Source organism: Conexibacter sp. CPCC 205762, assembly GCF_030646155.1.
Lineage (GTDB): Bacteria > Actinomycetota > Thermoleophilia > Solirubrobacterales > Solirubrobacteraceae > Conexibacter.
Window position 1 is genome coordinate 114,095 of the sequence record NZ_JAUTDN010000001.1, and the last position, 113,079, is coordinate 227,173.

Sequence of the window (113,079 nt, forward strand, 5' to 3'; positions counted from 1 at the left end):
TTCTTCGGCTCTACTTCGTACTTTCTGTTCCCTACCAGGTCCCCTATGTCCACTACCGACCTTCAGCCCACCGCCACGATCGTGGAGGGCTCCGACGGTCTCCTGCTCGAGATCGACGGCAAGATCGTCCCGAACTACGACGCGACGCTCACTCCCTTCGAGGAGGGCGACGTCGTCACCGGCCACGTCGTCCGCATCGACAAGGACGAAGTCCTCGTCGACATCGGCTACAAGTCCGAGGGCGTCATCCCGTCCAACGAGTTGTCGATCCGCAAGTCGGTCGACCCCAAGGACGAGGTCGAGATGGGCGAGGAGGTCGACGCGCTCGTCCTCACCAAGGAGGATCAGGACGGACGTCTGATCCTCTCGAAGAAGCGCGCCCGCTTCGAGAAGGCCTGGCGCCGCATCGAGGCTGCCGCCGAGTCCGGCGAGCCGGTCGACGGCACGGTCATCGAGGTCGTCAAGGGCGGTCTCATCATCGACCTCGGCGTGCGCGGCTTCCTGCCCGCCTCGCTGGTCGACATCCGTCGCGTGCCGCACCTGGACGAGTACCTCGGCCAGACGATCGAGTGCAGAGTCATCGAGCTCAACCGCTCGCGCAACAACGTCGTGCTGTCGCGTCGCGCGGTCCTGGAGGAGCAGCGCAGAGAGGACCGCGAGCGGATCCTCGATCGCCTCCAGCCGGGCATGATCGTCGAGGGCACGATCTCGAACATCGTCGACTTCGGCGCGTTCGTCGACCTCGACGGGATCGACGGCCTGATCCACATCTCCGAGCTGTCGTGGTCGCACGTCAACCACCCCAGCGAGATCCTCTCGATCGGCGACACCGTCAGCGTCAAGGTGCTCGACATCGACCGCGACCGTCAGCGCATCTCCCTCGGTCTCAAGCAGACCCAGGAGGATCCGTGGCAGCGCGTCGTCGACACCTACAACGTCGGTGACGAGCTCGAAGGCAGAGTCACGAAGGTCGTCACGTTCGGCGCCTTCGTCGAGATCCTCGACGGCGTCGAGGGCCTCGTGCACATCTCGGAGCTGGCGCAGCACCACGTCGAGAACCCGCGCGAGATCATCCAGCCCAACGACGAGGTGAAGGTCAAGATCCTCGAGATCGACTCCGAGCGCCGCCGTCTGTCGCTGTCGATCAAGCGCGTCGAGGGCCAGATCCTGCCGCTGCGCCGTCCCGAGGGCGAGGAGGGCGTGCCGCTCGAGGGTGGCGAGGTCGAGGGCGAGAACTACGACAACGTGCCCGACCTGGGCCTGTCGGAGGACGTCTTCGCCGAGGCTGCGCCCGCCGAGGCCGCCCCGGCCCTCGACGAGCCGGCAACGGACGAGCCGGCCGCTGACGAGCCGGTCGCCGAGGCGCCGGCTGCCGAGGCCGATTCGGTCGAGGCCGTCGCCGAGGCTCCCGAGGTCGTCGCCGAGGTGCAGGCTGCCGAGGCTGCCGCCGAGGACGCCGCGGTCGCCGAGGAGGCCGCTGCCGAGGAGGCTCCCGCCGAGGAGCCCGCGACCGACGACGCCGAGCAGGCGTAACGGTCCCATCGCGGGCAACCGAGTCCCGTTCGTCGGACTGACCGGCGGCATCGCCGCCGGGAAGTCCACCGCACTCGAGGCGCTGCGGCGCCTCGGGGCGGCGACGATCTCCTCCGACGCCGTCGTGCACGAGCTGTACGAGACGGCCGAGGTGCGCGACCTGGTCGTCGCGCGCTGGGGGGAGGAGGTCGCGCCCGGCGGCGTCGTAGATCGCGCCGCCGTCGCAAGACACGCCTTCGCCGCGCCTGAGGAGCGCGCCTGGCTCGAGTCGATCCTGTGGCCGCGCGTCGGCGCACGGATCGGCGCCTGGCGTGAGCAGGTGCTGGCGCAGGATCCGCCACCGCCCGCCGCGGTCAACGAGGTCCCGCTGCTGTTCGAGGCGGGCATGGAGGCCGGCTTCGACGCGACGCTGGTGATCGTCGCGCCGGAGGGTCTGCGCGAGGAGCGCGCCGGCGCCCGCGGCCACGCAGCTGTCGCCGAGCGGACCAGACGCCAGCTGTCGCAGGAGGAGAAGGCGGCGCGGGCGACGTACGTGGTCGTCAACGACGGCTCTGTCGAGCAGCTCGAGCAAGAGCTGTCGGCGGTGCTTGCAAAGCTGAACGGATGAGTCCTGCCGCACAGGCCACGACGGTGCGCCGCCGCGCCGCCCAGCAGCGCGCCGCCGCCCGGCGCCGTCGCGCCTTCCTGGGCTTCGCGCTGCTCGGCCTCGTGATCGGCGGCATCGCGCTGCTGGCGCCGCTGTTCAGAACGGCGGTCAGAGACTTCTCGACGCTGCCGCTGGCGCACGCCGACGAGATCCGCCTGCAGGCGCGCGAGAAGAACCTCGATCCGGCGCTGATCGCCGGTGTCATCTACGCCGAGTCGAAGTTCGTCGACCAGACGTCGTCGGCCGGCGCGCTCGGGCTGATGCAGCTGATGCCGGAGACGGCGCAGTTCATCGCGCAGAGATCGGGCGGCACCGCGTTCACGATCGAGGACCTGTCGACGCCGAGAGTCAACATCGCCTACGGCAGCTGGTACCTGCGCTACCTGCTCGACCACTACGACGGCGACGAGGTGCGCGCGCTCGCCGCCTACAACGGCGGGATGGGCAACGTCAACGAGTGGATCGCGGCCGCCGACGCACGCGGCGAGCCGTTCAGCGAGGCCGACATCCCGTTCGGCGAGACGCGCGCGTACGTCGATCGCGTCCGCGACGCGAGACGCGACTACGCGCAGACCTATCCCACGGAGCTGGGCATCCGCTAGACGGGGCGTGCGCGCGCCGGCTTGGCCGCTCGCGCGAACATGTGTTCGTCCGGCGGGGTCGCTATCGTCGTCTGACGATGCCGCCCTTCCGCCTCGACTCCACCTACGCGCCCACGGCCGATCAGCCGAAGGCGATCACCTCGCTGGCCGAGGGGATCGAGGCCGGCGAGCGCGCGATGACGCTGCTCGGCGCCACCGGCACCGGCAAGACGATGACGATGGCCGCCACGATCGAGGCCGTCCAGCGGCCGGCGCTGATCATGGCGCACAACAAGACGCTCGCCGCGCAGCTCTGCAACGAGTTCCGCACCTACTTCCCGGACAACGCGGTCGAGTACTTCGTCTCGTACTACGACTACTACCAGCCAGAGGCGTACGTCCCCAGCCGGGACCTCTACATCGAGAAGGACTCGGCGATCAACGCCGAGATCGAGCGGCTGCGCCACTCGGCGACGGCCTCGCTGTTCGCGCGCAGAGACGTGATCGTCGTCGCCTCCGTCTCCAGCATCTACGGCCTCGGCTCGCCGGAGAAGTACGACCGCAACATGGTGATCCTCAGACGCGGCGGCGAGGTCGATCGCGACGAAGTCTTGCGCAAGCTCGTCTCGATCCAGTACCAGCGCAACGACCAGGTGCTCTCGCGCGGCACCTTCCGCGTGCGCGGGGAGACGCTGGAGGTCTTCCCGGCGTACGCCGAGACGGCCTACCGCGTGACGCTGTTCGGCGACGAGGTCGAGGAGGTCCAGCACTTCGACCCGCTGACCGGCGAGCTGATCGAGGAGGATCTCGAGTTCGTCGCGATCTGGCCGGCCTCGCACTACAACGTCGACCAGGACGAGATCGCCGACGCCGTCGCCGAGATCGGGCGCGAGCTGAACGACCGCTGCGCCGAGCTGGAGAGACAGGGCAAGCTGCTGGAGTCGCACCGCCTGCGCCAGCGCACGCAGTACGACATGGAGATGCTGCGCGAGATGGGCTTCTGCTCCGGCATCGAGAACTACTCGCAGATACTCGACGGCCGCAGACCGGGCGAGCGGCCGTACTGCCTGATCGACTTCTTCCCCGAGGACTTCGTCGTCTTCATCGACGAGTCGCACCAGACGGTGCCGCAGATCGGCGGCATGTACGAGGGCGACCGCTCGCGCAAGCAGACGCTGATCGACTACGGCTTCCGCCTGCCGAGCGCGCTCGGAAACCGCCCGCAGAGATTCGAGGAGTTCCTCTCGATCGCGCCGCAGCTGGTCTTCGTCTCGGCGACGCCGGGCGAGTACGAGCGGACGCACTCGCCGCGGATCGTCGAGCAGATCGTCCGCCCGACCGGGATCGTCGACCCGCAGATAGACGTGCGCGAGACGAGAAACCAGATCGACGACCTGATGAACGAGATCAAGCAGCGGGTCGAGCGGGACGAGCGCACGCTGGTGACGACGCTGACGAAGAGAATGTCGGAGGACCTCACCGGCTACCTGCTGGAGATGGGCTTCAAGGTCCGCTACCTGCACTCTGAGGTCGACACGATCGAGCGGATCCAGATCATCCGCGAGCTGCGGCTGGGGGAGTACGACGTGCTCGTCGGCGTCAACCTGCTGCGTGAGGGGCTCGACCTGCCGGAGGTCTCGCTGGTCGCGATCCTCGACGCCGACAAGGAAGGCTTCCTGCGCGGCGCCACGTCGCTGATCCAGACGATCGGCCGCGCCGCCCGCAACGTCGACGGCAAGGTCGTGATGTACGCCGACAAGGAGACGAGAGCGATGCAGATCGCGCTCGAGGAGACCGACCGGCGCCGCGCGATCCAGCTCAAGTACAACGAGGACAACGGCATCTCGCCGGAGTCGATCGTCAAGGGCATCTCCGACATCGCCGAGTTCCTGCAGGCCGAGTCGAAGGTGCCGAAGGGCCGCAGACGGCGCAGCAGAGTCAACGCCAGACAGCTGAGACCGGCCGAGCTGGAGAAGGCGATCATCGAGCTGGAGGAGGAGATGCTCGCCGCCGCCGAGGATCTCCGCTTCGAGTACGCCGCGACGCTGCGCGACGAGATCAAGTCGCTGCGCCGCGAGTTCGACATCGCGCTCGCCGAGCAGCGCGCCGCACCGAAGATCCCGTCGCGTTAGCGTCGTCGCCGGTCGCCGGTCGCCGGTCGCCGGTCGCCGGTCGCCGGTCGCCGGTCGCCGGTCGCCGCGGGCGCGGACGCGACGCCGGGCGGCGCGCTAGCGTCCTGCGGCGTGCCGGTCGACCATGACGCCGTCCTCTCCTGGTATGCGGCCGTGCGCCGCGACCTGCCGTGGCGGCGGACGCGTGACCCGTACCGGATCCTCGTCTCCGAGGTGATGCTCCAGCAGACGCAGGTCGCCCGCGTCGTGCCCTACTACGAGGCGTTCCTGGACCGCTTCCCCGACGAGCAGGCGCTCGGCTCCGCGCCGACGGCCGATGTGCTGCGGCTGTGGAGCGGGCTCGGCTACAACCGCCGCGCGCTCGCGCTGCAGGCCTGCGCCCGCGCCGTCGCGCAGGACGGCTGGCCGGCCGACGCCGAGGGGCTGCTGAGACTGCCGGGGATCGGGCCGTACACGGCCGCCGCCGTCGCCTCGTTCGCCTTCGGCGAGCAGGTCGCCGCCGTCGACACGAACGTCAGACGGGTGATCGAGCGCCACGATCGCGTCCACCGGCCCGCCAGAGCGCTCGCCGCGCGCGCCGCCGAGTGGCTCCCGCACGGCCGCGCTGCCGACTGGAACCAGGCGATGATGGAGCTCGGCGCAACCGTCTGCGGCGCCCGCGCCGTCGCCTGCGGCGACTGTCCGCTCGAACGCTGCGCCTCGCGCGGCCAGCCGCTGCCGCCACCGCCGAGACGGACCCGCGGCGCCGAGCGGTTCGAGCAGACCGACCGCTACGTGCGCGGCCGGATCGTCGCCGCGCTCGCCGCCGGCGAGCCGCTGCCGAGCGCGATCGCGCCCGAGCGGATGGCGCGCGCGCTCGACGGCCTCGCCCGCGACGGCCTCGTGGTGCGGGCCGCCGACGGCGGCGTGCGGCTGCCCTGACGGCCGCCCGCACGGGCCAGCGCGCGCGTCCGGCAAGGCGCGCGCCAGGCGGCGACGGCGTGCCAGCGGCTGGACGGACGGCGACGCGCCAGTCGGGCGTCCAGCGACATCGTCGGCCGGCTGGCCCGCTCGCTAGGCTTCGGGGCGAATCGCCATCCCCCGACGGAGGTATGCCCGCCGTGGCCCTCGACCGCCAGAGCATCGAGAAGAAGGACTTCCCCATCGGTCGTCGCGGCTACGACCCGGAGGCGGTCGACACGCACCTGCGCGACGTCGCCGACTCGGTCGACGGGCTCAAGCGCTCCGCCCGCCAGCGCACCGAGACGGTCGCCACGACCGCCAGCGAGCAGGTCCGCGCGGTCATCTCCGCCGCCGAGGCGAGCGCCGACGAGATCACGCGGCAAGCCGAGGAGGAGGCGCGCGAGATCCGTGACGACGCCTCCGCCGAGGCGAAGCGCACGCGCGACGACGCCAACCACTCCGCGCACGACTACGTCGGCAGAGTCGCCGAGGCGACCTCGGCGCTGCTGCAGCGGGTCGACGCGATGCAGGGCGAGCTGAACACGCTGCTCGACACGCTGCGGACCGGCGCCAACCGCGTCCACGCCGACCTCCAGCTGCTGGAGGGCAACCTCGGCGAGCTGGCCTCGGTCGCCGGCCGCCCACGCTTCGAGCCGGAGCCGCCGGACGCCGTCGAGCCGCCGTCCGCGCGCCCGCTGGCACCGGCGATCGGCCGCGAGCCGGTCGCGCAGGAGGATCCCGACGCGCCGCGCCGCAACGGCAGCGCGCCGCTGGACCGCGACGCGCTCGTCGCCGACCCCGATGCCCCGGTCGCCGCCACGCCCGCCTCCGCGAGCCCTGTGGCCGCCGCGCCGGCCGCGGCGCCCGCCGCTGCCTCCACCGGCGACGACAACGAGGAGAGCGCCCGGCTCGTCGCGCTCGACATGGCGCTCAGCGGCACGTCGCGCGAGGAGACCGACGTCTACCTCGCCGAGCACTTCAACCTCGCCGACCGCGCCGCGCTGCTCGACGAGGTCTACGCCAGCATCGGCGGCTGACGCCGCGCCGCGCCCGCGACCGTCGCGCGTCTGCCAGGTGCGGACGCGGCGGCGGCCGGCGCCGCCCGTGCCCTCAGGCGAAGCCGCCAGAGCGGGCAGTGGTGCCGCTACACCAGCGCCGGCTCGGGCAGCGGCGCGGGCGTCGTGCGCAGCTGCTCGGTGAAGAAGGCGATCTGGTCGGCGACGGCGCGCTCGAACGTCTCGCCGGCGTAGATGTCGAAGTGGCCGGCGCCGGCGTAGCGGACCAGCTCGCCGCGCGGCGCCCGCTCGGCCAGCGTCAGCGCCGGCTGCGGCGGCGTCACCTCGTCCTCGTCGCAGACGGCGACGAGCAGCGGGCACGCGATCTCCGCCGCGTGGCGCAGCGGGCGGTAGGCGGTCAGCCGCAGCAGCACCCGCGCCGCCACCGCGTTGGACCACGGCGCGCCCGCCGGCACGATCGCGTGGTAGCCGGCCTCGGAGCCGGGCTGCGTCATCGCCGCCAGCGAGCCGGGCGGGCCGACGGCCGGGATCAGCCGCGGAGGTGCGCCACGCACCGCGCCCAGCTCGTCGCGCAAAGCGGCGGCGGTCAGCCGCAGCGCCTGCGGGATCGGCTCCGACAGCGCCTGCCGCAGCCCATCGACGAACGGCGCCTGCGCGATCACCGCGGCGATGCGATGGTCGCGCGCGGCGGTCGTGACGACGTGGCCGCCGGAGAAGGATGTGCCCCACAGCGCGATCCGCTCCGGGTCGACGCCGTCGAGCGAGCGGGCGTAGGAGATCGCCGCCGCCCAGTCGGCCAGCTGGCCCGGGATCGACAGCAGCTGCCGCGGCTGGCCCTCGCTGGCGCCGAAGCCGCGGTAGTCGAAGACGAGCGCCGCGAAGCCGGCGGAGGCGAAGCGCGCGGCGAAGGCGTCGAGCCGCGCCTCGCGCACGCCCGCGAACCCGTGCGCGAGCACGACGCAGGGGAGACCGCGCGGATCGGCCACGGCAGCGGCCTGATCAGGCCGGTAGAGCCAGGCGGCGCAGCGAGAACCCCAGGCGTCGAAGGTCACGTCCTCACGCAACATGCGTCAACGTTACCCAGACCGACCGATCTCACTCCCGCTCGCGACCGCCTCTGGACGGATGTCGCCTGCAATCCGGTTGCAGCCGGATTGCAGCCGGCGCCGCCTCAGGGCAGCTTCGCGACCGCCGCCGCGAAGGCGTCGGGATCGCCCAGCGGCGGCCCGTGGCCGAAGGCGACCAGCTCCGGTCGCAGCGACGCCAGCCGCCGCGCCGAGATGCGGTTGCGCCCGGCGTCGGGGCTGAGCGCCGGGTAGGGCTCGCGGATCGCGCCGCGCAGCGTGAACGGGTTGAACCCCCACATCACGTCGCCGGCGATCAGCACGCGGTCGGACTCGCGCCAATAGGCGACGTGGCCGGGGGAGTGGCCGGGCACGTCGAGGACGGTGAAGCCGGCGACCTCGTCGCCCTCCCGCAGCGCTCTCGCGACCGGCACCGCTCTCGCGCCCATCCCGCTGACGGTCCGCCGTCCGAGCCCGATCTGCTTGCCGGCCTCGACCGCTCTGACGTCGTTGGCGCCGCACCACAGCGGCAGCTCCAGCTCGCGGCAGACCTTCGCGCTGGAGCCGTAGTGGTCGAAGTGGCCGTGGGTCAGCGCGTGCGCCGACAGCGCTCTGTCGCGCACCTGCTTCAGCACCCGCCCGCCGTCGATCGGCGAGCCGGAGTCGATCAGCACGTCGCCGATCACATAGACGTTGATGCTGTTCGCTGGGAACCCGTCCAGCTGCCAGACATCCGGAGCAAGCTCTCGCATGGCGGCGATGGTACTGGGTCGTACCGGGATGGTGCGGCGGTTGGTGTCTGCTGGGCGAGCGAACGTCCGTTCGCCCTTCTATAGTGGTTCCGCGATGCCGCCATCCGATCAGCTCGTCGTCTCCGGGGCTCGCGAGCACAACCTCAAGGACGTCACGGTCACGCTCCCCCGCAATGCGCTGACCGTCATCACAGGCCTGTCCGGGTCGGGCAAGTCGAGCCTCGCCTTCGACACGATCTACGCGGAGGGCCAGCGGCGCTACGTCGAGTCGCTGTCGGCCTACGCGCGGCAGTTCCTCGGGCAGATGGACAAGCCCGACGTCGACTCGATCGAGGGGCTCTCGCCGGCGATCTCGATCGACCAGAAGACGACCTCGCGCAACCCGCGCTCGACGGTCGGCACGGTCACCGAGATCTACGACTACCTGCGTCTGCTGTGGGCGCGCGTCGGCAAGCCGCACTGCCCCAGATGCGGCAGAGCGATCGCCGGCCAGTCGGCCGAGCAGATCATCGACCAGGTGATGGCGTTCGAGGAGCGCACCCGCTTCATGGTGATGGCGCCGATCGTGCGCGGCCGCAAGGGCGAGTACGGCAGACAGCTGGAGGAGCTGCGCGCCGAGGGCTTCACGCGCGTGAAGATCGACGGCGAGCTGCGCCGGCTGGACGAGGAGATCAGACTCGACAAGAAGTTCAGACACGACATCTCCGTCGTGGTCGACCGTCTGATCATGAAGTCCGATCTGCGCAAGCGGCTCGCCGACTCGGTCGAGACGGCGCTGCGGCTGGCTGACGGGATCGTGGAGCTGGAGCTGGTCGACGGCGGCGAGATCCGCACCTACTCGGAGAAGTTCGCCTGTCTGGAGTGCGGCATCTCCTTCCCCGAGCTGGAGCCGCGGCTGTTCTCCTTCAACGCCCCGCACGGCGCCTGCCCGCGCTGCACCGGGCTCGGCTCGCAGATGGAGATCGACCCGGAGCTGGTCGTGCCGGACCCGACGCTGTCGATCGGCGAGGGCGCGATCGCGCCCTGGTCGGCGAGCGCCTCCAACTACTACGAGCAGCTGACGCAGTCGATATCGGAGCGCTACGACGTCGATCTCGACACGCCGTGGGAGGCGCTGGGCCAGGAGGCGCAGGACTTCTTCCTCTACGGCACCAACGGCGAGCGCGTCCACATCCAGTACAAGAACCGCTTCGGCCGCAGGCGCTCGTACACGACCTCGTTCGAGGGGATCGTGCCGAACCTGGAGCGCCGCTACCGCGAGACCGACTCCGAGTGGGCGCGGGAGAGAATCGAGGAGTACATGTCGGTCGTGCCGTGCCCGGAGTGCAAGGGCGCGCGGCTGCGACCGGAGGCGAGAGCGGTGCTCGTCGGCGGCAGAGCGATCCACGAGTACACGCACATGCCGGCGCGCGGCGCGCTCGTCTGGATACGCGACCTGGAGCTGAGCACGCAGGAGCAGGCGATCGCGCGGCTGATCCTGCGCGAGATCGAGGAGCGGCTGGCGTTCCTGGAGAACGTCGGCGTCGGCTACCTGTCGATGGACCGCGCCGCGGCGACGCTGTCGGGCGGCGAGGCGCAGCGGATCCGGCTCGCGACGCAGATCGGCTCCTCGCTCGTCGGGGTCCTCTACATCCTCGACGAGCCGTCGATCGGGCTCCACCAGCGCGACAACGAGAAGCTGATCGGCACGCTGCAGCGGCTGCGGGACCTCGGCAACACCGTGCTCGTCGTCGAGCACGACGAGGGCACGATGCGCGCCGCCGACCACGTCGTCGACATGGGGCCCGGCGCGGGCGAGCACGGCGGCCACGTCGTCGCGCAGGGGACGGCGAAGCAGATCGAGGCCGTTCCGGAGTCGGCGACCGGCCAGTTCCTCTCCGGCACGCGGCGGATCGAGATCCCGTCGCAGCGGCGCGTCCCGAGCGGCTACGTGACGATCGAGGGCGCGACCCAGAACAACCTCAAGAACGTGACCGTGAGAGTGCCGCTCGGCACCTTCACGGCGGTCACGGGCGTCTCCGGCTCGGGCAAGTCGACCCTCGTCAACGAGATCCTCTACAAGTCGGTCGCGAACAGACTGCACCGGGCCAAGCAGCGGCCGGGCACGCACCGCCGCGTCACGGGGCTCGACCAGCTCGACAAGATCATCGCCGTCGACCAGTCGCCGATCGGGCGCACGCCGCGCTCCAACCCGGCGACGTACATCGGCCTCTTCGACATCGTGCGCGACCTCTTCTCGAGAACGCAGGAGGCGCGGGCGCGCGGCTACAGAGCCGGCCGCTTCTCGTTCAACGTCAAGGGCGGCCGCTGCGAGGTCTGCAGGGGCGACGGCCAGATCAAGATCGAGATGCACTTCCTGCCAGACGTCTACGTCCCCTGCGAGCAGTGCCACGGCAAGCGCTACAACCGCGAGACGCTCGAGATCAGATTCAAGGGCAAGTCGATCTCGGACGTGCTGGAGATGCCGATCGAGGAGGCGCTGGAGTTCTTCGAGCACATCCCGAAGATCCGCCGCCGGATCCAGACGCTGCACGACGTCGGGCTCGACTACATGCGGCTCGGGCAGCCGGCGACGACGCTCTCCGGCGGCGAGGCGCAGCGCGTCAAGCTCGCGGCCGAGCTGGCGAAGGTCGCGACCGGCAAGACGCTCTACATCCTCGACGAGCCGACGACCGGCCTCCACTTCGCCGACATCCAGCGGCTGCTGGAGGTGCTGCAGCGGCTCGTCGACCAGGGCAACTCGGTCGTCGTGATCGAGCACAACCTCGACGTCATCAAGACGGCCGACCAGTTGATCGACATGGGTCCCGAGGGCGGCGACGAGGGCGGCAGGCTGCTCGGCACCGGCACGCCGGAGGAGATCGTCGCGACGCCGGGCTCGGTGACGGGCGACTTCCTGCGCGACATCCTCGCCAGCGCCCCGCCGGTCGGGCTGGGCGGCAGAAGAGCGCCGAGAAGACGCCGCCCGCGCAAGGTCGCGGCGGCCGCGTAGAGGCGGGGCGGGCCACGTCGCGCGCCTGGGGCGCCGCGCCCCGCGCGGAAGCGAGCGGCCCGCGAGCGTGATGCGGCCGGCGCCTAGCGCGCCGGCTTCAGCGCGGTCGCGATCGCGGCGGAGATCTCGCGCAGGCGGGCGGGGTTGCCGTCGAACCGTCTCAGCGGGGTGCCGCGGCGGCCGATAGCGAGCGCCGGCGTGCCGCTGACGCCGAGCTGGCGGCTGCTGCGTCTCGCCAGCCGCAGCGGGTCGAGCGTCGCGTCGGCGCGGGCGCGGGCGAGCGCCGCGTCGGCGTCGAGGCCGGGGATCGCGGCGGCGATCGCGGCGAGGAAGTCGTCGGTCGCGTAGCCGCTCGCCTCCTCGCCCTGCGCGTCCAGCAGCCGCGCGGTCGTCGGCCACAGCAGGTTCTGCTCGCCGGCGGCGACCGCGAGCCGCGCGGTCCGCACCGAGTCGCGGCCGATGAACGTCAGGAAGCGCTGGCGGATCCGCAGCGTGCCGTCGGCGACCCAGCGTCTGACGACACGCGGCAGCGTCTCCGCCTCGAAATCGCGGCAGTACGGGCATTGCAGGTCGCTGTAGACCTCCATCACGACCGGCGCGTCCGGCTTGCCGAGCCACGGCCCGCGCTGCGGCAGCCCGGCGATCGCCTGCTCCAGCGGCGTCGTCGTGTCGAGCGGGGCGGCCGCTGCCACCCCCGAAGAGGCTCCGATCACGACACAGAGCAGGAGCGGAAGGAGGATGCGACGGCGACCGAACATGCGCCCATGATCGCCGATGCGCACGCGAATCGATAGCGTGCCCGGATGACCGAATCCTCGGAGCTGCGGCGGCAGGCGACCCTGTGGGCGCAGAAGTGGCGCTGGTATCAGCGCAACGAGCTGCCGTGGAACCGGGGCCGCATCCACTGGGAGCTGATGCGGCGGGAGGCGTTCGCGCGCTGGCCGCTGCACGGCAACGTGCTGGAGGCGCTGCAGCAGGGCCGGCTGGAGCTGGGCGCCGGCGTCCTGTTCGAGCCCGGCGTCTGGCTGACGGCGCCCGACCAGGCGCGCATCCGCATCGGCGCCGGCAGCTTCCTCAACATGGGCGTGATGGTCGCGGCGATGGAGCTGGTCGAGATCGGCGAGCACTGCATGTTCGCCAACGGCTGCCTGATCAGCGACGCCAACCACCGCTTCGACGACCCGCAGAAGCCGGTCCCGTGGCAGGGCTTCACGAGCAAGGGCCCGACGCGGATCGGCGACAACGTCTGGTGCGGCGCCAACGTCGTCGTCACCAGCGGTGTGACGATCGGCGAGCGCGCGGTGATCGGCGCCAACAGCGTCGTCACGAGCGACATCCCGCCGTTCACGATCGCCGCCGGCGCGCCCGCGAAGCCGCTGACGCAGATCGAGTACCCCGCCGGGTAGGCGCCCGCGCGGGGCGAAGGGCGGCGCGGACGCGCGTCAGGACGGCTCGTCGCAGGCGCGCGCCGGGTCGCCGAGGGCGGCGCCGACGCTCCAGTCCGCTCTCACCTCCCACGACCCCGGTCCGGGCACGCCCAGCAGCGTGAAGCCTCTCGCCGAGCGCTCGACGCAGGCGCCGGGCGGCGGGGTCCAGAAGGGCGTCCAGCGGATCCGCACCAGCACCCTGCCCGGATGGGTCGTCGCGACGGTGAAGCTGTCGCCGTCGAGCCGCGTCAGCCTGCCGCCGCTCGCCAGCGGCTGCGGATCGGTGAGCGCGAACAGGCGCCAGTGGTCGGAGCGCCAGACCTCGCGCAGGTACGGCGGCGGGTCGGCCAGCAGCCGCTCCTCGAGCTGGCCCCAGCGCTCCTTCGGCGCGTCGCTGACCGCCACGTGGGTGATCCCGAGTCTGCGCAGCCACGCCTCGTACTCGCCCGCGTCCAGCTCGTCTCTGTAGAAGAGCGCGTTGTAGCGCGCGTCGAGCTGCGTCTGCCAGCCGCGCGCGAGCGCGACGTGGGGCGCGACGTAGACCGACTCCCAGCGCGTCGAGGTCGGTACCACCTCGACGCGGCCGTGCGGCTCGGCCTTGAGGCGATCGAGCAGCGGCTGGAAGTAGGAGGCGGTCGTCGCCGGGCTCGTGTCGGCCTTGATCAGCTCGGTCACCGGCGCCCATAGCTGCCAGCCGACGATCAGCAGGCAGGTCGCCGCCGTCAGCAGCCGCGAGCGGCCGGAGCGGGCGCCCAGCAGCAGCACCGGCCCCGCGACCAGCACGCCCAGCCGCGCGACGTTGCTGCCCATCGGCGACGGCACGGCGAACGCTCCGGCGACCGCGACCGCGTACAGCAGCGCGCCGGTCCGCAGCTCCTTCTCGCGCGGGTCGAGCCCGGCCCAGACGCCCAGCGCGATGATGATCGCGAGCGCCGCGCCGCCGGCGCCGTACGGCTGCGCGCCGCCCTCCGGGAACAGCACCGCCGTCGCGACCGGCACGACCAGCGGCCCGCCCAGCACCAGCGGCCGCCAGCGCGGCGCGACCGCGCGGATCCCGGCCGGCAGCACGACCACCAGCAGCAGCGCCGTCACGGGGCTGGCGGCCGCCGTCGCGACGCCGAGCGCGACCGCCAGCGGCCAGCGGCGGTGCGACAGCGCGACGACGCAGCCGAGCGCGAAGGTGACGCCGAGCGCGAACGTCAGCCGCCCGATGAAGAGGTCGCCGACGGCGGCGAGCGCGAACCAGGCGACCGCGAGCCGCACCTCGCGCCCGGGCCAGTGCAGCCGCACGAGGTGGGCGAACAGCAGCGCCGAGACGAGCACGGAGCCGACGCCGACGGTGCGCGGCCCGAAGGCGGCCGCCAGCGGCGGGAACAGCAGGCTGTAGCCGGGCAGGTGGTGGCCGGCGAACCAGCCGTTGTCCCACAGCGCGAAGCCCTCGCGGCCGAACAGGTTCGCGCGGTAGACCTGCGCGGCGAGGTCGGCGGTGCGCGGGTCGAGCGCGACCCACAATGCGATCAGTGTGCCGGCGCAGAGCAGCGCCTGCAGCAACGTCCAGCCGCCCGCGCGGGAGACGGCGGCGGCGTGCGGGCGCGGCGGATCGACCATTCCGGCCGGGAGGATCGCCGCCGCGGCGCCTCCCAGTGGTGTCGAATCGGTGAAGGCGTCGTTACTTGCTCAGCATCGTGCTGATGCCAAAGACGATCGCGCCGATGCAGACGGCCAGCCCGATCAGCGCGACGGCGCCGTAGCCGGCCATCGCGGCCGGCCGCGACTGCTGCTGCGCCTCGCCGGCGCGCACCGCGCCGAGCAGCACGAGCGAGAAGGCGATGCTGATGCCGGTGCCGGCCAGCAGCCCGACCAGGACGACCTCCAGCAGCTGGCCCCAGTCGACGATCTCCGCGAACGGCAGCATCAGCTCGACTCGGTCGCGGTCGTCGTGATCGAGCCGCCCTGCTGCAGCCGCCGCGCGAATATGAAGACGACCAGCGCGACGCCCGCCAGGGCGACGATCACCGGGCCGGCCGCGCCGTCGCCGAACAGGTGCGTGATCGCGTAGACGAGGCCGCCGACGAACGCCGACGCCGGCAGCGTCAGCACCCAGGCGATCATGATGTTGTACGCGACGCCCCAGCGCACGGCCGAGAGCCGCTTGGCGGCGCCGGCGCCCATGATCGCGCCGGAGATCGTGTGCGTCGTCGAGAGCGGGTAGCCGAAGTGGGTCGCAGCGAGGATCGCGGCAGAGCCGGCGCCCTGCGCGGCGAAGCCCTGCGCCGGATCCATCTTGATGATCCGGCTGCCCATCGTCTTGATGATTCTCCAGCCGCCGAGGTAGGTGCCGAGCGCGATCGCGGTCGCGGCCGAGACGACGACCCAGGAGGGCACCGAGGCGTCCTGATGGAGGTGGCCGCTGGAGATCAGCGCGAGCGTGATGATGCCCATCGTCTTCTGCGCGTCGTTGGTGCCGTGCGCGAGCGCCAGCAGGCCGCCGGAGAAGATCTGGCCGACGCGGAAGCCGCGGCTGACCGGGCCTGGCGCCAGCCGCCCGACGATCCGGTAGCAGCAGAGGATCGCCAGCCCCGCGGCCGAGAACGCCAGCAGCGGCGCGATCAGCGCGGGCACGAGCACCTTCGCGATGATCCCGTCGCCGTTGATCGCGCTCGTGCCGACGGCGACGAACATCGCGCCGACGACGCCGCCGATCAGCGCATGCGAGCTGCTCGACGGCAGCCCGAAGTACCACGTCACGAGGTTCCAGACGATCGCCCCGACCAGGCCGGCGAAGACGATCGTCGTCGTCACCTGGCCCTGGTCGACGATGTTGTTGGCGATCGTCGAGGCGACCTCCAGCGACAGGAAGGCGCCGACGAAGTTCAGCACCGCCGCCAGCGCGACCGCGACGCGCGGGTTCAGCGCCCGCGTCGAGATCGAGGTGGCGACGACGTTGGCGGTGTCGTGGAAGCCGTTGGTGAAGTCGAACGCGAGCGCGGTCGCGACGACGATGAAGAGGATGATGTCCTGATCCATCGGAGCGGTCCGGGCGTCAGGAGTTCTTGATGACGATGCCCTCGAGCACGTTGGCGACGTGCTCGGTGGCGTCGATCGCGTCCTCCAGCCGCTCGAACAGGTCCTTCCAGCGGATCACGACCATCGGGTCGATGCCGGTGTCGAACAGCGAGGCGATCGCCTCGCGCACGACCCGGTCGCCCTCGTTCTCGAGCCGGTTGACCTCGACGGTGTAGTGCGAGATGTCCTTGAAGTCGCGCATCCGCGGGATCGCCTCGACGATCTGGCGCGTCGACTGGAAGAGGATGTGGGCCAGCCGCTGCGCCTGCTCCATCGGCGCCTCGATCTTGTAGAGCCCGAGGTAGTCGGCGACTTCTTCGGTGAAGTCGACGATGTCGTCGATTCTCGACGCCAGCTCGAGGATGTCCTCGCGGTCGATCGGCGTCACGAAGGTGTTGTTGAGCCGCTGGATCACGTCGTGCGTGATGCGGTCGCCCTCCTGCTCGCAGATCAGGATGTCGCGGGCGAGGTTCTTCGTGTCGGGGAAGCCCCGCAGCATCTGGTCGAGCAGGTCGGCCGCCTGGTGCGCATTGCGGCCCGCCTCCTCGAACAGGTCGAAGAACTCGCGATCACGGGGGGAGAAGATCTGGGAGAGGCGCGCCATGTCTTTGTGAACGATCCGTGTACGGAATGTGAACAACGAACGCGCGCCAGTGTAGAGACTGAGCCGGCAGGGCGCCCCTGGGCGCCCTGCCGGACCCTGCTCAGAGCTACCCGAGCTCGGCGCGGAAGCGCTCGAACTCGGCGGGATCGATCGAGTACGTGTGGTCTGCCTCGGGGTAGCGCTGCGTGCGCACGTCCTCGGTGTAGGCGCGCACGCCCGCGACCATCTCGTCGTGCAGCGAGGCGTAGCGCTTGACGAAGCGCGCGCCGACGCCCTCGCGGATCCCGAGCAGGTCGTGGAAGACCAGCACCTGGCCGTCGGTCGCGCCGCCGGCGCCGATCCCGATCACGGGGATCTCCATCCGCTCCATCAGCACGGCCGCGACCTGCGCCGGGATCGCCTCGAAGACGATCGAGAAGCAGCCGGCCTCCTGCAGCGCGAGCGCGTCGCGCGCGACGTCGAGCGCGCGCTCGGCCGTGCGGCCCTGGGCGCGGTAGCCGCCGAGCGCGGTCGCCGTCTGCGGCGTCAGGCCGACGTGGCCCATCACCGGGATGCCGGCGTTCACGAGCGCGCGGGCGCGCTCCGCAGCGACGCCGTTGGCCTCCAGCTTGACGGCGTCGGCGCCGGCCTCCTTGATGAAGCGGCGGGCGGTCTCGATCGCCTGCTGGTCGGAGGCCTCGAACGAGCCGAACGGCAGGTCGGCGACCAGCAGCGGCGTGCGCAGTCCGCGCCGCACGGCGCTGGCGAGCATCAGCATCTCCTCGACCGAGACGGGCACGGTCGAGGGGTAGCCGAGCACGGTCATCGCGCCCGAGTCGCCGACCAGCACGACGTCGACGCCGGCCTGCTCGGCGACGACGGCGGACGGGTAGTCGTAGGCGGTGACCATTGCGATCGGCTCGCCGAGGCGCTTCTTCTCCTGCAGCTGCGGGAGCGAGACCGGCAGCCGGTCGATCGCACCGGCATTGGTCGGAACGGGTGCAGCGGACATGGCGTAACTCCTTGTCAGGCGGGGTTGGCGCCCGTCAAGAGGGTCGCCACCTCGCTGTCGACGTGGATGATGCGGTTGTCGGAATCGACGTGCACGACAGTCGGGACGTAGTGCTCCATCTCCGTCTTGTCGTACTGGGCGTAAGAGATGACGATGACCGTGTCGCCGTGGTGGACGAGCCGGGCCGCCGCGCCGTTGACCTTGATCTCGCCCGAGCCGCGCTCGCCGGCGATCGTGTAGGTCTCGAAGCGGGCGCCGTTGTCGACGTCGACGACGGCGACCTGCTCGTGCTCGAGGATGTCGGAGGCCTCCAGCAGGTCCGGGTCGATCGTGATCGAGCCGACGTAGTGGAGGTCGGACGCGGTCACCGTCGCTCGGTGGATCTTCGACTTCAGCATCGTGCGGATCATGCGGCGGGCTCCGGGGTCGCGTCAGGGGCGGACAGGATCGTGTTGTCGATCAGACGGGCGGGGCCGACGCGCGCTGCCAGCGCCATCAGCACCTCGCCGTCGACGCGCTGGACCGGCGTCAGTGTCTCCGGGCCGACGAGCGCGACGTACTCGGGCTCGATCGCGTGCTCGGCGAGCACGGCGCGGGCGGCCGCCGAGACCTGCTCGGCGTCGCGCTCGCCCCGCTCGACCACCCGCTCGGCGGCGTCGAGCGCCCGCCGCAGCGCGACCGCCTGTATGCGGTCGTGGTCGTCGAGGTAGGCGTTGCGGCTCGACATCGCCAGCCCGTCGGCCTCGCGCACCGTCGGGCAGATCTCGACCCGCACCGGGATGTCGAGATCACGCACGAGCTTGCGGATCACGAGCGCCTGCTGGGCGTCCTTCTGGCCGAAGTAGGCGACGTCCGGCTGGACCATGTTGAACAGCTTCGCGACGACGGTCGCGACGCCGTCGAAGTGGCCGGGACGATGCGCGCCCTCCAGCGAATCGGTCACGCCGCCGACGCTGATCGAGGTCGCGTGGCCGTCCGGGTAGACCTCCTCGACCGGCGGCGCGAACAGCACGTCGACACCCGCCGCCTCGGCGATCGCGGCGTCGCGGGCCTCGTTGCGCGGGTACTTCGACAGGTCCTCGTCTCTGCCGAACTGCGTCGGGTTGACGAACAGCGAGACGACGACGAGGTCGTTGCACTCGGCCGCCCGCTGCATCAGCGAACGGTGGCCGTCGTGAAACGCCCCCATCGTCGGGACGAGGCCGATCGAGCGCTCGGAGAGGCGCACGGGACGCAACACGGCGCGCAGCTCGGCGACGCTGCGGACGATCTGCAGACTCATGGGGCTCCGCCTTGCGAGTTCCACTCCAGCGCGGGACCTGCGCTGCGCCCCGGGAACTCGCGGTCGAGGGTTGAAGTGCCCGCGAGCGCGCGGGTTGCATCGGCAAGCGTGTCGAACAGCTCCAGCAGCTCGGGCGTGCGCTCGGCGACCGCCTCGCGCTGCCGCGCGACGGTCGCCTCGTCGCCGCGCACGAGCGGCCCGGTCAGCGCGCGCTCGGCTCCGAGCGCGGCCCAGTTCTCCAGCGTCGCCCGCACGAGCGGGACGAGCGCGTCGCGGTCGAGGCCGGCGCTGGCGCCGATCCGCTCGGCGGCGGCCTCGAGCGTGACGAGGAAGTTGGAGGCGATCGAGGCGGCCGCGTGGTAGGCGGCGCGGTCCTCGTCGGCGACCGCGACCGGCGTCAGGCCCAGCCGGAAGGCGAGCGCGGTCGCGAGCGCGTGCGCGGCCGGCGTCTCGCCGGCGACGGCGGCGGCCGCGCCGGCCAGGCGCGAGGCGCCGTCGAGCGGGACGCTCATCAGCGGGTGCAGCGAGAAGCCCGTGTGCGGGGCGAGCGGCTCCAGCGTCGTCGCGCCCGAGCAGTGGCCGACGTAGCGGCCGGGGCGGGGCGCGATCGCGGCCGCGGCGCCGGCGATCTCGGCGTCGGGGACGCAGAGGATCACGACGTCGGCGTCGCCGCCGTCGGCTCCGCGTCCGAGCGGCCCGCTCGTCGCGATGCCGGCGTCGAGCAGCGCAGGCGCGAGCGCTCGGCCGAGACGGCCGGCTCCGACGATCGCGCAGCGAAGGCGCGTGAGATCAGGAAGATCCGATTCCCGTTCCAGTTCCCACATGGGAGATACCGGTCGAGTTGCAGGTTGGCGCTGCGGGTGCGACACGAACAGTCCGCCCCCTTCGGGTGACGGCTTGGCGCAATGGTAGTACAGCTGTCGGGCGACGTGAATACCATCGTGTCCGATGACGTCAGCAGTCGAGCGCCGCGAGCAGCTGAAGGAGGTCTGGCAGGAGGCCCGGACCTGCACCAAGTGCCCCCTGTCGGAGACCCGCCAGACGGTCGTCTTCGGGGCCGGCAACGCCGACGCCGACCTGATGTTCGTCGGCGAGGCGCCCGGCGCCAACGAGGATCGCGGCGGCCTGCCGTTCATCGGTCAGGCCGGCAGACTGCTCGACCGGCTGCTGGAGGAGGTCGGGCTGGAGCGCGGCGACGTCTTCATCGCCAACGTGCTCAAGTGCCGGCCGCCGAACAACCGCGACCCGCGCCCGACCGAGATCGAGACCTGCCGCGACTACCTCCACCGCCAGGTGGAGCTGATCGAGCCGAAGGTGATCTGCACGCTCGGCAACTTCTCGACCAAGCTGCTGCGCGACGACCCGACCGGGATCTCGAAGGTCCACGGCAACCCGGAGGTCGTCGTGCTCGGGCGCCGCGCCGTCACGATCCTGCCGATCTACCACCCGGCCGCCGCGCTCTACACGCCCAGCATGCTCGACACGCTGCGGGCCGACTTCGCCCAGCTGCCGGACCTGCTGGCGGCGCCGCTGCCGCCGCAGCCGGCGCCCGAGGTGTTCGAGCCAGTGCCGGAGGTCGAGCCGGAGCCCGAGCCGGAGGCGGAGGACTCGCCGGAAGTCGCGCACACGCCGGAGGAGCCGCCGGCCGCCGCGGCGGCCGAGGAGCCGGAGCCCGACGTCCACCAGGATCAGCTCGGCCTCTTCTGAGGCCCCGCCGCAGCCGCCCGTTCGTCCAGATCTTCGAAGCCTGGGGTGGAGGATGGCGCACGCGCGCCGTAATGTCCGGCCCATGGCGACGATCGGAGCCCGTCTCGCCGAGCGGGACCGGCGCAGATTCGTGGGACGCAGCAGCGAGCTGGCGTTCCTCGAGCGCTGTCTCGGCGGCGACGGCGACGCCAGCGTCGTCCTGATCCACGGCCCCGGCGGGATCGGCAAGTCGACGCTGCTGCGCGAGCTGGCGCGGCGCGCCGGCGCGGACGGGCGCCGCGCCCATTTCGTCGAGGGGCGCGAGCTGGCGCCGGCACCGCGGGCGCTCGACGCCGCCCTCGCCGCCGCGCGCGAGGAGACCGCGCCGCTCGTCCTGATCGACACCTACGAGCGGATGACCGCGCTCGACGGCTATCTGCGCGGGACGGTCGTGCCGAGCCTGCCGGAGCGGGCGCTGGTCGTCATCGCCGGCCGCGAGCGGCCCAGCCGCGGCTGGCTGGAGGGCGGCTGGGAGTCGCTCGCGGTGCAGCTGGAGCTGAGCGGGCTGTCGGCCGACGAGGCGCAGGAGCTGCTGGCGCTGCACGGGGTCGACGACGCCGGCCGGATCGACGAGCTGGTCGGCTGGGCGAAGGGATCGCCGCTGGCGCTCGCGCTCGCCGGCGACGACGCGCTCGGCGCGGTGCCGGGCGACGGCGACGCGGCCGGGCGCGCCGAGGAGATCGACCGCCCGGAGCTGATGCGGGCGCTGATCCGCCGGCTCGCCGAGGCCGAGATCGACGGGCCGCACCTGGGGCCGCTCGCGGTCGCCGCGATCGCGCGCGTGACGACGATCGACATGCTGCGCGAGGTGCTGCCCGACTCCGATGCTGTACAGGCGTACATGTGGCTGCGCGAGCGCACGTTCGCTGGTCCGTTGGGGGATGGGATCGCGCTCCACGAGCTGGTCCGCAAGGCGCTCCACGGCGACCTCCGCCACCGTGACCGCGAGCGCGAGCGGGACCTGCGCCGGCGGATCGCCGACCACCTCCACGCGAAGGCCGTCGCCGGCCATCAGCTGCTGTCGATCGACCTCTCGCACCTGGTCGAGAACGAGGCGATCCGCTGGGGCTTCTCATGGGACGCGGCCGGCGAGCACCGGCTCGACGAGGTCCGGCCGGGCGACGCCGAGGCGGTCCTACGGCTGCTGAGAGAGCGCCGCGCGCCGGAGCGCTGGAGCGTGCTGGAGCCGTACTTCGAGCGGGCGCCGGAGCGGATCGCGATCGTGCGCGACCTCGGCGACCGCATCCGCGGCTTCGAGCTGTCGGTCACGAGCGCGAACGCCCCGCCGATGGTCGCCGGCGATCCGCAGCTCGGCCCGTGGCTGGAGCACGCGCGCGCGACCGGGGGCGAGGGCCGCGCGGTGCTGTGGCAGTCGGCGGTCGACTTCACCGCCGACCCGCGCACGGGCGTGCAGGCGATGCTCGGGATGTCGGGGATCCTCCGCTCGGGGCTGGAGAACCCGCGCTACGCCTACCTGCCGATCGACCCGCGGCTCGACGGCGCGGTCCGCTTCGCACAGGCGGCCGGCGGTCGCCACGTGCCCGAGCTGGACGTGACGCTCGACGGCCGGCTGACGCAGTGCTACCTGCTCGACTACGGCCCCGGCGGCCTGCTGGGAGCGCAGCGGGCGCTGATCTACGCCGAGCTGGGCCTCGTCCCGCCGCAGGCGCCGGCCGAGGAGGAGGCGGTGCGGGCGGTCGCGGGCGACCGGGAGGGGGACCTCGACCTCGCCGAGGCGGTCCGCGACGCGCTGCGCAACCTCGGCGTGCCGCACAAGCTCGCCGACAGCCCGCTCGCCAGCGGCGCGACGCAGGAGCAGCGGGCGGCGTCGGTGCGGACGCTGCTGGAGCAGGCGGCCGCGCGCGCCTTCGGCGAGACCGCCAACGAGCAACTGCTGCGGCGCGTGCTCGAACGCGGCTACCTCGACCCGGCGCCGAGCCACGAGCAGGCGGCCGACGAGCTCGCGCTCAGCCGCGCGGCGTACTTCCGGCGGCTGCGCGCGGCGGCCGAGCGGGTCGCCGCGCTGCTGGCTGCTGACGAGCGCCTGCGCGCGGGCGGGTGAAGGCGAGCGCGAGCGCGACGGCGCAGGCGAGCGCCTGGATCGCCAGCACCAGCAGCGCGAAGTCGCGCGGGTCGGCGGGCGCCGCCGCGAGCAGCAGGATCGGCTCCAGCGCGGCGACCGCGCTGAGCGGCAGCAGGAACCAGACGGCGCGCAGCGCGAGCAGGTACTGGATCGCAAGATAGGTCAGCGCCAGCAGCGTGAAGGCGACCCCGAGCGGCAGCAGCGCGTCGACGGCGAGCAGGCGGTCGGCGCCGAAGGCCAGTCTCAGCAGCAGTCTCGGCACCAGCGCGAAGATCGCCAGCGCCGGAACCGCGCACAGCAGCAGGAGCGATAGGGAGCGCAGCAGCACCGGGCGCGTCGGCTCGCCTGCGGAGAAACGCCGTGAGGTCTCGGGCACGAGGTAGAAGCCGATCCCGATCGCGACCCAGATCAGCATCTTGGCGGCGACCGTCGTCGCGCCGTAGGAGCTGGCGAGATCCTGGTCGAGGCGGTGCTGGGCGGCGATCACATCGATGTTCTGCAGCACAGCGACGATCACGAGCCCGCCGATTGGCACCCACGCGCCCGCGATGTGGTCGCGCAGCCGCAGCGCCGGTGCGGGCGGCGGATGCTCGGCGCCGGGCGGGAGCAGGTGGTCGCGCAGCGCCGTCCCGCACCACAGCGCGATCACGCCCATCGCGACCGGCGTGCCGAGGAAGGCGCCGGTGACGTCGAGCCCGACGGCGGCCAGCAGGACCCCGAAGACGAGCCGGGCGCCCTGCTCGCCGACGAGGCTGACGCCGACCGCGCGGTAGTCGCCGATCCCCTGCAGCGCGCCGCGCAGGATCGCCAGCAGCAGCCACAGCACCCCGGCCGGCAGCCCGCAGGCGGCGGCCCATTGCTCGTCGACGCCGACGGCGGCTGCGATCGGCTCCCGCAGCAGCGCCGAGACGACGCCGAGCACGACCGTGACGACGAGCAGCGTGCGGGTCCACGAGCGCAGCGTCGCGGCGAGGTCGGGGCCGCGACCGAGCGTGCCGAGGACCGCCTCGCGCGCGGTCGCGACCTGCAGCGCCTGGCCGATCACCGACAGGATCAGCACGTACGCGAGCAGCGCGGCGAGCGCGCCGTAGTCGTCGAGCTGGCGTGCGAAGACGACGGTCGCGGCGAGCGCGACGACGTTGTTGGCGATCATCGCGATCGCCAGGCCGCCGGCCTTGGCGAAATCGGAGTGGCGCAGCGTGGCGAGGCGGGCCGACAGCCAGCCCGCGCCTCCCGCGGGTGGGGTCGGTCGCTCTGACACCGTCCATCTACCGTAACCCGGTCCGTCAAGGGTGGCGCGAAATCTCCGCACGTTGCAGGAATTCACAGCGCCGTCGCGACGCGTGCGCGGTTATGGTTCCCCGCCCGATGCGCCGAAGCTCCCAGATCGCAGTCCTCGCCGTTGCCACCGCCGCCGCGCTCCCCGCGGCCGCCGATGCGCGCCAGACCCCGGCGGAGCTGATCGCCCAGGCGGCGCCCGTGACGGACGCGCCGGTGCCGCGCGCGGACGGCGCGAGAGTGACGCAGACGCCGCTGGCCGCGCGCGACACGACGCTGATGGCCGACGCCGGAGACGCCGAGCAGCTGCTCGCGCAGGCGCCGTCCGCTACTGCCACGCCGCCGACGAGCACGCTGCCGCGCACCGGCCCCGAGCTGCTGCTGACGCTGCTGGCCGGCGGCGGGATGCTGCTGGCGGGCGTCGGGCTGCGGATGCACCTGCGCGACGGCGAGACGGTCGTCGTCGAGCCGGTCGCCGCGCGATGAGCGAGCGGCGCGAGCCGCTTCCCACGGGCGTCCACCGGACGTCGAGCGCCGCCGAGACGGAGGCGCTGGCGGCGCGGGTCGCCGCCGCGCTGGCGCCGGGCGACGTGGTGCTGCTGAGCGGCGACCTCGGCGCCGGCAAGACGACCTTCGTGCGCGGCGCCGCGCGGGCGCTCGGCGTGACCGGCAACGTCACCAGCCCGACCTTCACGATCGGCCGCCGCTACGAGGGGCGCGTCGGCGTCTCGCACCTCGACCTCTACCGCCTCGGCGGCCTCGACGACGAGGATCCCGCGCTGCTGGCCGACTATCTCGGGCCGGAGCGGGTCGCGTTCGTCGAATGGCCGGCGATCGCGGAGGAGGCGCTCGCCGACGCGGGCGTCGTCGTCGCCGCCCGCGTGGCGCTCGCGCACGCCGGCGCCGACGCGCGCGAGATCACCGTCACGCCGGGATAGGCGGGCGCGGCCGCGAGGCGTCGCGCGGGGACGGCGGCGTCGGGCGGGGCGGCGGCGCGGGCGGCGCAGCGCGGATGTGCCGTCAGCGCCGGCAGCGGCCGGGGGCGCGGGCGCCGAACTCGGCGACGACCGTCACGCGCGCGACGCGGGCGCGGGCGCCGCGCGGCAGCCGCACCGGGGCGCCGTGGACGACCGCGATGCCGACGTCGCGGAACCTGCTCGTGAAGACGTTGCGGCGGTGCGGCGGGCTGCGCAGCCAGCCGCGCACGGTCGCCGCGGCGGTCGCGCGTCTGCCGGCGCCCCAGGCGAGGTTCTCGCCCAGCGACCAGCGCCCGTTGCGCGGGACGTAGCCGGTGGCGCGCGCCCGCTGCACGAGCGTGCGCCCGCCGAGCGAGGCGTGGGCGAAGTAGCGGCGGCGGACCATGTCGCGCGCGTGACGCTCGGCGGCGCGGTCGAGGCAGCGGTCCCAGCGCAGCGGCCGCATCCCGGTCCGCGCCCGGCGCGCGTTCAGCAGGCAGCGGATCCGCCGCTCCGCCCGCGCGGTCCCGTGCGCGGCGCGGATGCCGGCCGGCGAGCAGCGCTTCTCGCTTCTGTGATGTGCGGGCGCGGCAACGGACGGTTGCGCCGCCAGAGCGAGCGCTGCGATCCCTGCGAGCGAGGCGGCGCGGATGTTCCACATCCCGCAGCGCACGGTACGCGCCAAGGCGGTCGGAACGCGCCGGCAGGCCCCGCGCGACGCCCCGCCGCCGCGTGCGCGACGATCCCGGGGTGAAGATCCTCGCGTTCGACACCGCGACGCCCGCCACCAGCGTCGCGCTCGCGCCGGGCGACGGGCGGATGCTGACGCGGCGCCACGATCCCGCGCAGGGCGAGCGGCCCGGCCACCAGGCGCTGCTGCTGACCTACGCGGTCGAGCTGCTGGACGAGGCGGGGCTTTCCTTCAAGGACCTCGACCGGCTCGCCGTCGGCGTCGGGCCGGGCACCTTCACCGGCCTGCGGATCGGTGTCGCGACCGCCCGCGCGCTCGCGCAGGCGCACGCGCTGGACCTCGTCGGCATCTCGACGCTGCACGCGCTCGCGGCCGCGCACGCGCTCACCGCAGCCACTCGCGACGCCGCCGACGCCCACGCCGCGCCTCGCGACGAGGCCGCCGCGCCCGCTGCCGCCACGATCCTGCCCGTGATCGACGCCCGCCGCGGCGAGGCGTTCGCCGCCGCCTGGGACGCCGCCGGCGTGACCGACCCGGCCGCGACCCCGCTGCTGGCGCCGGCCGCGCTGACGCCGGATGCGCTCGTCGCCGCCGTGCAGGAGCTGCCGTCGGCCCCCGTGGGAATCGGCGACGGGGCGCTACGCTTTCGGGAACAGCTGGAACTGGCCGGGGTCCTCGTCCCGGCGGGCGATTCGCCGTCACACCAGGTCGACGCGGCAGCGCACTGCCGGCTCGCCGGAGCGGCGCGGCCGCACGCGCGCGACGAGGTGCTGCCGGCCTATCTGCGACTGCCCGACGCCGAGCTGGCACTGCGCCGGCGGGCTGCTGGAATCCACAGATCGTGACCGCGACGTCGACGCCCCTGAAGATCCGCCGGCTCACCTACGCCGACCTCCCGCACGTGATCGCGCTCGAACGGCGCGCCTTCCCGACGCCGTGGTCGCTGGCGATGTTCGTGCTGGAGCTGTCGAAGGCGTCGGGGATCTGCCTCGCGGCGCTGCGCGACGGCGAGCTGGTCGGCCATCTGATCTGCTCCCGCTACGACACCGTCTGGCACATCATGAACGTCGCCGTCGACCCCTCCGCGCGCCGCCAGGGCGTCGCCAGCGCGCTGCTGAGAGAGCTGGTCGAGCGGGTCGGCGAGGGCGCCCAGATCACGCTCGAGGTGCGCCCCTCCAACGACGGCGCGATCGTCCTCTACGAGCGCTTCGGCTTCCTCTCCGCCGGTCGCCGGCGCCGCTACTACCAGGACAACGGCGAGGACGCGCTCGTGATGTGGCGCACGCCCGCGACGCTGGAGGGCCGCATGGACGACATCCCGAACGTGGCGCTGTGATCCTCGCGATCGAGACGAGCTGCGACGACACCTGCGCGGCGGTCGTCACGCGCGACGGCGAGATCCGCAGCAACGTGATCTCCTCGCAGGGCGTCCACGACCGCTACGGCGGCGTCGTCCCCGAGATCGCCTCGCGCCACCATCTGGAGCTGGTCGAGGCGGTCGTCGAGGATGCGCTGCAGCAGGCCGGCACGACGCTGCCGCAGGTCGACGCCGTCGCCGTCACGCAGGGGCCCGGCCTCGTCGGCGCGCTGCTCGTCGGGGTCGCGACCGGCAAGGCGCTGGCGGCCGCGCACGGCCTTCCGCTGATCCCCGTCGACCATCTCCACGGCCACGTCGCCGCCTCGTTCCTGAGACCGGACCCGATCGAGCCGCCGTTCCTGATCCTGATCGCCAGCGGCGGCCACACGCTGCTGGCGCACGTCAAGGACCACGGCGCGAGCTGGGGCAGCGAGGGCTCGATCGAGGTGCTCGGCTCCACGCGCGACGACGCCGCCGGCGAGGCGTTCGACAAGGGGGCCCGCCTGCTCGGCCTCGGCTACCCGGGCGGCCCGGCGCTGTCGAAGCTGGCCGAGGAGGGCGACGCGGAGGCGTTCGCCTTCCCGGTCGCGGCGCAGGTCCCCGGCCTCGACTTCTCCTTCTCCGGTCTCAAGACCGCGCTGCTCTACAAGACGCAGGAGCTGGGGGAGGAGGAGACGACGCGCCGCCGCGCCGACCTCGCCGCCTCCTACCAGCGCGCGATCGTCGAGACGCTCGCGCGCCGCGTCGAGCGGGCGCGCAGACAGACCGGGATCGAGCGGCTGGCGCTCGGCGGCGGCGTCGCCGCCAACGGCCCGCTGCGCGAGCGGATGCGCGCGCTCGCGCCCGACCTGCACGTGCCGCCGCGCGAGCTGTGCACCGACAACGCGGCGATGATCGCCTCCGCGGCGCGCTACCTCGAACCGCTGCCGTTCCCGCAGTACCTCGGCCTCGACGCCTTCGCGACGGGCGAGCGCGGGATCTAGACGACGATGCGCGAGGTCGTCCTCTACGGCCGGCCCGGCTGCCATCTCTGCGACGACGCGCGCGCGATCGTCGAGCGCGTGCGGGCGGAGCTGCCGTTCGCGCTGGTCGAGCTCGACATCGAGCAGGACGACGCGCTCCACACCGAATATCTGGAGCGCATTCCGGTCCTGGCGCTCGACGGCGAGGAGCTGTTCGAGTTCTTCGTCGACGAGGAGGAGCTGCGCCGCCGGCTGGCGGCGTGAGCGCCAGCCGGCGGGTCCGGGGGCCGCGCCGGTACAGTGGGGGTCGATGAGCCACTTGATCGAGAACGACGCCGAGACCCCGTTCGGGAAGGTCGGGGACAAGCTGACGCTCGGCGTCGCGGCTCGACTGTCGCGTTACCTGCAGGTGCTGACGCAGGCGAAGAAGATGGGCAAGGAGACGATCTCCTCCCAGGAGCTGTCGGACTACACGCACGTCAACTCGACGCAGATCCGCCGCGACCTGTCCGGCTTCGGCAAGTTCGGCAAGCGCGGCGTCGGCTACAACGTCGACTCGCTCGTCTCGCAGATCCGCAAGATCCTGCGCACCTCCGGCCAGCACAACATCGCGCTCTTCGGCGCCGGCCACCTCGGCCGCGCGATCGCCAGCTCGGACATCTTCGCCGACCACGGCTTCAAGGTCGTCGCGATCTTCGACAACGACCCGGCCAAGATCGGCGAGGCGGTCGGCAACCACCACGTCCGCTCGGCGATCGACCTGAAGGCGATAGTCGACGAGGAGGACATCGTCGTCGCCGTCCTCGCGGTCCCGACGAAGGCCGCCCAGCCGCTTGCCGACGAGCTCGTCACGGCCGGCGTGAAGATCATCTTCAACTACTCCGAGGCGCTGCTGCAGGTCCCGCCGGAGGTGACCGTGCACACTTCCAGTCCCGCGGTCGACCTGCTCTACGCGCTGTACTTCTATCTGACCTAGCCCGCGGTCAGCCGCTCTGATGACCATCGACTTCGACCACGCCCAGCGGGCCTTCGAGGACTCGACCGACTTCACCGTCGGGCTCGAGGAGGAGTTCGCCATCCTCGACCCAGGCACGCTCGCGCTGGCGCCGCGCTTCGAGGAGCTGCGCGACGGCGCCCAGGACGATCCCGTGCTGGCGACCTCGATAGCGGGCGAGCTGATCTCGTCCGAGATCGAGATCCGCTCCGGCCGCGGCGCCGACCTCGCCGACGCGCTCGTCAGACAGCGCGACCACCGCCGCCGCCTGTTCGCGCTCGCGCAGAAGCACGGGATCGCGCTCGGGTCGACCGGCACCCATCCCTTCTCCGACTACCGCGACCAGCACATCATCGACACCGAGCACTACCACCGGGTCGAGGACGGGCTGAAGTACGTCGCCTGGCGCAACAACACCTTCTCGCTGCACGTCCACGTCGGCGTCCAGGGCGCCGACCGCGCCGTCCAGGTCTGCGACCGGCTCCGCCCGGTGCTGCCGCTGCTGCTGGCGATCTCGGCCAACTCGCCGTACGTCGACGGGCGCGACTCCGGCCTCCACACGGCCCGCACACAGACGTTCACGAAGTCGTTCCCGCGCTGCGGCGTGCCGGACGCGTTCGGCTCCTGGAGCGGCTTCCGCGACTACCTCGACTTCCTCCTCCGCACGAACTCGATCGTCGAGTACACGCAGGTCTGGTGGTCGGTCCGGCCGCACCTCTCCTACGGCACCGTCGAGGTGCGCATCTGCGACGCGCAGTCGACCGCCGGCGAGTCGGAGGGACTGGCGGCGCTGATCGTCGCCTGCGTCGCCCAGGCCGCGCGCGACGTCGAGGAGGGCGTGCCGTTCACGGACCCGGCGCCGCGGCTGGTCGAGGAGAACATGTGGCGCGCGATCCGCCGCGGCCTCGACGGCCCGCTGATCGACCTCGAGCGCGCCGTCGAGTATCCCGCCCAGGCCGCGCTCGAGCGCCTGCTGACCTGGACCGCGCCGCTGCGCGCGGAGCTGGGGATCGAGGTCGCGCTGCCCGAGCTGAACGGTTCGCAGCGCCAACGGCGCATGATCGACGCCGGAGCGGGAATCGGAGAGGTCTACGCCGCCACCGTCCGCGAGACTCGCGAGACATACGCCCAGGAGGTCATCGCATGAGCAGCGACGAGCCGCAGCGCCAGCCGACAGAGGCCGAGATGCAGGCCGCGCTCCAGGAGGAGCTGCGCAGAGTCCGAATCGAGCAGATGGTCGTCGAGTCGGCCCTCTCGATCCTCAACATCGCGATCATGCGCGCCGGCCTGATGCCCGGCACCGAGGGCGACAAGGACCTGCAGCAGGTGCAGGTCGGGATCGAGGCCGTGCGCGCGCTGCTGCCGCAGGTCGAGGCGCTCGCCGGGCCGGAGCAGACGAGACCGATCCGCGACGCGCTGTCGCAGCTGCAGCTCGTCTACGCGCAGGGCGCGGGCGGCGGCGAGCCGGCCCCCGGCGGCGATCCCGAGGCGACGCCCGGCGCTGGCGCCGGTGCCGCGCCGCAGCCCCCGAGAGAGGGCCCCGGCCCCGCTCAGGGCAGCGGCCGCCTGTGGGTCCCCGGCCAGTAGACGGGCCAAACCGCAGCGCGTCCCGCGCTGACAAAACGCCAGAACCTTGACGGCGCGTCCCCGCGTTCGTATAGGCTCGCGTCGCTTCAATTGAGGACCGTGGAGAGCCTCATGCAGCCGCGGCCCCATCGCTGGTGCCGGCGCGCCCGAAGGCGCGCCGACGTCGTTCAACGGAATCTGGAGGATCGAAGTCTTGTCCAGCTTTCTGACCGACCACGGCGTCCTCGTCGCGCTCGTCTGCGCTGCCGCGGCGCTCGTCTACGGCGCCGTGACCGTGAGATCGCTGCTCGCGCTCTCGCCTGGCAACGAGCGAATGCAGTCGATCTCGGCCGCCGTGCAGGAGGGCGCTCGCGCGTACCTCAACCGCCAGTACTCGACGATCGCCGCCGTCGGCATCCTGCTGTTCGTCGCGCTGATCTTCATCCAGGACATCTGGGTCGCGATCGGCTTCGCGATCGGCGGCGCCTCCTCGGCGGCCGCCGGCTACATCGGCATGAACGTCTCGGTGCGCGCCAACGCGCGCGTCGCCGAGGCCGCCCGTGACGGCGTCCCGACCGCGCTGCGGGTCGCCTTCAGAGGCGGCGCCGTCACCGGCATGCTCGTCGTCGGGCTCGCGCTCGTCGGCGTCTCCGCGTACTACGGGATCCTCACCTCGTGGGTCGACAAGACGCCGAAGGAGGCGGTCGACGCGCTGATCGGCCTCGGCTTCGGCGGCTCGCTGATCTCCGTCTTCGCGCGCCTCGGCGGCGGCATCTTCACGAAGGGCGCCGACGTCGGCGCCGACCTCGTCGGCAAGATCGAGGCCGGCATCCCCGAGGACGATCCGCGCAACCCGGCCGTGATCGCCGACAACGTCGGTGACAACGTCGGCGACTGCGCCGGCATGGCGGCCGACCTGTTCGAGACGTACGCCGTCTCGGCCGTCGCAGTGATGCTGCTCGGGGTGCTGACGTTCCAGGAGTCGAGCGCGGTCGCGGTCTATCCGCTCGTGCTCGGCGGCGTCTCGATCATCGCCTCGATCATCGGCACGTACTTCGTCCGCTCGGCCAGCGGCAACGTCGAGAACGCGCTCTACAAGGGGCTGATCGTCTCGGCCGTGCTGGCGGCGATCGCCTTCTACCCGATCACCCACTGGCTGATGGACGACGTCACGCCGCGCGGCGCGATCGCGCCGGGCGCAGGCCCCAGCGTCGGCGACTTCTACATCTGCTCGCTGATCGGGCTGGCGATCACCGGCCTGCTGTTCGTCATCACCGACTACTACACGTCGACGCGCTTCGCACCGGTCAAGTCGACCGCGAAGGCGTCGGAGACCGGCCACGCGACGAACATCATCCAAGGGCTCGCGCAGGGCTTCCAGTCGACCGCGGCGCCGGCGCTCGTGATCGCGCTCGGGATCCTGTGGGCGAACGACCTCGCCGGCATCTACGGGATCGGCATCGCGGTGATGGCGATGCTGTCGCTGACCGGCCTGATCGTCGCGCTCGACGCCTTCGGGCCGATCACCGACAACGCCGGCGGCATCGCCGAGATGGCGGAGCTGCCGGAGGAGGTCCGCAACGTCACCGATCCGCTCGACGCGGTCGGCAACACGACGAAGGCGGTCACGAAGGGCTACGCGATCGGCTCGGCCGCGCTCGCGGCGCTCGTGCTGTTCCGCGCCTTCGAGTACGAGCTGAACATCGAGCTGTTGAAGGACCACAAGGATCCGGTCTCGTTCATCCTCGGCGACCCGGCCGTGCTGATCGGGCTGCTGATCGGCGGCATGATGGTCTACCTGTTCGTCGCGCTCTCGATGGAGGCGGTCGGCCGTGCCGGCGGCGCCGTCGTCGAGGAGGTGCGGCGCCAGTTCCGCGAGAAGCCGGGGATCATGGACGGCTCGCAGGAGCCCGAGTACGGCACCTGCGTCGACATCGTCACGAGATCGGCGCAGCGGGAGATGATCCTGCCGTCGCTGATCCCGATCGTCGTCACGACGATCGTCGGCGTGCTGTCGGTCGAGGCGCTCGGCGGGCTGCTGATCGGCGTGATCGTCGTCGGCCTCTTCATGGCGATCTCGATGACCTCGGGCGGCGGCGCGTGGGACAACGCGAAGAAGCTGATCGAGGACGGCGCCTTCGGCGGCAAGGGCTCGCAGGCGCACGAGGCGGCGATCACCGGCGACACGGTCGGCGATCCCTACAAGGACACCGCCGGCCCGGCGATCAACCCGATGATCAAGGTCGCCAACATCGTCGCGATCTTGATCATCCCGTTGATTGTGTAAGATCCATCACACAGACGTCGGAGGAGAGAACGACGCGTGGAGTACGGGCGGCCCTCGGCCGCCCGTTCTGCGTTCTGGGGCGGTTTTCGCGCGTGGTGGGGCTGGCCGCACCACGGCGCGGGGGCGGGCCGGGCTTGGCGCTCGAGCGCCGGTCGGATAGACATCAGGCCATGAAGCCCCGCCACTGGCTGGTGATCGCCGCAGCAGGTCTCGTGCTCGCCGACGCGTCGATCGTGACGCTCGCCCTGCCCGAGCTGCTGACCGCGCTCGACACGACCGTCGAGGGCGTCGCGGCGGTGATCGCTGTCTACACGCTCGTGCTGGCGTTCGCGCTGCTGCCGGCCGAGCGGCTGATGCGGCGGGTCGGTGCCTCGACGCTCGGCGCCGCCGGCTTCGTCCTCTTCGGCCTCGCCTCGGCCGTCTGCGCCGGCGCCGACTCGCTGACGCCGCTGCTCGTCGCCCGCGGCGTGCAGGCGCTCGGCGGCGCGGCCGGTCTCGTCGCCGCCTTCACGCTGATAGACGGCGGCGGCAGAGGCGGCCGGCGCCACTGGCTCGGCGCGGCGGTGCTGTCGAGCGCGATCGGGCCCGCCTTGGGCGGCGCGTTGACGGAGGCGTTCGACTGGCGCGCGATCTTCATCGTCCAGATCCCCGTCGCCGCAGTCGCTGCGCTGGCGGCGCTGCGGGATCCGGCCGACGCTGCCGCCGCTCGTGCCGCCGACGCCGCCGCGTCCGCCGAGCAGGCTCGCCGCGGCCTGCACGCGTCGCCATCTGGCGCCGACCCGGATCTGCTCGGCCCGCACGGGACGGCCGTCCATGGCGCGGTCGGCGACGTCCACGTCACGGCGCCGATCCGGCTGCTGCCGGCGATCGCGCTGGCGCTGCTGTCGGCCGCGCTGACGGCGGTGCTGTTCCTGCTCGTGCTGCTGCTCGTCGCCGGCTGGGCGATCTCGCCGCTGGCGGCCGCGGCGACGGTGACGGTGCTGCCGCTGGCGGCGGTCGCGGGCGATCGGCTCGGCGGGCCGCCGCGGCAGCGGGCCGCGGCCGGCTCGGTGCTCGTCGGCGGCGGCGTGCTCGCGCTCGCCTGGCTGCCGGACGCCAACGTCGCCTGGACCCTCCTGCCGCAGGCGCTCGCGGGGCTCGGGATGGGGATGGCGCTGCCGGCGTTCGCGGGCGAGCTGCTGCCCGAGCGCACGCCGCACGACGCCGCCTGGCTGCTGACGATCCGCCATGCCGGGATCGCGCTGGTGCTGATCGCCGTCGCACCGCTGATCGCCCACCAGCTCGACACGACGACCGAGCGCGCGAAGGAGCGCGGCGTCGCGCTCGTGCTCGACGCCAAGCTGCCGCCGCAGGACAAGATCGAGCTGGCGCCGAAGCTGCTCTCCGGCGTCGAGGCCGAGCAGCCCCGCGCCGGCCTGGAGAAGGCGCTCGCCGCCAACGCGGGCATGTTCGACGGCGAGGACCGTGTCGTCTACGACCAGCTCTCCGAGCGGGCCGACGAGACGATCGTGACCGCGGTGGGGGAGGCGTTCAAGTGGGCGTTCGTGATCGCCGGCGCCTGCGCCCTGCTGGCCGCGCTCGCGCTCGTCCTCGACAGAGGGAGATTGGGGCGCGGCGCCAGCCCCCTGCTCGCGCTGACACTGCTCGCGCTCGCCGCGCCGCCGGTCTACGCCGTCGCGCACGGCTCGATCGCGCCGGAGCCGGTCAAGATCCAGAATCCCTGCGACGACCGCGACCTGCCCGACTCCGGCGGCATCACCGGCTTCCTGCAGGATCGCGCGCTGGAGGTGATCGACGCCGGCGCCTGCCGTCTCAGAGTCAGCCGCGAGGAGCTGGTGATGGCGCTCGCCGACGAGGATGCGGCGAAGCAGTTCGAGCGCAAGCATGGCGTCGACCCGCGCTCGGTCACCAGCCTGCTCGGCGGCCTGCTGAACCCGTGAGCGGGCCGCCGCGCCGGGCGCGGCGCTACGCTGGCCAGCCGCTGTGAGCCTCTCCGTCCAACTCGGCCTGCTGCTCTCTCTCGCCACCGCCCTGGCGAGCGTCGTCGGCTTCCTCTACAAGCATCGCGGCGCGCAGCAGGCGCCCGAGGTCGACTGGAAGCGCCCGCTGCACAGCACGATCGTGCTGTTCAGATCGGGCTGGTACACGCTCGGGATCCTCGTCGCGCTCGGCGGCTGGTTCTTCCACGTCGGCGCGCTCGCGCTGGCGCCGATCACGCTCGTGCAGTCGGTGATCGCCGGCGGGCTCGTCTTCCTGACCGTCGTCGCCGACAAGCTGTTCGGCCACCGCGTCAGCCGCCGCGAGTGGATCGGCGTCGCGCTGATGGCCGCCGGCCTCGCCTTCCTCGCCGCGACGATGGAGGGCGCCGGCGACGACGCCCACTCCGACTACGCGACCGCGACGCTGCTGATCTACGTCGGCGGGCTGTCGCTCGCCGGCACGCTGGCGGCGGTCGTCGGCGGGCGGCTCGGCGGCGGCAGCCGCGGCGCGAGCGCCTACGCGCTCTCCGCCGGCCTGCTGTGGGCCGCGTCGGACACGTCGATCAAGGCCGTCTCCAACCACCTCGACGACGACGGCTTCCTGCTGACCGTCCTGCACCCGCTCAGCCTCGTGATCCTGGTCGCCTCGCTCGCCGGCCTGCTGGTGTCGGCGAAGTCGCTCCAGCTCGGCGACGCGGTGCCGGTGATCGCCGTCACCAGCGCGGCGGCCAACCTCACGACGATCGCCGCCGGGCCGATCGTCTTCGGCGAGCCGATGCCCGGCAGCCCGCTCGGGATCGCCGTCCGGCTGCTCGCCTTCGGCCTCGTCGTGGTCGCCGCCGCGCTCACGCCGCCGCCCGCCGCCGCACCCGCTCTGGAGCCCACTGTCACAGAGGCGTCCGCGCGGGTCTAACCTCCGTCCCGGCAGGGAACGCTCCGCCTCTCTCCAACCGACACCGATGGCCAAACGCCGCCTTCACGGTCTCGAGCGCGTGCTCGGGGTCAACGCACTCTTCTCGACCGCCTACGGCAACGTCGGCTCGTCGATCTATTACGCGCTCGGCCTCGTCGCCTCGTTCGCGCTCGGCCTCACGCCGGTCGTCTTCATCATCGCCGGGATCATCTTCTACCTGACCGCCTCGACCTACGCCGAGGCGACCGCGATGTACCCGGAGGCGGGCGGCTCGTCGAGCTTCGCGCGCCACGCCTTCAACGAGTTCTGGTCCTTCTTCGCCGCCTGGGGCCAGATGCTCAACTACACGATCACGATCTCGATCTCGGCCTTCTTCGTGCCGCACTACATCGGGTCGCTGTTCTGGCCGGCGCTGCAGCACGCGCCGGGCGACGTGATCGCCGGCTGCATCTGCGTCGCGGCGCTGGCTGCGCTGAACGTCTTCGGCGCGAAGGAGACCGCCGGGCTCAACATCACGCTCGCGGTCGCCGACTTCGCGACCCAGCTGCTGCTGGTCGCGCTCGGCCTCGTGCTCGTCTTCAGCCCCGACGTGCTGATCGACAACGTCAGATGGGGCATCGCGCCGAGCTGGGGCGACTTCATCGTCGCGATCCCGGTCGCGATGATCGCCTACACCGGCATCGAGACGATCTCGAACATGGCCGAGGAGGCGAAGGACGAGACGAGATCTATCCCGAAGGCGATCAACCGCGTCGTGATCGCCGTCTTCGCGATCTACGCGCTGCTGCCGGCGATCGCGCTCTCCGCGCTGCCGGTCAAGTGCGACGCCGGCGGCGAGTGCAAGACGCTGCTCGGCCTGCCGGAGGACAAGGGAGGCTTCGCGGGCGACCCGGTGCTCGGCATCGTCGAGCACCTCAACCTCGGCCCGCTCCAGCACGCCGGCGAGATCTACGTCGGCCTGCTGGCCGCGACGATCCTCTTCCTCGCGACCAACGCCGGCATCATCGGCGTCTCGCGGCTGACGTACTCGATGGGCGTCCATCGCCAGCTGCCCGACCAGCTGCGCCAGCTGCACCCGAAGTACCGCACGCCGTGGATCGGGATCATCTTGTTCTCCGCGATCGCCTGCGTCGCGATGATCCCCGGCAAGGCCGGCTTCCTCGGCAACCTCTACGCCTTCGGCGCGATGCTGTCGTTCACGATCGCGCATGCGGCGGTGGTGCGGCTGCGGCTGAAACAGCCGGACGCGAGACGACCGTACCGTGGCCCCTTCAACCTCAGCTGGAGAGGGCGCGACATCCCGCTGTTCGCCGTCTTCGGCGGGATCTTCACGGCGCTCGCGTGGGGCGTCGTGACCGCGCTCTACATCGACGTCGCGATCACCGGCCTGACGTGGCTGGTGCTCGGCATCGGCGTCTTCGTCGTCTACCGCAGGCGGCAGGGGCTCGACCTCGTCACGACGACGCGCGTCGCGGTGCCGAAGCCGGTGATCGACCACGAGGCCGAGTACGAGTCGGTGCTGGTCGCCTTCGACGAGCGCGAGTACGTCCCCGACGTGCTCGCGACCGCGATCAAGCTCGCCGCCCGCAAGCACCGCGGCATCCACGTCATCGTCACGATCACCGTCCCCGCCACCTCGCCGATCAACGCCGCGATGCCGGAGCAGGAGCTGGCGGCGCAGTCGCTGATCGAGCAGGCGAAGGTGCACGGCGGGCGGCGCGTCACCGGCCACTGGGAGAAGGTCCGCCCGGGCCAGGCCGGCCGCCGCATCGTCGACGAGGCGAAGGTGATCCAGGCGCGCGCGATCGTGATGCCGCTGCCGGTGCGGACCGGCGGCGGGTCGATCTTCGGCCGCACGCTGGAGACCGTGCTGGCCGAGCGGCCCTGCCGCGTGATCATCGAGTCCGGCCGCGGCAGACGCCGCGCCGCCGAGCGCGCCGCCGCGGCGGAGGTGGCCTGACCGATGCCCGCTCCGCGTGACGTCCACCGCTACACGACGATGACGATGTCGGCGCTGATGTTCGCGATCGGCGTCGTGCTGCTGGTGCTGACCTTCGCCAAGGGCGGCGGCGTCGCCTCGACCGGCACGATCGTCGGCGTGCTGTTCCTGCTCGCCGGCGGCGGCCGCTTCCTGCTCGCGCGGAGAGTGCGCTGATGGGCCAGCCCGGCCACGCCGGCGGCGCGCCGCAGCGCAGCCTCAGCGCTCGCGCGCTGTTCGCGCTCGTCTACACGACCTCGGTCAGCTCGGTCTACTTCGCGCTCGGCGTCGTCGCGCATCGGGCGCTCGGGCTGACGCCGCTCGTCTTCCTCGTCGCCGGCCTCTTCTTCGCGCTCAGCTCGATGACCTACGTCGAGGGCGCGGCGCTCCACCGCGAGCGCGGTGGCTCGTCGGTCTTCGCCCGCTACGCCTTCAACGAGCTGATCAGCTTCATAGCCGGCTGGTCGATCCTGCTCGACTACTCGATCCTGATCGCCGTCACGGCCTTCACGACGACCAACTACCTGGCCGAGTTCTGGGATCCGCTCGGCTCGGGCGTGCCGGAGGTCGTCGTCGCGATCGCGATCATCGCCGCGGTCGCGGTCTGGAACGTCAGCGGCGTCACCGTCCGCCAACTGCAGCGGCAGGTGCTGGTCGCGATCGTCGACCTCGGCGTGCAGCTGCTGGTGATCGTGCTCGGCCTGGTCCTGATCGTCCATCCGGGCGCGATCGTCGACACGATCGACCTCGGCGTGCAGCCGGCCTGGGACGACGTCGTCTTCGCGCTCACGATCGCGACGATCGCCTTCACCGGCCTGGAGGCGGCGGCGAGCCTCGCCGGCGAGTCCAGCGGCGTCACGCGCAAGGGGCTGAAGTCGCTCGTCGGGCCCGGCTCGGCGTCGATCGTGCTCGTCTACGTCGGGATCGCGGTCGTCGCCGTCAACGCGCTGCCGGTCGCCGACGGCGCGAGCGCCTTCACGACACGCGACATCGAGGCGCCGCTGCTCGGCGTCGCCGACGGCTTCACGCCGACGTGGCTGTCCGACGTGCTGCAGCCGCTCGTCGCGCTCGCCGCCGTGACCGCGCTGGTCGCGGCCTGCAACGGCGCGATGCTCGGCACCTCGCGGCTCTCCTACGCGCTCGCCACCAACCGCCAGATCCCCAGCGCGCTCGGCCGGCTGCATTCGAGGTTCGGCACGCCGTACGTGCTGATCGCGCTCGCCGCCTTGATCGCCTCGGCGCTCGTGATCCCGGCCGACCTCGACTTCCTCGTCGGCATCTACGCCGTCGGCGCGCTGATCGCCTTCACGATCGCCCACCTCGCGATCATCAAGCTGCGCTTCAAGGAGCCCGACCGGCCGCGGCCGTACAGCGTCCCGCTCAACATCCGCTGGCGCGGGCGGCCGGTGCCGCTGCCGGCGGTCCTCGGCGCGCTGCTGTCCGCCGCCGGCTGGCTCAGCGTGCTGGTGCTGCACACCGGCGCGCGCTGGGTCGGGCTCGCCTGGCTGGTCGGCGGCATCGCGCTGTACGTGATCTACCGCCGCATCGACGGCAACTCGCTGTTCACGCGCGTGACGGTGCCGGAGAAGGCGCTGATGCACGAGAAGCGCGACCCGGACGAGTTCGGCTCGATCCTCGTGCCGATCTTCGGCAAGCCGCTCGACGACGACATCGTCCAGACCGCCGGCCGCCTCGCCGGCACCGTCTCCGACGAGCTGGAGGAGGAGGGCGCGGTGATCGAGGCGATCTGGGTCTTCGAGATCCCGATGGCGCTGCCGATCGACGCGCGCCTGCCGGAGGCGCAGATCAGACGCGCGCAGGAGGCGCTGCGGCGCGCGAAGGCGGTCGGCGAGGAGTACGAGGGCGTGCACGTGCAGACGGCGATGGTGCGCGCCCGACGCGCCGGGCAGGGGATCGTCAACGAGGCGAAGCGGCGCGGGGTGGAGGCGATCGTGCTCGCCGCCGAGGAGCCCTCGCGTGTCCGCGGCGGCGCGCTGCTGGGCGGATCGGGCGGCCCGCTCGACAACTTCGTCGGCGAGGCGACCAAGTACGTGCTGCGCAAGGCCGAGTGCCGCGTGATCCTGACCGCCCCCGCGGCGGACGCCGTCGAGCCGCGAGCGAAGCTGCCGGAGGCGCCGGGGGCGGAGGAACCGGAGAGAGCGCAGCGCTAATCTTCCGCTCATGCTGATCCTGATCGTCGGTGCGGGGCGTGTCGGCTCCGCCGTCGCCAAACAAGCGCTCGAGGCCGGTCACGAGGTCTCGGTGCTCGACCAGGACCCGCTCTCGCACGAGCAGCTCGACAAGGACCTGGTCGACACGTGGGAGGACGCCGGCGGCCGCTTCACCGTCGGCACCGCGCTGGAGGTCGACGCGCTCGTCGAGGCCGGCATCGAGCAGGCCGACGTCTTCATCGCCGCCACCCGCGGTGACAACACCAATCTGGTGGTCGCGCAGATCGCGCAGAAGCGCTTCAACGTCCCGCGCGTGATCGTGCGCGTCGCCGACCCGGCCCGCGCGGCCTGGTACGCCGAGCAGGGGCTGCAGACGATCTGCCCGACCCAGCACGCCATCGACCTCGTGGCGAAGGCCGCGCTGACGCCGGCGTAAGGGGAAGCTGCCGTGTACGTGATCATCGCCGGAGCCGGCAAGGTCGGCTGGAACCTCGCCCGCGAGCTGCTCTCCAAGGACCACGAGGTGACGCTGATCGAGGACGATCGTCGTCGCTACCTCGTCGTCGAGCAGGAGCTGGAGCACGCCGTCCAGTACGGCGACGCGACCGAGCTGTGGGTGCTGGAGCGCGCCGGCATCCAGCGCGCCGACCTCGTCATCGCCGTCACCGGCGACGACGAGGACAACATGCTGATCTGCCAGATGGCGAAGGAGAAGTACCTGACGCAGCGGATCGTCGCGCGCGTCAACAACCCCCGCAACCTGCAGCACTTCAAGCTGCTGGGGATCCAGCCGGCCGTCTCCGCGACCGACCTGATCCTGCGCCTGATCGAGCACGAGGTGCCGCAGTACGGCCTCGTCCAGCTGCTGGCGCTGGAGGGCGAGCGGCTGGAGATCATCGAGCTGGAGGTCGTCCAGGGCGCGGCCGCCGCGGGCCTGCGCGTCGAGGAGGTCCCGCTGCCGGACGGCTGCCTGATCATCTCCGTGCTGCGCGACGGCGGCGGCTTCGTGCCGAAGTCCGACACCGTCATCGAGGCCGGCGACGAGGTCCTGCTGATCCTCGACCCGGGCCTCGAGTCGGCGATCACGCCGCAGTTCACGCAGAGCACGGCGGCGGCCTGATGGCCGATCGTCATGTCGCGCACCTGCTGATCGGCGGCGGGCTCGCCTCCGCCTCCTGCGCGCGCTGGCTGCGCGAGGGCGGGGCTTCCGGGGACATCCTGCTGGTCGGCCGCGAGCCCGACCTGCCGTACGAGCGGCCGCCGCTGTCGAAGGAGTACCTCAGCGGCGCCGGGTCGCGCGAGGACGCGCTCTGGAGACCGGCCTCGTGGTACGACGAGCAGCGGATCGAGGTGCTGCAGCGCACCTCGGTGATGAAGCTGAACACGGAGGAGCAGGTCGCGACGCTCTCCACGAAGGAGACCGTCTCCTTCGACACCGCGCTCGTCGCGACCGGCGCGAACGTGCGGCGGCTGCCGGTCGACGGCGCGCAGCTGGAGGGGATCTCCTACTTGCGCGCGTTCGGCAACGCCGAGCAGATCAGAGCCGAGGGCGCGGGCAAGCGCGTCGTGCTGATCGGCGGCTCCTACATCGGCTGCGAGGTCGCGGCGACGCTGACCGGGCTGGGCGCGCAGTGCACGATCGTGATGCAGGAGGACGTGGCGCTGTCGCGGACCTTCGGCGCGGAGGCCGGGCGCTTCTTCCAGTCGCAGCTGGAGCAGCACGGGATCGCGTTCGTCGCCGGCGACGCGCTGGAGCGGTTCGAGGGCTCCGGCGATGCGGTCGAGCGGGTCGTGACCGCGGCGGGCGTGACGCTGGACGCCGACGCGGTCGTGATCGGCGCGGGCGTCGCTCCTGATGTGATGCTGGCGCGCTCGGCAGGCTTGGAGCTGGACGCCGATCTCGGCGGGATCGCCTGCGACGCGCGCCTGCGCACGTCGGCGCGCGGGATCTGGGCGGCCGGCGACATCGCCGCCTACGACAGCGTCATCCACGGCCGGCGGATCCGCGTCGAGCACTGGGATGCGGCGCTGCAGCAGGGCAAGACGGCGGCGCGCTCGATGCTCGGCGAGGACGTCGTCCACGACGTCGTGCCGTACTTCTTCTCCGACCTCGCCGACTGGGCCTCGCTGGAGTACGTCGGGCCGGCGCGCGAGTGGGACAGAGAGGTCGTGCGCGGCTCGTACGAGAGCGGCGAGTTCAGCACCTGGTACGTGTCCGGCGGCCGGGTCGCCGGCTGTCTCTCCGTCGGCCGCTCCGACGACCTCGATCATGCCCGTCGTCTGATCACCGCCGGCGAGGCGCTCGAGCCGGCCGACGTGGTCCGCCTCGGCGACGCCTCCACCGACCTCGCCACGATCGGCCCGGCGGCGGCGTAGCGGCGCCGGCCGACGGCGCGCGGATGCAGCGGCGGGGGAGGATCGGATGACGCGGCGACGGCAGGAGCATCGGCCGGGCAGAGGCGACGCCGGCGGCGTCCGCGGCGAGCGGCGCGGCTGGAACGAGGCGACCCGCCGGCGGCTGGGCGGCGGCGCCGGGCAGGGGACGGCGCCGAGCGCCTTCCGCGTCGCGCTCGGCGACGACGAGCACCACGGCGGCGACGACGGCACTGGCGCCGGCGAGACGCGCGAGCGGATCGCGACGATCGCGGTGACGCTGCGCGCCTTCGCCCGCGCCAGCGGCGCCGATGCCGCGATGCTGCTGCTCGACCGCGGCGAGAACGGCCACCCGTTCGTCGTCGAGTGCCCCGCCGACGGACCGGTCGTGCTGGCCGAGGGCGAGCAGGCGGTCGAGCTCGACCCCGACCGCCTCGCCGCCGACCCGCTCCCGCTGCCCGCGATCCCCGCCCCGCCCGACGCCAGCTTCACCGCCGAGGCGCTGCGCCCGGCGCTCGCGGCATCGGCTGGCGCGCCTTCGCTGCGCGACCCGGTCGCGCCGCCGGCCGCCGATGCCGCTGCGCCCGCCGATGCCTCGGGTGACGCCGCCGCGCCGCTCGCCCCGCGCGACGTGGCCGGCCCCGCCGCGCTCGCGACGGCGGCTGCGCTGGCGAGCGCGATGCGGGCGCTGATCGCGCTCTTCCCCGGTCGCAGCGTCCTGACCGCGACCTTCCCGACGGCGGACGAGGCGACGCCGTTCCACCTCGCCGTCCGCACCGGCGACCCGATCGTCGCCGCGCTCGGCAAGCAGCAGTTCGAGATGCCGCCCGGCTGGCCGGCCTAGCCGCAGATACAAGACGACGGCCGTAGACGCGCCAACGCGCCGATGAGAGCCTGACTGAGTGGTCAGCGCCTGATTTCGGTGCGGCTCCTCCAGAACTGCTGGAGGCTCCAACCTCCAGCCGGGACTCCGGTCCTGAGAACGGAGGTGACGCGCATAGAGATCATCGCGCTGACGATGGCGTTGCTGTGGCTCATCGATCGGATGAACCGCAACTGATCGCCGGCCCGGCGTCGTCACGAGGCGCCGGGCCAAAAAGAAAGCCCGGGGTCACGACCCGGGCTTTCAAAAGGAGGCGGGATCGAGATCCTCGCTCTGACCGATAGACACGATAGGCGGCGGCGTCGCGGGGTTCAACAGCAGCTATGTTGGAGGGGCGACGGGGAGGAGACATCTCGTGAGCGAAATGTCTATTCTCTTTCGCCGCACCGCGTTGCGGGATCGTCTAATGGCAAGACACTCGGCTCTGGACCGAGTAATCGGGGTTCGAATCCCTGTCCCGCAGTAGTGAAAGCCCCGTGAATGCGGGGCTTTCGCCGTTTTGGAGCATCGTTGGCGCGGATACGTTTGCGGGCGTGACCGCACAGCTTTCCGACGCACTCCACGCACGCATCAGCGACCTGTCCGAGGCGGGCAACGAGCTCGCTGACGACGGCGATCTGGCCGGCGCCGAGCGGACCTGGCTGGGGGCCGTTCCGCTGCTGCCCGAGCCGGCCGTCCAGTGGGAGGCGTACACCTGGCTGTGGGCGTCGATCGGCGACGTCCGCTACGACCAGGACGACTTCGCCGGCGCCGCCGACGCCTTCTTCAACGCGCTCAACGGCGCCGGCGGGATCGAGAACCCGTTCGTGCACTTCATGCTCGGCAAGGCGCTCCTGCGCACCGATCGCCGGCCGCGCGCGATCGACGAGCTGCTGCGGGCGTACCTGCTCGACGACGAGCTGTTCGAGATCGACGACGAGGGCGAGGAGCTGCTGCAGGCGATGCGCGACTTCGGCGTGCGCGACATCTGAGGCGCCGCGACTGTCGCGCAGTTGACACTGCGCACGTCGCGGAATGAGCGGAAGGGGAGGGCGGCGGGGAGCAGTCTTGGGTCCATCGAAAGCGGCGGGCACCGGGCTCGCCGACAGGGACTCCAGGAGGATCACCATGCGCTCCATCGCCCTCACCCGCACCGCCGTCTCCGCCGCCATCGCCGCCGCTGCGCTCGCCGGCGCCGTGTCGGTCGCCGACGCCGCGCCGCGCGTCAGCGGCGCTTCGCTCAAGCAGGGCAGCCTGCCGGGCAACCGGCTCAAGGCGAACTCGCTGACCGGCGTGCAGATCAACGAGTCGAAGCTCGGGATCGTGCCGGTCGCGAGACTGACCAACTTCGCCGAGCTGGCGAGAGAGGCGCAGCATGCCAGGGAGGCCGACCACGCCGTCAACGCCGACCACGCGACCAGCGCCGACAGCGCCAGAACCGCTGACAGCGCCAGAACGGCCGAGACGGCGAGAAGCGCCGACGACGCGAAGAAGCTCGGCGGCCGCGAGCCGTCCGCGTACATGGGCAGCTCGGTCCGCACCGTCTTCGTCGCCAGCGGCACGATCTCCGGCGCCGACGGCTCGACCAGCGTCACCGCCTCCTGCAACCCCGACGAGATCGCGATCGGCGGCGGTGGCGGCTGGTTCCAGGTCGCCAGCGACACGCCGACGCAGCTCGACGCGAAGGTGACCGCCTCGGTGCCGTCGCCGACGACCGGCGGCGCGATGGACGGCTGGACCGTCGCCGGCCGCAACAGCAGCGGCACCAACCGCGTCCTGCGCGCCTACGCCGTCTGCACCCCGCGCTTCAGCTGACCCCGGTGCGGTGGGCTCGCCGCGGCTCCGCCGCCCGCCCCGCGCCCGCTCGCGGTCCGCGCCTAGCGGCCGACCCAGACCGCGACCGGCACGCGCCGGCCCTTCAGCCCGACCTCGCCGTGCCGTTCCAGGCGCTCGGCGGCCTCTGCGCCGCCGAGCGCCTTCACCGTCGCCTCGGCGGCGAACAGCCGCGCCGGCGGCTCCAGCGCCAGCTCGCGGCCGAGCGCCTGCAGCCGCGCCGCGACGTTCGTGACGTCGCCGATCGCGGCGTACTCGACCCGTCGCTCCGAGCCGATCACGCCGGCCATCAGCTCACCGCTGTTGAGCCCGACGCCGATCCCCAGGAGCGCGTCCTGCTCCAGCAGCCCGCGCTCGGAGGCCCAGCGGTTCAGCGCCGGCAGCACGTCGTCGACCAGCGCGAAGCCGGCGGCGACCGCCCGCGCGGCGTGGTCGGCGAGCGGCAGCGGCGCGCCGAAGACCGCCATCACGCCGTCACCCTGGTAGGAGACGACCGTCCCACCGCGGTCGAGCACCGCCGCCGTCACCAGCTCCAGGTAGCGGTTCAACAGCGCGATCGTGCGCTCGGCGCCGAGCCGCTCCGACAGCGTCGTGAAGCCGCGCAGGTCGCAGAAGAGGACCGTGCCGACGACTCTGCGGCTCTCCAGCGGCTCGTCGCGCGCGAGCAGCTCGGTCGCGACCGCCGGCGCGACGAACCGCTCCAGCTCCACGCGCAGCCGCCGCTGCGCCCGCAGCTCGACCGCATACGTCAGCGCGACGGCGCCCGCCGTCCCGAACAGCAGCGCCAGCAGCGGCGCGACGAGCGGCACGATCGCCCCGCCGTCGAACGCCAGCTGCGCGCCGCCGAGCAGCACGACGACGCCGCTCGCGCCGACCGCGAACGCCCGCACGAGCGCCCGCGACGGCGAGCCCGGCAGCGCGGTCGCCAGCGGCGCCAGCAGGCCGCAGGCGAGCACGAGCAGCACCGCGACGGCCGGCGGCGCGTCGCGCAGCGGGTAGCCGTCGAGGATCGTCTGGACCGCGTTGGCGTTGATCTCGACGCCGCTCATCTCGTGGCCGTACGGCGTCGGGTGGAAGTCCAGCAGCGACGGTGCCGTCGCGCCGACGAGCACGATCCGGCCGCGCACCAGGTCGCGGTCGAATCTGCCGTCGAGCAGATCGCTGAAGGAGAGGTGCGCGACCGTGTCCTGCGGGCCGGCGAAGTCGATCGGCCGCTCGGGCGCATCGGGCGAGCCGTCGGCGGCGAGCGCGCTGAGGTGTGGCACGCCGTGGTTGGAGCCGGCGAAGCGGCGCCAGGTGCCGTCGGTGTCGACCGGGAAGAACGCCACGCCGACGCGCGCGCCGGCCTGGCGCAGACGCGGGAGGATCCGCGCTCTGCCGTCGAGCCCGATCTCGGAGGTGCCGAGCACGACGCGCGGGTCGGCGGCGGCGCGGGCGAGCGCGGCGTCGTCGGCCGGGTCGCTCGCCTCGGTGAACTGGACGTCGTAGGCGACGGCGCGGGCGCCGGCCGCCAGCAGCGCGTCGATCGCCTGCGCGTGCAGCCGCCGGGGGAAGGGGAAGCGGATGCCGAGGTCTCTGATGGCGTCGTCGTCGATCTCCACGATCGACACGCCGGCGGGCGGGCCCTGCGATCCGCGCACGCGGAAGCGCTCGTCGACCGAGGCCGACTCGAGCTGCTGGAGCGCGCCGGTCCAGGCGATGCCGGCGGCAAGCGCGGCCGCCAGCAGGCCTGTGATCAGCGCACGCACCGGCCGGCTCAGCATCGGCGCAGTGTCGCGCATTCGACACGGACGGTGCGTGGTCTGCGACAGTTGCGGCGGGCGCCACGCGCCAGGATCTGGTCCATGAACCGCCGGAATCGCCTCCAACGCATCCTCTTCGCGCTCGTCGTCGTGCTCGCGGCGAGCGCCTCCGCCGCGGGCGCCGCCGACCGCATCGACACCGTCGCCGGCAGCGGCACCGGGGGCTTCGCGGGCGATGGCGGCTTCGCCGTCAGAGCGCTGCTGACCTCGCCGTCGGCGCTGGCGCCGTTCTCCGGCGGCGAGGGCTACCTGATCGCCGACACCTCCAACAACCGCATCCGCCGCGTCGATCCGGCCGGCGTGATCACGACCGTCGCCGGCGCCGGCCCCTGCTGCGGCACGAGCGACCCGTTCGCCGGCAACGGCGTCGCCGCGACCGACGCGAGCGTCCGCCTCAACCAGCCGCGCGGCGTCGCGATCGCCGCCGACGGCTCGGTCCTGATCGCCGACAGCGGCAACCATCGCATCCGCCGCGTCGGCGCGGTCGCCGGCGTGGGACCGAACGCGATCACGACCGTCGCCGGCAACGGGATCCAGGGCAACGGCAGCAACGACAACGCCACCACCGTCAGCCTCAACACGCCCGGCGACGTCGCGCCGCTGCCCGACGGCGGCTTCCTGATCGCCGACACCGGCAACAACCGCATCGCGCGCGTGCTGCCGGGCGGGATCAGACTGATCACCGTCGCCGGCGGGGGCGGCGAGGGGCTCGGCGACGGCGGTCCGGCGACCTCCGCCGAGCTGAACGCGCCCGCGCGCGTCGTGCCGCTGACCGGCGGCGGCTATCTGATCGCGGACACCGGCAACAACCGCATCCGCCGCGTCGGCGCCGACGGCACGATCACGACCGTCGCCGGCTCCGGCACGGTCGGCGGCTTCTCCGGCGACGGCGGCCCGGCGACGCAGGCGGTCCTGAACGGCCCCGAGGGCGTCGCCGTCCGCGACGACGGCTCGATCGTGATCGCCGACAGCACCAACGAGCGGATCCGGCTCGTCACCGCCGACGGCAGGATCTCGACGATCGCCGGCACCGCCACGCTCGGCTTCTCCGGCGACGGCGGCGATCCGCTCGCCGCGCGGCTGTCGCATCCGCGCGCGGTCGCCGCCTCCGGCACGACCCTGCGGATCGCCGACTCCTTCAACCACCGCGTGCGCGCGATCACGCCGGTGACGCCGAGAGCGAACCCGCCGGGCACGACGCAGACGCCGCCGAGAACGGTCCCGCCGGGCGTCGCCCCGCCCGTGCTCGCGACCTCGACCGTCGTCGCGCCCGTCAGCGGGACGGTGCTGATCAGGCTGAAGGGGAGACGCGGCTTCGTGCCGCTGTCGAGCGTCGCCAACATCCCGCTCGGCAGCGAGCTGGACGCCAACGGCGGCCGCGTCTCGCTCCAGTTCACGACGACGGCGGCCGGCCGCCGCGCCAGCGCGGTCGTCGGCGGCGGGCGGTTCGTCGTCAACCAGGACGCCGCCGTCGAGCGCGGTCAGCTGCCCGGCAACCTGCTGCTGTCCGGGCCGCTGGAGGGCTGCCAGGCCGTGCGGCGCGGCGCGACGGCGCGGCCGCGCGGCCACGGCGCCTCACCCGCGACGCCGCGCGCGCAGTCGTCGAAGAAGAAGAAGCGCGCGCGCAAGGGCCGCAAGGGCCGCCGCGTCGACGTCCACGCCGACGGCGTGATCCGCACGCAGGGCAGATACGGCGCCGCGATCGTGCGCGGCACGCGCTGGACGATCGTCGACCGCTGCCCGCGCGACCCGCACCCGGGCAGCTACGTGACCGTGCGCAAGGGCAAGGTCGCCGTGACCGCGTTCGCGCTGCGCAGAACGGTGCTGGTGCCGGCGGGGAGACACTTCCTCGCGCCGGTCAGAAGAACCCGCGCGCGCCGGCGCTAGGCGTCCTCGCGCGTGGGGCGGGGCGTCCGCGTGGGGCGGAGCGTCGGCCGCGCGCCTCAGCCGAACCCGCGTGCACGCCGTTCCAGCGCCGCCGCGTCCCGCACCGTCGTGCGGCCGCGGCCGAGCTCGATCGTGCCCTGCTCCTGCTCCTCGCGCAGCACCTTGTTGACGGTCGCGCGCGAGGTGCCGGCGAGCGACGCCAGCTCCTCCTGCGTCAGCGGCACCTGCGCGCCGTCGGCCAGACCGTCCGCGCCGTCCGCGCCCGCGTACGCCCGCGCGACGTCGAGCAGCCGCCGCCGCACGCGCGTCTCGGCCGGCAGGTAGAGCGCGTCGACGAGCTGCTCGGACAGCCTCCGCACGCGCGCCGCCAGCATCTGCGTCAGCAGCGCATCGGTCTGCGGGCGGCTCGCGCGCAGACGGCGGAAGTCGATCTCGTGGACCGACAGCGTCTCGCCTCGCTCCAGCGCGGCGACGGTCGCGCTGCGGGGCGCGTCGGGCGTCAGCAGGGCGAGCTCGCCGAAGGCGTCGCCGGGGCCGACGACGTTGAGCGTCGCGACGTCGCCGAACTCGGTCGTGATCCGCACCGCGAAGCGGCCGCCGCGGACGAAGTGGACGCAGTCGGCCGGGTCGCCCGCGTGGAAGACGACCTCGCCCGCGGAGAAGGTCCGCCGCCGCCCGTGCGACAGCAGCTCCTGCACCTCCTCGGGCGCGGCTCCTGCGAGCAGTGCGAAGTCGTCGCGCGGCACGGCCGCAACCGTACCGCGCGGCGAAGACGCGAGACGACGGTCAGGTCACGCGGCGATCAGCTCGTGCGGGTCGAGCACGTACTTTCTCGCGGCGCCCTTGTCGAAGTCTCTGTAGCCCTGCGGCGCGTCCTCCAGCGTGATCACGGTCGCGTTGACCGCTCTGGCGATCTGCGCGCGATCGTTGAGGATCGCCTCCATCAATTCACGGTGGTACATCATCACCGGGCACTGGCCGGTCGTGAACACGTGCGACTTGGCCCAGCCGAGGCCGATGCGGATCGACAGCGAGCCCTCCTGCGCGGCGGCGTCGGAGGCGCCCGGGTCGCCGGTCACGTAGAGGCCCGGGATGCCGAGCGCGCCGCCGGCGCGGGTCGTCGTCATCAGCGCGTTGAGCACGGTCGCGGGCGCCTCTCTGCCGGCGTCGGAGCCGTGGCCGTGGGCCTCGAAGCCGACCGCGTCGACGCCGCAGTCGACCTCCGGCGTGCCGAGGATCTCGGCGATCTGGTCGCCGAGGTCTCCTCTGGAGACGTCGATCGTCTCGCAGCCGAAGCTGCGCGCCTGCGCCAGCCGCTCCGGCTGCAGGTCGCCGACGATCACGACGCCGGCGCCGAGCACCTGCGCGGCGTGGGCGGCGGCGAGGCCGACCGGGCCGGCACCGGCGACGTAGACGCTGGAGCCGGTCGTGACGCCGGCGGTGACGGCGCCGTGGTAGCCGGTCGGGAAGATGTCCGACAGCATCGTCAGGTCGAGGATCTTCTCCATCGCCTGCTCCTTGTCGGGGAATCTGAGCAGGTTGAAGTCGGCGTAGGGGACCATCACGTAGCGCGCCTGCCCGCCCGGCCAGCCGCCCATGTCGACGTAGCCGTAGGCCGCGCCGGGACGCGCCGGGTTGGTGTTGAGGCAGATGCCGGTCTTGCGCTCCTTGCAGTTGCGACAGCGGCCGCAGGCGATGTTGAACGGCGTCGAGACGAGGTCGCCTCTTCTGATGAACTCGACATCGCGGCCGACCTCGATCACCTCGCCGGTGATCTCGTGGCCGAGGATCAGCCCTCTCGGCGCGGTCGTGCGGCCGCGGACCATGTGCTGGTCGGAGCCGCAGATGTTGGTCGAGACGACCTTCAGGATCACCCCGTGGTGGCACTCGCGCCCGACGCTGTCGGGGTGGACGCCGGGCCCGTCTCTCAGCTCGAACGTCGGATAGGGCGTCTCCTGGACCTCGACGGTGCCCGGCCCGAGATAGACGACGCCTTTGTTGCTGTCGGCCATGGCGATCTCTCCTCTGCTCGCTTGCAGAGTGGCTGCCCACTCGGGCCGCTTCTCACGCTGCTTGTGACGCCCAGTCGCGGTAGAGCGTCCAGTAGCGGCCCTCGGCCGCGAGCAGCTCGTCGTGCGTGCCGCGCTCGACGATCCTGCCGTGCTCCAGCACGACGATCAGGCCGGCGTGCTGGATCGTCGAGAGGCGGTGGGCGATCACGACCGCCGTGCGGCCCGCCAGCAGCCGCCGCATCCCCTGCTCGATCCGCGTCTCGGTGTGGATGTCGACGTTCGAGGTCGCCTCGTCGAGCACGAGGATCCGCGGGTCGGCGATCAGCGCGCGGGCGAACGCGATCAGCTGCCGCTGGCCGGCCGACAGCTGCGCGCCGCGCTCGCCGACCTCGGTGTCGTAGCCGTGCTCGAGCTGCTCGATGAAGACGTCGGCGCCGACCGCGCCGGCGGCCGCCTCGATCTCCTCGTCGCTGGCGCCGGGCCGGCCGAAGGCGATGTTGTCGGCGATCGTGCCGCTGAACAGGAAGCCCTCCTGCGGGACGATCCCGAGCTGCTCGCGCAGCGACTGGGCGGTCACGTCGCGGAGGTCGTGGCCGTCGATCCGGATCGCGCCGGCGGTCGGGTCGTAGAAGCGCGCGACGAGCTTCGCGAAGGTCGACTTGCCGGCGCCGGTCTCGCCGACGAGCGCGACCGTCTGACCCGGCGGCACGCGCAGGTCGATCCCCTCCAGCGCCCACGCGCCGTCGTCTTCTCTGCCGCCGTATCTGAAGGCGACGTCGTCGAACACCAGCTCGCCTCTGATCGGCGGCAGGTCGGGCGCGCCGGGCTTGTCGCGCAGCTCCGGCTCCTCGTCGAGCAGCTCGAAGATCTTGTCGAGCGCGGCCATGCCGGACTGGTAGGTGGTGTAGAGCTGCGACAGCTGCTGGATCGGGTCGAAGAAGTTGTTGAGCGCGGCGACGAAGCCGAAGACGACGCCGGTCGAGGTGTTGCCGTTGATCACCTCGATGCCGCCGATCACGAGGATCGTCGTCGTCACCAGCGCCGACAGCAGCTCGACCGCGGGGAAGTAGGCGGCGTTGAGGTAGACCGTCGTCATGTTCGCCTGGCGGTTGGCCTCGTTCAGCTCCGCGAAACGGTCGAGGTGGCGGCGCTCCTGCCCGAAGCTGCGCACGATCCGGATCCCCGACAGCGTCTCCTGCAGGTAGCCGGTGATCGCCGCGATCCGTTCGCGCGTGCGGCGGAAGGCGTCGGCGGAGGCGATCCGGAAGGCGAGCGCGGCGAGCGCCAGCAGGGGGATCGAGAGGAAGGTCCAGAGCGCCAGCTCGGCGTCGAAGATCAGCAGCGTGACGATCACGCCGAGCAGCATCAGCGTCGACTGGAAGAGCGTCGTGACGCCGTCGGTGACGAGCTGGTCGAGCGCCTGCACGTCGTTGGTCAGGCGCGAGATCACGACGCCGGCGCGGTTGCGCGAGTAGAAGCCGAGCGACAGCGACTGGAGGTGCTGGAACAGCTGGATCCGCAAGTCCTGCAGCGCGCGCTGGCCGACCCAGCCGGTCATGTACGTCTGCAGGTAGGTCGCGCCCCAGTAGACGAGCGCGGAGACGACGAAGGCGACGACGATCAGGTCGAGCTGGCCGACGTCTCTGTTCTTGATCCCGTCGTCGATCGCCAGCTTCGCCAGCGGGGCCGGCGCGAGTGCGGCCGCCGTCGCGGCGATCAGCGCCGCGAACATCAGGATCACGCGGCCGCGGTAGGGGCGCAGCAGCACCAGCAGGCCGCGCAGGCGTCTGCCGCGGCCCGAGGTCTGGCGCAGGCGGCGGCGCAGGTCGGCGAGGCGGGCGGCCTCGCTGCCGGCGGTCGTCTCGGCGCCGATCGCGCCGGTCGCCAGCGCGGAGGCGCCCTCGGCGTAGCGGCGCTCGTCGGTCGCTCTGGACGCGGCGCGGTCGCTGCCGTCGCGTGGCGGCGTCGCGCTCACAGGCCCGCCACCTCGCGCTGCTCGTCGTGGCGTATCCGGTTCGGCAGGCCCTTCGCCGCGACCTCGGCGTAGAAGTCGTCGCTGTCGAGCAGCTGCTCGTGCGTGCCGCGCGCGGCGATCCGGCCGTGGTCGAGCACGACGATCTCGTCGGCGAGCGCGATCGTCGAGAGGCGGTGGGCGATCACGAACGTCGTGCGGCCCTCCATCACCTCCGCCAGCGCCTGCTTGATCTCCTGCTCGGTCGAGGCGTCGACCGCCGAGGTCGCGTCGTCGAGCACGAGGATGCGCGGGTTGGCGAGCAGCGCGCGGGCGATCGCGATCCGCTGCCGCTGGCCGCCGGAGAGCGTCAGGCCGCGCTCGCCGATCATCGTGTCGTAGCTCTGCGGCAGCGCGCCGACGAACTCGGCCGCCTGCGCGCGCCGCGCCGCCGTCTCGACCTCCTCGCGGGTCGCGTCGGGGCGGGCGTAGGCGATGTTGTCGTGGACGGTCGCGGAGAACAGGAACGGGTCGTCGGTGACGACGGCGATCTCGCGCCGCAGCTTGCCCGGGTCGAGATCGCGCACGTCGGCGCCGTCGATCAGGACCGCGCCGGTCGTGACGTCGTAGAGGCGGGGCAGGAGCGAGACGAGCGCGGTCTTGCCGGAGCCGGTCGGGCCGACGAGCGCGATCGTCGAGCCGGCCTCGACGGTCAGGTCGATCTCGCTCAGCGCCGGCTGCGTGCTGCCCTCGAAGGTGAGCGACACGTCGCGCAGCTCGACGCGGCCGCTGCCCTGCGGCAGCGCCGGCACGTCGTTGCGGATCGCCATCGCCGGCGCGCGGTCCAGCAGCTGGAAGATGCGCGCACCGGAGGCGGTCGCGCGCTGGGCGCTGCCGAGCATGTAGCCGAGCATCCGCATCGGCGAGATCAGCATCAGCAGGTAGGCGTAGAAGGCGGTGAACTCGCCGACCGTCAGCGTCCCGTCGATCACCTCGCGACCGCCGACGAAGAGGATCGCGGCGAGGCCGAGGTTCGGCAGGAAGCCGATGAACGGCGCGTAGAACGCCTGCAGCCGGGTCGCGACCATCGACTGCTCGAAGACGCGCGCGACGCGATGGTCGAAGCGGGCGAGCTGGCGCGGCTCGCGCGCGAACGCCTTCACGACGCGGACGCCGGAGACGTTCTCCTCGGCCTCCGCCGTCAGCTCGGCGACGCGCTGCTGGACCTCCTGGTTGGCCGGCCGCGAGCGGCGGCCGAAGCGGAACGCGATCGCGACCACGAACGGCACCGGCACGAGCGCGATCGCCGCCAGCTCGGGCCGCAGGATGAACATCGCGATCGCGGCCAGGACGATCGTGAAGAGCGCCTGGCCGATGAAGATCAGGCCGTAGCCGAGGAAGAAGCGGACCGCCTGCAGGTCGACGGTCACGCGCGACATCAGCTGGCCGGTCTGCTGGTGGTCGAAGAAGCCCAGCTCGAGCTTCTGCAGGTGGCCGTAGAGACGCGCGCGCAGGTCGTACTCGACGCCGAGCGAGACGTTGCCGGCGACGAGCCGCCGGCCGACGCTGAAGGCGAGCCGCAGCAGGCCCGCTCCGGCGACCGCGACCGCCAGCCAGATCAGCCGCGATCTGTCGCCGTCGCGCGTCGCGTCGATCGCCTCGCCGGTCAGCCACGGGATCGCGACGGTCGCGACCATCGCCGCGGCGGCGAGCGCGAATGAGACGGTGACGCCCCGTCTGTACGGGGAGAGGAAACCGAGGAGTCGACGGAACGTGGGCAAACTTCAGAAAGTATAGTGGCGTGGATGGGAGCAGCTCCGGCCGTCGGGCTGTGCGTCGCCTGTCGCCACCAGAGAGTGGTCCGCAACACGCGCGGCTCCGTCTTCTCGCTCTGCATGCGCTCGCGCGAGGACCCCGCGTACCCACGCTACCCGCGTCTGCCGGTGCTGACGTGCAAGGGCTTCGAAGAGGGCCGCGGGGAGCATGCCGAGCAGCCTACGAGTTGAAGTGGGCTTGAAGTCAAGCCCACACCCGAATGCGAGGGACGTCAGCGCTTGGCGGACCAGCGCACGGTGCCGCTGTCGCAGCGGCCGGCCGTGCGGTCGCGCCAGCTGACGCGGAGCGTGCCGCGCAGGCCGGCGCCGCTGTTCTTGCCGGCCAGCTTGACGCGGCGGCCGCCGCCGTCGCGGCTGCTGACGGCGAAGGCGCTGCGGCCCGAGCGGGTCGCGATCCGCGGCTGTATGCCGCGTGCGAGCTTGAAGCTGCCGGCGCGGCTGCCGCGGGTGCACTGCGCGCGCCAGGTGAAGTCGGCCGCGGTCACGCGCGCCCCGGCGACGCGCACCGCGAGCGCGCGCCGCTGGCTCGTGCGGCCGCGGTAGCGGGCGGTCGCGACGCCGGCCCGGCGGGTCGCGCTCGCCGGCGCGCCGGAGGTCGCCAGGCCGGCGTCGCCGATCCCGCCGGGGGAGGTCGCGCCGGCGGCGGGCGCGTCGGCGAGCTGCGAGGAGATCCACGGCGCGATCGCGCTGACGCGCGTGAACGCCTGCGGCACGCGCGTGTTGCAGCCGAGGCTGCCCCAGCTCGTGATGCCGAGCTGCACCCAGGCGCCGTCGCCGCGCTGCGTCAGCAGCGGGCCGCCGCTGTCGCCGCGGCAGGTCGAGACGGCGAAGCGGCCGGCGTCGACCGCGCAGAGTGTCACGGCCGCGACGAAGTTGGCGCCCAGCAGCCGCTGGCAGACATCGTCGGCGAGCACGGTCGTCGCCGCCGTGAGCAGGCGTGTCGACGCCTCGGTCGAGGTGCCGGAGGTCGCGCCGAAGCCGGCGAAGGTCGCGGCGGTTCCGGGCGCCGCGAGCGCGGCGTCGCCGCCGTCGGCGAGCGTCACCGGCGCGAGCGCCAGCGGGGAGGAGAGGCGGATCACGGCGGCGTCGGAGCTGAGCGCGCCGGGGTCGTAGTCGGGATGGACGGCGATCCGCGCCGCGCCGACCTCTGTCGCCGCGCCGCTGGTGCGGTCGAGGCTGCCGGCAGTGACGACGATCGCGCTCGTCGGCCGGACCGTGTGCGTCGCCTCGTCGACGACGCAGTGAGCGGCGGTCAGCACGACCGTGGGGGCGATCACGGTCCCGCTGCAGGCCGTCGCCCTCGCGGCGCTCGTCTGGGCGGTGATGAAGACGACCGAGGAGAACACCCCCGCCTGTGCGGTCGTGCCGCCGACGACGCTCGCCTGCGCTCTCGGCCGGCTCGCCGCCTGTGCGGCGCCGCCCAAGAACGGCGTTGCGCTGCCGATCACGAGGAGCGTGAGCAGGGCGAGGAGGAGTGTGGGGCGGAGTGTCCGGTTCATGGGCGACGTTCGGTCGGCGATGACCGGGTACATCGACAGAATGCCGGAAAAACGCTAAATCTTCATCATTCTGGCGCGTTGACCATGGACAAATGGTCGGTTTTTGAGCCAATCGCGTCCGAGCTGGCGCTTTGGCAGTCGAAAAGCGGACAGAAACGCGCAGTGGGAGAGGGGTGAATGGCGTCAGCGAGGGGCGCGGGGGAGTGGGCGCGAGCGAGCGAGCGGCGTCTGCGCGAGGGTCGCGGGCGCCAGCGGGCAGCCGGCGTCTGCGAGAGGGTCGCGGACGCGAGCGGGCAGGCGGCGTCAGCGCGAGACGCGTGGTCAGCGGCGGCCGGCGTAGCGCACGAGGCCGGTAGAGAAGGGCAGCGCGAGCGCGACGACGAGCACGGCGAGAGCGAGTGCTGCGCGAGGCATGTCCGGGCGATCGGCCGCCTCGCCTCACTCTCGACCGGTGCGCCGCCCGCAGGTCAGCGCACCGGAGCGAACCGGTCTGATTTCAGGTCAGTCGAGGTTGATCGCGACGTACTTCGTGTCGAGGTACTCGTCGATCCCCTCGCGACCGCCCTCGCGGCCGAAGCCGGAGTGCTTCACGCCGCCGAACGGCGCGGCCGCGTTGGAGACGATCCCCTGGTTGAGGCCGACCATGCCGGTCTCCAGCCCCTCGACGACCCGCAGCGCGCGCTTGACGTCCTTCGTGAAGACGTAGGCGACGAGCCCGTACTGCGTTCTGTTGGCGGCCGCGACGGCCGCCTCCTCGTCGCCGAACGACAGCACCGGCGCGACCGGGCCGAAGATCTCCTCGCGCAGCAGCTCGGCGTCCTCGGTCACGCCGGCGAGCACGGTCGGCTTGTAGAAGTAGCCGGCGCCGTCGGCGTCCTGGCCTCCGACGACCGCGGTCGCGCCCTTCGCGAGCGCGTCGTCGACGAGGCCGCGGACGGTGTCGCGCTGCTTGCCGTCGACGAGCGGGCCGACCTGGATGCCGTCCTCGGTGCCGCGGCCGACCTTCATCGCGCCGATCCGCTCGGCCAGCTTGGTCGTGAACTCGTCGGCGACCTTGTCGCTGACGTGGAAGCGGTTGGCGGCGGTGCAGGCCTCGCCCATGTTGCGCATCTTCGCCAGCAGCGCGCCCTCGACCGCGTCGTCGATGTCGGCGTCGTCGAAGACGAGGAAGGGCGCATTGCCCCCCAGCTCCATCGAGACGCGCAGCAGCTGCTCGGAGGCCTGCTGCATCAGCTTCTGGCCGACCGGGGTCGAGCCGGTGAAGGAGAGCTTGCGGGCGCGCGGGTCGCTGATCAGCGGCGCCATCAGCGAGCCCGACGATCTCGACGTGACGACGTTGAGGACGCCCTTCGGCAGGCCGGCCTCCTCGAGGATCTGCGCGAGCGCGAGCATCGACAGCGGCGTCTGCTGCGCCGGCTTGACGACCATCGTGCAGCCGGCCGCGATCGCGGGGCCGATCTTGCGCGTGCCCATCGCGAGCGGGAAGTTCCACGGCGTGATGAAGAGGCAGGGGCCGACCGGCTGCTTCATCGTCAGCATCCGGCCTCTGCCGTTGGGCGCGGTCCCGTAGCGCCCCTCGATCCGCACCGCCTCCTCCGAGAACCAGCGGAAGAACTCGTTCGCGTACGTGATCTCGGCCTTCGACTCGGAGATCGGCTTGCCCATCTCCAGCGTCATCAGCAGCGCCAGCTCGTCGGTGCGCGCAGCGATCAGCTCGAACGCGCGGCGGAGGATCTCGCCGCGCTCGCGCGGGGGATGGGCGGCCCACGACTTCTGCGTCTCGTGCGCGGCGGTCAGCGCCGCGAGCGCGTCCTCGGGCGTGCCGTCGGCGATCTCGGTCAGCGTCTGCGTCGTCGACGGGTCCTCGACGCCGAGCGTGCCGCCCCCGCTCGCGTCACGCCACTCGCCGCCGATGAACAGGCCCTTCGGGACGCGCTCGAGGACGGCCTGCTCCTGCGTGGGGGTGATCGTGCTCATCCGGTCTGCTCTCTCCGCGGTTGTCCGACAAAAAGGGTCTCAGCGTGGAAAGTACCGCTGAACGGCCTGACGAAACGTCCAGCCTCCCCGTCCTCCCGTGCTCCATCGCGGAGCAGGCGCAACCATCCGTAAACAGCCTTTCAACAATTGACGCGAAATCGTTCAGCGATGATCGCTGAACGATGAGAATTGCCGCCGTCGCCGACTTCTCGATAGCCAACAGCAATTATCGTGCGCGCCCGCTTGCCGATCTCAAGCAGCGCGGGCACTCGGTCTCGTTGATCCACATCGACAACTTCGACTTCCGCCCGCTGCTGGAGTACGACGTCGTCTACTTCTATCGCGTCCGCGACCAGATAGCGCGCCAGGCGATGCAGGAGGTGCGCGACGCGGGGATCGGCGTCGTCTGGGACGACGACGACAACCACTCGCTCGTGCTGGCGCACGATCCGCGCGAGGCGCGCAAGGTGACGCGCGGAGCTGGCAAAGGCTCCGGTGACCGCCATCGCGACGTCTCGCGCGCGCTCAAGCTGGCCGACGTGGTCACGACGACGAGCGCCCCGATCGCCGCCTACTTCGAGCAGGCCGGAGCCGAGCGCGTCGAGGTGATCGAGAACTACCTGCCGCCGCTCTACACGGCGGCGGTGCCTGCGATCGGGCTCGGCGTCGTCGTGGTCGGCTGGGTCGGCGGTTCCGAGCACCAGGCTGACGTCGAGCGGCTCGGGCTCGCCGGCGTGGCGACGCGCCTGCTCGACCGTCATCCGCGCATCTACTTCACGACGGTCGGCGTCGATCTCGGCATCAGATCCGACCGCTACGAGTACGAGCGCCATGTCAGATACGACCTGCTCGGCAACTACGTCGCCGACTTCGACATCGGCTTGGCGCCGCTCACGGACTCCGCCTTCAACCGCGCGCGCTCGGACGTGAAGGTCAAGGAATACGCCTACGCGCGGGTGCCGTGGCTCGCCTCGCCGGTCGGTCCGTATCTCGGGCTCGGCGAGCGCGAGGGTGGGCGGCTGGTGCCCGACGACGGCTGGGAGCAGGCGATCGAGGAGCTGTTCCTCGACGAGTACCGCCGCAGAGTGCTGGCGCTGCGGGGTCGTCGCTGGGCCGAGACGAAGACGGCGCTCAGCAACCTCCACGTCTGGGAAGCGGTGATCCTCGAGGCGGCCGAGCGGGCGAGAGCGCGCAAGGCGGCAGCCAGCGGCACGGCAGCGGCGCCGGCCCGCTAGGCCGGCGCCGCCTCTCCCCACGAGAGCCTGCTCAGGCGGTGGCGCCGGCGCGGGCCGGCTCCAGCGCGACGGCGAGCACTTCGTCGACGGTCATCGCGAAGTGGAACGTCATCTGCTCGCGCACGTCGGCGGGGACGTCGTCGAGGTCGCCGCGGTTGCGCTCGGGCAGGATCACGTCGGTCAGGCCGGCGGCGTGGGCCGCCAGGACCTTCTGCTTGACGCCGCCGATCGGCAGCACGCGGCCCTGCAGCGTCACCTCGCCGGTCATGCCGACGGTGTGCTTGACCGCCCGGCCGGTCAGCAGCGAGGTGAACGCGGTCACCATCGTCACGCCGGCGGAGGGGCCGTCCTTCGGGATCGCGCCGGCCGGCACGTGGACGTGGAACTCGCCGTGCTCGTCGAAGAGGTGCTCGTCGACGCCCAGCTCGCCCGCGTGGCCGCGGACGTAGGAGAGCGCGATCCGCGCCGACTCCTTCATCACGTCGCCCAGCTGGCCGGTCAGCACGAGGCCGCTTCTGCCGGGCATTCTGACCGCCTCGACGAACAGCACGTCGCCGCCGGTCCCGGTCACCGCCAGGCCGGTCGCGACGCCCGGCACCGCGGTGCGGATCGCCGCCTCCTGGAAGAACTTCTGGCGGCCGAGCGCGTCGCGGACGGCGTCGAGGTCGATCGTCACGGGCGCCTGCGCCTTGCCGCTGGCGATCCGCGTCGCGGTCTTGCGCAGCACCGTCCCGAGCGTGCGCTCGAGCTGGCGGACGCCGGCCTCGCGCGTGTACTCGGTCGCGAGCTGCTCCAGCAGCGCGTCGGATATCTCGACCTCGTCCTCACGCAGGCCGTTGCGCTCCAGCTGCCGCTTCCACAGGTAGCCGCGGGCGATCGCCGTCTTCTCGGCGGTCGTGTAGCCGTCGAAGCGGATCACCTCCATGCGGTCCAGCAGCGGGCCCGGGATCGAGTCGGCGACGTTCGCCGTCGCCAGGAACAGCACGCCGGAGAGGTCCAGCTCGAGGTCGAGGTAGTGGTCGCGGAAGGAGTGGTTCTGCGCCGGGTCGAGCACCTCCAGCAGCGCCGCCGAGGGATCGCCGCGCCAGTCGGCGCCGACCTTGTCGACCTCGTCGAGCATGATCACCGGGTTCATCGTGCCGGCGTCCCGCAGGGCGCGCACGAGGCGGCCCGGGAGCGCGCCGATGTAGGTCCGGCGGTGGCCGCGGATCTCGGCCTCGTCGCGGACGCCGCCGAGCGACATGCGCACGAACTCGCGCCCGGTCGCCTTCGCGATCGACTCGCCGATCGAGGTCTTGCCGGTGCCGGGGGGACCGATCAGCGTCAGGATGGCCCCAGAGCGCTTGTCCTCTCTGATGCCGCGCTCCTGCCGCAGCTTGCGCACGGCGAGGTACTCGGTGATCCGCTCCTTGACGTCGTCGAGGCCGGCGTGGTCGGCGTCGAGCGTCTCGCGGGCCGCGACCGGGTCGAGCTTCTCGTCGGACGTTCTGTTCCACGGGATCGCGACGAGCCAGTCGAGGTAGGTGCGGATCGTGCCGGCCTCGGCCGACTGCTCGCCGAGCCGCTCCAGCCGGCCCAGCTCCTTGTCCGCCTGCTCGCGCGCGTGCTCGGGCATGCCGGCCGCCTCGATCTTGGAGCGGTACTCCTCGATCACGTTGGCGTCGTCCTCGCCGAGCTCCTTGCGGATCGACTCCATCTGTCTGCGCAGGAAGTACTCGCGCTGCTGTCTCTCGGCGCCGTTCTGGACGTCGTCGCGGATGCGCGTGCGCACCTGCAGCTCGGCGAGCCGCTCCTTCTGCGTGGTGAGCGCCAGCTCCAGCCGCTCGGTGACGTCGAGCTGCTCCAGCAGCTCGACCTTCTGCGCGAAGGTCAGGTCGGGGGAGTAGCCGGCGGTGTCGGCGAGCGTGCCGGGCTCGCTGATCGCGCGCACGAACGCCTGGATGCGACCGTCGTCGCCGCGCAGCTCCAGCAGCTCCTCCACGACGGCGCGGTACTCGCGCTCGAGGTGGCGGGTGCGGCCGTCGATCGGCTCCGGGTCGGGGCGCTCGTCGACCTCGACGTAGAGCTTGCCGTCGGGGGCGGTGTGGGCGGCGCCGGCGACGCCGCGGTAGAGGCCGTTGAGGGTCACGGCACGCGCGCCGCCGGGCAGGCGGACGTGCTCGACGACGTCGGCGACCGTGCCGACGCTCGCGAACGCGTGCTCGTGCTTGGGAACGAGCAGAACGCGCTCCTCGTCGCCGACGTCGACGGCGAGGGACAGCGTCATGTTGGGGAAGACGACCGCGTCTTCCAGTGGGACGAGCAAGAGTCGGCTCATGTCGCTGCGTCACTTCCTGTCGAAGGACTTACCATGCGTAAGCGAGTATAGCCCCTGTCACGTGATGTGAGTCAAGCCCCCTCAAGTTTTGCACGGCGACCCGTGTGGGGGAGAGTTTTCGGAAGCGTTGATTGCGGCGCTTCCGATCTGGAAAGATCAGGAACACGATGAGCGACCACGAGCAGCCCCAGATCCCCGAGCGGCCGGACGACTCCGGCGAGCCGCACGACGTGCTCGCCGCCGAGGAGTTCCCCGGCCCGTCGCCCGAGGCGGCGATCCACGAGCAGGGCCCGATCGAGCTGCCGCCGGAGCCCGACGGCGCCGCCGAGCCCCACGACGTGCTCGCGGCCGAGGAGTTCGCGATGCCGGCGCCGCGCCATCACGGCGACACGAGCGTCCAGCTGGCCGCGCCGACGACGAGCGGTCCCTCGCGCGCGCCGCTGCTGGCCGGCCTCGCCGCCTTCGCCGCCGGCGCGCTCGCCTTCTCGCTCAAGCGCCGCGCCCGCAGGCGCTCCAAGCTCGCGCAGCTGCGCGACCGGCTCCCCGGCTCGTGAGCGGTCCCGACGGCGGCGCGCGCCCCGACCTGAACGTCGCGCCGCAGCTCGTCGACTGGTGGCGCGCCGCCCGCGGCGAGCTGAACGGCGGCGACGCGGCCGCCGTCCACGTCGTCGACGCGCACACGCACATCGGCGAGCACGACCCCGACACGATGCGCTGCTCGGCCGCCGAGCTGATCGCGCACCTCGAGCAGTCGGAGGCCGACGGCGTCGTCTTCCCGCTGAGAGAGCCGGACGGCTACCCGCACTACAACGACCTCGCGATCGCCGCCGCGGCCGAGTCGGGCGGCCGCCTGACCGCGCTCGGCCGCGTCGACCCGGCCAGATCGCCGGCGCAGGAGGCGCGGCGCGTGCTCGACGCCGGCGCCCGTGGCCTCAAGCTGCACCCGCGCGGTGAGGAGTTCCAGCTCGACGACGCGCGCCTGGAGGAGACCTGGGCGATCGCGCACGAGCGGCAGGTGCCGGTGATAGTCCACGCCGGCCGCGGGATCCCGTCGCTCGGCGCGCACGCCGTCCAGGTCGCGACCCGCTACCCGGGCGTGCGGCTGATCCTCGCGCACGCGGGCATCAGCGACCTCTCCTGGATCGGCCGGCAGGCGCAGGAGCTGCCGAACCTCTACTTCGACACCTCGTGGTGGTCGCCGGCCGACCTGCTGACGCTGTTCGCGACCGTCCCGGCCGGGCAGATCCTGTTCGCCAGCGACGCGCCCTACGGCCGCACCTCGACGACGGCGCTCGGGATGGTCCGCCTCGCCCGCCAGGCCGGGCTCGACGACGCCCGCATCCGGCTCGTGATGGGCGAGCAGATGCAGCGCCTGCTCGACGGTGAGGAGCCGCTCGACGGCGGCCAGCCCTCGGGCGTGACGAAGATCGCGGTCGACGTGCTGCTGGATCGCGTGAGCGGATACATCTCCGCGGCGTTCGGCCAGCTGACGGCCGGCGCGCAGAACCCGGAGATGCTGAGCCTCGCGCGGCTCTCCTGCGCCGTCCCGGCCGACTCCGAGCAGGCGGCCCACTGCCGCGTGATCGTCGAGCTGCTGGACGAGTACGACCGCGTCGTCGCAGCCGCCGCGGAGCACGAGCGCGCCGGGATGATGCCGCCCGGCGTCTACCTGCTCGGGCTGGCGGGCTGGATCGCGCGCACGCCCGACGTGCCGGTGCCGGAGACGCTCGGGCTGAGCTGAGGAAAGGCTCTGCCCGGCGCTCCAGCCGTCCCGGCCGAGGGTGCGCGGGACGCCAGGAGCGCCGGGTGAGCTTCGAGGGACCGCGGACTGCTTGGGTCGCGGCTACTCGGCGCGCGCGCCCTGCGGCCGAGGGCGCGGCGCGGCCACCGGCGCGGCTGCCGTCTCGCGCGCAGCGGGAGCGACACGCTCCATGCTCCAGCGCGAGGCCGACGAGCCGTGATCACGGTGACGCACGATCACGTAGCGGCGGATGGGTGAAGTGGTCTGCATGGACAGCATGATGCGCTCGTGAGGGGAAAGTTCCCTGGGCCAGGCGTCCAAGCTTCCTGAGACGCGCTTGCTCCCGATGGCGCATCAGGCGGCGGCCTCCTGGCCGAGGCCGCCGCGAAAGCGCTGCTCAGAGACCGGTTCTAGTACCCCGCTCTGACGATCGCCGCGAGCACGACGGCGCCCGTGTTGGCCATCCCGTTCTGGTTCGGGTGGACCGGCGCCGCGGTGTTGACGGGGACGATTCCCTCGACCCACTTGACGCTCGCGCTCTTGCAGAAGTCGTGGCCGACGCTGGAGCTCGCCGTGTCGACGTAGATGTCGCCGCGGGAGGCGGCGGAGGCGGCCAGCATCGCGTTCAGCTGCGCGACCTTCGTGCGCAGGTACGAGGTGTCGGTCGGCAAGACGGGCACGGTCGGCCAGCAGCCGTTGCCGGTCGCCGGCAGCACCGTCGGGTAGCCGACGACGAACACCTTCGCGCTCGGCGCGCGCGCCGCGATCCCGTCGAGCACGGCGTCGACCTTCGGCCGCGCCGCCGCGATTCTGTTCGCGATCAGGTCGGTCGACCCTATGACGTAGTCGTCCTTGCAGGGGTCGAAGGGATTCAGTCTGGCGCAGTTCTGGACGATCGAGCTGAAGCCTATGTCGTTGCCGCCGATGCCGAGCGTGACGACGCGCGTGTCGGTCGTGAGGCTGTTGAACTGCGGCGGGTTGGGCCCCGGCGTGACGCCCTGGCTGTTGGCCATGTCGTCGGTCGTCGCGCCCGAGCAGCTCGGATCGCGGAAGGTCGCGATGTCGGTCAGCCCAGGTCGCACGACGTGCGGGTAGTTGCGGTCCGAGCGCAGGCAGCCGAGCGGCGACAGGCTCTGGTTCGGGATCAGCGGCCCGGCGGTGTACGAGTCGCCGAGCGAGACGTAGGCGCCGCTGGCCGCGAACGACGGCGCGGACGCGGCCAGGACGACGAGCGCTGCGGCGAGCAGCGCGGACAGGCGTGACGGCATTGCATCTCTCCCCATGACGGATACGGAATCCGGCCCCGCGTCCATCAGACTGGAAAGTCGACGGGCTGTCAACCGCGGTGTCTGGCTACGCGGCCAGACGGCCGAACTGCTCGGCCAGCACGCGCAGCTCGTCCTGCGAGAAGAGCGTCAGGAAGCGCCGGCGCACGCCCGCGAGGTGGGTCGCGGAGGCGGCGTGGACGAGCGCGCGGCCGTCCTCGGTGAGGCTCGCCTCGGTGCCGCGCGCGTCGTCGGGGCAGGGGCGCCGCTCGACGAGGCCGAGCCGCTCCAGCCGCTCGACCAGCCGCGTGAGGCCCGAGCGCGTCAGCCGCACCGGCTTGGCGAGGTCGTGCATGCGCAGGCTGCCGCCGTCGGCCTTCTCGAGCGCGAGCAGCGCGAAGTAGTCGCTGAAGGAGAGGCCGTGGGCGGTCTGCAGCTCGTGTTCCAGCTCGACCTGGATCTCCGCGTGCGCCTGCAGGAAGCCGTGCCAGGCGCCGCTCTCGTGGTCGGAGAGCCGCTGCCAGTCGCTCGCGCCGCAGACGGACCCCTCGGCCTCTTCCAGCGACCCGAGGTCTGCCGGCAGCGGCAGCGGGGTGGTGGGTGAGGGGGTGAGTGCCATGTGAAGCAGGATAACAGTTGCGTGCACAATCACTTGTGATACGTTGTTGATCACGCAATCAGTTCGACCCCGTCACTGAAGCAAGGAAGGAACCATCACATGTCCGCCACCGCTCTCTCCGTCCCCACCGGCACGTGGAACGTCGACCCTTCTCACTCGGAGGTCGGCTTCCAGGTCAAGCACATGGGCATCGCCACCGTGAAGGGCAAGTTCAAGGAGTTCCAGGGCAGCCTCACGATCGGCGAGGACGGCACGGCGACCGCGACCGGCACCGTTCAGGTCGCCTCCGTCGACACGAACGAGGCGCAGCGTGACGAGCACCTCCGCTCGCCCGACTTCTTCGACGCCGCCACGCACGAGCAGATCGCCTTCACGTCGACCTCGATCGAGGCCGTCGACGAGGAGACCTTCAAGATCCACGGCGACATCACGATCCACGGCATCACGAAGCCGATAACGCTGGAGGCCGTGCTCGAGGGCTCCGACGTCGACCCGTGGGGCAACACCCGCGTCGGCCTCACCGTCACCGGTCAGATCAACCGCAGCGACTTCGAGATGAAGTTCAACCAGGCGCTCGGCTCCGGCAACATGCTCGTCAGCGACAAGGTCAAGCTCGCGCTCGACATCTCCGCCGTCAAGGCGTAGTCAGCACCTCTGGCCTGGTGGAGGCGATCGTCGCGACGAACGCCTCCACCACGCGCGGGTCGAACTGCGACCCCGCGCACCGCTTCAGCTCTGCGAGCGCGTCGAGATGCGGCAGCGAGCCCTGGTACGGCCGCTCGCTGACCATCGCGTCGTAGGCGTCGCAGACCGCGACGATCCGCGCGCCGAGCGGGATCTGCTCGCCGCGCAGCCTGTCGGGATAGCCGCCGCCGTCCCAGCGCTCGTGGCTTGAGCGGACGATCGCCGCGACCGGCCGCATCGCCGCCGCCGCGCCGAGGATCCGGTCGCCGATCACCGTGTGCTCGTGCATCAGCCTCCACTCGCCCGCGTCGAGCGGGCCGGGCTTGTGCAGGATCGCGTCAGGGATCGCGATCTTGCCGATGTCGTGCAGCTCCGCCGCGCGCGCGACCTCGTCGACCTGCTCGGCCGTCAGCCCCAGCCGCCTGGCGACGCCGACCACCAGCGCCGCGACGCCCTCCAGATGCTCGTGCAGGTCGGGCTCGCGCTCGCGCAGCACCTGCAGCAGCACGTCGCAGGTCTGGCGCCGGCTCGACTGGCGCGAATCGTCCTTGGCCGCGTACATGCGCTGGTCGGCGAGCTGCAGCGCGTGGGTCGCCGAGTCGGCCTCGCCGGGGATCTCGACCAGGCCGCAGGAGGCGCCGACGTCGAAGCCCTCGCCCTGCTCGCGCAGCGCCTCGGCCGCCGCCTGCACGATCGGCGCGTCGGTCGTCGCGGCCTCGTCGAGCAGGATGCAGAACTCGTCGCCGCCGAGCCGGTAGGCGCGGCCGTGGCCGTCGATCGCCTGCGCGAGGCGGGTCGCGAGGCGGTCCAGCAGCATGTCGCCGGCCGCATGGCCGAAGCCGTCGTTGTAGCCCTTGAAGCCGTCGAGGTCGAAGAAGGCGAGCGTCTGCCGGCGGCGCGCGTCGGCGGCGCAGAGGGCGACGGCGCGGTCGAGGTCGGCCATCAGCGCGCGGCGGTTGGGGAGCCCGGTGAGGCCGTCGGTGAGCGCCTCTCTGCGGGTCGTGCGCAGCAGCCGCGTGTACTCGCGGAAGGTCCAGCCGGCGCGACCGGTCGCGACCAGCAGCGCGCTCGTCGCGAGCACGATCGCGGCTGTCGGCAGGTCGTTGAACTGGCCGAAGCAGAGCAGCGCGACCGACAGGCAGGCGAACGCCGACGGGATCGCGAACGCCTGCGAGCCGAAGCTGCTCTCGACCTCGCGCGGGCGCCACGGCTGCCACGCCGCCCAGCCCCACGTGACGAGCGCGAACGGCCACAGCGCCGAGACGATCGAGTCGTCGTCGAAGCTGCCGCGCGCGCTCTGGTACGCGAACAGCATGTCGGCCGAGAAGAAGATCGCTATGCCGACGCCGAGCAGGATCCAGACGCCGCCCGGCCGCCACGCCTGCGTCGCGAAGGCGGTCAGCACGAAGCCGATCAGCAGCAGGTCGGCGAGCGGGAAGCCGAGGTAGAGGGCGGTCTCCGCCGAGCTGACCGACTTCGCCGACAGCACCGGCTCGTACAGGAACGCGAGCGCGTAGGCGCCGACCGCGAGGCCGCCGATCAGGCCGTCGACCCACAGCCGCGCGGCGACGCGGTCGCGGCCGTCGGCCAGCAGCAGCGCCATCCCGGCGAGGCTGAACGGATAGAAGAGGATGTAGCTGAGGTTGGCCGTCCACGGCATGTGGTCCCTCTCGAACGCGATCCCCCAGATCGCGTCGCCGGCCGAATAGATCAGGATCGCGATGCCGATGCAGATCCACGCCGGCCGCCGGTCGCGCACGAGCGCGGCGCGCACGAGGCAGGCGACAGCGCCGCCCAGCTCGAGCGCGAAGTAGACGCCGTCGTCGATCGAGAGGTCCGCCCAGGAGCCGCCGAAGTCGGTCAGCGCCTGCACGAACAGCAGCGCGAGCCCGGCGAGCGTCACGACGGCCAGCAGCTGCCGCAGCGGTGCCCCCGTGATGTTGTGCCGCAAGTCGGTCCTTCCGTGGAAGCTGCCCCTTTGCAAGATCGGCCGGGGCGGGCCGTTGCTTGAAGCGGGCGTCCCGAAGCTGACAGGGCGGCGCTCGCTCGAATCGAGCGTAAGCCGTGCTCGTCAGCGGCGTCGGGCGACCGAGCTGTGCCACTGTGAGCGGCGATGGACACGCAACGCCCGCGTCTGGCGACGGCGGTGATGTTCTTCGTCAGCGGCGCCGTGATCGGCGTCTGGGCGGCGAACGTGCCGTTCGTGCGCGACCGCCTCGACGCCTCCACCACCACGCTCGGCCTCTGCCTGCTGGCGATGGCCGCCGGCTCGGTCCTGACGATGCCGCTCGCCGGGCGCGAGCTGCAGCGGCGGCCGAGCCGGGCGATGACGCGGCTCGGGGCGCTGCTGGTGCCGCCGGCGGCCGTGCTGCCGCTGCTGGCCTCGACGGTCTGGCAGCTGGCGCTGGCGCTGTTCCTGTTCGGCTGTTGCGTCGGGCTGATCGACGTCTCGATGAACGCGCACGGCGTCGCGGTCGAGCGGGCGATGGGGACGGCGGTGATGTCCTCGCTGCACGCCGGCTGGTCATTCGGCGGGCTCGCCGGTGCCGGCGCGACCGCTGTGGGCCACGCGCTCGGCGCCGATCCGCGCGCGACGGCGGCGGTCTTCATGGTCGTGCTGCTCGTGCTGGGGCTGGTGGCGGGGCCGCGGATGGGGGAGATGTCGGCGGCGGACGCTGCCGCGTCGGGCGATCCCGCCGCCGGCGCGCCCGCTTCTGCCGGTGCGCCCGCCGCCGCGGGTGCGGGCGCGGGGGCGCGCGGGCGGGTGCGGCCGTCGCGGGCGGTCGTCGTGATCGGGGCGCTCGTCTTCGCGCTCTTCATGTGCGAGGGCGCGCTGACCGACTGGTCGGCGCTCTACCTCGACCGCGACCTCGGCACGAGCGCCTCGCTGGCGGCGATCGGCTACGGCGCCTTCGCCGGCGGGATGGCGTGCGGGCGGACCTTCGGCGACGCGCTCAAGCGGCGCGTCGGCGGCGTCACGCTGCTGCGCTTCGGCGCGCTGACGGCCTCCGTCGCGGTCGCCGCGATGCTGCTCGTCGGCGCGCCCGGCTTCGCGCTCGTCGCGCTGCTGCTGGCCGGGCTCGGCGCCGCCAACGGCGTGCCGCTGCTGTTCAGCGCCGCCGGGCACGCGCGCGACATGGACGCCGGGCCGGCGATCGCGGCCGTCTCGGCGGCCGGCTACTTCGGGCTGCTGGCCGGGCCGCCGCTGCTCGGCTTCGTCGCCGACGCGACGACGCTGCCGTGGGCGCTGGCGATCGTCGCGCTGCTGACCGCGGTCGTCGCTGCGAACGCGCGGCGCGCGGAGGGGTGAGGCGGCGCCGCTCACGTTCGGCGGGCGGCGGGGCGGGCTGGGCTCGGCCGTTCGCGGTCGGTCGGCCGGCGGCGGGGCGGGGCGGGCCCGGGGGCTCGGGCCCTGCGGGGAGGGTCAGACCTCGGGGTGCTGCTCGGCGAGCTGCTTGCGCAGGATCAGGTCGCCGATGATCGAGCCGGGAGGGCCGGTCGTCACGAGCGTGATCGCCGGGAACCACCAGCCCCAGCGGCCGTCGACGGCGCCCTTGGCGGTGAGGCCGAGGAGGGCGACGAAGCCGATGCCGTGGATCGGGCCGATCGCGCTGACGGCGCTGTCGCTGCGATCGATGAAGGCGACGTAGATCAGCACCAGGAAGAGGATCAGATCGGCGATGCCGACGGCGAGCACGATGTTGAGGAGCTTCTTCGTGCCGGCGATGTCAGGCGCGGTGGTGGCAGAGGCGGGTGGCATGAGCGGAGACGATACCTCCTCTTCAATCTGTTTGTGATCGTGTACAATTGTCAGTTATGACGAACAGAGCGACGTCCTTTACGAGCGCCGTCTTCGAGTCGCACGCCGGCAGCTACGCCGACGCGCTGCGCCAGCGCCTCATCCCGCCGTTCGACGCCTTCTACGGCACGGCCGTCGGCGCGCTGTCCGAGCTCGACACCCCGCCGCGCGCGGTGCTCGACCTCGGCGCCGGCACAGGGCTGCTGTCGGGCTTCGTCCTGCAGGCGTTCCCCGACGCGGCGCTGACGTTGGTCGACGGCGCCCCGGCGATGCTCGACCAGGCGCGCTCGCGGCTCGCTGCGGCGGGCGCAGAGGCCACGTTCGTCATCGGCGACCTGGCCGATCCGCTGCCGGGCGCGGATGCTGCAAAGCGCGGCTCGTCTGTCGCAGATGGCGGCGCGGATGACGCAGATCGCGGCGCGGATGATGCAGACGGCGGCGCGGATGACGCAGATCGCGGCGCGGGTTGGGACGCGATCGTCTCCGCGCTGGCGATCCACCACCTCGACGACGCCGGCAAGGAGGCGCTGTTCGCGCGGATCCTCGCCGCGCTGCGGCCGGGCGGGATCTTCGTCAACGCCGAGCAGGTGCTCGGCCGCACGCCGGCGATCCAGGCCCGCTATCGCGCCTGGCACAGAGCCGAGAGCGCCCGGCTCGGCACGACGGCCGAGGAATGGGCCGCCTCCGAGGAGCGGATGAAGGTCGACCAGTGGGCGACGGTCGCCGACCAGATCGCCTGGCTCGAGCAGGCCGGCTTCGCCGACGCCGACGCGCCGTTCGGCGACCACTGCTTCGCGGTGCTGGTCGCGCGGAAGCCGGGCTGAGGGCGGAGCTGCGGTCGTTCGCTGTCGATAAACGACAGTGATCGACCGGGGTTCAGCGGCGGCGGGATCGCGCCTGGGCCCGGCGCGGGAGGCGCGGGGCGGCGACGGCGGCGATCAGCAGCGCGATCGCGGCGGCGACGAGCCAGCGCCAGGCTGGCGCGCCGGGGTCGGGCGCGAGCGCGGTGTGCGGGTCGGCGGGGTCGAGCAGGCTCCCGCCGCCCGCGCTCGCCAGCTCGCCGAGCTGCGAGGCGTCGGCCGGCTGCGGCGCCAGCTCGGCGGCGTACTGGACGGGGAGGTAGGCGTCGGCGGCCTGGGAGCCGTCGCCGGTGGCGACGGCGTAGACGCCGGGCGCGGGGTGCGCGTCCTCGCCGGAGGCCGCGCCGTCCTCCGCGGAGGACTCGCTGTCTCCCGCGGAGGTCGTGCCGTCCCCGGCGGAGGTCGCGCCGTCTCCCGCGGACGCGGCGCCGGCGGCCGCCAGCGGCGCGGCGTAGCGGCTCGGGGCGACCTGGGGGAGCGTGAGCGTGCGGGTGGAGCCGTCCGGCGCGCGGACCGTTGCGGTCACGGTCGCGAGGTCGAGTGGCTCGCCGCTCGTCGCAAGCGGGTCGACGACGAGCCGGTCGCCGTCGAGCAGCGGCGTCAGCGGCGGCGTCGCGACCGGCTTCGCGCTCCAGCGGGCGGCGTCGGGCAGCAGCCGCGGCGCGGTCGCCGGCCAGTCGCCGGCCCAGGCGCCCGCGCCGGGGGTCCAGACGACGACGCGGCCGAGGCCGGCCTGGCCCTGCGCCAGCAGCGGCGCCGTCACGCCGTTGACGGTCGCGCTCAGCGGGGCGAGCGCGTCGGGGCGCAGTCTCGTCAGGACGGTGCCGCGCACGGGCGGCGGGGTCGCGCCCTGCTGCAGGCTGGCCAGCAGCGGGCTCGCCGCCGTCTCGCGCACCGGCAGCTCGCCGCGCGCCGCGACCGACGGCGCGCTGCGGCGGGCCTCCTGCGCGAACACCTGCGGCAGTCTGCGGGCGTCGGGGACCGCGTGGAAGCGGCCGCCGGCCGATCGCGCGAGTCTGCGCATCAGCTCGGCGTCGGCGTCCTGCCCGAGCGCGACCGTCGAGAGCGTGATTCTGTCGGCACGCATCCGTCTCAGCAGCGGCGCGTAGTCGGCCGGCTCCGAGACGCCGTCGCTGAGCAGCAGCAGGTGCTTGACCGGCGCGGAGCTGCGTTCCAGCTGGGCGACGCCGCGCTCCAGCCCGCGCAGGACGTTCGTGCCGCCGTCCGCGTCGAGCCTGTCGACCAGCTCGCCGATCGCGCCGGCGTTCGCGGTCGTCGTGCGCTGGAGCGGGACGAGGTCGCGCGCGGCGGCGTCGAAGGTGACGATCCCCAGCTCGTTCTCGTCTCTCGCGGTCAGCCGCAGGGCGGAGCGGGCCGCCGCGCGTGCCATCGCGATCTTCGGCTGGTCGCCGCCGGCGAGGTCGTTCATCGAGCTGGAGCGGTCGAGCACGAGCTGCAGCGCCAATCTGCGTCTGCGCACGCCGCCCGGTCTGAGGCTGGCGACCGGCAGCAGCGCGTCGAGCGGGGTGCCGGCCCAGCCGCCGAGCGAGAGGCTGTGCTCGCCGCCGAGCACGAGCAGGCCGAGCCCGTCGTCGCGGACGGCATCTGCGAGCGCCTGCTGCTGGGCGCCGCTGAGCGCTCTCGCCGGCAGGTCGGCGAGCACGACGAGGTCGCTTGCGGCGAGTGTCGCGGCGTTGATGTCCTGCGGCGCGGCGGCGGTCGACGCGATGCCGGCGTTCTGCAGCTGGGTGGGGAGCGCGCCGGCGCTGCCGACGATCAGCGCCCGTGGGGCGGGCGCGATCCGCGTCGTCGCGTAGGCGGTGTCGTTGGCGGGGACGGCGTCGCCGGGCAGGTCGACCGTGAGCCGGTAGGCGTGCCAGCCCTCGGGCGGCGCGTCGTACGTCAGCACGAGCGGGTTGTCGCCGCGTCTGAGCGTGAGCGGCTCGCTGCCGGCGGCGGCGCCGTCGCGTGCGAGCCGGATCGTCGCTCTGCCCGCGACCGTGCTGCGGACCGTCGCCTGGATCGTCAGCGCGTCGCCCGCGCGCAGCGGCGACGGCACGGCGAGACGGGTGACGGCGGCGTCGGGGCGGGCGGTCGCGCCAGGGGCGGCGCCGGCGAGCGGGACGCCGTCCACGTGGACCTTCGCGGCACGCGCTCGTGCGGCCGCCGCGGGCGCGTCGCCGTCGGTGGCAAAGCCGTCGGAGAGCACGATCGCGCGGCCGCCGTCTGGCAGGGCACCGGTCGCGAGCCGGAGCGCGGCGGCGAGGTCGGTGGCGTCGGGTGCGGGGGTGGTGGCGTCGGGCGCGGGGATGGCGGCGTCAGGCGCGGCGGGGGCTCTGTCGGTCGCGTCGGGCGTCGTCGCGCCTGGGCGGCCGGCGGCCGCCGTCGCATCGACGCCCTCGAACTCGGCATCGCCGCCGAACGCGATCACGCGGCACGGTCTGCCGCAGCGGCCTTCGTCGATCGCGGCGCGGACCCACGCCTGCTGGCGGGCGACGGCGGCAGGGTCGCTCGCGACGCTCTCGGAACGGTCGAGCAGCAGCAGCGTCGGCGTCTCGTCGCTTGTGTCGCCGAACGACAGCGCCAGCGCCGCGACGAGCGCGAGCACGGCGGCGAGGCGCAGGATCCCGGCGAGCCGGGAGCGGGTCACGTGGCGACCTCCTCGCGGCGGCGCGACCAGCGCGGGTACGACCACTCGGCCAGCAGCAGGAGCAGACCGGCGGCGACGAGCCACGGCCACCACGCGTGCGGCGGCGCCGGCAGCGGCCCGCCGCCGTCGGAGGCGCGGATCGTCAGCGGTCGCGCGGCGCCGGCGGGCGAGGCGGCGCCGGCGGCGTCCGGCGCGGGCGCGGCGCTGCCGGCGAGACCGTCCGCGTTGGGCGCGGCGCTGCCGCCAGGGGCGCCCGCGTTGAGCGCGTCCGCGGGCGAGGGACCCGCGCCGGGGGCGGCGGGCGTGGCGGCGGCGGGTTGCGCGGCCGCGACGACGTTCGCGAGCAGTGCTGGGAACGCGGCCAGCTGGGGCAGGGTCGAGGCGGCTGGGTCGAACGTCATCAGCGTCGTCTGCGCGGGCCGTTCGCCGGGCTCCGCTCCGGTTGCGAGCAGGGGACCGCCCGGCGCCCAGGCGATCGCGCGCAGCGACTGCGGCAGGACGGTGCCGCGGGCGGCGCCGGCGGCGAGCGCGAGGCCGTCGAGGTCGACGCCGGCCAGCAGCGGGTCGGCTCCGTCCAGGCCGCTGAGGACCGGATCGGCGAGCGGCGCGCCGACGCTCCCGCCGGGCAGCCGCGGCGGCGCGACCAGAAGCAGCGCCTGCGCGTCCGGCAGCCCTCCGTCAGGCAGCCAGCGGTCGAAGACGACGAGGTCGGCGCGCGCGGCGGCGTCCCCTTGGTAGACGCCGGGGGCGACGACACGCAGCGTCACGCCGGGCGTCGCCGCCAGGGCGCGGGCGAGCGCGGCGGTCGCCGGCCGGTCGCTCACGAGCGTGACGTTCGTCGGCACGGCGGCACCGGGGACGGTGACGGTCGCGGCGTCGTCGGCGGCGAGCGCGTCGGCGCGCGTCAACCGCAGCGTGAGCCGTTCGCCGGCTCTCGCCGCGAACGACAGCTCGACCCGCTCCCCGCCCGCGACGGTCAGCTCGCGCGCGGCCGTCTCGCGCCCGTCCCGCTCGATCGCCAGCCGCTCCCGCACCGTGCTCGTGCCGTCGTTGCGGACGGCGGCGAAGACCGTGCAGGCGGGGGCGGGCGAGGCGCCGGGCGCGGGGTCGGGCGCGGCGGGCGAGGCGTCGGCGGGCGCGGCGGGGGCGCAGCGGGCGGAGGCGTCGGTGAGGGCGACGTCGTCGGGTGAGGCCGTGCCGATCGCCACCGCCGCGTACGTGACGCCGTCGGCGCGGACCGGCGGCGGCGTCGTCCCGCGGCTGTGGAAGAGCGTGATCGCCCCGCCGCGCCGATGCAGCTGGCCCGCGGCGAGCGCGAGTGCGGGGCGGAGGTCGGCGCGCGGCGTCGTGGCGGTCGGTGCTCCCGTGTCGGCATCCGCGCGCGCTGCGGCGCCTGTGCCGGACGCCCTCGTGGCGGCGCGCGGACGCACGCCGGCGAGCGCCTCGCGGGCGTCGGCGGGGCTGACGGCGCTGACGAGCAGGCGCGGGGTGGCGGCTGCGAGGACGATCGTCACCGGGGTTGCGGCGGGAAGTCTGGCGAGGCGGGCATCGAGCTGGCGGCGTGCGGCGGTCAGGCGGTCAGGGGCGACGTCGCGCGTTGCCATCGCGGCGGAGTCGTCGAGCACGAAGACTGCCGGCGCCGCGCCGGCCGCAGGCGTGCCGCCACCGCTCGTCGGCCGCGCCAGCGCCGCCACCAGCAGCAGGACGATCAGCACCTGCAGCACCAGCAGCAGCGACGGCACCAGCCGCGCGCGCCGCCGCGCCGGCAGCGTGCCGGCCTGCTCGCGCCAGAGCATGAGGCTGTCGACCTCGAGCTGCCGCCGGCGCCGCCGCAGATGCAGCGCGAGCAGCGGCACGAGCGCCAGCAGCCCCGCCAGCCACCACGGCGCCAGCAGGCTCATCGCGCGCTCCCGGCGGGAAGTCTGCGGCGTTGTGCACTCCTGGGGTACACGGAGCCGCAGACATCGGGGACGGAGGCCTCGGCGAGGGCGGGGCGGCTCACCGCGGCGGGAAGTAGGCGGCGACGAGCGCGCGCAGGTAGGGCGCGACGGCGTTGACCGTCGTCGGCACGAACGGCAGCTCGAGCGGGCCGCCGGCGCTGCCGCCGCTGACGCCGCCCTGGACGCGCGCGGCGCCTCTGCCGCTGCCGTCGGCGCCGGCTCTGCCGGCGCTCGTGCCGCGCCGGTCGCCGCCGCCGGCCGCCAGCAGGCGCAGCGGAAGCCGCTCGGCGCCAGCCCCGGTCGTCGGGCGGGCGGCGGTGCCGGAGCCGCTGCGGCCGGTCTGGCTGCCGGCGCCCCGGGTGCCGCTGCGAGCGACGCCGCGGGCGCCGTCGCCGCCGGCTCTGCCGCTGCGCGACGGGGCTCCCGCAGCCAGCGGCGCCGTCGCTCTGCGGCCCTCCGCGGCGAACTCCTTCACCTGTCTCGGCGACGGCAGGCTGGCGGCCGGCTGCGGCGCAACCGACGACTGCGTCCGTCTGCGGGCGGTGCTGCCGGCGCCGGTGCCGGAGCGCGCGCCCGTCCCGGCGCTGCCGTTCACGCCGCTGCCGCTGCCTCTGCCGGCCGCTCGCGTGCCATCGCCCGCTCTCGCGGGCTGGCGGCGGATCGCGATCCCGGAGGCGTCGCGGCCGTTGGAGGCGGCGCTCGTCGGGCCGCTGTTGCCAAGCGTGCCCGGCGGGCGCGGCGTGCCGGCGGGCGTCGTCGCGGTCGCGCCGGGAGTCGTCGGCGTGGTCGGCAGCGTCGTGCGCGTGCCGGGTCTCGCCGGCTGCTGCGCCGAGGAGCCGGCGCCTGCGTCGGCGCGGACGGGTGCGCGGTCGGAGGAGCTGCCGGCGGGTGCGCCGGCCAGCGCGAGCCCGGCGACGACGGCGACGCCGCCGGCCAGCAGCGCCCACTCGCCGCGCGCCGGCGCCGGCCGCACGCGCGTCGTCGCGCGCGCTTCGCGCACGAGCCGCTCGCCGTCGGCGACGACCTGCGCCGCGAGCGGGTTGGGCGCGGCGTCGCGCCCGGGCAGGCCCGCGCCGGCGGCCGCGCGGCGGCTGCGGCGCTCCAGCTCCCACGCCGTCGCGACCGTCTCGTGCAGGCCGAGGCGACGGTCGAGCAGGCGGGCGACGGCGGCGGGCGACGGGCGGCGGCGGGCGAGCGGCAGCAGCATCGCCGCGCCCACGCCGACAGCCACGATCGCGGCCGCGATGAGCGGCGGGCCGCCGAACGCGACCCGCGCGAGCAGCAGCAGCGCAGCCGTCGCCAGCGCGAGCAGCAGCGCCCGCCGCAGCAGCGCCAGCCGGCGAGCGTGGGCGAGCGCGTCGGCCCAGGCGGCGAGCGCGTCGGCGAGCGGGGAGTCGCCGTGTGCGGTGGCGGCGGGGCGTCCGGCGCGACGGGCGGAACCGTCGCGTGCTGGGGCGGCGGGGCGTCCGGCGCGACGGGCGGAACCGTCGCGCGCTGGGGCGGCGGGGCGTTTGGCGCGATCGGCGGACTCGCTGCGCGCGCGGGTGCCGGGAGGGCCGGCGTCGCCGTGGACGCGGACGCTGCGAGAGGGCGAGGCGGAGCGGAGGGAATCCTCCCTTTTCAGCTCCACGACCTCCTCCGGCGGGGCCACCAGCCATCGTCCGGTGCGTTGGAGCAGCGCTCCGGCGCCGGGGACGGAACGGGGGTGGGCCACCGGCCAATGGTAGCCTTCGCCGCGCTTTCGACGCACGTTCTCGCAGGCTGTCCCGGCTTCGACGGGCGTCACAGATTTGGAGAACCAGAAGATGGAAAATCACGCCCGCCGCAGCCCGCGCGGGACACTCCGGTGGATCGCGCCCGTGCTTGGCGCCTTGGCGCTGACGTTGTCCGCCTGCGGCGGCGACGACAACGACGCGAAGACGACCTCCGCGGCGAACGGCACCACCACCAGCGCGAGCACGACCGCGAGCAGCGGCGGGTCCGGGAGCGCTCCCGACGAAGGCTTCAACCCCGGCGACTGGCCGGTCTTCGGCCGCGACCGCGACAACACCCGCTACGCGCCGCAGGACAGCATCAACGAGGAGACGATCTCGCGCCTCGGCGAGGCGTGGCACTCCGACCTGGGCGGCAACCAGTGGCTCAACGAGGCCTTCCCGATCGTCGTCGACGGGGTCGCCTACGTCACCACCAGCACGAACGAGATCTACGCCTTCGACGGCGCCACCGGCAGAGTGAAGTGGAAGTACGCGCCGAAGGTCGACTTCTCGCTCTCCAGCGGCGTCGGCGGCTACGGCATCGTCGTCAACCGCGGCGTCGCGGTCGCCGATGGCAAGGTCTACATGCTGACGTTCGACTGCAGACTGAAGGCAGTCAGCGCGGCGACGGGCGAGGAAGTCTTCTCGACGCAGGTCGACGACCCGCGCACCGGCGCCTACGAGACGATGTCGCCGACCGTCTACAACGGCCTCGTCTACGTCGGCAACTCCGGCTCCGACCAGGGTGTCGGCGGCTTCGTCGCCGCCTACGACGCGAGAACCGGCAGAGAGGTGTGGAGATTCGACACGATCCCGCCGGTCGGTCAGGGCTGGCGCAGAAGAGACACCGGCGGTGGCACCGTCTACATGGCGCCGACGATCGACACGCAGACCAACCGCGTGATCTTCGGCACCGGCAACCCGTCGCCGGCGATCGTCGGCACGAGACGGCCGGGCAACAACCTCTACACCTCGTCGCTCGTCGCGCTCGACGCGACCACCGGCAGATACGTCTGGCACCACCAGGTCGTCGCGCATGACCTGTGGGACTACGACGCCGCCTCGCCGGTCGTCCTCTTCGACACCGTCGTCGACGGCGAGAGAAAGCGGATGGTCGCCGAGGCCGGCAAGTCCGGCTGGCTGGTGATGCTCGACGCCGAGACCGGCAGACAGGTCCACGACCGCCTCTCGTTCGTCAGACAGCAGCGCAGCAAGCCGACGACGACGCCGACGCTGCAGTGCCCCGGCCCGCTCGGCGGCTCGCAGTACGACCCGCTCGCGTACAGCCCGAGAGTCGACGCGGTCTACGTCTCCGGCATCGACTTCTGCTTCATGCTCGCCGTCTCCGACGAGAGACTGCCGGGCGAGTCGAGATTCGGCGGCACGCGCACGTTCCCGCAGGACGGGAGAGCGTCGGGCAGCTTCTCCGCCGTCGACATGAAGACCGGCAGATTCATCTGGCGCAAGAGAATGTCGACGCCGATGGGCGCCGGCGCGATGGTCAACGGCGCGGACATCGTCTTCACCGTCGACCAGCTCGGCTGGATCTACGGCTTCGACGCCGCTGACGGCAGAGAGCTGTGGAAGGCCAACATCGGCCTGGCGGGCGCGGCGGCGCCGGTGCTCTACACGATCGACGGCGTCGACTACATCGGCGTCGCGACCGGCGGCTCCGGCCTCACCTCGTCCAACGACTTCGGCCCGATCGGGTCGCGCTTCACCGTCCTCAAGCTCGACGGCAGAAGAGTGATCCCGGCAAGAGCGCCGAGAAACCCGTCGGCGGACGACTGACGATGCGACGCGGCGCGACGGCGGCGGCGCTGGCCGCGGTCGTCGCGCTCGCGTCCGCGCTCGGCGCGGCCGGCTGCGGCAGCGGCGAGTCGCGCACGACGACTGCCCCGGAGCCGGGCGCCGACGTCGCCTGGCCGCGCTTCGGCGGCGATGACGACCAGTCGCGCTTCTCGCCGCTGGCCGAGGTCAGCACGGCGAACGTCGGCAGGCTCGGGCTCGCCTGGTCGTGGCAGCCCGGCGACGACACGACGCTGTGGGAGAGCTTCCCGGTCGTCGCGGGCGGGACGCTCTACGTCACCACCGACAGCGGCCAGGTGGTCGCGTTCGACGCCGCCGCCGGCGTGCGGCGCTGGTCCTACACGCCGCAGGTCGACCTGCTGACCGCGACCGCCGAGGGGCAGGTGCCGGTCAACCGCGGCGTCGCCGTCGCGCAGGGCCGCGTCTACCTGCAGACCTGGGACGCGCGGCTGGTCGCGCTCGACGCCGACGACGGGCGCGAGCTGTGGAGCGTGCCGATCGCGCCCGGCGAGCCTGGGGTGACGGGCGCCGGCCCGCCGACCTACGACGGCGGCCGCCTCGTCGTCGGTGGCTCCGGCAGCGACCCGGCCGGCACGCGCGGCTTCGTCGCCGCCTTCGACGCCGCCGACGGGCACGAGCTGTGGCGCTTCCACACCGTTCCCAGAGAGCGCGGCGGCGGGCGCGTCTGGATGCCGCCGACGGTCAGCGGCGGAACCGTCTACGCCGGCACCGGCAACCCGTCGCCGGCGCTGACCGGCGGCAGACGCGGCTGCGAGCCGTGGACGAGCGGGATGGTCGCGCTCGACGCGCGCGACGGCAGGCTGCGCTGGGGCGCGACCGAGGTCTGCGACGACGTCTGGGACTACGACGGCGGGCAGCCGCCGCTGGTCTACGAGACCGACGTCAACGGCATCGCGACGCGCGTCGTCGGCCACGCCAACAAGTCCGGCAGCTACTGGCTGCGCGACGCGGCCAGCGGCAGAGAGCTGGCGCCGCCGACGCAGCTGATCCCGCAGCCGGCCCGGCGTCCGCGGCCGACGCGCGCCGGCACGACGATCTGCCCCGGCGCGCTCGGCGGCGTCGCCTACGGACCGGCCGCGCACGACCCGCGCGGCGGGACGATCTTCCAGGGCGCGGCGGTGATGTGCATGGTCTACCGGCGCGGCGCCCACTCGCAGAGCGGCAGAGCGGTGCGGGTCGGAGGCGGCGAGGCGCGCGTCGTGCCGGGCAGAGCGGCGCGCGGCGCGCTCGTCGCGCTCGACGACGCGACCGGCCGCGTCAGATGGCGCCGCCGGCTGCCGGCGCCGCTGGCCGGCGGCGTGCTTGCGACCGCGGGCGGGATCGTCTTCAGCGGCTGCGACGACGGCTTCCTCTACGCCTTCGACGCGGACACGGGCAGAACGCTCTGGCGCGGGGCGATCGGGCTCGCCTTCGGCAGCGCGCCGCTGACGTTCCGCGCGGCCGGCCGCCAGTACGTCGCGGTCGTCGCGGGCGGCTCCAGCGTCGCCGAGCAGACGGGTGCGCCGGTCGGCGCGAGACTGGTCGTGCTGCGGCTCGGCGGAACCGCTTTGAGAGGGAAGTGAGAGACCTTTGTCTCGAATCTGGAGTCACCGAGCGTGTGCTAGGTTCGCGAACGTGTCACGCCGTACGCCGATCGCCTCGATTGCGGTCATCTGCCTCGCGTCAGCCGCCGGCCTCACCGCCGCGGCCCACGCCACGACCGGAGTCGGAACCGGTCTCCCGCAGCCGAGAGTCGACGTCGCGCACAGCGACGGCGATCAGTTCACCGGCCGTTACGCGATCGGTGAGATCGATCGCCGCGCGAAGATCGGCAGCGGCCAGCTGCAGATCGAGTACACCGACACGAGAAAGCCGTTCCTGATCGGCAGCCTCGGGATCTTCGGCTTCGACGACGACGGTCGTCAGCAGAGCTCGCACTCGATCACGTATCCGTACAGCTTCGCGAACGACACGCTGTCGGCGCCGGTGATCGCGCAGGCGACGTTCGAGCCGATCGGCGCGCTGAGAGTGTCGGTCCCGGACGCGCAGGACGAGCTGCACGGCCAGCTGACCTGGCGCGGCGGCACCTACCAGGTCGTCTTCGACCGGCTGCCGGCGAGCGACCTGCAGACGGAGCTGCCGGAGGCCAAGCAGGTCGATCCGGTGCCGCTGAGGCTGAGACACGACGGGCTCGGCAGAAGAGACTCCGCGCTGTACGGCCGCTGGAGACTGGTCGCCAGCGACGTCGACCCGGGCAGAGCCGCCTCGATCTACGCGCCGCTCGTGCGGGCCGCGAACTCGATCGGCAACGACGCGACGATCGCCGACAGCGGCAACATGACGCTGTTCGAGGTGACGTCGAAGATGGATCCGCCGAGACCGGGCGGCATGGTCGCGATCCACACGCCGAGCCAGACGCGCGCCGAGTTCCTGACGGACTTCAGATGGGACGGCCCGTGGCGCAGCGCGAACGTGCGCGCCGGCAGCGACCAGGGCGCGATCGTCGGCAGATACATCGCCCGGCTCGTCGGCGGCGACCGCCTCGTCGGCACGCTCACCAACGGCGACTTCCGCGTCGACCTGACGTTCCAGAGAGGCGGCAGATGAAGTCCCTGATCTGTTTCGGCGCGGTCGCCGCGGCGATCGCGGTCGCCGGCTGCGGCGGCGGTGGCGACGACGACGGCGGCAAGACCGAGAAGCTGTCGCACGAGGCGCTCGTGACGCAGGCCAACGCGGCCTGCAGAACCGCCTCGGCGAGCATCGCGAGAATCCCGAGCGTCGACTCGATCGAGGGCCTCGGCGACTACTCCCAGCGCGTCAGCGCGATCGGCACGAGACTGTACGGCGAGCTGACCCGGCTGACGCCGTCGCAGCCCGACGAGACCTCCTACACCCGCTTCCTCGACGCGCTCAGAACGTCGAACTCGGAGCTGGTCGCGCTCGAGCGCGCCGCCGACGCCGGCGACAGACGCGCGGTCGCGGCCGCGGCGCGCAGAGTCGCCAACGCCGAGCCCGGCACCTACGCGGCCGTGATCGGCCTCGACGTCTGCGCCGCGGCGACGCCGTCGCCCGGCTCCTGACTCCTCCGGCGGGCGTCAGAGCCCGCCGAGGCCGTCGCCGAGCAGCTTCGTGCCGAGCAGCAGCAGGATCACGATCATGATCGCGCTGCTGTGCGCGGAGATGAAGCGCTCGACGGCTGCCAGCGGTGCGGCCGCGCGCTCGCCCGCGAGCAGGTGCGACGCGAGCGGGCCGACGACGGTGAACGAGCCGACGCAGACGTAGAGCACGAGCGCGATCGCCGTCTGCGGCGGGTCGAGCGCCGCCTCCGAGACCGAGGCGGAGACGGCGATCGTCAGCGCGAGGTTCTTCGGGTTGGCGCCTGACAGCGCGGCGCCGGTGACGAGGGCGCGTGGCGGGGTCAGCGACCCCAGCGAATCCATCCAGCCCGGTCGCGGCGGCTGCTCGCCGTCGCGCGGACGTTTCGCCCACGTGCGCGCCGCCAGCAGCAGGAAGCCCGCGCCGACGACGACGTCGAACCAGTCGATCCCCGTCTCGACGCCTGCGTCGACCCCGCTGCCGAGCACCAGCACGACGAGCGTGCTCAGCAGCGCGAGGCCGGCGATCCAGCCGAGCGCGAAGGCGCTGCCGGTCACGCGCGCTCGCGGCGTCCCGAGCGTGAGCACGATCGCGACGATCGGGAACGGGCTGAGCGCGACCGCGACCGCTGACGGCAGCAGATCCCCGGTCACCCCGTTCAGCATCGGCCGATCCTCTCACGTCCGTTGCGGCGCGCGGGCCGGTCGCCGGGGGGCGGTGCGGGCGGGCTGGCGGCGCCGGCCGGCGGTCGCTCAGCGGGCACGCGCGAGCAGCTCTTGCGCGTCGGCGAGCACGGCGAGCTGGTCGAAGGCGTCGCCGTCGGCCGGCAGCCGCACGCAGCCGACGCCGTGCGCGCGGCAGCGCTCGGCGACCTGCCGCGCGTGCTCGTCGACGGCGCGCGCGTGGGCGGCGAGCGCCTGCGGCGTGAGGTCGAGCGAGAGGGTCGCGCCGGACTCGCGGTCGACCAGCTCGACGGGGCCGCTCGGGGCGTCCGCGGGGGCGTCGTCCGACGCTGCGAGGGGAGCCGTCTCCGTGACGTGCAGCAGCGTCGCCGCGCGCACGCCGCGGAGCGCGTCGAGGGCGGCGTTCAGCTCGGGTGCGGGGACGAGCGCGTCGGTGATCAGCGCGGCGACCTCGGCGCCGGCGGCGAGCGGGCGGCGGGCGCGGACGCCCGCCGCCAGGGAGGTCTCGCGGCCGCGCGGGAGCCGTTCGAGCTGGTCGAGCAGGGCCGGCAGCTGCTGCTCGCCCGAGAGCGGCTCGCCGTTGATCGCGCCGCCGTCGGCGACGACGGTCAGCTGGACGGTCGCGCCGCGCAGCAGCGCGACCGCGCCGAGCAGCGCGGCGAGCCGCTCGGCGTGGCGGCGGGCCGGGGCGCCCGGGTCGCCGAGCGAGCGGCTGCCGTCGAGCAGCAGCGCGAGGCCCAGCTCGCGCTCGGCCGGCGAGGTGCGCACGAACGGCTGCCGCAGGCGCGCGTAGACGTTCCAGTCGATCCGCCGCAGGTCGTCGCCGGGGGCGTAGGCGCGGTAGTCGGCGAACTCCAGCCCGCGGCCGCCGCTGGCGATCCCGGCGGCCGCGTCGCCGAGCACCCCGCGCACGATCGCGTCGAGGTCGCGCAGGCGCAGCCGCTGGAGCTGGCGCAGCGTCGCGCCGTCCAGCAGGGGAGGGGCGGCGGCCGGCGGCGTCATCGCGGGGCGGCGCGGCGACAGGCAGCCAGCGGGGTCATCGCTCTGGTGGGATTCGCTCGAGCGCGTCGGCGACGATCGCCTCGGGCGTGATCCCCTCGCGCTCGGCCTCGAAGCTGAGCACGAGCCGGTGGCGCAGCGCGGGCAGGGCGACGGCGCGGACGTCCTCATAGGCGAGGTTGGCGCGGCCGGCCAGCAGCGCGGTCACCCTGCCGGCGAGCGTCAGCGCCTGCGCGCCGCGCGGGGAGGGGCCGAGCTGGAGCCAGCGGCGCGCCAGCTCGGTCGCGTCGTCGCGCTGCGGCTGCAGCGCGAGCACGAGTCGCGAGGCGTAGCCGACCACATGCGTGGCCGCCGGCACCGAGCGCCCCAGCGCGACCATCTCGCGCAGCGTCTCGGCGTCGGTCACCTGCGGCACCTCGGCGCCCTCCGAGACGAGGCCGCCGGTCGTGCGCAGCACGGTCTCGGTCAGCTCCGCCTCGTCGGGGAACGCGAAGCCGAGCTTCAGCAGGAAGCGGTCCAGCTCGGCCTCCGGCAGCGGGTAGGTGCCGCGCATCTCGACCGGGTTCTGCGTCGCCAGCACCGTGAACGGCTGCGGCAGCGCGTGCGTCGTCGTGCCGATCGTGACCGTCCGCTCCTGCATCGCCTCCAGCAGCGCGCTCTGGGTGCGCGGGGCGGCGCGGTTGATCTCGTCGGCGACGACGAGGTTGGCGAACAGCGGCCCCGGCTGGAAGCGCAGCTCCGCCGAGCCGGCGGAGCCGTCCTGCGTCAGCACCATCGCGCCGGTGATGTCGGCCGGCATCAGGTCGGGCGTGAACTGGACGCGGCGGTGCTCGAGCGCGATCGCACGCGAGAAGGCCCTCGCCATCGTCGTCTTGCCGAGGCCGGGGACGCCCTCCAGCAGCGCGTGGCCGCCGGTCAGCAGGCACAGCAGCACGCCGCGGACGGCGTCGCGCTGGCCGACGATCGTGGCGCCGACGGCCTCCTCGATCGCGGTCGCGAGCTGTTGGAAGCGGTCCGGCGCGAGCACGTCCAGCAGCCTATCCGGCATCGCCGTGCTCGCGCCGTGAGCCGCCCTGCTCAGCTGGTCTTCACCAGTCTCGCGTCGTCGATGCGGCCATAGGCGGTCGAGCTGGAGCCCGCGCCGCTGTTGTCGATCCCGAGGCGGTAGTTGCCCGCCGTCGTGACGGTGAACGAGATCGAGTTGGTCGTCCAGGCGGTGTTCGTGAACGTCGTGCTCGCGGCGATGCTCAGCGGCGAGGCCTGCACGGCCAGCAGCCGGATCGACGCCCCGCTGCTCTGCGTGTTGACGCTGAACGTGTAGGTGCCGGTGGCGAGGTAGACGCCCTGCGTGATCGAGGCGTAGCCTCTGTCGAAGGCCGCGATCTCGCCGTAGCGGTTGCTGCCCGAGATGCCGCTCGTGCCGCCGCCCTCGGTCGACCAGAACGACGTGCCGACCTGCGTGCTGAAGGCGTTGAGGCCGTCGAAGTTGGAGTTGTAGATCCCCTCCGTGTTGCTGGAGACGCCGAAGTTGTAGACCGCGTTGTCGGCCGACAGGTCGGTCGTCGCCATCTCGTTGAGGCCGCGCGCGAGCGGCGTGCCCGGCACGGTCGTGCTGAGTCTGTTGTTGGCGAACCGCAGCCACTTCGACGGCGTCTTCGGCCCGCCGTTGTAGATGTCGGTGTTGAGCGCGCCGATCGCGTAGGTCGCGCTGAACGAGTTGTCGTGGACGTTGACTCTGGAGATCTCGACTCTGGAGGCGTCCGGCGCGGCGCCGGTCCAGTTGATGAAGAGGAAGCCGTGCGAGCCGTTGGTCGCGAGGTTGTTGACGACGTTTCTGTAGACCTCGATGTCGTGCGAGGTGCGCGGCGTGTCGGAGTTCCACCAGGCGCTTCTGCGCGGGTCGGCGTAGCTGGCCCAGACGTAGATGCCGTCGTCGAGGGTCGTCAGGTCGTTGTCGTGGACGGAGACGTTGCCGCTGTTCATGATGCTGATGCCGTCTGAATTGAGCGAGCTCGGCGAGACCGTTCTGATGCCGGAGATCTCGATGTTGTCGCTGTTGCGCAGCGTCACGTTGTACGCCGACGCGCCGGAGATCGTGATCCCTCTGACGCTGAAGCCGTTGGCGAGGTGCGTGCCGATCCCGTGCACGAGGACCGAGTTGTCGTCGCTCCCGTTGGTGGTGAGCAGGACCGTGCCGCTGCCGGTGATCGCCGTGTTGGTCGTGCTGCCGGAGTAGATCAGCGGATAGTTCTGGTCGAGGTAGGTGATGAAGGCGATTCTGCTGCCGGGGATCACCCGGCCTCTCGTCGGCGTGTTGGCGTAGTCGGACGGGTTCTGGCTCTGCTTGATCGTCGCGCCGCTGGCGATGTTCAGCGTCACGTTGGACTTCAGGATCAGATTGCCGGTCAGGTAGGTGTACGTGCCCGGGACGGTGACGGTGCCGCCGCCGGCTCTGTTGACCGCGTCGATCGCGCCCTGGATCGCGCCGCGGTCGTTGGTGACGCCGTCGCCTCTGGCGCCGTAGGCGACGTCGCGGACGCTGACGTCGAGCGCCGAGGCGGCGCCGGTGCTGCACCACAGGGATACGAGGGACGCACAGGCGAAGACGGCCAGGCGTCGATACGGCACTGCGGATCGTGAGATCACTGCGGCCTCCTGGGTGGGTGGAGCGACCCGCTCGGATGAGCGGGCTGCCCCGATTCGATTGTGTGAACTGCGGTGCTACTCGCGCGCGGCCAGGATGCGGGCCTGTTCGAGGTCCGGATCCGCGACCGGGATCGCATCCATCAGGCTGCGCGTGTACTCGTGCCGCGGCTGCTCGAACAGCCTCGTGCGCGGCTGCGCCTCGACGACTCTGCCGTGGCGCATCACTGCGACCTGGTGCGCCATGTAGCGCACGATCGCAAGGTCGTGGGAGATGAAGAGGTAGGTCAGGCCCAGCTCCCGCTGCAGCTGCGTCAGCAGGTTGAGCACCTGCGCGCGGACGCTCACGTCGAGCGCCGAGACGGCCTCGTCGAGCACGACGAACTCGGGCTCCAGCGCCAGCGCGCGGGCGATCGCGACGCGCTGCGCCTGCCCGCCCGACAGCTCGCGCGGCCGCCGCTGCGCGTAGCCGCCGCCGAGGCCGACCAGCTCCAGCAGCTCCGCGACGCGGGCGGCGCGCGCGGCGCGGTCGCCGAGGCCGTGCGCGGCCAGCGGCGCCGTCAGGATCTGCTCGACGCTGCTGCGGCGGTTGAGCGAGCCGTGCGGATCCTGGAAGACGACCTGCATGCGGCGGCGCAGCCTGCGCAGCGGCTCGCGTCTGAGCGCGAGCACGTCCTCGCCGTCGAACAGGACCGAGCCGCCGTCGGCCTCCAGCATCCGCAGCACGCAGCGGGCGGTCGTCGACTTGCCGGAGCCGGACTCGCCGACGAGCCCGAGCGTCTCGCCGCGCGCGAGCGTGAAGGAGACGTCGTCGACGACGCGTCTGCCGCCGAACTGCTTCACGAGCGAGCGGACTTCGAGCAGCGGGGCGTCAGCCATGACGGACCTTCTCTCGGGTCAGCGCGAAGTGGCAGGCGACGCGCGCGGGCGCCGCCGCGTCCGGCGCCGCCAGCAGCGGCCGCTCCAGCGTGCAGACCTCCTGCGCGTAGGGGCAGCGGGGATGGAAGGAGCAGCCGCCGGCGAGCCTGCCCGGCAGGGGCGGCTGGCCGGCGATCGTCGGGATCGGCCGCTCCAGCGGCAGCGTCAGGTCGCAGGCGGCGCCGAGCAGCGCCTCGGTGTAGGGATGGCGCGGGGCGGCGTACAGCTCCCGCACCGGCGCCTGCTCGACCAGCCGGCCGGCGTACATAACCGCGATCTCGTCGCAGAAGCCGGCGGCGACGCCGAGGTCGTGCGTGATCATCACCATCGCGACGCCGCGCTCGCGCGAGATCCGCACCAGCAGCTCGACGATCCGCCGCTGCGTCGTGACGTCGAGCGCGGTCGTCGGCTCGTCGCACAGCAGCAGCTCGGGGTCGGCGGCGAGCGCCATCGCGATCATCACGCGCTGCCGCATCCCGCCCGACAGCTCGTGCGGGTAGGCGCGGGCCTTCACGGCCGGGTCGTCGATGCCGACGTCGGTCAGCAGCTCGACCGCTCTCGCCATCGCCTCGCGGCGGCCGACCTCGGCGTGCAGCCGGATCGCCTCCGCGATCTGCTCGCCGACGCGGTGGAGCGGGTTGAGCGACTGCATCGGATCCTGGTAGATCATCGCCACGCGGCCGCCGCGGACCCGCGCCAGCGCGCGCCCGCGCAGCGCCCGCAGGTCGGTGTCGCCGAGCAGGACGCTGCCGCCGCTGACGCGCAGCGGCCGCCGCAGCAGCCCCATCACGGCCATCGCCGTCATCGTCTTGCCGGAGCCGGACTCGCCGACGAGGCCCATGCGGGCGCCCCTCGCGACGGTGAACGAGACGTCGCGGACGATCTCCACCGCGCTGCCGCGACGGCCGTCGGCGACGACGGTGAGGCCTTCGACGGTGAGGGCAGGCGTCATGCGCGGCCTCGATTCGAGCGGGCGCCGAGCTGGTCGGCGACGACGTTGAGCATCCAGATCGTCAGCAGGATCGCCAGCGCCGGGAAGATCGCGTACTCCCAGCGCTGGTAGAGGAACTGGTAGCCCTCCTTCAGCAGCGTGCCCCAGGAGGCGTCGGGCGGCTGGATGCCGAGCCCGACGAAGCTGAGGCTCGCCTCCAGGATCATCGCGCTAGCGGCGTTGATCGCCGCCTGCACGGCCAGCAGCGAGACCGTGTTCGGCAGCAGCTCGGCCAGCAGCAGCCGCCGGCGGCGCGCGCCGTAGGCGACCGCCGCGGCGTAGTAGTCGCGGTTCATCTCCTGCAGCGCGACGGTGCGCGCCATGCGGGCGGTCGTCGGCGCCAGCAGCACGCCGATCACGAGCGCGAGGTTGAGCGTCGAGGCGCCGAAGGCGGAGATGCAGACGAGCGCGAACAGCAGCTGCGGGATCGCCATCAGCGCGTCGGCGCTGCGCATCAGCAGCTCGTCGACGATCCCCCGCCGCAGCGCCGCGAGGAAGCCCCAGGCGGTGCCGAGCAGGAACGCGACGACGACGGCGCCGCCGGCGATCAGCAGCGTCAGGCGGCCGCCGTAGAGGACGCGCGCGAAGAGGTCGCGGCCGAGGTCGTCGGTGCCGAACCAGTGCGCCCAGCTCGAGCCCGCGAAGGCGATCGCCGGGTCCTGCTCGTTGGGGTCGTAGCGGGCGACCAGCGGGGCGGCCAGCACGAGCACCACGAGCAGCAGCAGGATCCCGGCGCTGACGGCCAGCAGCGAGGGGCGGGGAAGGCGGCGCAGGCGCTCGCGCGCCGTGACGGCGGGAACGGGCAGCTCAGCCATCGGCGCTCACCGTCCGCAGCCGCGGGTCGAGCCAGCGCGAGGCGAGGTCGACGACGAGCGTCGTCAGGATGAAGCCCGCGCACAGCAGCAGCGTCACCGTCTGCAGCACCGCGTAGTCGCGTCTCAACGCGGACTCGACCGCGAGCGAGCCGAGCCCCGGCAGGCCGAAGACGTACTCGACCAGCACCGCGCCGCCGAGCGTGTAGCCGAAGATCAGGCCGACCGAGGTCAGCGCCGGCAGCAGCGCGTTGCGCAGCGCGTGGTGCAGCACGACGCGGCCGCGCGTCGCGCCCTTGCCCTCGGCCGTGCGCACGTACGGCTGCTTCAGCGCCTCGATCAGCTCGGCGCGCAGGTAGCGCACGATCAGCGGCGAGGCGACCGCCGCCAGCGCGGCCGACGGCAGCACGAGGTGGCGCAGGTTCTCGCCGACGTCCTCGTCGAGCGGCACCCAGCCGCGCGCCGGCAGCCAGCCGAGCTGGACGCTGAAGACGATCAGCAGGAAGATCGCCGCCACGAACGGCGGGAAGGCCATCCCCAGCGACGAGACCGCCGACACCAGCCGGTCGACCCAGCCGCCGGGCCGCAGCGCGGCGACCACGGCGGTCGGGACTGCCAAAGCGACCGCCAGGGCGACGGAGGCGATCGTCAGCTCCAGCGTCGTGCCGATCCGCTGCCCGACCAGCGCCGAGACCGAGAACTGGCTGAAGTAGGAGCTGCCGAAGTCGCCGTGCAGCAGGCCGCCGACCCAGTCGAAGTACTGCGCGACGACCGAGCGGTCGAGGCCGAGCTGCTCGCGCAGACGGTCGATCGTCTCCTGCGAGACGCCCTGCGTCGAACCGAGCCGCGTGATCACCGGGTCGCCCGGGAGCGCACGCAGGACCGCGAAGACGATGACCGACGTGGCGACGAGCAACAGCAGGCTCGTCGCCACCCGGATGATCACGTAGCGGCTCACGTCACTCCGCGAGACCGGCCGACTCGAAGTGCGGCAGGCCGCCGCCCTCGACCCACACGCCGGTGACGTCCTTCTGCGTCGCGGTCGCGACCGTCGTCTGGACCGGCACGATGATCGGGACCTCTCTGTTGATCAGCTGCTGCGCTCTGTCCCAGACCGCCTTGCGGGCGTCTCTATCAGGCGTCGCGACCGCCTCGTCGAACAGGTCGGTGAACTCGCTGCTGTCCCAGTTGCACTCGCAGCGGCCTCTCAGCAGGAAGCTGAGCTGGAAGTACGGGTCGGGCGCGAAGCTCTGGAAGTTCGGCACGACCAGGCCCGGGAATCTTCTGCCGGCCGGGTAGAACTTCGCCGGCCAGCTGGACAGCTCTCTGTTCTCGATCTTGAGGTCGACACCGGCCTTCTTGAGGCTCTGCTGGAGGATCTGGCCGGAGGTGTTCCACTCCGGGTACTGGCCGGCGACGCCCCACCAGGTCAGCTCTCTCACGCCGGCCTCGGCGAACAGCGCTCTCGCCTTGTCGACGTCGTAGCTGTAGTCGGTCATCCCCTGCGCGAACCAGGGGCTGTTGTCGGCCAGCGGCGTGTTGGTCGGCGCGACCAGGCCCTGGTTGTAGTAGGCGGCCTTGAAGATCGCCTCGCGGTCGGTCGCGTACGCGAGCGCCTGGCGGGCGCGCACGTCGTCGAACGGCGGCGAGCTGAGGTCCATCTCCCAGGAGACGTAGACGCCGGTGACCTCGGGCTCGACGATCGAGATCGACGGCTCGTTTCTGAGCTGCGGGATGTCGGAGGAGGGGACCGACCAGAGCGCGTCGAGGTCGCCCGAGCGCAGCGAGGTGACGGCGGCGGTCGAGTCGGCCGCCTTCACCAGTCTGATCTCGTCCAGCGACGCCGGGTCGCCCCAGTAGTCGGGGTTTCTTCTGAGGTAGACGTGGTCGCCGGGGACGAACTCGGCGACCGTGAAGGGACCGGTGACGGCCGGCTCTCTGTCGATCGTTCTGAGCGAGTCGGTGTCGACGATCTTGACCGGGACGAGCACCTCCGGCAGCAGCGTGTTCGGTCTGCTGAGTCTGAAGACGACGTCGCCGCCGCTGGCGGTGACGCTCTTGATCGGCTCCAGCGCGGTCTTCAGCTGCGTCGCCGTGTCGGGGTCCTGGTAGTACTTCAGCGTCGCCACGACGTCGTTGGCGGTCAGCGCCTTGCCGTTGCTGAATCTGACGTCGTCGCGGAGGCTGAACGTCCACGTCTTGTTGTCGGCCGAGGGCGTCCATCTCGTCGCCAGGTCGGGCTCGACGGTGCCGTCGGGGCCGAGTCTGGAGAGCCCGTCCCACAGCAGCGGGAAGAGCGCCTCCTCCCAGGCGGTGCCCTTCAGGACCGGGTTCAGCTGGGGGATCCCGGAGGCTGCGCCGACGGTCAGCGAGCCGCCCGTTCTGGCGCTGCCGCCTGAGGTCGTCTCGGCGGGCGTGCCGGCGGGCGTCGAGGTCGTGTCCTCCGACGAGCCGCTGCCGCATGCGGCGAGCGTGACCGCCGCCACCGCAGGCAGCGAGAGTGCAACGAGGCGCTTCATTCCGCGTCGTCCTTTCGATCCATGGGGAAATGGCACTGCGCGGCGTCCGCGGACGCCGTCCTGCGGTGGGGGAGCGGCAACGGCCGGCGGCGGTCGCGCTTCACGACAGCTCCAGCCGGTGACGGGAGAGGACCTCGCAGCCGTCGGCGGTCACCCGCACGACGTGTTCGAGGCGGACGCCGAACGTCTCGGCGTAGCTGGCCGGCTCCAGCGCGATCACCATGCCTTCGCGCAGCGAGCCGGTCGCGGACGGCACGAGGCGGGGCTGCTCGTGGTACGAGCTGCCGATGCCGTGACCGCTGTGATGGGGGTAGTCGAGGTCCGCGCCGCGCGCGATCCGGTCGAGCGCGGCGGCGTCGACGCCGGGGCGGACCGCGTCGATCGCACGGTCGAGCGCCTGCGTGACGCGGGCGTGCGCTGCGCGCGCGGCGGCCGGCGGCTCGCCGACCGCGATCGTCGCGCAGGAGTCGCCCCAGACGCCGCCGACGCGCGGCGCGAGGTCGCAGAGGATCAGCTCGCCGTCGTGCACGAGGCGGTCGCTCGGCGCGCCGCCCATGCTGGCGGTGCGCGGGGCGCTGACGAGGTCTGCGAGCACCGGCACGCGCGTGCCGGCGCTCGCCTCCATCGCCCCGCGCACGATCGAGAACAGCTCGATCTCGCTGGCGCCGATCGCGTCGTCGCCGATCGCGCGCAGCGCGGCCTGGCCGGCGTCGGCGACGGCGAGCGCGCGGCGCAGCTCGGCGAGCGCGAGCGCGTCCTTGACGGCGCGGGCGTCGAGCAGGGCCGGCCCCAGACCATCGAACTGGTCGGTGACGGGGGTGCGCCCGTCGAGCGCCTCGCCGACGAGCCGCTGCGCATGCCGCGGGCCGTCGAGCGGGCCGGTCGTGAAGCCCTCGTAGGAGAGCGTCGCGACGCCCTCCGGCAGCGTCGCCGGCAGCTCGTCGTCGCTGACGATCAGCCGCACCGGCTCGCCGCGGCTGAGCAGCACGAGCGGGCCGGGCGCGAACGGGCTCGGGCCGGTCTCGATCTCGCAGGCGAGGCCGGTCAGCCAGTGGACGTTGGCGGGGTCGGCGCACAGCAGCACGTCGGCGCCGGCGGCGGCCGTCAGCTCCAGCGCCTGCGCGTGGCGGTCGGCGAAGCTCATGGCAGCAGCGACGCCGTCGGGATGCGGCGCTCCATCAGGCAGGGACGGAAGACCTCGGCGTACGGCTGCACGAGGCGGGCACCGGTCTGGCGGTCGGCGTCGCGCTGCAGGTCGGCGTAGTCGACGCCGCGCAGCTCGCGCATCACCGCCATCTGGCTGTCGTGCAGGCGCACGATCCGCGCCTTCTTGTCGGCGACCGCTTCGTCGAACGTGACGAAGTGGGTGCCGTCGAAGCCGTGACCGGGTCCGGGATCGCAGTGGAAGATCGCCGGCACGCGCGCCAGCGCCGGGCTGTTCGTCTCGACCGAGGCGATCGTCGTCATCAGCGCCGCGTGGGTCGTCAGCCGCGCGGTCGCGTCGTGGTCGACGCTGTACTCCGCGGGGTTGTGCGTGAAGATCAGGTCGGGTGCGGCGGCGCGCAGCGCCTCGATCAGCGCGAGCCGCACGCGCGGCGCGTCGAAGAGGAACTGGTCGGGCTCGCCGAGGCAGACGTAGGACCCGCCGAGTGCGGCAGCGACGGCGCTCATCTCGCGCTCGCGCACGACGGCCGCCTCCGCGAGCGGGATCGACGGATCCCACGACATGCCCTTGTCGCCGTTGGTCGTGGCGATGAACGCGATCTCCGCGCCGCGTTCGGCGCGCAGCCGCAGCAGCGTCGCGAGGCAGGCCTTCTCGTCGTCCTGGTGGGCGAAGACGCAGGCGATTCTCATGCCGTTCCTCCCGGCAGCTCGGTCATCGCCAGCGACATGCCGCCGTCGACGCGCAGGGTCGTGCCGGTGACGTACTCGGCCGCGGGCGAGGCGAGGAAGGCGACCGCGGCGGCAACGTCCTCGACCGTGCCGAGGCGGCCCCACGGGTGCGCCGCGGCGGCTGCCGCGAGCCGCTCCGGCGTGTGGAAGCGGCGCTCGCCCGAGGTCAGGATCCAGCCCGGCTCGACGACGTTGACGGCGATCCGGTGTCTCAGCAGGTCGCGCGCGAGCGACCGCGCCAGCGCCAGCAGGGCGGCCTCGGCGGTGTTGTAGCCGGCGGTGCCGGGAAAGGCGAGCGTCGCGTGCAGCGAGCCGATCAGGACGATCCGGCCGGGCCTGCCGGCGTCGACCATCTGCCGCGCGGCCGGCTGCGCGAGCGCGAGCGCGGCGCCCGCGGTGCCCTCGACGGAGGCGCGCAGCGCGGCCGCGTCGAGCGCGAGCGCGTCGTCGTGGCGCTCGTGCGAGACGGTGCCGACGGCGACGTCGAGCGGGCGGCCCGCGTCGGCGCGCACCTGCGCCAGCGCTTCCGCCATCGCGGCGGGGTCGGTCGCGTCGGCGACGAGGGTGTGGACGGCCGGCGCGGCGGCGGCGGCGTGCGCGGGCGAGGCGTGCGCGGCATCGCCGAGCCGCGCGGCGGCGGCGGCGAGCCCCGCGGCGTCCACGTCGATCAGCGCCAGGTCGTGTCCTGCCGCGGCGAGCGCGGCGCCGATCGCGCCGCCGATCCCGCCGGCGGCACCGGTCACGACGGCGAGCGGGCGGGGGCTCATGCGACGCGGTACCGGTCGACGACGGCAGGATCGACCTCGACCCCGAGTCCGGGGCCGCTGGGCACGCGGACGCGACCGTCCGCGAGGCCGAGGTCGAGCGGGGCGAGCTGCGCGACCAGCGGCGCCGTCGAGGCGTTGACCTCGACCAGCGGCTCGTTCGGCAGCCAGGCGGCGGCCTGGAGCGTCGCCGCCGTCAGCAGGTGCGAGGTCCACGCGTGCGGGACGACCAGCGCGCCTGCGCGGCCGGCCAGCTCGGCGACCTGCTGCAGCACGGTGTAGCCGCCACAGCGGCCGAGGTCCGGCTGCACGACCGCGACGCCCGGCTCGCGCAGCAGCTCCGCGTACTCGGAGATGCCGCCGAGCTGCTCGCCGCTGGCGACCCGCAGCGACGTCGAGCGGCCGAGCTGCGCCAGCTCGCCCGGCCGGTCGGCCGGCAGCGGCTCCTCGACCCAGAACGGCGCCAGCTCCTCCAGCGCGCGCACGTGGGCGCGCACCGCGGCGGCGTCGCCGGCGATGTGGCCGTCGACCATCAGCTTCACATCCGGCCCGGCCTCCTCGCGCGCGGCAGCCAGCAGCGCGTGGTCGCGGCGCGCGTCGGCGCCCCACGGCCCCCAGCCGAACTTGATCGCGCGGAAGCCCTGGTCGAGGTAGCGGCGGGTGGCGGCGCGCATCTCGTCGGGCGTCTCGCGGAAGAGGGTGGAGGCGTACGCCTGCACGCTGTCGCGGCGGCGGCCGCCGAGCAGCTGCGCGACCGGCACGCCGGCGGCGCGCGCGGCGAGGTCCCACAGCGCGACGTCGATCCCGCTGATCGCGTGCAGCGCCGGCCCGCGGCGGCCGTGGTACCAGGAGGCCTGGTACATCCGCTCCCAGGCGTGGTGGCGATCCCAGGCGCTCAGCCCGACGACCGCGTCCTTCAGGCCTGAGCAGAAGTCGGGGATGTGCGGATGCGCCTCGACGATCGCCTTGACGATCCACGGGTGCGAGTCGACGTCGGCCCAGCCGACATGGCCCTCCTCGCTCGTGACGCGGATCAGCGTCCAGTGGCGCGGGCCGGAGCGCTCGCCGTCGGCGGTCGCCGTCCCGTACTCGACCCCGCCGTCGAGGATCAGCACCTCGACGTCGGCGATCGTCAGCGCGGGCGCGCTCATGCGGCGAGCCCCAGCAGCTCGAAGGTCGGTCGCTCGAGGATCCCCTCGATCACGGCGTCGGGGACCTGCGGCAGCGCGGTGCCCGCGGTGAAGCGGTTGACGGCGCGCAGGCCGACGATCGAGGCGTCGAGCTGCGCGAACGGCCAGTCTGTGCCGAACAGCAGCTTGTCGGCGACGCCGTACTCGACCGCGCTCAGCAGCGCGTTGTAGAGCTGCCACGGCCGCGGGTGCAGCGCGGAGACGTCGGCGTAGACGTTGGGGTGCTTGCGCACGACGACCATCGCGTCGTCGATCCACGGGTGGCCCATGTGGGCGATCACGATCTTCAGCTCGGGGAAGCGGATCGCGACGCGGTCGATCTGCAGCGGCAGCGCGTAGCGCAGCTCGGCCGTGCGGACGAACGTCGTCCCCTGGTGCCAGAGGATCGGCAGCCCGAGGTCCTCGGCCGCCTCGCAGACGCCGAGCGCGGCGGGCGAGAGCGGGTCGTAGCCCTGGTAGGTCGGCGCCAGCTTCAGCCCGCGCAGGCCCATCTCGACGCCCCGTCGCAGCAGCGGCACCGCGTCGATGTCGTTGGCGTCGACGCTCGCGAAGCCGACCAGCTTCTCGGGATGCTGCGCGACGTACTCGGCGACGTACTCGTTCGGCACGTCGAAGCCGATCCGCGGCGCCGCGAAGGCGAGCACGATCGCCTTGTCGACCGGCGCGACCGCCTCCCAGTGCTCCTCCAGCGAGCGCGCCGGATTCGCCTGCGGGCCCCACGCGCGCACCATGTCGTCGATGAAGGCGCCGCTGAAGTGGCGCCGCTCGCCGACGTGCGTGTGGCAGTCGATCATCGCGCGGGGATCCCGTCGGCGGCGGGCGCGGCGGCGGCGCCGTCGTCGGCCGCGAGGCGCGCGAGGCCGGCGTCGCGGCCCAGCTCGTAGGCCTGCTTGAGCTGCTGCGCGCGCGCCGGCGCGACCGGCTGCAGCGGAGACAGCAGCTCGCCGCTGTCGAAGATCCCGATCTCGGCGTAGAGCGCCTTCGTCGTCGCGATCTCGTCGCCGATCCCGAAGGCGTGGATGAACGGCGCCAGCTCGGTCGAGACGATCCGCAGCGCGCCGTCGAGGTCGCCGGCGCGCATCCGCGCCCAGGCGGTCGCGAACGACTCCGGCAGCACCGCCGGAGCGATCACCATCGCGCCGTCGACGCCGGCCGCGAGGAACTGCGACAGGATCGGGTCGTCGCCGGCGAGGACCGTCAGGCCGGCCTCGCGCCAGAGGGGGATCTTGCCGAGGTCGTGGTCGGTCAATTTGACTGAATTGAGCCGCGAAAGTCTGCGCGCCCAGTCGATCACCCAGTCGGCCTGCAGCGGCGTCTTGGTCGTGAAGGGGTTGTCGTAGAGGACCAGCTCGATCTCGATCGCGGCGTCGATCCGCGCGAGGTGGGCGTAGATCCCGTCGGGCGAGTTGGCGAAGTAGAAGGGCGAGCAGCAGAGCACCCCGGCGGCGCCGTGCTCCTGCGCGTGGCGGGCCAGCTCGGCGGCTGCGTCGGCGCTCGTGTGCGAGACGCCGGCGACGACGGTCTTGCCGGCCGGGGTCATCGCCAGCGCCTCGGCGACGATCTGCGCCCGCTGCGCGTCGGGCAGCGACGGCGCCTCGCCGGTGCTGCCCATCAACGTGTAGCCGTCGACCCACGGCAGCATGTGGTCGAGCAGGCGCTGGAAGCTGGCACGGTCGAAGACGCCATCCCGAAACGGCGTCGGGATGACGGGCAGGACTCCACTGATGGGCACGGCGCTCCTTGCTGGTTCGGCTGCGGCGCTCTCTCCTGTTGATTCCGTATCTCGAATCAACATTCGAAATAAGGATACTCACGAACGGGACGCCGACGCAAGCGATTTTTCAGGCACGTGTCAGCAACCGCCAAAGGCGGGGGAAGCGGTGGGATGGAGCCTCCCGCGCGGGACGCAGCCGCGGACGCTAGACCGGCTGCGGCGCGCGGAAGCCGAGCTGCGCGGAGATCGCGCGTGCGGCGCCGACGACGGAGGCGGCCGCCGGCGGCTCGCCGCCCGGCAGCAGGTTGCGCGAGAAGCCGGTCAGGCCGACGCTGGCGACGACCCGTCCGTCGGCGCCGAAGACGGGCGCGGCGATGCAGCCGACGCCGTCGATCTCCTCGCTGTCCTCGACCGCGTAACCGGTCGCGTGCGTCTCGCGCAGCAGCGGCTCGACCGACGGCTCCAGCCCCGCCGTCAGCGCCTCCTGCTGGGCTGGCGGCAGCCAGGCGGCGATCGCGCGGCCGAGCGCGGTGATGTGGAACGGGCTCAGCTTGCCAGGGAAGGTGTTGAACTGGATGAACGTCGGCGTCTCCGCCTTCTCCAGGTACATCACGTCGTCGCCGACGAGCACGCCGAGGTGGGCGGGCACGTCGAAGGCGGCCGACAGCTCGCGCAGGTGCGGCATCGCGATGTCGCGGATCGCGAAGCGCGAGACGACCGCCGAGCCGAGGTGGAACAGCGCCAGCGTCGGCTCCCAGTACTGCGTGCGGCCCTCCGAGCGGCGCGTCACGTAGCCGGCCTCCTGGAGCGTGTGCATGATCGCGTGGCAGCTCGCGGTCGGGATCCCGGTGCGCGCGACGATGTCGCTCAGCATCAGCGGCTCGGACTCGCTCGCGAGCAGTTCGAGCACGTTGAGCGCGCGCTTGACGGCCGGCACCGGGGGCATCTCGCAAGCATACGCGCGGCGCGGCGACTCAGCGTGCGCTCTGCGACGCCGCCAGCCGCCGCTCGATCCGGCCGGGCAGGCGGCCGTCGGTCGAGAACCACGAGCCGGCGAGGATCAGCACGAGGCCGACGATCGCGCCCGCGCCCGGCTGCTCGTCCAGCAGCGCGACGCCGAGCGCGAGCGCGATCACCGGGTTGACGTAGGTGACGATCGTCGAGCGGGTCGGCCCGGCGGTGCGGACCAGCTCGGCGAAGGCGACGAACGCCGCGGCGGTGCAGACGAGCCCGAGCACGACGATCGCGGCGATCGCGCCGGCGGGCGGGACCTCGGTCGGCGGGTCGAGCGCGGCCAGCGGCGTCAGCACGATCGTCGCGAGCGCGAGGCTGGCGCCCATCGTCGCGCGGCCGTCGAGGCCGCCGAGGCCGCGCGCGATGATCAGCGCGCCGCAGGCGTAGCCGGCGGCGGCGAGCACGATCGCGCCGATCCCGAGCAGCTCCTCGGAGCTGCCGGAGACGTCGATCCCGACCAGCGCCGCGACGCCCGCGAAGCCGACCAGCATGCCGACGAGCCGGCGGCCGGTGAGCGACTCGCCAGGCGCGAACTTGAGCGCCAGCAGCGAGGCGATCAGCGGAACCGTCGCGATCGCGATCGCGGTGGTCGAGGAGGAGACGTGCTGCTCGCCGAACGCGATCAGCGGGAAGGGGATCGAGATCTCGATCACGGCGTAGGCGATCAGCCACTTCCAGCGGCTCCTGAGCCCGCCGAGCGCTCTCGCGCGCCAAGCCAGCGCGAGCAGGACGACCGCTCCCATCAGCACCCGCGCCCAGGCGACGAAACCCGGCGGAACCCCGTCGTCGACGGCGATCTTGATGAACAGGTAGGGGATGCCCCAGAGGATCGACATCGTGGCGAAGGCCGCCCAGGCGCGAGGCGTCATGCCGTCGAGGGTATGCAAACTGTTCTCCATGTCGCAGATCGGTCTCGGCCTCGCCGCCATCGGGCGGCCGGCGTACATCAACATCGGACGTGATTCGGACCTCGGAGCGGACCGCTCGGTCGAGACGCTCCGCCGCGAGGCGTGGGAGCTGCTCGACGCGGCGCTCGCGGCCGGGGTGCGCTGGGTCGACGCGGCCCGCTCCTACGGCCTGGCCGAGGAGTTCCTCGCCGGCTGGCTCGACGCACGCTCGCTGGCCGCCGACGTGCTGACGATCTCGTCGAAGTGGGGCTACGCCTACGTCGGCGATTGGCGCATGGACGCGGACGTGCACGAGCGCAAGCAGCTCGACGCCGCCCAGCTGCGCAGACAGCTCGCCGAGACCCGCGCGCTGCTCGGCGACCAGCTCGACATGTACGCGATCCACTCCGCGACGATCGAGTCGGGCGTGCTGGAGGACGCGGACGTGCTCGCCCAGCTCGCCTCGCTGCGCGCCTCGGGCGTGCGCGTCGGGCTGTCGACGACCGGCCCGGCCCAGGCCGCGACGATCGACCGCGCCGTCGAGCTGGGCGCCTTCGACGCCGTCCAGTCGACCTGGAACCTGCACGAGCGGTCTGCCGGCGACGCCCTCGCCCGCGCGCACGCCGCCGGGCTCACGGTGCTGATCAAGGAGGGCGTCGCCAACGGCCGCCTGACCGCCCACGCCGCCCCGCCGCCGCTCTCCGCCGCCGCCGCGGACCTCGACACCACCCCCGACGCCCTCGCCCTCGCCGCGATCCTCGCCCGCCCCTGGGTCGACGTCGTCCTCAGCGGCGCCGTCTCACCGGCGATGCTCGCCTCGAACCTGGCGGCCTCGTCAGTGGAATGGAACGACTCCCTGGAGGCCCGCCTCGCCGTCCTGTCCGAGGATCCGGAGTCGTACTGGCGGACGCGCAGCGAGCTGGTGTGGAGCTGATCGGCCGCACGGGCCGGAGTTAGCGGCCATACGAGATTGCACTAACGGCCACACGAGGCGCTATTATCGGCCACACGAGCGACCTCATGGCGTCCTCCTCCCTGAACACTCTCGCTGAGCATCTCGGCGTCCCCGAGCGGACGCTGCGCCGCGCCGCGGCGGAGGGCTTGGTGCGGGGTGAGCGCACCAGTGCTCGGAAGTTCGTCACCTCGATGCGCGAGGAGGCGTACCTGCGCACCCATTGGCCGCTGCTGAGCGGGCTGCGAGCGGCGCTGCGGACGGAACCGGGCGTGCGCCTGGCAGTCATGTTCGGCTCGCTTGCCGCGGGCACCGCAGGTGACGGTTCCGACATCGACCTGCTGGTGAGGCTCGGTGACCCCTCGGCTCGCCGTGTCGCCGAGCTGACCGGCCGGTTGGAGGAGCGCATCGGACGGGACGTCCAGCTGGTGCGCATCCAAGACGCGGAGCGCACGCCGTTGCTGATGCGCGACGCGCTGGAGCAGGGTCGCGTGCTGATCGACCGCGAGCATGAGTGGGCCGGCCTCGTCGCCAGGCTGCCCACATGGCGCCGCCGTGCGAGGACTGCGGAGACCTCGTTGCTCGACGCGATGCCCGACCTCGATCTCGGCCGGACGCTGTGAGCGCGCCAGCGGCGCCGTTGGAAGCGCAGGACCCGGAACGCGCCCGCGCGCTGAAGGCGAAGATCCGCGACCGCGTGACCGACGTCCGCCGGCACCTGATCGCGCTGCGCGCCGCAATGGCCGAGTTCGGCGAAGACTTCGACCTCGACATGTTCCAGCGCGCGTACGCCTCAGAAGATCCCGCTGAGTTGAACCGCGTCAACGCCGTCGAGCGCGGTGTCGACAAGCTCTACAACACGATCGCCGAGCTGACGGCCTTCGGCCTCGAACTTGCCGAGGTCCGTCCGCGGGCCGCTGACCTCAACGCGCGCCGCGACCTCGCGAACCTGAGACGGATCGGCGTGATCGGCCCCGAGCGCGCCCGGCGGCTGGAACGCCTGCGCGAGCTGCGCCGGCTGCTCGTTCACGAGTACGCCACCGCCACCGCCGAACAGGTCCACGAAGCTGCGCTGATCGTCGCCGACGAGTTCGCCCCCTTCTACGACGCCTACCGCGCCTGGATCGGCCGCGGGTTCAGCTCAGAGTGAGCGCGTCGTGACTTCGGCTCAGACGTCCGCGCGGCGGACGGCGGCGATGCCGAGGGCGAGGTAGGCGAGGGAGCTGCCGAGGAGGATCGCCATGCCGGCCGAGAACGCGTAGGTGTGGGGGAGCGTCGGCTCGATGACGGAGTTGGCGGCCGCCGTCAGGCCCCAGTCGTGGTAGGCGGGGACGCGGGCGACGAGGACGCCCTCGACGACGAGGTACATCACCGCCATCAGCGTGATCGCGCCGCCGACGTGGCGCACGAGCGCGCCGAAGCCGGTGCCGGCGACGGCGATCAGGGCCGTCAGCGCGATCGTGCCGCCGGCGCCCTCCAGCGTCTGGTGGCCCGTCCACGGCCAGACGCCGCCGGCGGAGGAGATCCAGACCGCCGCGACGCCGAGGCAGAGGGCGCAGAAGAGCGTCGCCATCGCGAGCGAGACGATCGCCGCCGCGCCGGCCTTCGCGACGATCACGCGCTCTCGCCGCGGCTCGGTCATTAAGGCGACGGTGATCGTTCTGTGCTCGAACTCGCGCGCGCAGGCGGTCACCGCCAGCACGCCGGCGATCGCGGCCGGCAGCACGGCGAGGTCGATCACGTTCTGGGCCACCGGGCCGTAGTCGCTGGTCCCGATCAGCATCGCGATCACGATCGGCAGCGGCATCAGCACGCCGGCCGCGAACAGCAGCCACGCGCTGCGGATCGTCCGCAGCTTCTCCAGCTCGACCAGCAGCAGCGTCACGCGGCGCTCTCCGGCGACGGCGACGCTGACGCGGGCACGACGCCGCCATCCGCGGCGCGCGCAGAGGAGGCCCGCGGGCCCGGCCCCGCGGTCAGCGCGAGGTAGCGCTCCTCCAAGTCGTCCTCGTCCTCGACCAGGCGGTGGACGGCGATCTGCGCCGCCAGCGCCAGCTCGCCGATCGCGCGCGCGTCGGCGCCGGCGACGACCAGCTCCTCGTCCTCCTCGCTCACCGTCAGCCCGCGCGCTCTCAGCCGCGCGCCGAGCACGCGCGGATTCGCGCAGCGGATCCGCACGCGCCGCTCGCGCACCGATGCCAGCTCGCTCAACGGCCCGCTCGCGACCAGCCGCCCGTGCGCGATCACGACGACGTCGTCGGCGAGCCGCTCCATCTCCGCCAGCAGGTGGCTGGAGACAAGCACGGTCTTGCCCTCCCCGGCCAGCTCGCGCAGCAGCGCCCGCAGCCAGTGCATGCCGGCCGGATCGAGGCCGTTGGCGGGCTCGTCGGCTATCAGCAGCGGCGCGTCGGCCAGCAGCGCCCGCGCGAGCGCGAGCCGCTGGCGCATCCCAAGCGAGAGCGTGCCGATGCGGCTGCGCGCGGCGGGCAGCAGCTCGACGCGGTCGAGCAGCTCCTCGGCTCGCTCCGGGTCGGCGCCGGCCGCGTAGGCCTGCAGCTGCAGCTCGTCGAGCACGCGCCGGCCGGGGTGAAACGCACCGCCGTCGAGCACGCCGCTGGCGACGCGGCCGGGGCGAGGATGGTCGAGCAGCGCGCTGCCGCCGATCGTCACGCGGCCGGCGGTCGGGTGGATCAGGCCGAGGATCATCTTGATCGTCTGCGTCTTGCCGGCGCCGTTGGGGCCGAGGAAGCCGGTGACGCGGCCGGCGCGGGCCTCGAACGACAGCCCGTCGACGACCGATTCCCCGCGGTAGCGCTTCGTGAGTCCCTCGACGGTCAGCATCGGCGGCCGCGATCGTAACGGCGGCGCGGGCGGGGCACCGTACGGCTGACCCGTGTCTCTGCGCATGGCGACGTGCGCGGTCGGCGAGACTTCACTGCATGGCTCCTCCCGAGATCCCCGCCGGCGCCGCGCCCGAGGGCGACGGCATCGCCGTCGGCAGCGGACCCGTCCGCGTCGACGCGTACATCGACCTGCTCTGCCCCTACTGCCGCGCCTTCGAGCAGCGTGCCGGCGCGACGCTCGACGCGCTCGTCGCCGAGGGCCGCGCGACGATCGTCTACCACCCGGTCGCGTTCCTCGACCGCTTCTCGGAGGGCACCGAGTACTCGACCCGCGCCGCGGCCGCCCTCGGCGCTGCTGCCCAGGCCGGCGCCTTCCCCGCCTACAAGGACGCGCTGTTCGCTCAGCAGCCGGAGGAGAACACGCCAGGCCTCAGCGACGAGCAGCTCACGCGGATCGGCGCCGAGAGCGGGATCGCCGATCCGTCGTTCGCCGACGACCTGCTCGGCGGCCGCTTCCGCCCCTGGGTCGAGCTGGTCACCGAAGCGGCCGTCGAGCGCGGCGTCAACGGCATCCCGACCGTCTTCGTCGCCGGCCGCCAGGTCGACGCCGACGCCGATCCGATCGCCGCGGCCGTGGCGGCTGCCGGCGGCTGAGGATCAGCTCGCGGGAGCGACGGCCGCCTGCTCGACGTGGGAGCCGTCGCGGCCCTTGACGACGAGCAGCTGGGCCGGGACGCGCTGGCGCAGCTCGGCGACGTGGGAGACGATCCCGACGGCGCGGCCGCCCTCGCGCAGCTGGTCGAGCACGTCGAGCACCTCGTCGAGCGTGCGCTCGTCGAGCGAGCCGAAGCCCTCGTCGATGAACAGCGTCTCGAGGCGGCTGCCGCCGGCGTCGGCGGCGACGACGTCGGCGAGGCCGAGCGCGAGCGCGAGGCTGGCGAGGAAGGTCTCGCCGCCGGACAGCGTCGCGGGCGAGCGCTCCTGCCCGGTCCAGCCGTCGACGATCTTGAGGTCGAGGCCGCCGCGCTTTCTGCCGCGGGCGCCGTCGTCGGCGTGGATCAGCGCGTAGCGGCCGTTGGACATCCGCTCCAGCCGCTGCGTCGCCGCCTCCGCGACCTCTTCGAGCCGTGCCGCGAGGACGTAGGCGGAGAGCCGCATCTTGAGCCTGTTGGCGGGCGAGCCGCCGTCGACCAGGCCGGCCAGCTCCTTGATCAGCCGCTCGCGCGCGGCGACCGGGGCGAGCTGCGTCAGCGCGCTGTCGAGCGCGCCGGTGAGGCTCGTGACCTCGGCGAGGCGGCGCTGCTCGACCGTGTTGCGCCCCTGGCACGACTCGTCGGCGGCGGCCGCGCTGTCAGCCACGGCTCGCAGCGCCGGCAGGTCGGGCGCCGGCTGCGCGACGGCGGCCTGCAGGACCGGGTCGGCGACGATCGCGGTGCGGCTGGCAACGCCCTCGTCGTAGCCGCGCAGCTTGCGCTCCAGCTCCTGCAGCGCGGCCGCGTCGCGGATCGCCGCGGCTGCGGCGGTGACCGTCTCGAAGCCGGCGGCGTCGACCGCTCTCGCGACGGCGGTCGCGGCCTCGTCACGCGCGACGGCGGCGCGCGCGGCCTGCTCGCGCGCGGCAGCGGCGGCGTCGGCCGCGCGCGCGTGCTGCGTGAGCTGCTCCACGCGGGCGGCGATCGAGTCGGCCTCACCGCGGGCGCCCGCGACCTGCTCGCGCTCGCTGGTGAGCGCCGCAGCGCGCTCGGCGTGCGCGGCGCGAGCGCTGGCGGCGGCCTGCTCGGCGTCGCGGCGCTGCTGCTCGTGCGCGGCCGTCGTCGTGGCGAGCGCGGCCAGCTTGCGCTCGACGTCGGCCAGCGCGGCGGCTTCGGCGCGGGTCGTCGTGAGCTGCTCGGCGCGTGCCGTGGCGTCGGCCCGCAGCTCCTCCACGCTCGCAGCGCCCGCGACCGCCTGCGCCGCCGCCAGCGCGCTCGCGTTCGCCGCCGCCGCCCGCTCGGCCTCCGCCCGCAGCTCGGCCGCGCCCGCCTGCGCCTCCTGCGCCGCGCGCTCCTGGTCGGCGAGCGAGCCGCTCGTGTCCGAGGGGGGCGCGGGGGCGGCGTCTGGGGCCGCGGCGTCCGCGGCGCGAGCAGCGGCATCGAGCGCGGCGGCGTCCGCGGCGGAGGCGGCGGCATCGAGCGCGGGGGCGGCGTCCGCGGCGGAGGCAGCGGCGAGATGCGCCGGCGCGGGATGGTCGAGGGCGCCGCAGACGGTGCACGGCTCGCCGGGGACGAGGCCGCTGGCCAGCTCGGCGGCCATGCCGGCGAGGCGGCGCTCGCGCAGGTCGAGCCAGCGCTCGCGGGCGGCCTGCTCGCTGCCGACGGCCTCACGCACCTGTGCATCGAGTCGGATCTGCTCTGCTGCGCGACGATCCCGCTCAAGCGCTTGCTCGGCTCGCTCGGCGGCGGCTTTCGCCTCGACTTCGAGCGCCTCGACGCGGTCGCTCGCGCGGCGGGCGACGACGAGCGCGCCGTCGAGCTGGACGCGCTCGCCGGCGGCGGCTTCGAGCGCCGCGGACGCGCTGGCGGCACGGGCGTCGGCGTCCTCGGCGTCGGCGAGCAGCCTCGCGAGCGCCTGCTCGGAGGCGTCGAGCCGCTGCTCGACCGCGACCAGCTCCCCGAGCGCCCCCGCCCGCGTCCGCAGCTCGCCCGCATGCGCACGCAGCGCGACGGCGGCGGGGTCGGCGTCATCGGCGGGCGCGCGCAGCGCGGCGGCGGAATCGGCGTCGTCGGCGGGGGCGGGCTCGGCCGCCGGCGCCACCTCCGACACGACCTCCGGACGTTCGACCCTTTCAGGGGTCAAACGTCCGCTGCTCGGGAGGTCGAAGAGGGTCAGCTCGGCTTCCGGCTCGGGCTCGGGCTCAGGCGGCGCGGCGGGCGGCGGCGCGTCGACGCGAGCGGCGGCTGTCGGCGGCGCGTCGGCGGCCGGCGCATCCGCGTGAGCGGCGGGCGGCGACGCGTCAGCGCTCGCGGCGGCCGCCTCCGCAACGGCACGCGCCTCGTCGTCCAGCGCGTCCCAGGCGGACGCTGCCGCGCGGTCGGCGGTGGCGGCGTCGGCGGCGCGGGTGCGGGCCGCCTCCAGCGCGGGGGCCACGGGGGCGGCGGCGCGAGCGGCGCGCAGCTCGCGCTCGGCCTCGTCGCGGGCGTCCTGGCGGGCGCGCCACGACTCCAGCTCGCGCTGCGCTCTGGCGTGGCGCTGCTGGCGCTCGGCCAGCTCAGTCGCGGCTGACAGGGCGGCGTCGGCGGCGGCGCGGGCGGCGCGGGCGCTGGCGGCCGACTCCTCCGCGGTGACCGCTCCGGCCTGGGCGCCGACGCTGAGGCCGCCGGCCCATTCGCGCAGCCGCTCGGGGTCGAGCTCCCAGTCGGCGGGCGGCTCCTCGCCAGACGCCTGCGCCAGCCGCGCGACGACGTCGCGGACCGCGCCGAGCTGGCCGTGCAGCTCGATCCGGGCGGTTCTCGCGCGATCTCTCAGCCACCACTCGACGGCCGCGAAGCGCTCGGTGCCGAACAGCCGCTCGAGCAGCTTCCAGCGCTCGTCGCTGCCGGCGCGCAGGAAGGAGGCGAACTCGCCCTGCGGCAGCAGCACGACCTGGCAGAACTGCTCGCAGCTCATCCCGAGCGGATCGGACAGCTCCGCTCTCGCCTCGTCAGGCCGGGCGGCGACCGTCACCCACTCGCCGTCGCGCAGCTCCTGGACGGTGCAGCCGTGGCCCTCCTCGGTGATGCCCTCGCCGCGCACCTTCGGCCGCTCCTGCTTCGGGCGGCGGACGATTCTGAAGCGGCGGTCGCGCAGCGTCACGTCCAGCTCGACCTCTGTGCGCGCCTCGGGTGACGCATGGTCGGAGCGGAGACGGGCGTCCTTCGCGCGGGCGCCCGGGACCTCGCCGTAGAGCGCGAAGCAGACCGAGTCGAGCAAGGTCGTCTTGCCGGCGCCGGTGTCGCCCCGCAGCAGGAACAGCCCGGCGGCCGAGAGCGCGTCGAAATCGACCTGCTCGGTGCCTGCGAACGCCTGGAAGGCGGTCACGCGAAGGTGGTGCAGGCGCATCCGATCAGGCTATCGAGCGATCGTGACGGCGCCGCTCCGCGCTCGCCGCACACTGCGGGAAGAAGAGCGCCGACACGGCGCAGCTGCGCGCTGGCCGGAGCGGCGCGCTGATGTGGCGGGCGCGCGACAAGCGACCGGCGTCGCTTACGCGACGGCTTCGGCGACGCGACGGGCGGTGAGCGCGTCACGCAGCAGCGTCAGCTCCTCGTCGTCGGCGTCGCTGCCGCGCACGTCGGCGACGAAGCGGCGCAGCAGCTCGTCGTCGTCCAGGCCGCGCAGGCGCTGGTAGGAGTCGGCCGGCGAGCCGGCGTCGCCCTGTGGGTCGAAGGCGAGCACGACCGCATGCGGGAAGCGCGCCCGCAGCCGCTCCATCGCGTCGCCGGGGCGGACCGGATCGGTCAGCGTCGCCTGCACCCACGCGCCCTCGCGGTCGCGCAGGCGCGGATCGGCGAGCAGCTCGTCGAGCGTGCCGCGCAGCGTCGCCAGCGGACGCGGGACGGGGACCGGGATCAGCGTCACGTCGGCGGGCGATGCGGTGTCCACGATCGCCAGCGACTTTCTCTGCGTCGCCTCGCTGAAGGAGAAGGCCAGCGGCGAGCCGGCGTAGCGGCCCGCGCCGCCGCCGACGATCTGCGGCCCGTGCAGATGGCCGAGCGCGACGTAGTCGGCGCCGGCGAAGGCACCCGGCGGCACGTGCGCCGCGCCGCCGACGGCGAGATCGCGCTCGCTCTCCGAGCCGGCCGCGCCGGAGACGAAGGCGTGCGCCATCACGATCACCGGCGCGCCGCCCGCGGCAGCGCCCGCGCCGCGCGCCGCGACGTCCGCCCGCACCCGCGCCATCGCCGCCCCGGTGACGGCCGCGTGCGAGCGCTCCTCGACCCCGAGCGGCTCGCGCACGAGATCGGGCTCCAGGTAGGGGAGGGGATAGACGAGCGCGCCGCCGACAGCAACCGGCGTCCCGATCTGAAGGGGATCGGTCGCGATGTGGACGCGCGCCCGCGCGAACAGCTCCGCGCCGAAGCCGAGCCGTGCGGCCGAGTCGTGGTTGCCGGAGATGACGACGACCGGCGCGACCTCGGCCAGCCGCGCCAGCGCCTCCGACGCCAGCCGCACCGCGTCGACCGGCGGCAGCGCGCGGTCGTAGAGGTCGCCGGCCAGGAGGATCCCGTCCACCTGCTCGTCGCGCGCGACCGAGACCGCGAAGTCGACGAACTCCGCCTGTGACCGCAGCAGGTCCTCGCCGTGGAAGGCGCGGCCGAGGTGCCAGTCGGCGGTGTGGAGGAAACGAGCCATCGCCCCTCCACGATGAAGGGCGGGCCGGACGGAATCGCCCGGCCCGCATCGCGCGCGCGAGGCGCTATCTGACGAGCGTCGTCACGTACGTCGAGACCGCTCTGATCTCGTCGGCGCTGAGCGTCCCTCTGAACGCCGGCATTCCGCCGCCGCCGTTCTCGACCTGTCTCTGGACCGCCGCCATGTCTCTCGCGGACGGGATCGTCGTCAGGTCGGGTCCGCCGTTGCCGCCTCTGGCGTCGGCGCCGTGGCAGACCGAGCAGTTGTCGGAGAAGACCTGGGCGCCGTTGGCGGCCGCGCCGCCGGCGCTGTTCTCCGACGACTCGGTCGTTCTGTCTCTGTCGTTGGACGGCTGGACGGTCGTTCTCTCGGTCTCGACCTGGCCGGCCTCGCCGGCGTGCTCGATCGCTCTCGCGGCGGCGCCGGGCGCGACCGGCCCGATCTTCCCGTCGAGCGAGAAGAGCCACAGCGAGTCGCCGTGGGAGGTGCCCGCGAGCGAGTTGCCGGCGGCGTAGAACGCGATCATCTGTCTGCCTCTGTACTCGAAGATCGCGGGGGTCGAGTTGGCGCCGGCGCCGGTCTGGAATCTCCACAGCTGCTCGCCGGTGGAAGCGTTGAAGGCCTGCAGCTCGCCGTTGTTGCGGCCGACGAAGACGAGGTTGCCGGCGGTCGTCGTCGTGCCCGAGTAGCAGGCGTCGTTTCTGCCGGTGAATCTTCTCGTCCAGGCGATCTCGCCGGTCGTCACGTCCTGCGCGACGAGCAGGCCGGGGTAGGTGCCGAAGCCCTGCAGCGTGAAGACCGACGAGAGGTACTGTCTGCCGACGACCGGTCTCGTCGGGCCCTCGGTGAGGTAGCCGGCGAAGGTGTCGGCGCCGCATATGTAGACCATGTTGGTCGTGCGGTTGAACGACGACGGCGGCCAGTTGGTCCCGCCCGACGGGCCGGGCTTGATCACCTTCGGGATGTTCGTGTACGGCTCGTAGATCGATCTCGCCGCCTGCACGGTGACTCTTCTTCTGCCTCTCGTCTGCGCGTCGAGGATCGCCTGGATCGTCTGGATCTCCTCGGGCCGGATCTCGTGCGGCGCGAACGGCGGGTAGTCGGGGATCGGCTGCGTGTCGGCCGTCTCCTGGATCTCCTTGTCCTGCGTCACCGGCATGTCTCTGATCCCGTGCAGCGGTCTGCCGGTCTCGCGGTCGAGCATGTAGAGCCAGCCGGTCTTGGCCGGCTCCGACAGGCCCTTGACCTCTCTGCCGTCGATCTCCGCGTCCCACAGCACGACGGGCGACGGCATGTCGTAGTCCCAGATGTCGTGTCTGACCGCCTGGAAGTGCCACTTGACCTTGCCGGTGGCCGGGTCGAGCGCGACGATCGAGGCGCCGTAGAGGTTGTCGCCTCTGCGGTTCTTGCCGTTGAGGTCGGGCGCGACGTTGCCGGTCGAGAGGTACATCGTGTTCAGCTCGGGGTCGACGGCCGGCGTCTGCCAGATCGGCGCGCCGCCGTTTCTCCAGGCGTCGTTGCTCGGCCAGGTGTCGCTGCCCTCCTCGCCGGGCGCGGGAATCGCCCACCAGCGCCAGTCGAGCTTGCCGGTCTGCGCGTCGACCGCGGTCAGGCGGCCGCGGATGCCGTACTCGCCGCCGGAGACGCCGGTGTAGACGCGGCCGTTGTAGTAGAGCGGCGCGTTCGTGAGCGTCTCGCCGTCTCTCCAGTCGCCGACCGAGTACGACCAGTTGACGGTGCCGGTCGCCTGGTCGAGCGCGACCAGTCTGCCGTCGAGCTGGCCGACGTAGACCTGACCGGCGCCGATCGCGACGCCGCGGCTGGTCCAGCCGCAGCAGATCGTGTCGATGTCCTGCGGGATGTTCGACTCGTACTTCCACAGCCGTCTGCCGTCGGAGACGCGGTTGGCGAAGACGTCGTCGTTGCCGGTGACGGTGTAGATCACGCCGTCGTAGACGATCGGCGTCGCCTCGCCGCTGTACTTGGCGGCCGTGCCCGATCTGTCGAAGCGGGCCTCCCACAGGCCTCTCAGCTGACTGACGTTTCTGTCGGTCACCTGCGTGAGCGGCGAGTAACGCTGGTTGTAGGTCGAGCCGCCGTTGGTGAGCCAGTTCTCGCGCGGCAGCGCGGCCAGCTCGGCGCTGGTGAAGGCGGGGGCGGGGTTGATCGGCGAGTTGGCCGCCTCGGCGGCGGTCTCGGGGTTGGTGTCGTTCGGTCTCACCGGCGCCGTCACGGTGACGGTCGTCGTCTTGTCATGCCCGGTGAAGTGACCTATCAGGTACCCGGCGAGGAGCGAGACGCCGAACCCGACCGCCACCGCGGTCGAGACGACGATGCCCCAGAAGAGCCCACTGCCTCCGTCGCTGCCCATGCCTGACTCCGTTCCTCCGCCCGCCGCCGCTGCCGCGGCGCTCACGGGTCTCGCCTACCCGTTCCGATGTCTTCGGGCGACCGAAGGAACTGGAATCAGGCGCGTCGCCGCTCGTGCGCGGCGGGCGGCCGGCGCCGGGTACGGTCTGCGCGATGACGGCGACCTCCGACGGCTGGTCCGGACTGGCGTTCACGCCCGCGTGGCGGCACTACCAGCAGCTGGCGCTGGCGGCCTTCGACGCGGACGTGGCGGCGCGGCGGCGGGCGACCCACATCGTCGCGCCGCCGGGGTCGGGCAAGACGGTGATCGGGCTTGAGATCGCGCGGCGGCTGGGGCGGCCGGCGCTGGTGCTGTGCCCGACGAGCGCGATCCGCGCGCAGTGGGGGAGCGCGCTGGCGCTGTTCGGCGGGGGCGACGCGGTGCCGCTGCACGCCCACACGTACCAGGCGATCTGCCAGACGGCGGACCCGGGCGGGGCGCTGGCCGAAGCGGCGCTCGGGCGGCTGGCGGCGGAGCGGGCGCGCGACACGGCGGTGGGGGTCGACGCGGCGCGAGCGGAGATGGAGGCGTGGGAGGGCGCCGCGCGCAGACGGCTGCAGCGCGACGTCGCGACCGTGACGGCATCGCTCAAGCGCGAGATCGCGCGCGGCGGCGAGCTGGGGCTGGCGGCGCACGACCTGCTCGGCGACGGCGCCCGCGCGCGGCTGGCGGAGCTGCAGGCGGCGGGCGTGCGGACGGTCCTGCTCGACGAGTGTCACCACCTCGTCTCGACCTGGGGCTATCTCGTGCGCGCGGTGATCGCGGCGCTCGGCGACGACGTGCACGTCGTCGGGCTGACGGCGACGAGCCCGGCCGACCTCAGCGGCGAGGAGGCCGTGCTCTACGACGACCTGCTCGGCGAGGTCGACTTCGAGATCCCCACGCCGGCGGTCGTCAAGGAGGGCTACCTCGCGCCCTACCAGGAGCTGGCGCTGTTCACGACGCCGCTGGCGAGCGAGCGCGCCTGGCTGCGCGAGCACCACGTCCGCTTCCAGGAGCTGCTCGACCGGCTGCAGACGCCGGCGCCGATCGGCAGCGCCGAGGAGGAGCTGTCGTTCGGCGCCTGGACGATCGCGCGGATGCGGTATCGGGACGCGGAGGCGGCGACGGCGTTCGCGGCGGCCGGCGACCCGGGCTCGGGCGCGGGCGCCGGTGGCGACGCAGCGGGTGTGGGCGACGGCGAGGACGCGGCTGACGCGGACGCGGCGGATGCCGGCGCCGGCATCGCAGGTGCGGGCGCAGCCGAGCCGGCGCGGCTCTCGTTCGCCGCCTTCGCCAAGCGCCAGCCGCGGCTCGCGCGCGCCGGGCTGCGCTACCTCGCCTCGGGCGGGCTGGAGCTGCCGCCGGACGCGCCCCGCGGCGAGCTGACGCGCGCGCCGCTGGAGCTGGACGACTGGCTCGTGCTGCTCGACGACTGGGCGCTGCGGTGCCTGCGCGCCCATCCCGGCGACGCCGCCGAGCGGCTCTGGCAGCAGCTCGCCGACGGCCTCGCCGACCTCGGCTACGCGCTCACCCGCCGCGGGATCCGCCCCGGCCGCGACGACCTCGACCGCGTGCTCGTCCACTCGGCCGCGAAGTCGCTGCTGGTGGTCGACGCGCTCGACGCCGAGCACGGCGTGCGCGGGGAGGCGCTGCGGGGCGTCGTGCTGTGCGACAGCGAGCGGCCGGCGCGCGCTCCGGAGTCGACCTCGCTGACGCTCGGCGGCGGGCTCGCGCTGCTGCGGGCGATCGCCGCCGACACGCGCACGGAGCTGCTCGCGCCGCTGCTGGTGACGGGCACGACCGTCGCGTGCGCGGTCGGCGACCACGCGCGCTGGCGCGAGGCGCTGGCGGCTGAGCTGCCGCAGCCGCTCGCCGCGCTGCTGACGGTCGAGCCGCTGCCGGGCGCGGGCGGCGACGTCCCGCTCGTGCGCCTCACCGCCGCCCACCCCGACTGGACCACCGCGACCTGGGTGCCGGCCGTGACGCGCGCCTTCGCCGCCGCCGGGGCGAACCTGCCGCAGGCCGGGGCGCACGAGGACCGGACGATCGCACCCCTGTCAGGGGGTCGAACGTCCGGAGGTCGCGACGCGGAGCGCTGCGGGCGGGTGCTGATCGGGACGCGGGCGCTGCTGGGCGAGGGATGGGACTGCCCGCCGGTCAACGTGCTGATCGACTGCACGGCGGTCGCGGCGTCGGTCTCGGTGCGGCAGATGCGCGGCCGCTCGCTGCGGCTCGACCCGGCCGACGGCGGCAAGATCGCCTCCAACTGGGACGTCGTCTGCGTCGATCCGGAGCTGGAGCGCGGCACCGCCGACTACCAGCGCTTCGTCCGCCGCCACGCCCACCTGCACGCGCCCTGCGAGGACGGCTCGATCGAGTCGGGCGTCTCGCACGTCCACCCGCAGCTGTCGCCCTACGCGCCGCCGCCGGAGCAGCAGTTCACCGCCCTCAACCTCGCCGCCCTCGACCGCGCCGCCGGCCTCGACGCCGCCCGCGAGCGCTGGCGGATCGGCGCGCCCTACCGCGGGGAGGAGCTGCCGGTGCTGCTCGTCGCGTCTGCGTCATCCGCGCCAGGGTCTGCGTCATCCGTGCCGGCAATTGCAACATCCGCGCGCGGAAATGCGCAAGCCGCCCCGCGGTCTGCGTCAGACGCGCCCGCCTCTGCGTCAGCCGCGCCGTGGGCTGCGGCGTTCGCGCCCGCCCGTC

98 protein-coding genes and 1 tRNA gene (1 of these 99 running past the window's edge) are annotated in these 113,079 nt (G+C 73.1%); 49 read left to right on the forward strand and 50 right to left on the reverse strand.

Going from position 1 to position 113,079, the window contains the following annotated elements:
* Positions 1–45 precede the first annotated feature (45 nt).
* The 6 genes from rpsA to Q7L73_RS00535 all read left to right on the forward strand — a co-directional run bounded on the left by rpsA (position 46) and on the right by Q7L73_RS00535 (position 6,871).
* Positions 46–1,533 (forward strand): 30S ribosomal protein S1, encoded by a 1,488-nt coding sequence (rpsA, locus tag Q7L73_RS00510; RefSeq protein ID WP_304688074.1) that lies wholly within the window; start codon positions 46–48, stop codon positions 1,531–1,533.
* Between the two features lie 37 nt (positions 1,534–1,570).
* Positions 1,571–2,140: a dephospho-CoA kinase gene (gene coaE, locus Q7L73_RS00515; protein WP_304688193.1), complete on the forward strand. Its 570-nt coding sequence runs from the start codon at positions 1,571–1,573 to the stop codon at positions 2,138–2,140.
* Positions 2,137–2,781, forward strand: a complete 645-nt coding sequence (locus Q7L73_RS00520) for a lytic transglycosylase domain-containing protein (protein WP_304688077.1) — start codon at positions 2,137–2,139, stop codon at positions 2,779–2,781. The genes coaE and Q7L73_RS00520 overlap by 4 nt, the downstream gene beginning before the upstream one ends.
* Before the next feature lie 77 nt (positions 2,782–2,858).
* Positions 2,859–4,892, forward strand: a complete 2,034-nt coding sequence (gene uvrB / locus Q7L73_RS00525) for an excinuclease ABC subunit UvrB (RefSeq protein ID WP_304688079.1) — start codon at positions 2,859–2,861, stop codon at positions 4,890–4,892.
* Between the two features lie 111 nt (positions 4,893–5,003).
* The gene (locus Q7L73_RS00530; protein ID WP_304688080.1) at positions 5,004–5,813 is read left to right on the forward strand and encodes an A/G-specific adenine glycosylase; all 810 of its coding nucleotides are present in this window, start codon (positions 5,004–5,006) and stop codon (positions 5,811–5,813) included.
* 179 nt (positions 5,814–5,992) lie between these two features.
* The gene (locus Q7L73_RS00535; RefSeq protein WP_304688082.1) at positions 5,993–6,871 is read left to right on the forward strand and encodes a DivIVA domain-containing protein; all 879 of its coding nucleotides are present in this window, start codon (positions 5,993–5,995) and stop codon (positions 6,869–6,871) included.
* Positions 6,872–6,978: 107 nt separating this feature from the next.
* Here Q7L73_RS00535 and Q7L73_RS00540 read toward each other — a convergent pair whose 3' ends face one another.
* Together Q7L73_RS00540 and Q7L73_RS00545 are read right to left on the reverse strand one after the other, a co-directional pair.
* The gene (locus Q7L73_RS00540) at positions 6,979–7,917 is read right to left on the reverse strand and encodes an alpha/beta hydrolase (protein ID WP_304688084.1); all 939 of its coding nucleotides are present in this window, start codon (positions 7,915–7,917) and stop codon (positions 6,979–6,981) included.
* A gap of 104 nt (positions 7,918–8,021) precedes the next feature.
* Positions 8,022–8,666 carry an MBL fold metallo-hydrolase gene (locus Q7L73_RS00545; protein ID WP_304688087.1) on the reverse strand — a complete coding sequence of 215 codons (645 nt, stop codon included), beginning with the start codon at positions 8,664–8,666 and terminating at the stop codon, positions 8,022–8,024.
* Between the two features lie 94 nt (positions 8,667–8,760).
* On the opposite strand from Q7L73_RS00545, the gene uvrA reads away from it, so the two are divergent.
* Entirely contained in the window at positions 8,761–11,658 is a 2,898-nt protein-coding gene (gene uvrA, locus Q7L73_RS00550) for an excinuclease ABC subunit UvrA (protein WP_304688089.1), read from the forward strand.
* Positions 11,659–11,741: 83 nt separating this feature from the next.
* On the opposite strand, the gene Q7L73_RS00555 is transcribed toward uvrA, so the two are convergent.
* Complete coding sequence (locus tag Q7L73_RS00555; RefSeq protein ID WP_304688091.1) at positions 11,742–12,350, reverse strand: thioredoxin domain-containing protein; 609 nt, start codon at positions 12,348–12,350, stop codon at positions 11,742–11,744.
* A gap of 111 nt (positions 12,351–12,461) precedes the next feature.
* On the opposite strand from Q7L73_RS00555, the gene Q7L73_RS00560 reads away from it, so the two are divergent.
* Complete coding sequence (locus tag Q7L73_RS00560) at positions 12,462–13,064, forward strand: DapH/DapD/GlmU-related protein (RefSeq protein WP_304688093.1); 603 nt, start codon at positions 12,462–12,464, stop codon at positions 13,062–13,064.
* A 36-nt stretch (positions 13,065–13,100) separates the two neighbouring features.
* On the opposite strand, the gene Q7L73_RS00565 is transcribed toward Q7L73_RS00560, so the two are convergent.
* The 8 genes from Q7L73_RS00565 to Q7L73_RS00600 all read right to left on the reverse strand — a co-directional run bounded on the left by Q7L73_RS00565 (position 13,101) and on the right by Q7L73_RS00600 (position 19,852).
* Entirely contained in the window at positions 13,101–14,693 is a 1,593-nt protein-coding gene (locus Q7L73_RS00565) for a hypothetical protein (RefSeq protein WP_304688096.1), read from the reverse strand.
* Positions 14,694–14,754: 61 nt separating this feature from the next.
* Positions 14,755–15,000 (reverse strand): hypothetical protein, encoded by a 246-nt coding sequence (locus Q7L73_RS00570; RefSeq protein WP_304688098.1) that lies wholly within the window; start codon positions 14,998–15,000, stop codon positions 14,755–14,757.
* Positions 15,000–16,112: an inorganic phosphate transporter gene (locus tag Q7L73_RS00575; protein WP_304688099.1), complete on the reverse strand. Its 1,113-nt coding sequence runs from the start codon at positions 16,110–16,112 to the stop codon at positions 15,000–15,002. Before Q7L73_RS00575 ends, Q7L73_RS00570 begins: the two co-directional genes overlap by 1 nt.
* A gap of 16 nt (positions 16,113–16,128) precedes the next feature.
* Positions 16,129–16,755 carry a DUF47 domain-containing protein gene (locus Q7L73_RS00580; protein WP_304688100.1) on the reverse strand — a complete coding sequence of 209 codons (627 nt, stop codon included), beginning with the start codon at positions 16,753–16,755 and terminating at the stop codon, positions 16,129–16,131.
* A gap of 106 nt (positions 16,756–16,861) precedes the next feature.
* On the reverse strand, positions 16,862–17,746 hold the full coding sequence (panB, locus tag Q7L73_RS00585; RefSeq protein ID WP_304688102.1) for a 3-methyl-2-oxobutanoate hydroxymethyltransferase: 885 nt from the start codon (positions 17,744–17,746) through the stop codon (positions 16,862–16,864).
* Positions 17,747–17,760: 14 nt separating this feature from the next.
* Complete coding sequence (gene panD / locus Q7L73_RS00590; protein WP_370552364.1) at positions 17,761–18,156, reverse strand: aspartate 1-decarboxylase; 396 nt, start codon at positions 18,154–18,156, stop codon at positions 17,761–17,763.
* Entirely contained in the window at positions 18,153–19,028 is an 876-nt protein-coding gene (gene panC / locus Q7L73_RS00595) for a pantoate--beta-alanine ligase (protein ID WP_304688106.1), read from the reverse strand. Before panC ends, panD begins: the two co-directional genes overlap by 4 nt.
* Positions 19,025–19,852: a Rossmann-like and DUF2520 domain-containing protein gene (locus Q7L73_RS00600; RefSeq protein ID WP_304688107.1), complete on the reverse strand. Its 828-nt coding sequence runs from the start codon at positions 19,850–19,852 to the stop codon at positions 19,025–19,027. Before Q7L73_RS00600 ends, panC begins: the two co-directional genes overlap by 4 nt.
* Before the next feature lie 124 nt (positions 19,853–19,976).
* On the opposite strand from Q7L73_RS00600, the gene Q7L73_RS00605 reads away from it, so the two are divergent.
* Together Q7L73_RS00605 and Q7L73_RS00610 are read left to right on the forward strand one after the other, a co-directional pair.
* Positions 19,977–20,735: a uracil-DNA glycosylase gene (locus tag Q7L73_RS00605; protein ID WP_304688109.1), complete on the forward strand. Its 759-nt coding sequence runs from the start codon at positions 19,977–19,979 to the stop codon at positions 20,733–20,735.
* 82 nt (positions 20,736–20,817) lie between these two features.
* Positions 20,818–22,836, forward strand: a complete 2,019-nt coding sequence (locus Q7L73_RS00610) for an ATP-binding protein (RefSeq protein ID WP_304688111.1) — start codon at positions 20,818–20,820, stop codon at positions 22,834–22,836.
* Here Q7L73_RS00610 and Q7L73_RS00615 read toward each other — a convergent pair.
* Positions 22,742–24,118: a hypothetical protein gene (locus Q7L73_RS00615; protein ID WP_304688113.1), complete on the reverse strand. Its 1,377-nt coding sequence runs from the start codon at positions 24,116–24,118 to the stop codon at positions 22,742–22,744. The genes Q7L73_RS00610 and Q7L73_RS00615 overlap by 95 nt on opposite strands.
* Positions 24,119–24,225: 107 nt before the next feature.
* On the opposite strand from Q7L73_RS00615, the gene Q7L73_RS00620 reads away from it, so the two are divergent.
* Both Q7L73_RS00620 and tsaE read left to right on the forward strand, forming a co-directional pair.
* Complete coding sequence (locus Q7L73_RS00620; RefSeq protein ID WP_304688115.1) at positions 24,226–24,621, forward strand: hypothetical protein; 396 nt, start codon at positions 24,226–24,228, stop codon at positions 24,619–24,621.
* On the forward strand, positions 24,618–25,073 hold the full coding sequence (tsaE, locus tag Q7L73_RS00625; protein ID WP_304688117.1) for a tRNA (adenosine(37)-N6)-threonylcarbamoyltransferase complex ATPase subunit type 1 TsaE: 456 nt from the start codon (positions 24,618–24,620) through the stop codon (positions 25,071–25,073). Before Q7L73_RS00620 ends, tsaE begins: the two co-directional genes overlap by 4 nt.
* An 82-nt stretch (positions 25,074–25,155) precedes the next feature.
* Here tsaE and Q7L73_RS00630 read toward each other — a convergent pair whose 3' ends face one another.
* Positions 25,156–25,752 carry a CAP domain-containing protein gene (locus tag Q7L73_RS00630; protein WP_304688119.1) on the reverse strand — a complete coding sequence of 199 codons (597 nt, stop codon included), beginning with the start codon at positions 25,750–25,752 and terminating at the stop codon, positions 25,156–25,158.
* A gap of 89 nt (positions 25,753–25,841) precedes the next feature.
* Here Q7L73_RS00630 and tsaB point away from each other — a divergent pair, with 89 nt between their 5' ends.
* The 20 genes from tsaB to Q7L73_RS00730 all read left to right on the forward strand — a co-directional run bounded on the left by tsaB (position 25,842) and on the right by Q7L73_RS00730 (position 45,039).
* Positions 25,842–26,627 carry a tRNA (adenosine(37)-N6)-threonylcarbamoyltransferase complex dimerization subunit type 1 TsaB gene (tsaB, locus tag Q7L73_RS00635; RefSeq protein ID WP_304688120.1) on the forward strand — a complete coding sequence of 262 codons (786 nt, stop codon included), beginning with the start codon at positions 25,842–25,844 and terminating at the stop codon, positions 26,625–26,627.
* Positions 26,624–27,118, forward strand: a complete 495-nt coding sequence (rimI, locus tag Q7L73_RS00640; RefSeq protein ID WP_304688121.1) for a ribosomal protein S18-alanine N-acetyltransferase — start codon at positions 26,624–26,626, stop codon at positions 27,116–27,118. The genes tsaB and rimI overlap by 4 nt, the downstream gene beginning before the upstream one ends.
* On the forward strand, positions 27,115–28,122 hold the full coding sequence (gene tsaD, locus Q7L73_RS00645; protein ID WP_304688122.1) for a tRNA (adenosine(37)-N6)-threonylcarbamoyltransferase complex transferase subunit TsaD: 1,008 nt from the start codon (positions 27,115–27,117) through the stop codon (positions 28,120–28,122). Before rimI ends, tsaD begins: the two co-directional genes overlap by 4 nt.
* 6 nt (positions 28,123–28,128) lie before the next feature.
* On the forward strand, positions 28,129–28,365 hold the full coding sequence (locus Q7L73_RS00650; RefSeq protein ID WP_304688124.1) for a glutaredoxin family protein: 237 nt from the start codon (positions 28,129–28,131) through the stop codon (positions 28,363–28,365).
* A gap of 46 nt (positions 28,366–28,411) precedes the next feature.
* Positions 28,412–29,077, forward strand: a complete 666-nt coding sequence (locus Q7L73_RS00655) for a redox-sensing transcriptional repressor Rex (RefSeq protein WP_304688126.1) — start codon at positions 28,412–28,414, stop codon at positions 29,075–29,077.
* Between the two features lie 19 nt (positions 29,078–29,096).
* A complete protein-coding gene (locus tag Q7L73_RS00660; RefSeq protein ID WP_304688127.1) occupies positions 29,097–30,242 on the forward strand; it encodes a YbdK family carboxylate-amine ligase in 1,146 nt (381 codons plus the stop codon).
* Positions 30,239–30,682, forward strand: coding sequence for a hypothetical protein (locus Q7L73_RS00665; RefSeq protein ID WP_304688128.1), 444 nt, complete (start codon positions 30,239–30,241; stop codon positions 30,680–30,682). The genes Q7L73_RS00660 and Q7L73_RS00665 overlap by 4 nt, the downstream gene beginning before the upstream one ends.
* Positions 30,683–30,875: 193 nt before the next feature.
* The gene (locus tag Q7L73_RS00670) at positions 30,876–32,948 is read left to right on the forward strand and encodes a sodium-translocating pyrophosphatase (protein WP_304688132.1); all 2,073 of its coding nucleotides are present in this window, start codon (positions 30,876–30,878) and stop codon (positions 32,946–32,948) included.
* Positions 32,949–33,118: 170 nt separating this feature from the next.
* Positions 33,119–34,888 carry an MFS transporter gene (locus tag Q7L73_RS00675; protein WP_304688134.1) on the forward strand — a complete coding sequence of 590 codons (1,770 nt, stop codon included), beginning with the start codon at positions 33,119–33,121 and terminating at the stop codon, positions 34,886–34,888.
* A 43-nt stretch (positions 34,889–34,931) separates the two neighbouring features.
* A complete protein-coding gene (locus tag Q7L73_RS00680; protein WP_304688135.1) occupies positions 34,932–35,840 on the forward strand; it encodes a hypothetical protein in 909 nt (302 codons plus the stop codon).
* Positions 35,841–35,919: 79 nt separating this feature from the next.
* A complete protein-coding gene (locus tag Q7L73_RS00685; RefSeq protein WP_304688136.1) occupies positions 35,920–37,800 on the forward strand; it encodes an amino acid permease in 1,881 nt (626 codons plus the stop codon).
* A 3-nt stretch (positions 37,801–37,803) separates the two neighbouring features.
* Positions 37,804–37,995 (forward strand): hypothetical protein, encoded by a 192-nt coding sequence (locus Q7L73_RS00690; RefSeq protein ID WP_304688138.1) that lies wholly within the window; start codon positions 37,804–37,806, stop codon positions 37,993–37,995.
* On the forward strand, positions 37,995–39,989 hold the full coding sequence (locus tag Q7L73_RS00695) for an amino acid permease (protein WP_304688140.1): 1,995 nt from the start codon (positions 37,995–37,997) through the stop codon (positions 39,987–39,989). The genes Q7L73_RS00690 and Q7L73_RS00695 overlap by 1 nt, the downstream gene beginning before the upstream one ends.
* Positions 39,990–39,999: 10 nt before the next feature.
* Entirely contained in the window at positions 40,000–40,425 is a 426-nt protein-coding gene (locus tag Q7L73_RS00700) for a TrkA family potassium uptake protein (RefSeq protein ID WP_304688142.1), read from the forward strand.
* A gap of 18 nt (positions 40,426–40,443) precedes the next feature.
* A complete protein-coding gene (locus tag Q7L73_RS00705; protein ID WP_304688143.1) occupies positions 40,444–41,109 on the forward strand; it encodes a TrkA family potassium uptake protein in 666 nt (221 codons plus the stop codon).
* Complete coding sequence (locus Q7L73_RS00710) at positions 41,109–42,365, forward strand: NAD(P)/FAD-dependent oxidoreductase (RefSeq protein ID WP_304688144.1); 1,257 nt, start codon at positions 41,109–41,111, stop codon at positions 42,363–42,365. Before Q7L73_RS00705 ends, Q7L73_RS00710 begins: the two co-directional genes overlap by 1 nt.
* A gap of 46 nt (positions 42,366–42,411) precedes the next feature.
* Positions 42,412–43,206, forward strand: a complete 795-nt coding sequence (locus tag Q7L73_RS00715; protein ID WP_304688146.1) for a hypothetical protein — start codon at positions 42,412–42,414, stop codon at positions 43,204–43,206.
* 431 nt (positions 43,207–43,637) lie between these two features.
* Positions 43,638–43,708 (forward strand) — tRNA-Gln (locus Q7L73_RS00720).
* A 70-nt stretch (positions 43,709–43,778) separates the two neighbouring features.
* Complete coding sequence (locus Q7L73_RS00725; protein ID WP_304688148.1) at positions 43,779–44,216, forward strand: hypothetical protein; 438 nt, start codon at positions 43,779–43,781, stop codon at positions 44,214–44,216.
* A 136-nt stretch (positions 44,217–44,352) separates the two neighbouring features.
* Positions 44,353–45,039 carry a hypothetical protein gene (locus Q7L73_RS00730; protein WP_304688149.1) on the forward strand — a complete coding sequence of 229 codons (687 nt, stop codon included), beginning with the start codon at positions 44,353–44,355 and terminating at the stop codon, positions 45,037–45,039.
* A gap of 62 nt (positions 45,040–45,101) precedes the next feature.
* Here Q7L73_RS00730 and Q7L73_RS00735 read toward each other — a convergent pair whose 3' ends face one another.
* Positions 45,102–46,820: a CHASE2 domain-containing protein gene (locus tag Q7L73_RS00735; RefSeq protein ID WP_304688150.1), complete on the reverse strand. Its 1,719-nt coding sequence runs from the start codon at positions 46,818–46,820 to the stop codon at positions 45,102–45,104.
* 81 nt (positions 46,821–46,901) lie between these two features.
* Between Q7L73_RS00735 and Q7L73_RS00740 the strand changes: the two genes are divergently transcribed.
* Positions 46,902–48,746: a hypothetical protein gene (locus Q7L73_RS00740; protein WP_304688151.1), complete on the forward strand. Its 1,845-nt coding sequence runs from the start codon at positions 46,902–46,904 to the stop codon at positions 48,744–48,746.
* 56 nt (positions 48,747–48,802) lie between these two features.
* Here the strand turns inward: Q7L73_RS00740 and Q7L73_RS00745 are convergent, their stop codons facing one another.
* From Q7L73_RS00745 to Q7L73_RS00760, 4 genes are read right to left on the reverse strand one after another with little or no spacing between them, the layout of a single operon-like run.
* The gene (locus Q7L73_RS00745; RefSeq protein WP_304688153.1) at positions 48,803–49,492 is read right to left on the reverse strand and encodes a Crp/Fnr family transcriptional regulator; all 690 of its coding nucleotides are present in this window, start codon (positions 49,490–49,492) and stop codon (positions 48,803–48,805) included.
* 45 nt (positions 49,493–49,537) lie between these two features.
* The gene (gene fdhA / locus Q7L73_RS00750) at positions 49,538–50,758 is read right to left on the reverse strand and encodes a formaldehyde dehydrogenase, glutathione-independent (RefSeq protein ID WP_304688155.1); all 1,221 of its coding nucleotides are present in this window, start codon (positions 50,756–50,758) and stop codon (positions 49,538–49,540) included.
* A 52-nt stretch (positions 50,759–50,810) separates the two neighbouring features.
* A complete protein-coding gene (locus Q7L73_RS00755; RefSeq protein WP_304688157.1) occupies positions 50,811–52,733 on the reverse strand; it encodes an ABC transporter ATP-binding protein in 1,923 nt (640 codons plus the stop codon).
* Positions 52,730–54,490, reverse strand: coding sequence for an ABC transporter ATP-binding protein (locus Q7L73_RS00760; RefSeq protein ID WP_304688159.1), 1,761 nt, complete (start codon positions 54,488–54,490; stop codon positions 52,730–52,732). The genes Q7L73_RS00755 and Q7L73_RS00760 overlap by 4 nt, the downstream gene beginning before the upstream one ends.
* A gap of 24 nt (positions 54,491–54,514) precedes the next feature.
* Here Q7L73_RS00760 and Q7L73_RS00765 point away from each other — a divergent pair, with 24 nt between their 5' ends.
* Positions 54,515–54,715 carry a hypothetical protein gene (locus Q7L73_RS00765; RefSeq protein WP_304688161.1) on the forward strand — a complete coding sequence of 67 codons (201 nt, stop codon included), beginning with the start codon at positions 54,515–54,517 and terminating at the stop codon, positions 54,713–54,715.
* A 41-nt stretch (positions 54,716–54,756) separates the two neighbouring features.
* On the opposite strand, the gene Q7L73_RS00770 is transcribed toward Q7L73_RS00765, so the two are convergent.
* Positions 54,757–56,043, reverse strand: a complete 1,287-nt coding sequence (locus Q7L73_RS00770; protein ID WP_304688163.1) for a trypsin-like serine protease — start codon at positions 56,041–56,043, stop codon at positions 54,757–54,759.
* A gap of 501 nt (positions 56,044–56,544) precedes the next feature.
* Positions 56,545–58,020, reverse strand: coding sequence for an NAD-dependent succinate-semialdehyde dehydrogenase (locus Q7L73_RS00775; protein WP_304688165.1), 1,476 nt, complete (start codon positions 58,018–58,020; stop codon positions 56,545–56,547).
* Positions 58,021–58,202: 182 nt separating this feature from the next.
* On the opposite strand from Q7L73_RS00775, the gene Q7L73_RS00780 reads away from it, so the two are divergent.
* A complete protein-coding gene (locus Q7L73_RS00780) occupies positions 58,203–59,255 on the forward strand; it encodes a hypothetical protein (RefSeq protein WP_304688167.1) in 1,053 nt (350 codons plus the stop codon).
* 31 nt (positions 59,256–59,286) lie between these two features.
* Here the strand turns inward: Q7L73_RS00780 and lon are convergent, their stop codons facing one another.
* Positions 59,287–61,572 carry an endopeptidase La gene (lon, locus tag Q7L73_RS00785; RefSeq protein WP_304688169.1) on the reverse strand — a complete coding sequence of 762 codons (2,286 nt, stop codon included), beginning with the start codon at positions 61,570–61,572 and terminating at the stop codon, positions 59,287–59,289.
* A 167-nt stretch (positions 61,573–61,739) separates the two neighbouring features.
* On the opposite strand from lon, the gene Q7L73_RS00790 reads away from it, so the two are divergent.
* Together Q7L73_RS00790 and Q7L73_RS00795 are read left to right on the forward strand one after the other, a co-directional pair.
* On the forward strand, positions 61,740–62,126 hold the full coding sequence (locus Q7L73_RS00790; RefSeq protein ID WP_304688171.1) for a hypothetical protein: 387 nt from the start codon (positions 61,740–61,742) through the stop codon (positions 62,124–62,126).
* Positions 62,123–63,313: an amidohydrolase family protein gene (locus Q7L73_RS00795; RefSeq protein ID WP_304688173.1), complete on the forward strand. Its 1,191-nt coding sequence runs from the start codon at positions 62,123–62,125 to the stop codon at positions 63,311–63,313. Before Q7L73_RS00790 ends, Q7L73_RS00795 begins: the two co-directional genes overlap by 4 nt.
* A gap of 410 nt (positions 63,314–63,723) precedes the next feature.
* On the opposite strand, the gene Q7L73_RS00800 is transcribed toward Q7L73_RS00795, so the two are convergent.
* Positions 63,724–64,581, reverse strand: coding sequence for an SGNH/GDSL hydrolase family protein (locus Q7L73_RS00800; protein WP_304688175.1), 858 nt, complete (start codon positions 64,579–64,581; stop codon positions 63,724–63,726).
* An 85-nt stretch (positions 64,582–64,666) separates the two neighbouring features.
* Positions 64,667–65,197: a MarR family winged helix-turn-helix transcriptional regulator gene (locus Q7L73_RS00805; RefSeq protein ID WP_304688178.1), complete on the reverse strand. Its 531-nt coding sequence runs from the start codon at positions 65,195–65,197 to the stop codon at positions 64,667–64,669.
* 99 nt (positions 65,198–65,296) lie between these two features.
* Here Q7L73_RS00805 and Q7L73_RS00810 point away from each other — a divergent pair, with 99 nt between their 5' ends.
* Positions 65,297–65,842 carry a YceI family protein gene (locus Q7L73_RS00810; RefSeq protein WP_304688179.1) on the forward strand — a complete coding sequence of 182 codons (546 nt, stop codon included), beginning with the start codon at positions 65,297–65,299 and terminating at the stop codon, positions 65,840–65,842.
* On the opposite strand, the gene Q7L73_RS00815 is transcribed toward Q7L73_RS00810, so the two are convergent.
* Positions 65,832–67,832 carry a diguanylate cyclase gene (locus tag Q7L73_RS00815; protein ID WP_304688181.1) on the reverse strand — a complete coding sequence of 667 codons (2,001 nt, stop codon included), beginning with the start codon at positions 67,830–67,832 and terminating at the stop codon, positions 65,832–65,834. The two genes, Q7L73_RS00810 and Q7L73_RS00815, sit on opposite strands and share 11 nt — an antisense overlap.
* A gap of 162 nt (positions 67,833–67,994) precedes the next feature.
* On the opposite strand from Q7L73_RS00815, the gene Q7L73_RS00820 reads away from it, so the two are divergent.
* Positions 67,995–69,191 (forward strand): MFS transporter, encoded by a 1,197-nt coding sequence (locus Q7L73_RS00820; RefSeq protein ID WP_304688183.1) that lies wholly within the window; start codon positions 67,995–67,997, stop codon positions 69,189–69,191.
* Between the two features lie 114 nt (positions 69,192–69,305).
* Here Q7L73_RS00820 and Q7L73_RS00825 read toward each other — a convergent pair whose 3' ends face one another.
* Positions 69,306–69,641 (reverse strand): DUF3817 domain-containing protein, encoded by a 336-nt coding sequence (locus Q7L73_RS00825; RefSeq protein ID WP_304688185.1) that lies wholly within the window; start codon positions 69,639–69,641, stop codon positions 69,306–69,308.
* 56 nt (positions 69,642–69,697) lie between these two features.
* Here Q7L73_RS00825 and Q7L73_RS00830 point away from each other — a divergent pair, with 56 nt between their 5' ends.
* A complete protein-coding gene (locus Q7L73_RS00830; RefSeq protein WP_304688187.1) occupies positions 69,698–70,504 on the forward strand; it encodes a methyltransferase domain-containing protein in 807 nt (268 codons plus the stop codon).
* 52 nt (positions 70,505–70,556) lie between these two features.
* Here the strand turns inward: Q7L73_RS00830 and Q7L73_RS00835 are convergent, their stop codons facing one another.
* From Q7L73_RS00835 to Q7L73_RS00845, 3 genes are all read right to left on the reverse strand, one after another.
* Positions 70,557–73,190: a VWA domain-containing protein gene (locus tag Q7L73_RS00835; protein ID WP_304688189.1), complete on the reverse strand. Its 2,634-nt coding sequence runs from the start codon at positions 73,188–73,190 to the stop codon at positions 70,557–70,559.
* Positions 73,187–75,091 carry a VWA domain-containing protein gene (locus Q7L73_RS00840; RefSeq protein ID WP_304715470.1) on the reverse strand — a complete coding sequence of 635 codons (1,905 nt, stop codon included), beginning with the start codon at positions 75,089–75,091 and terminating at the stop codon, positions 73,187–73,189. The genes Q7L73_RS00835 and Q7L73_RS00840 overlap by 4 nt, the downstream gene beginning before the upstream one ends.
* 97 nt (positions 75,092–75,188) lie before the next feature.
* Entirely contained in the window at positions 75,189–76,781 is a 1,593-nt protein-coding gene (locus tag Q7L73_RS00845) for a hypothetical protein (protein WP_304691189.1), read from the reverse strand.
* A gap of 208 nt (positions 76,782–76,989) precedes the next feature.
* Here Q7L73_RS00845 and Q7L73_RS00850 point away from each other — a divergent pair, with 208 nt between their 5' ends.
* Genes Q7L73_RS00850 through Q7L73_RS00865 form a run of 4 tightly spaced genes read left to right on the forward strand, consistent with a single transcriptional unit; the run spans position 76,990 to position 81,773 of the window.
* Complete coding sequence (locus Q7L73_RS00850) at positions 76,990–78,675, forward strand: PQQ-binding-like beta-propeller repeat protein (RefSeq protein ID WP_304691190.1); 1,686 nt, start codon at positions 76,990–76,992, stop codon at positions 78,673–78,675.
* A gap of 2 nt (positions 78,676–78,677) precedes the next feature.
* The gene (locus Q7L73_RS00855; RefSeq protein ID WP_304691191.1) at positions 78,678–80,276 is read left to right on the forward strand and encodes a PQQ-binding-like beta-propeller repeat protein; all 1,599 of its coding nucleotides are present in this window, start codon (positions 78,678–78,680) and stop codon (positions 80,274–80,276) included.
* A 52-nt stretch (positions 80,277–80,328) separates the two neighbouring features.
* Complete coding sequence (locus Q7L73_RS00860; RefSeq protein ID WP_304691192.1) at positions 80,329–81,300, forward strand: hypothetical protein; 972 nt, start codon at positions 80,329–80,331, stop codon at positions 81,298–81,300.
* Entirely contained in the window at positions 81,297–81,773 is a 477-nt protein-coding gene (locus Q7L73_RS00865) for a hypothetical protein (RefSeq protein ID WP_304691193.1), read from the forward strand. The genes Q7L73_RS00860 and Q7L73_RS00865 overlap by 4 nt, the downstream gene beginning before the upstream one ends.
* 15 nt (positions 81,774–81,788) lie before the next feature.
* Here the strand turns inward: Q7L73_RS00865 and Q7L73_RS00870 are convergent, their stop codons facing one another.
* The 17 genes from Q7L73_RS00870 to Q7L73_RS00950 form a co-directional block, all read right to left on the reverse strand.
* Positions 81,789–82,454, reverse strand: coding sequence for a GAP family protein (locus tag Q7L73_RS00870; protein WP_304691194.1), 666 nt, complete (start codon positions 82,452–82,454; stop codon positions 81,789–81,791).
* An 87-nt stretch (positions 82,455–82,541) separates the two neighbouring features.
* The gene (locus Q7L73_RS00875) at positions 82,542–83,474 is read right to left on the reverse strand and encodes a DUF58 domain-containing protein (protein ID WP_304691195.1); all 933 of its coding nucleotides are present in this window, start codon (positions 83,472–83,474) and stop codon (positions 82,542–82,544) included.
* Between the two features lie 34 nt (positions 83,475–83,508).
* The gene (locus Q7L73_RS00880; RefSeq protein ID WP_304715471.1) at positions 83,509–84,519 is read right to left on the reverse strand and encodes a MoxR family ATPase; all 1,011 of its coding nucleotides are present in this window, start codon (positions 84,517–84,519) and stop codon (positions 83,509–83,511) included.
* A 29-nt stretch (positions 84,520–84,548) separates the two neighbouring features.
* Positions 84,549–86,099, reverse strand: coding sequence for a glycosyl hydrolase family 28 protein (locus Q7L73_RS00885; RefSeq protein WP_304691197.1), 1,551 nt, complete (start codon positions 86,097–86,099; stop codon positions 84,549–84,551).
* Between the two features lie 93 nt (positions 86,100–86,192).
* The gene (locus Q7L73_RS00890) at positions 86,193–86,993 is read right to left on the reverse strand and encodes an ATP-binding cassette domain-containing protein (protein WP_304691198.1); all 801 of its coding nucleotides are present in this window, start codon (positions 86,991–86,993) and stop codon (positions 86,193–86,195) included.
* The gene (locus Q7L73_RS00895; protein ID WP_304691199.1) at positions 86,986–87,984 is read right to left on the reverse strand and encodes an ABC transporter ATP-binding protein; all 999 of its coding nucleotides are present in this window, start codon (positions 87,982–87,984) and stop codon (positions 86,986–86,988) included. The genes Q7L73_RS00890 and Q7L73_RS00895 overlap by 8 nt, the downstream gene beginning before the upstream one ends.
* Positions 87,981–88,838: an ABC transporter permease gene (locus tag Q7L73_RS00900; protein WP_304691200.1), complete on the reverse strand. Its 858-nt coding sequence runs from the start codon at positions 88,836–88,838 to the stop codon at positions 87,981–87,983. The genes Q7L73_RS00895 and Q7L73_RS00900 overlap by 4 nt, the downstream gene beginning before the upstream one ends.
* Entirely contained in the window at positions 88,831–89,793 is a 963-nt protein-coding gene (locus Q7L73_RS00905) for an ABC transporter permease (RefSeq protein ID WP_304691201.1), read from the reverse strand. Before Q7L73_RS00905 ends, Q7L73_RS00900 begins: the two co-directional genes overlap by 8 nt.
* A gap of 1 nt (position 89,794) precedes the next feature.
* Positions 89,795–91,354 (reverse strand): ABC transporter substrate-binding protein, encoded by a 1,560-nt coding sequence (locus tag Q7L73_RS00910; RefSeq protein ID WP_304691202.1) that lies wholly within the window; start codon positions 91,352–91,354, stop codon positions 89,795–89,797.
* 100 nt (positions 91,355–91,454) lie between these two features.
* Entirely contained in the window at positions 91,455–92,498 is a 1,044-nt protein-coding gene (locus Q7L73_RS00915) for a Xaa-Pro peptidase family protein (RefSeq protein WP_304691203.1), read from the reverse strand.
* On the reverse strand, positions 92,495–93,208 hold the full coding sequence (locus tag Q7L73_RS00920) for a PIG-L deacetylase family protein (protein ID WP_304691204.1): 714 nt from the start codon (positions 93,206–93,208) through the stop codon (positions 92,495–92,497). The genes Q7L73_RS00915 and Q7L73_RS00920 overlap by 4 nt, the downstream gene beginning before the upstream one ends.
* Complete coding sequence (locus tag Q7L73_RS00925; RefSeq protein ID WP_304691205.1) at positions 93,205–94,014, reverse strand: SDR family NAD(P)-dependent oxidoreductase; 810 nt, start codon at positions 94,012–94,014, stop codon at positions 93,205–93,207. Before Q7L73_RS00925 ends, Q7L73_RS00920 begins: the two co-directional genes overlap by 4 nt.
* The gene (locus Q7L73_RS00930) at positions 94,011–95,162 is read right to left on the reverse strand and encodes a mandelate racemase/muconate lactonizing enzyme family protein (protein WP_304691206.1); all 1,152 of its coding nucleotides are present in this window, start codon (positions 95,160–95,162) and stop codon (positions 94,011–94,013) included. The genes Q7L73_RS00925 and Q7L73_RS00930 overlap by 4 nt, the downstream gene beginning before the upstream one ends.
* Complete coding sequence (locus Q7L73_RS00935) at positions 95,159–95,995, reverse strand: amidohydrolase family protein (RefSeq protein WP_304691207.1); 837 nt, start codon at positions 95,993–95,995, stop codon at positions 95,159–95,161. Before Q7L73_RS00935 ends, Q7L73_RS00930 begins: the two co-directional genes overlap by 4 nt.
* Positions 95,992–96,933 (reverse strand): dihydrodipicolinate synthase family protein, encoded by a 942-nt coding sequence (locus Q7L73_RS00940; protein ID WP_304691208.1) that lies wholly within the window; start codon positions 96,931–96,933, stop codon positions 95,992–95,994. The genes Q7L73_RS00935 and Q7L73_RS00940 overlap by 4 nt, the downstream gene beginning before the upstream one ends.
* A gap of 187 nt (positions 96,934–97,120) precedes the next feature.
* Positions 97,121–97,861, reverse strand: coding sequence for an IclR family transcriptional regulator (locus tag Q7L73_RS00945; RefSeq protein WP_304691209.1), 741 nt, complete (start codon positions 97,859–97,861; stop codon positions 97,121–97,123).
* Between the two features lie 28 nt (positions 97,862–97,889).
* Entirely contained in the window at positions 97,890–98,798 is a 909-nt protein-coding gene (locus Q7L73_RS00950) for a DMT family transporter (RefSeq protein ID WP_304691210.1), read from the reverse strand.
* Between the two features lie 28 nt (positions 98,799–98,826).
* Between Q7L73_RS00950 and Q7L73_RS00955 the strand changes: the two genes are divergently transcribed.
* The 3 genes from Q7L73_RS00955 to Q7L73_RS00965 all read left to right on the forward strand — a co-directional run bounded on the left by Q7L73_RS00955 (position 98,827) and on the right by Q7L73_RS00965 (position 100,918).
* Complete coding sequence (locus Q7L73_RS00955; protein ID WP_304691211.1) at positions 98,827–99,750, forward strand: aldo/keto reductase; 924 nt, start codon at positions 98,827–98,829, stop codon at positions 99,748–99,750.
* A gap of 86 nt (positions 99,751–99,836) precedes the next feature.
* A complete protein-coding gene (locus Q7L73_RS00960; protein WP_304691212.1) occupies positions 99,837–100,391 on the forward strand; it encodes a nucleotidyltransferase family protein in 555 nt (184 codons plus the stop codon).
* The gene (locus tag Q7L73_RS00965; RefSeq protein ID WP_304691213.1) at positions 100,388–100,918 is read left to right on the forward strand and encodes a hypothetical protein; all 531 of its coding nucleotides are present in this window, start codon (positions 100,388–100,390) and stop codon (positions 100,916–100,918) included. Before Q7L73_RS00960 ends, Q7L73_RS00965 begins: the two co-directional genes overlap by 4 nt.
* An 18-nt stretch (positions 100,919–100,936) precedes the next feature.
* Here the strand turns inward: Q7L73_RS00965 and Q7L73_RS00970 are convergent, their stop codons facing one another.
* Together Q7L73_RS00970 and Q7L73_RS00975 are read right to left on the reverse strand one after the other, a co-directional pair.
* Positions 100,937–101,653 carry an ABC transporter permease gene (locus tag Q7L73_RS00970; RefSeq protein ID WP_304691214.1) on the reverse strand — a complete coding sequence of 239 codons (717 nt, stop codon included), beginning with the start codon at positions 101,651–101,653 and terminating at the stop codon, positions 100,937–100,939.
* Positions 101,650–102,609 (reverse strand): ABC transporter ATP-binding protein, encoded by a 960-nt coding sequence (locus Q7L73_RS00975; RefSeq protein ID WP_304691215.1) that lies wholly within the window; start codon positions 102,607–102,609, stop codon positions 101,650–101,652. The genes Q7L73_RS00970 and Q7L73_RS00975 overlap by 4 nt, the downstream gene beginning before the upstream one ends.
* A gap of 98 nt (positions 102,610–102,707) precedes the next feature.
* Here Q7L73_RS00975 and Q7L73_RS00980 point away from each other — a divergent pair, with 98 nt between their 5' ends.
* Positions 102,708–103,265: a thioredoxin domain-containing protein gene (locus Q7L73_RS00980; protein ID WP_304691216.1), complete on the forward strand. Its 558-nt coding sequence runs from the start codon at positions 102,708–102,710 to the stop codon at positions 103,263–103,265.
* Between the two features lie 3 nt (positions 103,266–103,268).
* Here the strand turns inward: Q7L73_RS00980 and Q7L73_RS00985 are convergent, their stop codons facing one another.
* The 3 genes from Q7L73_RS00985 to Q7L73_RS00995 all read right to left on the reverse strand — a co-directional run bounded on the left by Q7L73_RS00985 (position 103,269) and on the right by Q7L73_RS00995 (position 110,352).
* Positions 103,269–106,688 (reverse strand): AAA family ATPase, encoded by a 3,420-nt coding sequence (locus Q7L73_RS00985; protein ID WP_304691217.1) that lies wholly within the window; start codon positions 106,686–106,688, stop codon positions 103,269–103,271.
* 144 nt (positions 106,689–106,832) lie between these two features.
* On the reverse strand, positions 106,833–107,981 hold the full coding sequence (locus Q7L73_RS00990; protein WP_304691218.1) for an exonuclease SbcCD subunit D: 1,149 nt from the start codon (positions 107,979–107,981) through the stop codon (positions 106,833–106,835).
* A 64-nt stretch (positions 107,982–108,045) separates the two neighbouring features.
* On the reverse strand, positions 108,046–110,352 hold the full coding sequence (locus tag Q7L73_RS00995) for a PQQ-binding-like beta-propeller repeat protein (RefSeq protein WP_304691219.1): 2,307 nt from the start codon (positions 110,350–110,352) through the stop codon (positions 108,046–108,048).
* A gap of 152 nt (positions 110,353–110,504) precedes the next feature.
* On the opposite strand from Q7L73_RS00995, the gene Q7L73_RS01000 reads away from it, so the two are divergent.
* Positions 110,505–113,079 carry the 5' portion of a DEAD/DEAH box helicase family protein gene (locus Q7L73_RS01000; RefSeq protein WP_304691220.1) on the forward strand. It continues 776 nt past the right edge of the window, so the window shows 2,575 of its 3,351 coding nt (coding positions 1–2,575); the start codon lies at positions 110,505–110,507; its stop codon lies off the right edge, out of view.

What these genes read in the sequence shown, in the direction of transcription:
- rpsA (WP_304688074.1), top strand. Translation starts at nt 46, where the DNA reads ATGTCCACTACCGACCTTCAGCCCACCGCCACGATCGTGGAGGGCTCC.
- Q7L73_RS00520 (WP_304688077.1), top strand. Translation starts at nt 2,137, where the DNA reads ATGAGTCCTGCCGCACAGGCCACGACGGTGCGCCGCCGCGCCGCCCAG.
- uvrB (WP_304688079.1), top strand. Translation starts at nt 2,859, where the DNA reads ATGCCGCCCTTCCGCCTCGACTCCACCTACGCGCCCACGGCCGATCAG.
- Q7L73_RS00540 (WP_304688084.1), bottom strand. Translation starts at nt 7,917, where the DNA reads ATGTTGCGTGAGGACGTGACCTTCGACGCCTGGGGTTCTCGCTGCGCC.
- Q7L73_RS00545 (WP_304688087.1), bottom strand. Translation starts at nt 8,666, where the DNA reads ATGCGAGAGCTTGCTCCGGATGTCTGGCAGCTGGACGGGTTCCCAGCG.
- uvrA (WP_304688089.1), top strand. Translation starts at nt 8,761, where the DNA reads ATGCCGCCATCCGATCAGCTCGTCGTCTCCGGGGCTCGCGAGCACAAC.
- Q7L73_RS00560 (WP_304688093.1), top strand. Translation starts at nt 12,462, where the DNA reads ATGACCGAATCCTCGGAGCTGCGGCGGCAGGCGACCCTGTGGGCGCAG.
- Q7L73_RS00565 (WP_304688096.1), bottom strand. Translation starts at nt 14,693, where the DNA reads ATGGTCGATCCGCCGCGCCCGCACGCCGCCGCCGTCTCCCGCGCGGGC.
- Q7L73_RS00570 (WP_304688098.1), bottom strand. Translation starts at nt 15,000, where the DNA reads ATGCTGCCGTTCGCGGAGATCGTCGACTGGGGCCAGCTGCTGGAGGTC.
- Q7L73_RS00575 (WP_304688099.1), bottom strand. Translation starts at nt 16,112, where the DNA reads ATGGATCAGGACATCATCCTCTTCATCGTCGTCGCGACCGCGCTCGCG.
- Q7L73_RS00580 (WP_304688100.1), bottom strand. Translation starts at nt 16,755, where the DNA reads ATGGCGCGCCTCTCCCAGATCTTCTCCCCCCGTGATCGCGAGTTCTTC.
- panB (WP_304688102.1), bottom strand. Translation starts at nt 17,746, where the DNA reads ATGTCCGCTGCACCCGTTCCGACCAATGCCGGTGCGATCGACCGGCTG.
- panD (WP_370552364.1), bottom strand. Translation starts at nt 18,156, where the DNA reads ATGATCCGCACGATGCTGAAGTCGAAGATCCACCGAGCGACGGTGACC.
- panC (WP_304688106.1), bottom strand. Translation starts at nt 19,028, where the DNA reads ATGAGTCTGCAGATCGTCCGCAGCGTCGCCGAGCTGCGCGCCGTGTTG.
- Q7L73_RS00600 (WP_304688107.1), bottom strand. Translation starts at nt 19,852, where the DNA reads ATGTGGGAACTGGAACGGGAATCGGATCTTCCTGATCTCACGCGCCTT.
- Q7L73_RS00605 (WP_304688109.1), top strand. Translation starts at nt 19,977, where the DNA reads ATGACGTCAGCAGTCGAGCGCCGCGAGCAGCTGAAGGAGGTCTGGCAG.
- Q7L73_RS00610 (WP_304688111.1), top strand. Translation starts at nt 20,818, where the DNA reads ATGGCGACGATCGGAGCCCGTCTCGCCGAGCGGGACCGGCGCAGATTC.
- Q7L73_RS00620 (WP_304688115.1), top strand. Translation starts at nt 24,226, where the DNA reads ATGCGCCGAAGCTCCCAGATCGCAGTCCTCGCCGTTGCCACCGCCGCC.
- tsaE (WP_304688117.1), top strand. Translation starts at nt 24,618, where the DNA reads ATGAGCGAGCGGCGCGAGCCGCTTCCCACGGGCGTCCACCGGACGTCG.
- Q7L73_RS00630 (WP_304688119.1), bottom strand. Translation starts at nt 25,752, where the DNA reads ATGTGGAACATCCGCGCCGCCTCGCTCGCAGGGATCGCAGCGCTCGCT.
- Q7L73_RS00650 (WP_304688124.1), top strand. Translation starts at nt 28,129, where the DNA reads ATGCGCGAGGTCGTCCTCTACGGCCGGCCCGGCTGCCATCTCTGCGAC.
- Q7L73_RS00655 (WP_304688126.1), top strand. Translation starts at nt 28,412, where the DNA reads ATGAGCCACTTGATCGAGAACGACGCCGAGACCCCGTTCGGGAAGGTC.
- Q7L73_RS00660 (WP_304688127.1), top strand. Translation starts at nt 29,097, where the DNA reads ATGACCATCGACTTCGACCACGCCCAGCGGGCCTTCGAGGACTCGACC.
- Q7L73_RS00665 (WP_304688128.1), top strand. Translation starts at nt 30,239, where the DNA reads ATGAGCAGCGACGAGCCGCAGCGCCAGCCGACAGAGGCCGAGATGCAG.
- Q7L73_RS00675 (WP_304688134.1), top strand. Translation starts at nt 33,119, where the DNA reads ATGAAGCCCCGCCACTGGCTGGTGATCGCCGCAGCAGGTCTCGTGCTC.
- Q7L73_RS00690 (WP_304688138.1), top strand. Translation starts at nt 37,804, where the DNA reads ATGCCCGCTCCGCGTGACGTCCACCGCTACACGACGATGACGATGTCG.
- Q7L73_RS00695 (WP_304688140.1), top strand. Translation starts at nt 37,995, where the DNA reads ATGGGCCAGCCCGGCCACGCCGGCGGCGCGCCGCAGCGCAGCCTCAGC.
- Q7L73_RS00700 (WP_304688142.1), top strand. Translation starts at nt 40,000, where the DNA reads ATGCTGATCCTGATCGTCGGTGCGGGGCGTGTCGGCTCCGCCGTCGCC.
- Q7L73_RS00710 (WP_304688144.1), top strand. Translation starts at nt 41,109, where the DNA reads ATGGCCGATCGTCATGTCGCGCACCTGCTGATCGGCGGCGGGCTCGCC.
- Q7L73_RS00715 (WP_304688146.1), top strand. Translation starts at nt 42,412, where the DNA reads ATGACGCGGCGACGGCAGGAGCATCGGCCGGGCAGAGGCGACGCCGGC.
- Q7L73_RS00730 (WP_304688149.1), top strand. Translation starts at nt 44,353, where the DNA reads ATGCGCTCCATCGCCCTCACCCGCACCGCCGTCTCCGCCGCCATCGCC.
- Q7L73_RS00735 (WP_304688150.1), bottom strand. Translation starts at nt 46,820, where the DNA reads ATGCTGAGCCGGCCGGTGCGTGCGCTGATCACAGGCCTGCTGGCGGCC.
- Q7L73_RS00740 (WP_304688151.1), top strand. Translation starts at nt 46,902, where the DNA reads ATGAACCGCCGGAATCGCCTCCAACGCATCCTCTTCGCGCTCGTCGTC.
- fdhA (WP_304688155.1), bottom strand. Translation starts at nt 50,758, where the DNA reads ATGGCCGACAGCAACAAAGGCGTCGTCTATCTCGGGCCGGGCACCGTC.
- Q7L73_RS00765 (WP_304688161.1), top strand. Translation starts at nt 54,515, where the DNA reads ATGGGAGCAGCTCCGGCCGTCGGGCTGTGCGTCGCCTGTCGCCACCAG.
- Q7L73_RS00770 (WP_304688163.1), bottom strand. Translation starts at nt 56,043, where the DNA reads ATGAACCGGACACTCCGCCCCACACTCCTCCTCGCCCTGCTCACGCTC.
- Q7L73_RS00775 (WP_304688165.1), bottom strand. Translation starts at nt 58,020, where the DNA reads ATGAGCACGATCACCCCCACGCAGGAGCAGGCCGTCCTCGAGCGCGTC.
- Q7L73_RS00780 (WP_304688167.1), top strand. Translation starts at nt 58,203, where the DNA reads ATGAGAATTGCCGCCGTCGCCGACTTCTCGATAGCCAACAGCAATTAT.
- lon (WP_304688169.1), bottom strand. Translation starts at nt 61,572, where the DNA reads ATGAGCCGACTCTTGCTCGTCCCACTGGAAGACGCGGTCGTCTTCCCC.
- Q7L73_RS00790 (WP_304688171.1), top strand. Translation starts at nt 61,740, where the DNA reads ATGAGCGACCACGAGCAGCCCCAGATCCCCGAGCGGCCGGACGACTCC.
- Q7L73_RS00800 (WP_304688175.1), bottom strand. Translation starts at nt 64,581, where the DNA reads ATGCCGTCACGCCTGTCCGCGCTGCTCGCCGCAGCGCTCGTCGTCCTG.
- Q7L73_RS00805 (WP_304688178.1), bottom strand. Translation starts at nt 65,197, where the DNA reads ATGGCACTCACCCCCTCACCCACCACCCCGCTGCCGCTGCCGGCAGAC.
- Q7L73_RS00810 (WP_304688179.1), top strand. Translation starts at nt 65,297, where the DNA reads ATGTCCGCCACCGCTCTCTCCGTCCCCACCGGCACGTGGAACGTCGAC.
- Q7L73_RS00820 (WP_304688183.1), top strand. Translation starts at nt 67,995, where the DNA reads ATGGACACGCAACGCCCGCGTCTGGCGACGGCGGTGATGTTCTTCGTC.
- Q7L73_RS00825 (WP_304688185.1), bottom strand. Translation starts at nt 69,641, where the DNA reads ATGCCACCCGCCTCTGCCACCACCGCGCCTGACATCGCCGGCACGAAG.
- Q7L73_RS00830 (WP_304688187.1), top strand. Translation starts at nt 69,698, where the DNA reads ATGACGAACAGAGCGACGTCCTTTACGAGCGCCGTCTTCGAGTCGCAC.
- Q7L73_RS00840 (WP_304715470.1), bottom strand. Translation starts at nt 75,091, where the DNA reads ATGAGCCTGCTGGCGCCGTGGTGGCTGGCGGGGCTGCTGGCGCTCGTG.
- Q7L73_RS00855 (WP_304691191.1), top strand. Translation starts at nt 78,678, where the DNA reads ATGCGACGCGGCGCGACGGCGGCGGCGCTGGCCGCGGTCGTCGCGCTC.
- Q7L73_RS00865 (WP_304691193.1), top strand. Translation starts at nt 81,297, where the DNA reads ATGAAGTCCCTGATCTGTTTCGGCGCGGTCGCCGCGGCGATCGCGGTC.
- Q7L73_RS00870 (WP_304691194.1), bottom strand. Translation starts at nt 82,454, where the DNA reads ATGCTGAACGGGGTGACCGGGGATCTGCTGCCGTCAGCGGTCGCGGTC.
- Q7L73_RS00875 (WP_304691195.1), bottom strand. Translation starts at nt 83,474, where the DNA reads ATGACGCCGCCGGCCGCCGCCCCTCCCCTGCTGGACGGCGCGACGCTG.
- Q7L73_RS00880 (WP_304715471.1), bottom strand. Translation starts at nt 84,519, where the DNA reads ATGCCGGATAGGCTGCTGGACGTGCTCGCGCCGGACCGCTTCCAACAG.
- Q7L73_RS00890 (WP_304691198.1), bottom strand. Translation starts at nt 86,993, where the DNA reads ATGGCTGACGCCCCGCTGCTCGAAGTCCGCTCGCTCGTGAAGCAGTTC.
- Q7L73_RS00895 (WP_304691199.1), bottom strand. Translation starts at nt 87,984, where the DNA reads ATGACGCCTGCCCTCACCGTCGAAGGCCTCACCGTCGTCGCCGACGGC.
- Q7L73_RS00900 (WP_304691200.1), bottom strand. Translation starts at nt 88,838, where the DNA reads ATGGCTGAGCTGCCCGTTCCCGCCGTCACGGCGCGCGAGCGCCTGCGC.
- Q7L73_RS00910 (WP_304691202.1), bottom strand. Translation starts at nt 91,354, where the DNA reads ATGAAGCGCCTCGTTGCACTCTCGCTGCCTGCGGTGGCGGCGGTCACG.
- Q7L73_RS00915 (WP_304691203.1), bottom strand. Translation starts at nt 92,498, where the DNA reads ATGAGCTTCGCCGACCGCCACGCGCAGGCGCTGGAGCTGACGGCCGCC.
- Q7L73_RS00920 (WP_304691204.1), bottom strand. Translation starts at nt 93,208, where the DNA reads ATGAGAATCGCCTGCGTCTTCGCCCACCAGGACGACGAGAAGGCCTGC.
- Q7L73_RS00925 (WP_304691205.1), bottom strand. Translation starts at nt 94,014, where the DNA reads ATGAGCCCCCGCCCGCTCGCCGTCGTGACCGGTGCCGCCGGCGGGATC.
- Q7L73_RS00930 (WP_304691206.1), bottom strand. Translation starts at nt 95,162, where the DNA reads ATGAGCGCGCCCGCGCTGACGATCGCCGACGTCGAGGTGCTGATCCTC.
- Q7L73_RS00935 (WP_304691207.1), bottom strand. Translation starts at nt 95,995, where the DNA reads ATGATCGACTGCCACACGCACGTCGGCGAGCGGCGCCACTTCAGCGGC.
- Q7L73_RS00945 (WP_304691209.1), bottom strand. Translation starts at nt 97,861, where the DNA reads ATGCCCCCGGTGCCGGCCGTCAAGCGCGCGCTCAACGTGCTCGAACTG.
- Q7L73_RS00950 (WP_304691210.1), bottom strand. Translation starts at nt 98,798, where the DNA reads ATGACGCCTCGCGCCTGGGCGGCCTTCGCCACGATGTCGATCCTCTGG.
- Q7L73_RS00955 (WP_304691211.1), top strand. Translation starts at nt 98,827, where the DNA reads ATGTCGCAGATCGGTCTCGGCCTCGCCGCCATCGGGCGGCCGGCGTAC.
- Q7L73_RS00960 (WP_304691212.1), top strand. Translation starts at nt 99,837, where the DNA reads ATGGCGTCCTCCTCCCTGAACACTCTCGCTGAGCATCTCGGCGTCCCC.
- Q7L73_RS00975 (WP_304691215.1), bottom strand. Translation starts at nt 102,609, where the DNA reads ATGCTGACCGTCGAGGGACTCACGAAGCGCTACCGCGGGGAATCGGTC.
- Q7L73_RS00980 (WP_304691216.1), top strand. Translation starts at nt 102,708, where the DNA reads ATGGCTCCTCCCGAGATCCCCGCCGGCGCCGCGCCCGAGGGCGACGGC.
- Q7L73_RS00985 (WP_304691217.1), bottom strand. Translation starts at nt 106,688, where the DNA reads ATGCGCCTGCACCACCTTCGCGTGACCGCCTTCCAGGCGTTCGCAGGC.
- Q7L73_RS00990 (WP_304691218.1), bottom strand. Translation starts at nt 107,981, where the DNA reads ATGGCTCGTTTCCTCCACACCGCCGACTGGCACCTCGGCCGCGCCTTC.
- Q7L73_RS00995 (WP_304691219.1), bottom strand. Translation starts at nt 110,352, where the DNA reads ATGGGCAGCGACGGAGGCAGTGGGCTCTTCTGGGGCATCGTCGTCTCG.